Genomic DNA, 97,893 nt, shown 5'->3' with positions numbered 1-97,893 from the left:
TTCACCGGCAAGATGCTCGACGAGCGCCTGGGCAAGATCACCTTCTGGACGCTGTTCATCGGCTTCCACGGCACCTTCCTCGTCCAGCACTGGCTTGGCGCGGAAGGCATGCTGCGCCGCATTCCGGACTATCTCGCGGCCGACGGCTTCACCGCCCTGAACACCGTCTCCAGCATTTTCTCCTTCCTCCTCGGCCTGTCGATCCTGCCGTTCCTCTACAACGTCTGGAAGACCGCGAAATACGGCAGGAAGGTCGAGGTCGACGACCCATGGGGCTACGGCCGTTCGCTGGAATGGGCCACGTCCTGCCCGCCCCCACGCCACAACTTCCGGTCGCTGCCCCGTATCCGTTCCGAATCCCCGGCATTCGATCTGCACCACCCGGAGATCGCCCGGGAGCTCACGGAGGTGCGGGATTCCGACGACCGGTCCGGTACCGGAATCGAGGCCCGGGCATGAGCGAGCGCATCCGCACCGGTGAGGAAAGGACCTGGGACGGCGAACGGGATCTGGACCGGGCCGTCAACGAGATCGAGGGCTTTCTGCTCTGGGAGGCGGAGAAGGACCGCGCCCGCACCCGCGCGGAGGCCTTCTGCGCGGGACTGCCCTGGCTCACCGACTCCCAGCGGCAGGAAGTGGCGGTCCGTTACTGCCAGGACCAGCACGAGACCTCGCGGGCCTATCTGGAACGTATTGCGGTCCGCAGCGCGAGTCTGCGGACCGAATACGAGGGGGTTTACCGGGTCCTCAGGCGACGGCTGGTCACCGTGTGGGTGAGCGCCACGGCGGTAGCGGTGGCCCTGGTGACCGTGGCCGCCGCCGGCCTCACCCGGTGACGGTGATCTGGGACGCCGGATCGGTGGTGTCGCGCACCTGATAGGTGGCGTTGAACGTCGAACTGGTCGCACTGGTCGGACAGCCGAAACCGCCCACCACCTTCACCGGCACCGACGCGTTGGTGAAGGCCAGGGTGGACGGCGCCCCGTTGGTCCAGGTGCCGTTGACGGTGGCCGCCGCGGTGGGTGCCGCGGTCACCGTGCAGGACGCCAGACCGCTGGTCCGGAGCACGAACCCGCCCGAGGGGATGGTCAGTCCGGCGCTCACCGGTGTCCCGTTCTGCATGGCCACGCCCCAGGTGCCGGTGGTGCTGACGGTCGCGCTCACCCCGGGCATGCTCGTCGTACAGGAGCCGTACGTGGCCGGGGTGGTCGAACTGCTCACCGGACCGGCGTCGTTGTGGTTGCCGGGCGCGGCCGGGACCTGGCCGCTGGACGTCGAGGTCGTGCAGGTCACGGTCACCGATCCGGCGGTGAAGGTGGCCTTGCCGCTGAGGGTGGCGGTGAAGGCGTGGCCGGCCGGGCTGACGGTCGTGGCGGCGGCGGTTCCGGCCGGCTGCGCCATCGCCGGACCGGTCACCCCCGCCGACAGGCCGAGCGCCGCGGCGATCCCGCTACCGGCGACGACCCACGTCCGCTTACGGGACGCGCGGGCTGCACGGGACGCACGGGATGCACGGGATGCACGGGGTGTATCGGGCCGGGCGGGTGTGGGGTTCTGAGCAGGCGTCATGGAGGTGTTCCTTCCAGAGGGGTGGTTCCAGAGGGGGCGTTCCGGAGGGTGGTTCCAGAGAGGAGGCGAGAAGAGGCGGGGCTTACGGAGAGAGGGAGAGAAGAGGCGGGGGCTTACGAAGAGGCGGGGCTTACGAAGAATGCGGTTCCGCGGGCTCCGCCCGCCCGGTCGGTCCGGCCGCCTCGGCCGATCCAGCTGACCCGGTCGCCTCGGTCGCCTCGGCCGGTCCGGTCGGTTGCCAGGCGAAGATCATCGAGCCGCCGAGGATCCCGATGATCGTGCCGATCAGGAAGCCGCCCAGATTGGACATCACCAGTGCGGCCGCCGCGCACAGGACGGTGAGCACCCCCGCGAGCCCCCGGTAGTGCGGTGCGAACCAGGCCGAGAGGCCCATCAGGATCATCACCAGTCCCATCAGGACGGACGGGATCCCGGCGATGCCCTGTTGCAGCATGATCTTCAGGGGGGCCAGAGGGATGGCGCAGATCTCGGCGCCGGCGACGACGGCCGCCAGACCGCCCCAGAAGGGCCGTCCCGTCCGCCAGCGCCGCCAGGTCAGAAGCATTCCTTCGTGCCCTTGGAGATCTTCATCTGCAGGCCGGACAGCTTGAAGGTGCCGGCATTGGTCGCCCAGGCGGTCTGCCGGAGCTTGGTGATGCTGACGTCGTCGGCCTGCTGGGCGAAGAGGTCCTGCATGCCCTGGGCGCTGGCCGGGCCCTTGTCCAGCGTGGAGGCGTCCCGGCCGATCTCGATGGCGTGGAAGGACGCGTTGCCGGAGAGCTGGGTGGCGTCCACGAACAGGTTGCTGGCCTCGACGGGTGTGCTGCCCGTGCCGGCGCTGAGGTTGAGCGAGATGTCGCCGATGACGGGCAGGTGGGTGACCACCGACTGGCAGAGGTTGTGCAGTTGCGCGGACTTGATGGCGGTGACCGCGACCGGCAGGAGGTCCCCCCTGGCGTTCGCGTCCACGCTGCCGTATTGGGCGAATCCATCGCCCTTGAGGCTGTCGGCGGACACCTTGAACTGTTGTCCCGATACGGCGAACGATGCGGCCAGCGCCCCGTTGGCCAGGGCGATGCCCAGGGCCGCGGTGCCGGCGAGGGCCGGGACGGCCAGCACGGCGAACTTCCGCCAGCTGGTGCGTCCCGTGACAGGTCTGCCGTGAGCGTCCTTCATGGTGTGGGTCCCCTTCGGAGAGCGGTGGAGCGCGCTGTCGCGATGCGTGGGGGGAACGTGGCGTTTGGAGGTGCGCAGGGGAACCGGGTGCGGCGCGTGAGGGGGGAAGTCCGGGTTACCCGCGGTTACTTACTGGCGAGTTTGAATGTAAGTCGGCCCCTGACGGCTGGCAAGGTTGAGCGGCAAACCGTTTTCGGACATATCGCGGAGCCCGGTGGCCCCTGCCGACCACCGGGCGCCGTCGAGTGGCTGGCACCGGGGGAGGGGCCTGCGGTGCAGGTCAGCTCGCGCTGGGGGTCGCGTTGGAGTTCGCCGGCGGCGGCGAGGGTCTGCATCATGGCGAGTACGCCGCACTTCACGCCTCGATCGAGGCGACTTCGAGCGAGAACGGCAAGTGCCCCGGACCTGACGGCCCGTGCGGGCGGCGGGTGCTGACCCTCGGACCGTGCGGGAAGTGCCGGATCACGGCCGAGACCGCCCGGACATCACGGCCTGCGGGTCGCCGGCGACGACGAACGGCTCATCGCCGGGCCAGCCGCAGGCGTGGAACATCTTGCCGTGGTAGGGCGGTCGGCGGGCACGGTCCAGAACGTGCTGTCGGGCATGGGGCCCACGGTAGCGGTGTGACGGAGGAGACGGCCCGGGATGCTCTGATCCGGGCTTTGGCCGTGCTCAATGAGGAGCTGTCCGCCCAGGCCGTACGCGACAGGTCCGAAGACCAAGGAGCGGGCGGGCATGTTCGTGGTGGGGGCCCGCTCAAGGTCTCTGCCATCCCTTTCGCCCCGAGGGCCGGTCTCAGCCGTACTGCACCTGGAGTTCCTTCACGCCGTTGAGCCAGGCCGAGCGCAGCCGCCGGGGATCGCCCGCCAGCGAGATGTCCGGCATGGCGTCCGCGATGGCCTGGAAGATCAGGTTGATCTCCAGTACGGCCAGCGACTTGCCGAGGCAGAAGTGCGGTCCGCCGCCCCCGAAGCCCAGATGGGGGTTGGGGTCACGGGTGATGTCGAAGACCTCGGGGTGGTCGAAGACCTCGGGATCGTTGTTGGCGGAGGAGTAGAAGATCCCGACCCGCTGGCCCTGCTTGATCCGTGCGCCGCCCAGTTCGGTGTCCTGGGTGGCGGTGCGCTGGAAGGACACCACTGGGGTGGCCCAGCGCACGATCTCCTCGGCCGCGGTGGCGGGGCGCTCGCGTTTGTAGAGCTCCCACTGGTCGGGGTGGGTGAGGAAGGCGTGCATGCCGTGCGTGATGGCGTTGCGGGTGGTCTCGTTGCCGGCCACCGCCAGCAGCAGCACGAAGAAGCCGAACTCGTCGGAGCCGAGGTTCCCCTCGTCCTCCGCCGCCACCAGCTGGCTGACGATGTCCTTGGCCGGGCATTCCTTGCGCGCCGCGGCGAGGTTCATCGCGTACGAGATCAGCTCCATGGCCGCGTTGCTGCCGACCTCTTCGGTGATGGCCAGTTCCGGATCGTCGTAGGCGACCATCTTGTTGGACCAGTCGAAGATGCGGGCCCGGTCCTCCTGGGGGATGCCGATGAGTTCGGCGATGGCCTGGAGGGGCAGTTCGCAGGCGACGTCGGTGACGAAGTCCCCCGAGCCGTTGGTCCGGGCCCCGGCGACGATCCGGGCGGCCCGCTGGCGCAGCGCGTCCTCCAGTGCCCGTATGGAGCGCGGGGTGAATCCGCGCTGCACGATCTGCCGGACCCTGGTGTGCTCGGGCGGGTCCATGTTGAGCATGATCAGCTTCTGGACGTCGATCTGCTCACGGGTCATCGCGGCGTTGAACCGGATGATCGAGGTGTTGAGGTTCGCGGAGAAGACGTCCGGTTTGGTGGAGACCTCCTTGACGTCCTGATGGCGGGTGACGACCCAGTAGCCGTCGTCGTCGAAGCCGGCGATGCCGTGCGGCTGGGCGTTCCACCACACGGGCGCGGTCTGCCGCAGTTGGGCGAACTCGGGGAGCGGAACGCGGGACCGGTACACGTCGGGATCGGTGAAGTCGAACCCCTCGGGCAGCGCTGGGCATGGCATCGGCGACTCCTGGTCCATGGGCCATCACGTTTCTGACGGTGCATCAGGTGGGGTCGCGGCGAAGGTAGTAACGAGTTCTACAAGTGGCAAGGGTCTCGGCGATTCCCGTTACGGGCAAGGGTGTTGCGCGCCCCCTTGCGCCGCGGGTGGCGGCTCACGAGACTGTTCGCGGAACTAGAACGGGTACTAGTTCTTGTTCCGTGGGTGTCGGGACGCCCGCGGACGCGAGGAGAGGACGAGTCAGTCATGGCCGCGGAACCCGTCATCGTCGAAGCAGTACGCACCCCGATCGGCAGGCGCCAGGGCGCGCTCGCCAACCTCCACCCCGCCTATCTCCTGGGGGAGACCTACCGCGAACTGCTCGCCCGTACGGGCATCCAGCCCGACTGCGTGGAACAGATCGTCGGCGGCACCGTCACCCACGCCGGCGAACAGTCGATGAACCCGGCCCGCAACGCCTGGCTGACCATGGGCCTCCCCTACGAGACCGCCGCGACCACCGTGGACTGCCAGTGCGGCTCCTCCCAGCAGGCCAACCACATGGTCGCCAACATGATCGCCGGCGGAGTGATCGACGTCGGCATCGGCTGCGGCGTCGAAGCGATGTCCCGGGTACCGCTCGGCAGCGGCTCCAAGCACGGTCCCGGCAAGCCCTGGCCCGACGAATGGAACGTCGACCTGCCCAACCAGTTCGAGGCGGCCGAACGCATCGCCCGCAACCGGGGACTCACCCGCGAGAACGTCGACTCCCTCGGACTCATCTCCCAGGAACGCGCGGCCGCCGCCTGGGCGGAGGAACGCTTCAAGCGCGAGACGTTCGCCGTCCAGGTCCCCACCACCGAGGACGAACAGGCCACCGGCCAGGGCATGTGGCGGCTGGTCGATCACGACGAGGGCCTGCGCGACACCAGCATGGAAGCGCTGGCCGGCCTCAAGCCCGTCATGCCGACCGCCGTCCACACGGCCGGCAACTCCTCACAGATCTCCGACGGGGCCGCCGCCATCATGTGGGCCTCCAAGCGGATGGCCCGCGCCCTCAAACTCAAGCCGCGGGCCCGCATCGTCGCCCAGGCCCTGGTCGGCTCCGACCCGCACTTCCACCTCGACGGCCCGATCGACGCCACCCGCGCGGTCCTCGGCAAGGCCGGAATGTCCCTCAAGGACATCGACCTGGTCGAGATCAACGAGGCCTTCGCCTCCGTCGTGCTCTCCTGGGCCCAGGTCTTCGAGCAGGACCTGGAGAAGGTCAATGTGAACGGCGGCGCCATCGCCCTGGGCCACCCCGTCGGCGCCACCGGCGCCCGGCTCATCACCACCGCCCTGCACGAACTCGAACGCGCCGACAAGGAGTTCGCCCTGATCACCATGTGCGCCGGCGGAGCACTGGCGACGGCGACGATCATCCAGCGGCTGTAGGGCGGGACTCCTCGAAGGACACCGGGACGTCGAAGGCGGCGCGCCGGGTCGCACGGCGCAGGGCCTTCAGGACCGGCCCGCCCAGCGTGCAGGTGAGGACCACGGTGACCAGGGCGCGCGGGAGGTCCCAGCCGAGGGAGGTGGCCAGGCAGTACGCGACGTAGCGGGCGAGGTTCTGGTCCAGCGGATCGCCGGGCACGAAGGAGACGCCCGAGGCCATGCCCGCGAGGTACGGCCAGCCCTGGAGGTTCATCACCAGACCGTAGAGGACCGCGGAGACGGCACCGTAGGCGGCCAGCAGCGCCAGCTCGCCGCGCCCGCGCCACCTGTCGGCCCCCGGCAGCAGACCCGCGCCCATCGACACCCAGCCCATCGACAGCATCTGGAACGGCATCCAGGGGCCGACGCCGCCGGTCAGCAGCGCCGAGGCGAACATCGACACCGAACCCAGCACGAAACCGAAACCGGGCCCGAGCACCCGGCCCGACAGCACCATCAGGAAGAACATCGGCTCGACCCCGGCCGTCCCCGCGCCCAGCGGACGCAACGCGGCCCCGGCCGCCGCCAGCACACCGAGCATGGCGATCGCCTTCGCGTCCAGTCCGACGTCGGCGATCGTCGCCACCACCACGGCGAGCAGCATCGGCAGCAGCGCGGCGAACAGCCACGGCGCGTCCTTGGAATGGGCGAGTCCGGACGCCGAGCCGGCCAGCAGCGGCCAGCCGAACGCCACCACGCCGACGGCCGACACCAGGACCAGCGCCGCGACGGAGCGGGGCCCGAGCCGCACCGCCCGCGCCTGGCGGCCGGCCGTCATACGGCGCCCTCCAGGGCACCGGCCACCTGGGGAACGGTCAGCCAGGGCAGCGGTGCGAGCACCTTGGCGACCTGCGGGGCGAACGAGGGCGACGAGACGACCACCTCGTCGGTGGGCCCGTCGGCGACCACCTCACCGTCCGCCAGGATCACCACCCGGTGCACCAACTCGGCGGCGAGCTCCACATCATGGGTGGCCAGCACGATGGCGTGCCCCTCGGCCGCGAGCCCGCGCAACACCTCGATCAGCCGGGCCTTGGCCGCGTAGTCCAGACCGCGGGTGGGCTCGTCGAGCAGCAGCAGCGGAGGCCGGGCGGTCAGCACCACCGCGAGGGCGAGCGCCAGCCGCTGCCCCTCCGACAGGTCCCGGGGATGAACGGAATCCGGCACACCGGGCAGCAACCGCGCCACCAGCTCGCGGCAACTGCCCGCGGGGGCGCCCGCGTCCCGGTCGGCCGCGGCACACTCCGCGGCGACGGTGTCCGCGTAGAGCAGGTCCCGCGGCTCCTGCGGGACCAGACCGACCCGTCGCAGCAGCTCCCGCGGGCCGGTGCGGTGCGGAACCAGCCCGCCCACGTGCACCGCGCCGGACGACGGCTGGTGCATCCCGACCAGGGTGGACAGCAGCGTGGACTTCCCCGCACCGTTCCGCCCCATCAGGGCGACGGTCTCGCCGCGCCGGACGGACAACTCCACCCGGTGCAGCGCCTCGATCCGCCCCCGGCGCACGCCGAGACCCGTGACCTCCGCGACCGGCGCGGCCTCCGGGGCGTCCGCGGCGTCGGCCGGCCGCGGCGGGGTGACGGCTTCCAACCGCGCCCGCAGGGGAGCGGCCTTCCGGCGGGCGTCCCGTACGGAGAGCGGCAGCGGGGACCAGCCGGCGAGCCGGCCCAGGCCCACCACCGGCGGATGGACCGGGGAGACCGCCATGACGTCGGCCGGTGCGCCCATGACCGGCGGGGCGCCGGGAGCGGGCAGCAGGATGACCTGGTCGGCGTACTGGATCACGCGCTCCAGCCGGTGTTCGGCCAGCAGGACCGTGGTTCCCAGATCGTGCACCAGACGCTGGAGGACGGAGAGCACCTCTTCGGCGGCGGCCGGGTCCAGGGCCGAGGTCGGCTCGTCGAGCACCAGGACCTTGGGGTGGGTGGTGAGCACCGAACCGATCGCCACCCGCTGCCGCTGACCGCCCGAGAGGGTGGCCAGGGCCCGGTCCCGCAACTCGGCCAGGCCCAGCAGATCGAGGGTCTCCTCGACCCGGCGGCGCATCACGTCCGGAGCGAGACCCAGCGACTCCATGCCGTAGGCGAGCTCGTCCTCGACGGTGTCGGTGACGAAGTGCGCCAGCGGGTCCTGCCCCACCGTCCCGACCACATCGGCCAGTTCGCGGGGCTTGTGGGTGCGGGTGTCCCGGCCGTCGACGGTGACCCGGCCGTGCAGCGTCCCCCCGGTGAAATGCGGGACGAGTCCGCACACGGCGTTCAGCACCGTCGACTTGCCGACACCGGACGGACCGACCAGGAGGCACAGCTCACCCTCCGGGACGGTCAGGTCCACGCCCTGGACGGCAGGCGCGGCGGCGTCCCCGTAGGTGACCGAGACCTGCTCGAACCGGATCATCGGCTGGGCTCCTTCTGGGCGGTCTGGGCGGTTCGGGTGGTCGTGGCGGTCCTGGTGGTGGCCGCGGTGGTGACTGTGGTGGCCGGGGCCGGAGCCGGGGCCACGACGGCGGGGAGGAGGCCGACGAGGAGGGCGGCGGCCGGCCAGAGGGGCAGGACCGGGGCGGTGAGCGGGTAGGCGGGCGGATGGAGGGCGGCGGGGGCGTAGCCGCCGGCCCAGACGGTCAGGGCGGCGACCGCGATACCGGAGCCCGCCACCACACAGGCGCGCGGTCCCCACCGTTCGGCGCGGTAACGGGTGCGCACGGAACGGCGGCTGCCCAGCCACAGCCCGGCCAGCGCCGCCGCCAGTCCGACCAGGAGGAGCGGGAGCCCGTAGCCGGCCCCCGTGTCACCGAGCAGGCCGTAGGTACCCGCACAGACGCCGAGCAGTCCGCCGAGGGTGAGGGCCGCGGTGGTCCGCCGTACGGCACGCGGGACGCGGGCGCTACGGCCGTAACCGCGGGCGTCCATGGCCGCGGCCAGCGCCACCGAACGCTCCAACGCGCCCTCCAGCACCGGCACTCCGACCTGGAGCAGCGCCGTGAACCCCCGGTCGGGACGGCCCCGCAGCCGGCGGGCGGCTCGCAGCCGCTGGACGTCGGCGACCAGGTTCGGGGCGAAGGTCATCGCGACGACGACGGCCACCCCCGCCTCGTACAGCGCGCCGGGCAGCGACTTCAGCAACCGGGACGGGTTGGCGAGCGCGTTGGCGGCGCCGACGCAGATCAGGAGGGTGGCCAGCTTCAGACCGTCGTAGAGGGCGAAGACCATGCCCTCCGCGGTGACCCGGCCCCCGATCCGGACACCCTTCGCCCAGTCCGGCAGCGGCACTTCGGGGAGCGTGACGAGGGTGTGTGTGCCGGGGATCGGCGAGCCGAGGACGCACGCGAAGACCAGCCGGATGCCGATCACCACCAGCCCCAGCTTCACGAACGCGCCGTACGAGCGGGCCCACGGCGCGTCCGTGCGCCGCACCGCGACGACGTATCCGGCCACCCCCACCAGCAGCCCGAGCAGCAGCGGATTGGTGGTCCGGGAGGCCGCGGTGGCCAGTCCGAGCGCCCACAGCCACCACGCGCCGGCGTGCAGCGCGGTGGCACGGGTCGCCTGCGGGGCGCTCATCCGCGCCGGCGGCGCGCCTGCCACCCGGCCGCCGCACCGAGGACGAGGACGGCCGCGCCGCCGCCGAGCAGACCGGCGGACGGCCCGCCGTCGGCCTGGTGCGCCTTGTCGGTGTCGCCGGCGCCGGACGCACCGGAACCGGCGTCCGAAGCGGAACCGGAACGGGAACCGGCGTCCGAACCGGAACCGGAGCGGGAACCGGAACCGCCGCCTCGACCACCCGAGTCCGCCACCTGCTCCGCGCACCCCGACTCCGGGTAGCCGGCGATCCCGCACAGCAGCGCGTTGGCGTCGTAGCGCAGCGGCCGGGCGACCGCGGCCAGCGCCTCACCGGCCGAGGCATCCTCGGGCACCTGGGCGCAGGCGGTCCGCGCCTTCGGGGGGCGCTCGCCACCCGGGGCGTCCGCGGCGGTGCCGAAGTCGATGACGATGCCGATCCGCTTGCGGCCGTCCTTGGCGGGCGTCGTACCGCAGACCGCGTCGAAGTCCGCGGCCTTACGCGGCTTTCCGGCCGCGGCGGAATCCGCGCCGACGGTGAAGCGGAAGCCCTCGACCGCACCGTCGGCCGGCCGCAGGGTGGCCGGCCCCTCCGTCGCGTACGCCCACGAGCCGCCCTTGCCGCCGCCGTTCCAGAACGACCAGTAGCGGTACTCCTGCGCCTGGGCGGGGGCCGCGGCCAGACCCGTGAGGGTGCCGGCCAGACCTGTGACGGTGCCGGCCAGCAGGACCGCCTGGACTGCCCGACGCATCAGAGCTCGTTCTTCTTGCGGTTCTTGCGGCCGCTCAGCAGGAAACCGATACCCGCCCCGATCGCCAGACCGACGGCGACGACCCACACGACGCCCATGCCGCCGCCCTTGCCGTCGTCGCTCTTCTCGTCCTTCGCGGACTTCTCGGCCTTCGCGGAGACCGCGGCCGGCTTGGGGCCGGTGGCGTTGAGGGCGGCCACCAGGTCGGTGCCGCCGAACGCGCGCGGGTCCTTACCGGTGGCGTGCGCGGCGAGCACCAGCTGCGCGTACCCGGCCGGACCGCTCTGCCGGGCCCAGTCGGCGGCGTTCTTCTCCAGCCACGCCAGCGGCCGTTGCGCGGCGGCGCGGTGGCCACCGGCCGCCAGCGCCACCACGGCGTCGGCGGTGTTGCCGACGTCCGGCTGCTTCTCCGCTCCCGGCATCGCGGACAGCAGGTGCTGCCCGTTCTTGTCGAGCTGATCGACGAGGTAGGCGGCGCCGCCGTCCGCGGCCCGCGCCCGGTCCTTCGCCGCCGCGCCCGCCTGCTTGCCCTTACCGGCGCCGACCTCCGCACCGTCCTTGCAGGTCAACGGCTTGACGGGAGCATCGGCGGAACCGTCCGCAGGGCCGACGACAAAGCCCTTGCCCAGCGCGCCGGTCGCGGCGGCCGCGGTGGCATCGGCGTTCGGCGCCGCCCCCTTCAGCTGGAAGGTGAAAGACCCGCGTCCCTCCTCCTTGACGTCACAGCCGAGCCGGAAGGTGAGCAGCCCGTCGTAGGGGGTCTTGCCGCCCTTCTTCGACGTCACCGACTCCGGCTTCTGCCCGGCCGCCGCCAGCGCACCGATGACCACCGAGGTGGAGTTGGCGTCGCTGGGCGAACCGGGCATCGAGCTCCAGCCACCGTCGTCGTTCTGCACCGACTTCAGCCAGTCCACGGCCTTCGTCAGGCTCTTGCCGTGCCCGCCGAGCGCGGCCAGCGCCTGCACCGCGGCGGCCGTCTGATTGGTGTCCCGCATCGTCTTGGCGTCACACGGCTTGCCCGGGTCGGCCCGGAACGCGGTGTACGAGCCGTCCGCGCACTGCTGCCCGACCAGCCAGTCCACCGCCGGGGCCGCCGGCCGCACGCCCACCGTGTGCTGCGCCAGCAGCGCGAGCGACTGCCGCCAGACGCCGTCGTACTGCGGGTCCTTGGTGCCGTACAGCCCGGCGGGCAGCTTCTGCGGGGAGGCGGAAGGAGCGGCGGCGGGTGCGGAGTCGGCGAACGCGGCGGGGGCAGCGGCCGCGCCCAGCACCACCGCGGCCGCCAGCGCCGTGGCGGCGCGGCGCGCCAGGAAGGCGACGGGGTACGTCGAAGCGGCCTGGTGAGCCGTGGAAGCCATGGGGGCCATCGGGTCGGTGCCTCTCGGGTCGGTCGCGGCGGTGCACGCAGCCGCGCTCGGCCGACCACCCGCGCACCGATCCTGCTGATCGGGCGTGGTGGCACCGGGCTCGGCTCCGCATACCTCGGCGGTGCCGCGCACCGGCCTCCGCACGAGGGCGGTGCCGGTGGCGCGAGCCTGGCCGTGCCCCATCGGGTGCTCCGGCTCGTCCGGCCGGATACCGCGCGAGGCACGGCCGACCGTCCTCACGGTTGCGGGTCAGCGCCGGATTTCCACCGGCTTCCCCCGATCGGGTACGGATGACGTTGTCCCGCACACCTTAACCGGCCCCGGGTGGGGGGCCTCCGGCGCGGGGAGGGCAGCGGGGGAGGGACAGCGCGGACGGAGAGCCGGGGGGACGGGGAGCGGAGGGGAGCGGGGGACGGGGAGCGTAGGGCGGGGAAGGGGGACGAAGAGCCGCAGGACGGGGAACGTAGGGCGGGGAACGGGGGACGAAGAGCCGGGGACGGGGAACGGAGGGCGGGGAGCGGGGGACGGGGAGCGGGAGTGCCGCCAGGCGGCTGCCGTCGCGCGGTCCTCGCGTACGGCGACGACGAAGGCACCCCGGCCGCCCGGCCCGTCATCGGCCGTCCTGTCGCCCCGTCCGCCCCGTCGGCCCCGTGCGCTCACTCACCCGCGTTCGCCCTGCACCGCCGGGTGGTTCGATCGCGCCGTCCGGTGGATCGATCGCGGCGCCCGGTGGTTCGCCTACACCGCCTGATAGCGGTCCGGGCCCCCGCTCACCGCCCGTTCCACCCGCTCCACCTGTCCCAGCTTCACCAGCCGGCGCAGATGGGCCTCGGCCTCCGAGACCGCGATGTTCCGCGATGCGTAAGGGATCAGTTCCCACGGGCGGTTCCACTCCATCCGCACGGCGAGCTCCCATGGGGTGAGCGGTTCGCGGAGCAGTGCTCTCAGTCCGGAGAGGCGCTCTTCATGGTGAGCGATGAGCTCGCGTACGCGTCCGCCGGCATCGGTGAAGGCGTGCTGGTGCGCCGGCAGCACCTCGGCGGGTGCGAGGTGGGCTACGCGTTCGAGGGAGTCGAGGTAGTCGCCCAAGGGGTCGATGGCGTCCCTCAAGCCCTCCATGCCGTGCGAGCAGCGGGGACCCCCCTCGGCGTCCGGCTCCTCGTACAGACCGATGTGCGGTGTGATGCCGGGGAGGAGATGGTCGCCGGAGAACAGCCGCCCGAAGCCGCTCACTCGGCCGGGCCTCCTACCCGGCCGTGCGTCCCCACCCTCCGGCCGTGCGTCCCCACCCTCCGGCCGTCCGTCCCCGCCCTCTGGCCCGTCTTGCCCGGGGCCGGCCCCCGGATGCTCCTCCTCCAGGTGCAGGCACACATGGCCGGGCGTATGCCCCGGCGTCCAGACGGCGCGCAGGCGTCGTCCCGGGAGGTCGAGCAGTTCGCCGGGGGCGATCTCGCGGTCCGGCAGTGCGACCTGCCGGCCGGCGGGTCGGCGGCCGCTCCTTCCCTTGGCGCGCGCCTCGCGCAGGGGGGCCAGGTGTTCGTCCGGTGCGCCGGCGGCGGTGAGTTTGGCGATCAGGTAGTCGAGCCACTGTCCGGGTGCGGCCGTGCGGGTGCGGCGTACGACGGCGGTGTCGGCGGCGTGCATCGCGATCCAGGCGCCGGACGCCTCCCTGACCTTGGCGGAGAGGCCGTGGTGATCGGGGTGGTGGTGGGTGATCAGTACCCCGTGGAGATCGGTGAGGGCGAACCCGCAGGCGGTGACGCCGGCCACCAAGGTGTCCCAGGAGTCCGGGTCGTCCCATCCGGTGTCGATCAGTACCGGGCCGAGGTCGGTCTCCAGGAGGTGGACGAGGGTGTGACCGAGCGGATTGTCCGGGATCGGGACGGCGATGCTCCACACCCCGCCCTTGTGGTCGATCACCTGCGCGCCCATGGCGGTCCCCTCTCGTCGCGACCGCCCTCACTATAACTAGAACGGGTTTCAGCGTGCGGGTGAAGTGCCCACCACTCCAGGGGAGTTGGCGGGCGATCGGATTCGGCCGGCGCGGTGGACTCCTCCCACGGGAACTGGTAACAGTTCCTGAGACCGAAATACCTGACGACCCGTCAATTCACCATTCCCGTCCACGCCCCACTGCCACCCTCAGCACCACCATCGGCTCACCCTCAACACCACCATCGGCTCACCCTCAACACCACCATCAACACCACCATCGGCTCACCCTCAGCACCACCATCCCCAGCAGGTCATCGTCGGGAGGCGGCAGCCATGAGCGACCTCGTCGAGCACGGAAAGCTCTACATAGGCGGTGAGTTGGTCGATCCGGCCGGCCGGGACACGATCGAGGTCGTCTCACCGCACACCGAGCAGGTCATCGGCCGGGTCCCGCACGCCTCGCGGGCCGATGTCGACCGTGCGGTGGCCGCGGCCCGCACCTCCTTCGAGGCCGGGGTGTGGGCGAACGCCCCGCTCGCGGACCGGATCGAGGTGGTGACCCGCATCAAGGACGCCTTCGCGGCGCGCAGCGAGGAGATCGCCAGGGTCATCAGCTCCGAGAACGGCACCCCGTACACCTCGGGCGTCATGGTGCAGTCGCTGGCCTCGGTGCTGGCCTGGGACGCGGCGCTCACGGTGGCCGGGGACTTCCCGTTCGAGGAGCGGCGGGCCGGGGTGCTGGGGCCGGTCCTCGTACGACGGGAGCCGGCCGGGGTGGTGGCGGCCGTGGTGCCGTGGAACGTGCCGCAGTTCACCGCCGCGGCCAAGCTCGCGCCGGCGCTGCTGGCGGGCTGTTCGGTGGTGCTGAAGGTGTCGCCGGAGACCCCGCTGGACGCGTACCTCCTCGCGGAGATCGCGACCGCGGCCGGGCTGCCGGCGGGGGTGCTCTCGATCCTGCCGGCGGACCGCGAGGTGAGCGAGTACCTCGTGGGGCATCCGGGCGTGGACAAGGTGTCGTTCACCGGATCGGTGGCGGCGGGCAAGCGGGTCATGGAGGTCGCGGCGCGGAACCTCAGCCGGGTCACGCTGGAGCTGGGCGGCAAGTCGGCGGCGGTGATCCTGCCGGACGCGGATCTGGACGCGGCGGTGGCCGGCATCGTGCCGTTCGCCTGGATGATCAACGGGCAGGCGTGCGTGGCGCAGACCCGGATCCTCGCACCGCGCAGCCGCTACGACGAGATCGCCGAACGCTTCACCGCGGCGGCGTCCGCGCTCACCGTGGGTGACCCGCTGGATCCGGCCACCGAGGTGGGCCCGCTCGTCGCGCGCCGGCAGCAGCAGCGCTCGTTGGACTACATCGCGCTGGGTCAGCAGGAAGGCGCCAAGGTCCTGACCGGCGGCGGCCGGCCGAAGGGGCAGGCCACCGGCTGGTACGTCGAGCCGACGCTCTTCGGCGAGGTCGACAACGGTATGCGGATCGCCCGGGAGGAGATCTTCGGGCCGGTGATCTGCCTCCTGCCGTACGAGGACGAGGCGGAGGCGGTACGGATCGCCAACGACTCCGACTACGGGCTGTCCGGCTCGGTGTGGACGGGCGACGTCGAGCACGGCATCGACGTGGCGCGGCGGGTGCGGACCGGTACGTACTCGGTGAACACGTTCAGCATCGACATGCTCGGGCCGTTCGGCGGCTACAAGAACTCCGGGATCGGGCGGGAGTTCGGGCCGGAGGGGTTCGGGGAGTATCTGGAACACAAGATGATCCACCTGCCGGCGGGTGCGTGATGGCGGACGCGGAGGGGCGGACGGCGGAACGCTGGCGGGTGGAGGTCGACCGGGGCGTGTGCATCGGGTCGGGGATGTGTGTCGGCGCGGCGCCGGACGGGTTCCGGCTGGACGCCGCGCGGCAGTCCCATCCGGTGGCGCCGGAGACGGAGCCCGGCGAGCGCGTGCTGGCGGCGGCCGAGGGGTGCCCCGTGGAGGCGATCATGCTCACCGTGGTGGACAGCGGGGAGGCGGTCTTCCCTCCGGAGGAGTGACACAGCGGGCTGCGGGAGGGGCGCGGGGGCGGGGCGGGGCCGGGCCTGTAGGGGGTGGGGCCCCTAGGGGGTGGGGGCGGCGGACCCGTAAGGGTCGTGAAGGCCCCTTGCGGGGCCAACTGCCCGAGTGGGGGGCGGAGTTAACGCTTCCGCGCTGTTCCCTGGCCCCCCGCCCCCGGTGACGTCACGTCGATCAGTTTGCAGACCGTTTCGATGTCGATCTTGACCTGGGCGATCGAGGCACGGCCGGAGAGCCAGGTGATCAGGGCCGAGTGCCAGGTGTGCTCGATGACGCGGACCGCGGAGAGCTGCTCGGGGGTCGGCGGGCCGTCCAGGCGCATCGCGTCGAGGATGATCGCCGTGGTCAGCCGGGAGACCGTGTCGACCTCGGGGCTCACCGAGCGGTCGGCGAAGGTCAGGGCGCGGACCATGGCGTCCGCGAGGTGCGGTTCGCGCTGCAGTGCGCGGAACGCCCGCATCAGGGTCTGGGCGACCCGTGCGCCCGGATCCGGCTCGGACGGCGGGCGCTTGCGCAGCGTCTCGTGCATGTGCTGGAGCTGGTCCTGCATGGTGGCGACCAGCAGATGCACCTTGGACGGGAAGTAGCGGTAGAGCGTGCCGAGCGCGACGCCCGAGGACTCGGCGACCTCGCGCATCTGTACGGCGTCGAAGCCGCCACGGGAGGCCAGCTTGGCGCTGGTGTGCAGGATGCGGCGGCGCCGCGCCTCCTGACGCTCCGTCAGAGGGGGACTCGCGGGAAGCGCCGGCCTGGCTGCCTTGGATTCCGTAGTCATTGTTCCCATTCCGTGGCATTCCGTCCGCGATGCGGCGAGTGCCGGTGGTGTGATCGGCACAGCATGGCAGGGGCGTGGGTCGTGGCGCGAATCACCTGGTGCGGCTCTTTTCGCATCGTTCTCGGCCGGTAGATTCGAAGCTCGGTGAACTGATCAGTAGCTCGACAGTTCTGAAACTTGTTCTAGATTACCGCCAGCGGTTACGCTCCGGCGAAAGTCCAGTGAGAAGGGGGCCGTGCGTGACCGCAGAGGCCGTCCAGGCAGCCGCGCCTCGCCCCGCAGAGGCATCCCCGGCCACCGCCCCGCCGCACGGCGAGCACCCGGAGCCCCCCGCGACCACCTTCCCCGGGGACCACGGGCGCCCGGAGCGCACCGCGGCCACGTCTCGCGGGGACCACGGGCGCCCGGAGCGCACCGCGGCCACGTCTCGCGGGGACCACGGGCGCCCCCTGCGCATCGCGATGCTCACGTACAAGGGGAACCCGTTCTGCGGCGGCCAGGGCGTCTACGTACGCCACCTCTCGCGCGAGCTGGCCCGGCTCGGCCACACCGTCGAGGTGATCGGCGCCCAGCCCTACCCGGTCCTCGACGAGGGCGTGCGGCTGACCGAGCTGCCGAGCCTGGACCTCTACCGCCAGCCGGACCCGTTCCGGACGCCGAAGCGCGGCGAGTACCGGGACTGGATCGACGCCCTTGAGGTGGGCACGATGTGGACCGGTGGCTTCCCCGAGCCGCTGACCTTCTCGCTGCGCGCCCGGCGGCATCTCGCCGCCCGCCGCGGCCAGTTCGACGTCGTCCACGACAACCAGACCCTCGGCTACGGCCTGCTCGGCGGTTCCGGCGCGCTCGGCGCCCCGCTGGTCACCACGATCCACCACCCCATCACCGTCGACCGCCGGCTCGACCTGGCCGCCGCCACGGACTGGAAGCGCCGCGCCTCGGTCCGCCGCTGGTACGGCTTCACCCGGATGCAAAAGCGGGTCGCCCGCCGACTGCCGTCCGTGCTGACCGTCTCCGGCTCGTCCCGCCAGGAGATCGTCGACGACCTCGGTGTCCGCCCCGACCGGATCCACGTGGTGCACATCGGCGCCGACACCGACCTTTTCTCGCCGGATGCGTCCGTTCCCGAGGTGCCGGGCCGGATCGTCACCACCTCCAGCGCCGACGTCCCCCTCAAGGGCCTGATCCACCTCGTCGAGGCGCTCGCCAAGGTGCGCACCGAGAACCCCGACGCCCACCTGGTGGTCGTCGGCAAGCGCGCCGACGACGGACCGGTCGCCGCCGCCATCGAACGGCTCGGGCTGGCCGGCGCCATCGAGTTCGTCAAGGGCATCAGCGACCCCGAACTCGTCGACCTGGTCCGCGGCGCCCAGATCGCCTGTGTGCCCTCCCTCTACGAGGGGTTCTCGCTGCCGGCCGCCGAGGCGATGGCCACCGGCACCCCGCTGCTCGCCACCACCGGCGGCGCCATCCCGGAGGTCGCCGGACCGGACGGCGAGACGTGTCTGGCGGTGCCGCCGGGCGACGCCGGTGCGCTGGCGGCCGGGCTGCTGCGCCTCCTCGGCGACCCGGAGCTGCGCCGCCGGCTGGGTGCGGCCGGCCGGGAGCGGGTGCTGGCCCGCTTCACCTGGCGCCAGGCCGCCATCGGCACCGCCGAGCGCTACCGCGAGGCCATGGCCCTCCAGGGCGGCCGGTCCGCCGCCCGCAGATAGCTCCGCCACCTCCCCGGCGCCGCCTCCCCGGGCGGCCCGCCGCCGTTTGCCGCACCACTGCCACCCACTGCCGGACGAAAGCAGAACGCCGTGCTGACCGTCGACTTCTCCCGATTCCCGCTCGCTCCCGGCGACCGCGTGCTCGACCTGGGCTGCGGCGCCGGCCGGCACGCCTTCGAGTGCTACCGGCGCGGCGCGCAGGTCGTCGCCCTCGACCAGAACGGCGACGAGATCCGCGAGGTCGCCAAGTGGTTCGCCGCGATGAAGGAGGCCGGCGAGGCCCCGGCCGGTGCGTCCGCCACCGCCCTGGAGGGCGACGCGCTGGCCCTGCCGTTCCCCGACGACAGCTTCGACGTCGTCATCATCTCCGAGGTCATGGAGCACATCCCGGACGACAAGGGCGTGCTCGCCGAGATGGTGCGGGTGCTGCGCCCCGGCGGCCGGATCGCGGTCACCGTGCCGCGGTACGGCCCCGAGAAGATCTGCTGGGCGCTCAGCGACGCCTACCACGAGGTCGAGGGCGGCCACATCCGCATCTACCGGGGCGACGAACTCCTCGGCAAGATGCGGGAGGCCGGCCTGGAGCCGTACGGCACGCACCACGCCCACGGGCTGCACAGCCCCTACTGGTGGCTCAAGTGCGCCTTCGGGGTGGACAACGACAAGGCGCTGCCGGTGCAGGCGTACCACAAGCTGCTGGTCTGGGACATCATGAAGAAGCCGCTGGCCACCCGGCTCGCCGAGCGGGCCCTCAACCCCGTCATCGGCAAGAGCTTCGTCGTCTACGCCACCAAGCCGCATCTGCCCGAGGCGCCCGTCGCCGACGAGGCGAGCGCGCCCGCCGAGACGCCGGCGCCGGCCGCCCGGCCCGCCGCGCGCACCCGGAAGACCGCCACGACCGCCGCCAAGGCACCCGCGAAGTCCTCCACCAAGGCATCCGCCACATCCTCCGCCAAGTCCTCCGCCGGGGCCGCCAAGTGACGAGTCCCGGGCGTACCGAACGGCTCGTCCTGCCGGGGGTGCTCACCGCCGAAGAGGCCGCCCGTACGGTCGACGGCATCCTGGCGACCCAGCGCACGGACGGCGCCATCCCGTGGTTCCGGGGCCACCACCTCGACCCGTGGGACCACACCGAGGCCGCCATGGCGCTGGACGCGGCCGGCGAACACGAGCGCGCCGAGGCCGCGTACGACTGGCTGGTGCGGCACCAGAACCCGGACGGGTCCTGGTACGCGGCCTACGCCGACGGGGACGCGGCGGCACCCACCGACCGCGGCCGGGAGACCAACTTCTGCGCCTACATCGCGGTCGGCGTCTGGCACCACTACCTGTCCACCGGCGACGACGCCTTCCTCGACCGGATGTGGCCCGCGGTCCACGCCGCGATCGAGTACGTCCTCGAACTGCAGCAGCCCGGCGGGGAGATCGGCTGGAAGCGCGAGGACGACGGCACCCCGGTCCGCGACGCGCTGCTCACCGGCTCGTCCTCCATCTACCAGGCGCTGCGCTGCGCGCTGGCGCTCGCCGAGCAGCGCGAGGAGCCGCAGCCGGACTGGGAGCTGGCGGCCGGCCGGCTCGGCCACGCGATACGCAGCCACCCCGAGCGGTTCCTGGACAAGGCCCGCTACTCCATGGACTGGTACTACCCGATCCTCGGCGGCGCGGTCCGCGGCCAGGCCGCCCGGGACCGGATCGACGCCGACTGGGACCGCTTCGTGGTGCCCGGCCTGGGCGTGCGCTGCGTACTGCCCAACCCCTGGGTCACCGGCGGCGAGAGCGCGGAACTGGCGCTCGCGCTGTGGGCGATGGGGGAGTCCGAGCGGGCCGTGACGATCCTGAAGTGGATCCAGCACCTGCGCGCCGAGGACGGCATGTACTGGACCGGCTACGTCTTCGACGACGACGCGGTCTGGCCGCGCGAACGCACCTCCTGGACGGCCGGTTCGCTGCTGCTCGCGGTGGCGGCGGTGGGCGGTGACGAGGCGACCACCCTCGTGTTCGGCGGTGAACGGCTGCCGACGGGGCTCGACCCGGACTGCTGCCGGTAGGCGCGGCATCAGCGGACCCGGCGCGCCGTTCAAATAGGACGCCCTGGGTCCGCGATGCGCACTACCGTGCGGCACATGACTCTCCAAGGCTCTCTTAGCCACGACGCCTACTGTTCCCAACTCCTCGACGAGACCGCCCGGTTCCGGGAGATCGTGCGCAGCGCCGACCTCTCCGTGACCGTACCGACCTGTCCCGACTGGACGCTGGCCGACCTCGCCCGGCACGTGGGCGGCGCGCACCGCTGGGCCGGCACGATCGTCGCCACCCGCGCGGAGAAGGCCGTCGGCCCCGAGGAAGTGCCGGGCGCGGCCGGCCCCGAGGGCAAGGACGCGGCGGCCCTGGACGCCTGGCTCGCGGAGGGCGCGGAGCAGACCGTGGCGGCACTGCGCGAGGCCGGGCCGGACGCCGCGGTGTGGACCTGGGCGCCGCCGGTGCAGCGGGCCGGCTTCTGGGCCCGCCGGATGACCCACGAGACGGTCGTGCACCGCGCCGACGCCGCGCTCGCCGCCGGCGTTCCCTTCGACGTGCCGCAGGAGGTGGCCGCCGACTGCCTGGAGGAGTGGCTCCAGTTGTGCGCGCTGCCGGAGGCCGCCGAGCGGTTCGCGGCGCACGGCGTCTCCCCCTTCGGGCCCGGCCGCACGATCCACCTGCACGCCACGGACACCCCGGCGGAGCTGAACGCCGAATGGCTGCTCGACCTCACCGGCGACCGGTTCACCCACCGCCGCGCCCACGAGAAGGCGGCGGTCGCCCTGCGCGGCCCGCTCACCGACGTGCTCGGCGTCCTCTACCGCCGGCTGCCCGCCGACAGCGACCGGGTCGAGGTGCTCGGTGACCGGGCGCTGCTCGACACCTGGCTGACGTACGCCTCGTTCGAGTGAGCGGCGGGTGCCGGCCGTCAGGCGTTGAGCTCGGCCAGCACCCGTAGCGTCCGCGGGTCCGGTGCGGTGACCAGCAGGTCGGTGACCGGGCCCGCGCGCCACGCCGCCAGCCGCTCGGCGATCCGTTCGCGCGGGCCGACCAGGGAGATCTCGTCGGCGAACGCGTCCGGTACGGCGCGCACCGCCTCCTCCTTGCGGCCTTCCAGGAACAGCTGCTGGATCCGGCGGGCCTGTTCCGGATATCCCATACGGGCCATCAGATCGGCGTGGAAGTTCTTCGCCGCGTGCCCCATGCCCCCGATGTAGAAGCCGAGCATCGCCTTCACCGGCCACAGCCCCTCCGCGACGTCGTCACAGACCACCGCGCGGGCCATCGGCGCGATGCGGAACCCCTCGGGCGCGCCCGCCAGCGACTCCTGGTGGACGCCGGTGCGCAGGGGCGACCAGTACAGCGGCAGCCAGCCGTCCGCGATCCGGGTGGTCTGGGCGATGTTCTTGGGCCCCTCGGCGCCGAGCAGGACCGGCACCGAGGCACGCAGTGGATGGGTGATGGGCTTGAGCGGTTTGCCCAGACCGGTGCCGTCCGGGCCGAGGTACGGGTGCGGATGGAACGGCCCGTCGGACTCCACCGGCCCCTCGCGGCGCAGCACTTGGCGGACGACGTCCACGTACTCCCGGGTGGCGGTCAGCGGGCTCTTGGGGAACGGCCGCCCGTACCAGCCCTCGACGACCTGCGGCCCGGACAGCCCCAGGCCCAGCAGCAGCCGCCCGCCGGAGAGGTGGTCGAGGGTGAGGGCGTGCATCGCGGTCGCGGTGGGGGTGCGGGCGGCCATCTGGGCGATGCCGGTGCCCAGTTCGATGCGGGAGGTGTGGGCGGCGATCCAGGTGAGGGTGGTGAACGCGTCCGAGCCCCAGGCCTCCGCGGTCCACACCGAGTGGTAGCCCAGGCGTTCGGCGGCACGGGCGAGTTCGAGGTGCCGGGGGTCGGGGCCGCGGCCCCAGTAGCCCAGTGCCAGACCGAGTCGCATGGCGATCGCCCCTCTCCGTACGGACGTCCCGGGCCTTCACCGCGATAGCTGACGCCTCGTCAGTTCGATGCGGTGCGGCGCACTGTACGGCCGGCGGGCGGGCAGCGCAACGGCCCCCCGCCGGAAGGCGAGGGGCCGTGGAAGGACCGCTGGGGGACGGTGGCGGCGGGTCAGCCGCGCTGGATGCCGGTGGTGTCCTGCAGGACGCCGCGACGGCCGTCCTGGGTCTGCGCGATCAGCGCCTGACCGCGCTGTTCCACCGCCAGGTACCAGGTGCCGGGCGCCAGTTCGGCGATCGGCGACGGCGAACCGTCCTCGCCGTACAGCGGACGGGCGACCGGGACCGCGAACCAGAACGGGGCGAAGTCCGCCGGGGCGCCGGCCGCGGGGGCCGCGCCCGCCGCGCCGCCCGCCGTGGCGTCGGCCGCCGGCTGACCGGGCGTCTGGCCGGTCTGCTGGCCGCCCGGGCCCGGGTAGCCGTAGCCCTGGCCCGCCGCCTGCTGGGCGCCGGGGTAGCCGTAGCCCGGGTTGGGGCCCGCGCCGTAGGGGGCGGCCGGCGGCTTGGGCGCGCCGATCAGCTCGGCCTTCAGCGCCGGGACGAGCGGACCGGCGACCGCGCCGGCGGCCAGCGCCAGCGCGGCGATCAGACCCACGATCAGGCCGGCGCCGGCGTTGGGGACGTCGATGATGTCCCAGAACGCCGTCCACGCCGCGAAGATGCTCAGCGCAACGCCGAACTGGCCGAGGTCCAGACCGGCGACCTTGCGCTGCTGCGGCAGCGCACGGCTGAGGATGATGATCGCCGCGCCGATCACGCCGGCCAGGTACACGCTCATGAGCACGGAGACGGAGCTCCAGGCGTTGGAGCTGCTGTAGTCCTGGGCCTCGCAGTACTTGGCGTACGGGCCGGTGCAGTCCGGGGCGCCGGAGAGGCCGAGGAACGAGGCGATGAACAGCAGCACCGCTGCTCCGATCACCACGCCGTCGCCTCTAGTGAGGGAGCGGATGTTCACGTAAGGGTCCTTTGTCTCTTTCGTGGTCTATTCGACGCTGTCGCGGTGCGCGCGGTGCGAGGCACGGCGGTGACCACCCATCGTAAAGGGGAACCTATCGTCGAATCCGGCGGGTCGGCCTGTTGGTTTCGATGCGTTATCGGCCGGGGCGTGGACGTCGTGGGTGGTCAGCGTGTCAGGAAGTCCGTAATGCCCTCGGTGATCCCGCGGGCCGCTTTTTGCCGCCAGTGCCCGTCGGTCAATTGCGCGGCGTCCTCCGCGTCGCGCATATTGCCGCACTCGATGAACACCTTCGGCACCGTGGACAGGTTGAGCCCGCCGAGATCGCCGCGGACGTCCAGCCCGGTGCCGTGGCCGACGTAATTGGACCGCGAGCTTCCGGTTACCGTCCGGAAGCGGTCGGCCAGTCGCTCGCCCAGCTGTCGCGACGGGCCGGTGATCGCCGTGGTGTCCGCCGGGCCGGCGGTGACCCGCGCGGGCAGGATGACGTGGAAGCCGCGGTTGCCGGCGGCCGAGCCGTCGGCGTGGATCGAGACCGCGGCGTCCGCGTGCGCCTTGTTGCCGAGCGCCGCGCGCTCGTCCACGCACGGCCCGTACGGGCGGTCGCCGTCCTGGGTGAGGACGACCTTGGCGCCCTGCTGCTCCAGGAGGGTGCGGACGCGGCGGGCCACGTCCAGGGTGAAGGACGCCTCGGCGTAGCCCCCGTTGGTGGCGGTGCCGGTGGTGTCGCACTCCTTGCGCCCGGTGCCGATGTTCACCAGCCGGGCGATCTGCCCGTTGTGCCGGCTGTTGTGCGGATTGTGGCCGGGGTCGATCAGCACGGTCCTGCCCTTGAGGCTGCCGTGCGGATCACCCGTGCCGCCCGGGCGGGGAGTGGGGCCGTGGCCGGTACGCCCGTCCGACCGGCCGCCGGTCCCGGTGCCGCCGTCCGCCGTCCGGCCGGGCGCCGGCGTACCGCCCCGGGCCGCCGGGTCGCCGGGTGCGCCCGTCTGCCGCCAGAACAGCCAGCCGCCGACGGCGATCACGGCCACGGCGGCCAGCACCAGGAGTGCGGTGCCGCGCCGGCGGCGGGGCGGGGGGAAGGTGCTGCCGTTCGACATCTCCGCGATGGTAGCCCGCGGCCCGGATCAGATGCCGGGGCCGGTGCGCCGCAGCACGCGCAGCGTCCCCTGTGCCGAGGCCTCGGTGAACGCCCCGGAGGCCAGCGCCCGCAGGTAGATCCGGTACGGCGCCTGGCCGGTGAACTCGTCCTCGGGGTGCGGGTGCACGTCGTGGATGACCAGCAGGCCGTCCGGTGCCACGTGCGGCGCCCAGCCCTCGTAGTCGGCGGTGGCGTGCTCGTCGGTGTGCCCGCCGTCGATGAAGACCAGCCCGACCGGCCGCCCCCACACGGCCGCGACCTGCGGGGAACGTCCCACGACGGCGATCACGTGGTCCTCCAGCCCGGCCGCGTGCAGGGTGCGGCGGAACGTGGGCAGGGTGTCCATCCGGCCGACCTCGGGGTCCACCACGGACGGGTCGTGGTAGTCCCAGCCGGGCTGCTGCTCCTCGCTGCCCCGGTGGTGGTCCACGGTGACGGCCGGCACCCCGGCGGCCCGGGCCGCGTCCGCGAGCAGCAGGGTCGACCGGCCGCAGTACGTGCCGACCTCCACCAGCGGCAGCCCCAGCCGCGCCGCCCCGGCCGCCGCCGCGTACAGCGCGAGCCCCTCGTCCGCGGGCATGAAGCCCTTCGCCGCCTCGAACGCGGCGAGGGTCTCCGGCTGCGGGGCGGTCGGCGCCGTGGGAGCGGACATGGGCTTCCTCCTGGTGGTGCGGTCGGAGGGCTCATCGTGCCGTACGGGCCGGAGGCGGCCGTGCGGGGGTTCGTATTTCCCTGCGGCTTTCCGGCCGGCCGGACCGGCCGGGGGAGTCGGGCCGGCGGATTCCCGGCCGTTCCCGCCGGTTTATCGCCGGAGGTTTCCCGGATGTCCGGAAACGGGAAACGCGCCCACCGGAAACCACCGGGGCGGGCAAAAGGCATTCCGTGCGGAATTCACCGGACCGTTTCCTGTGCGCCGCCGGCCGTTCCCCGCGGGCCCCCGCCGCGGGCCGCCGGACGGAACATTCCGGCCCACCTGACCTTCCGTCAGATTGAAACGTGTTCTAGCCTGCCCCGCATGGGCATCGGAATCACACCGGACCACCGCGACCTGGCCGAGGCGGCGGGTGGCTGGGCCCGCCGGGCCGTACCACCCGAAGAGGTCCGCAAGCTCCTCGACACCGCACCCGCCCGCCCCGGGCGTCCCGCCCACTGGGACGGCCTCGCCGCACAGGGCCTGCTCGGCCTCCACCTCCCCGAGACCGACGGCGGGGGCGGCGGCGACCTGCTCGACCTCGCCGTCGTCCTCGAAGAACTGGGCCGCGCCGCACTCCCCGGCCCGTACCTGCCCACCGTCCTCGCCGCCGCACTGCTCCACCACGGCGCCGCGCACCGGCACCTCGTACGGGCCCTCGCCACCGGCGAGCTGACCGGCGCGGTGGCGCTCGGCCCCGGCACGCTCACCGCCACCACGACGCCCGGCGGTTACGTCCTCGACGGCACCGCGCCGCCGGTCCTCGCCGGGGCCGACGCCGACCTCCTCGTGCTCGCCGCGCGGACCGCCACCGGCACCGTCCACCTCGCCGTCGACACCGCGGCCCTGACCGTACGCGTCCAGGACAGCGCCGACCCGACCCGCCCGGTCGCCGAGGTCCGCGCGGACCGCGTCCCGGTGCCCGCGGACCGGCTGGTGGCGATCGACGACGCCCTCGTCCGCGACCTGGCCGGGGTGCTGTTCGCCGCCGAGAGCTGCGGAACCGCGGCCTGGGCCCTCGCCACCGCCACCGAACACGCCCGGGTCCGCAAGCAGTTCGGCCGCCCCATCGGCCAGTTCCAGGCCGTCAAACACCTCTGCGCCGACATGCTCGTCCGCTGCGAACAGGCCCGCGCCCTGGTCTGGGACGCGGCCCGCGCCCACCACGAGCCGCCCCGGGTCCGCGGACTGGTCGCCGCCCTCGCCACCGCCACCGCCCTCGACGCCGCCTTCAGCTGCGCCAAGGACTGCCTCCAGATCCTCGGCGGCATCGGCTTCACCTGGGAACACGACGCCCATCTGCACCTGCGCCGGGCGGCGGTGGCCCGCCAGCTGCTCGGCGCCGGCGACACCCACCGGCTGCGCGCCGCCGCCTACGCCGCCGACGGCGCCCGGCGCCCGCTGAGCCTCCGACTCCCCGCGGAAGCAGAGCAGTTCCGCATCGAGGCCCGCGAGGTCATCGACCGGGTACGCGGACTCGACCCCGCGGCCGCCCGCCGCGAGCTGGCCCCCACCGGATACGCCGCACCGCATCTCCCGCCGCCCTACGGGCGGGGCGCCGGCCCCGTCCAGCAGCTCGCCGTCCAGCAGGAACTGGCCGCCGCCGGGGTCACCGTCAGCGACCTGGGCATCGCCACCTGGGTCGTGCCCTCGCTGCTCGCCCACGGCACCGCCGAACAGCAGCAGCGCTATCTGATGCCGTCGCTGCGCGGGGAGCTGCTGTGGTGCCAGCTGTTCTCCGAACCGGAGGCCGGATCGGACCTGGCCGCGCTGCGGACCCGCGCCGAGCGGGTGGACGGGCCCGACGGTGCCGGCTGGCGGATCAACGGACAGAAGGTGTGGACCTCGGCCGCCCAGTGGGCCGACCACGGCATCCTGCTCGCCCGCACCGACCCGGACGCCCCCAAGCACAAGGGGCTGACCTTCTTCGTCGTCGACATGAAGGCTCCCGGGATCGACGTCCGACCGCTGAAGGAGATCACCGGTGAGGCGCTCTTCAACGAGGTCTACTTCGACGACGTGCTGCTGCCGGCCGACGCGGTGGTCGGCGAGATCGGCAACGGCTGGAAGGTGGCCCGCACCACCCTGGACAACGAACGCGTCCACATGGCCGACCAGTTGACCTTCGACACCGGACTGACCGCGCTCCTCGACCGCACCGCCGGCCTCGACGGCTCCGTACGGGCCCGGGTGGGCGCCCTGGCCGCCGAGGCGCACGCGCTGGCCTGCATCACCCTGCGCACCACGCTCCAGCAGGTCTCCGGCCTCGAACCGGGCGCCGGCGCCAGCATCCGCAAGCTGCTGCAGACCCCGCACCAGCAGAAGGCCGCCGAACTGGCGCTGGAACTGCTCGGTCCGGCCGGCGCGGTGCGCGAGGGCGCCGGCGAACGCGCCCTGCACGGCTTTTTGATGTCGCGCTGTCTGACCATCGCCGGCGGCACCACCCAGGTGCAGCGCAACGTGGTCGCCGAGCGGCTGCTCGGACTGCCCCGCGACCCGGAGCCCCGCCCCCTCATCTGACCCCGCACGACGCCCGGTGACTCACCAGGAGGACCTGTATGGCAGGCACGGCGTACCTCGTCGGCGTAGGGATGACGAACTTCGAGAAGCCCGAGACCCGCGAGTGGCAGTACTGGGACATGGCCGAGGAGGCGGGCGAGGCGGCACTCGCGGACGCCGGCGTCGGCTACGACGCCGTCGAGCAGGTGCCGGTCGGCTACTGCCACCAGCCGTCCACGGCCGGTCAGCGCGCCGCGTACGAGCTGGGCCTGACCGGGGTCCCCGTCTACAACGTCAACAACAACTGCGCGACCGGCGCGACGGCGCTGATGATGGCCCGCCAGTTCGTCGCCTCCGGCCTCAACGACTGCGTGCTGGCACTGGGCTTCGAGAAGATGCGGCGCGGCGCGTTGGGCGGCGGCGCGGACGCCGCGGGCGACTTCGCGGCCTCCCCGGTCGCCCGCCACTACGGCGTCATGGCGGCCGCGCACGGCTTCGAACGGACCCCGCCCACCGCGCAGATCTTCGGCAACGCGGCCCGCGAGCACATGGCGAGGTACGGCACCACGGCGGAGCAACTGGCCGCGGTCGGCGCCAAGAACCACCGGCATTCCGCACACAACCCCCGCGCCCAGTTCCGGGACGTCCACACGGTCGAGGAGGTGCTGGCCGCCAAGGTCATCCACCGCCCGCTGACCAAGCTCCAGTGCTCCCCGACGTCCGACGGCGCGGCCGCGGTGGTGGTCGCCTCCGAGCGGTTCGTCCGGGCGCACGGGCTGGCCGACCGGGCGGTGGAGATCGTCGCCCAGGCGATGACCACCGACACCGAGGAGAGCTTCGCCTCCGGTTCCTGCATCGACGTCGTCGGCAAGCCGATGTCCCGGGCCGCCGCCCGGCAGGTCTACGAGGCGTCCGGGCTGGGCATCGAGGACGTGGACGTCATCGAGCTGCACGACTGCTTCTCGATCAACGAGTTGCTGACGTACGAGGCGTTGGGCATGTGCGCGGACGGCGAGTCGGGGAAGCTGGTCGCCGACGGGGCCACCACGTACGGCGGCCGCTGGGTGGTCAACCCGTCCGGCGGCCTGATCTCGAAGGGCCACCCCCTGGGCGCCACCGGCCTCGCCCAGGCCGCCGAACTGGTCTGGCAACTCCGCGGCACGGCCGGCGCCCGACAGGTCCCCGGCGCCCGCGTGGGCCTGGCCCACAACATCGGCCTGGGCGGGGCGGCGGTGGTGACGTTGCTGCGGAGGTGAGGCCGCGGGGCGGGGCGGCGTTCCGGCTGTGCGGCCGTCGGCCCTTGGCGATGAGCTCGACCCGGCGGACCGGCCGTGAGGAGCTCAGTCGAAATGCCTATCCGAAAGGGGTCATCGAGGATTCGCTATCGAGGCGCGTAGCGTCCGTCATGGGCTCCGTCGGGGGTGGTGCGGGTGAGCTCTCTGGGGTGGCCTGCGAAGGGCTCCCAGCGCGCGGCCGTACGCTGCGAGTGGCGGTCACAGCAGGAAAGGGACGCACGGCTCGTTGGCACCTTTTTGGACGGCGTGACCGTGGCTTTCCGGGCGGACCTCCCTGTCCGGACCTCCCACAGCCCCACCAACCTCTCGTACACATGGGCAACGGGCCGCCCGCGTGACCAGCGGAGTGGCCGTGTTCGGGAGGGGCGATGCGGCTAGATGGCGGTTCGGCTTCAAGGCCCCCGGCCCCCTGCCCCCGTTCGGCCCGGGCCGTCTTCGCTCACCCGCCCCGGCCCGCCCTTCCGTATGCCCCGCCCTCCGCCCACCGACCTAGGACCCCGGTCAGGTGGTGTATGCACCGATATCCCGATGCGGGGGGTGCGGGGTCGGTGCGAGCATGGTCCGCATGCCCCCGATGCCGCCGATAGCCGAGTCCGCCACCCTGTCCACGACCGCCCGCCGGAGCGCCGCTCCGGCGTGGCTGGTGATGCTGCTGGTCTGCGCCGGACAGTTCCTGGTCGTCCTGGACGTCTCGGTGGTGAACGTGGCGCTGCCCGCCGTACGGACCGGTCTGGGGCTGAGCGAGCTGGGCCTGCAGTGGATCGTCAACGCCTACGTGATCACCTTCGCCGGCTTCATGCTGCTCGGCGGCCGGGCCGCGGACCTCTTCGGCCGTAAGCGGATCTTCGTCCTCGGGCTGGCGCTGTTCACCGTCGCGAGTCTGGGGGGTGGACTGGCGCAGCAGCCCTGGCAGTTGATCGCGGCGCGTACGGTCCAGGGCATCGGCGCCGCCGTACTCTCGCCGGCCACCCTCACGATCCTCACCACGTCGTTCCCGGCCGGCCCGGCCCGTACCCGTGCGATCGCCACCTGGACGGCGGTCGGCGCCGGCGGCGGCGCGGTGGGCGGTCTGGTCGGCGGGGTGCTCACCGAATACCTGTCGTGGCGCTGGGTGTTGCTCATCAACGTGCCGGTCGGGGCGCTGGTGCTGGCCGGCGCGGCGCTGTGGCTCACCGAGAGCCGGCAGGGCGCCGTCCGGCGGCTCGACGTGCCCGGTGCACTGCTGGTGACCGGCGGGCTGGGACTGGTGGCCTACGGGATCGTGCAGACCGAGACGGACGGCTGGGGCTCGGCCTCGGCGCTGCTGCCGCTGGCCGCCGGACTGGTCGTGCTCGCCGCTTTCCTCGCCGTGGAGGCGCGGGCCAAGGCGCCGCTGATGCCGCTGGGGCTGTTCCGGCTGCGCTCGGTCTCCTCGGCGAACGCGGCGATGGTGCTGGCCGGCGCCGCGATGTTCTCGATGTGGTACTTCCTCTCGCTCTACGTCCAGAACGTGCTCGACTACAAACCGCTGCAGGCCGGACTCTCGTTCATCCCGCACTCGCTGTCCATCGTCCTGGGCTCGAAGCTCGGGCCGCGGCTGATGAACCGGCTGGGCGCCAAGACCCTGGCCGTCACCGGTGCGGTGATCTCCGCCTCCGGCATGGTCTGGCAGGGCACGATGGACGTCGACGGAACCTACCTCGGCACGATCCTCGGCCCCGGCATCCTGATGGCGCTGGGCGCCGGCCTGACCGCGACCCCGGTCGCCGCCATCGCCACCTCCGGCGCCGACCCGTCCGACCAGGGCCTGGTCTCCGGGCTGATCAACACCTCCCGGCAGATGGGCGGCGCCCTGGGCCTGTCGATCCTGTCCACCGTCGCCGCCTCCCGCATCGAGGCGGGCCACGGGGCGAAGGCGGCGCTGGCGGACGGCTACGGACTGGCCTTCCAGGTCGGCTCGGGGGTGCTGCTGGGCAGCATTCTGCTCATGCTGCTCGCCCTGCCGCGGCGCCGCGCGGACGTGGCCAACGGCTAGCGCCCGGACCCCGGAAGCCCCCCGGCTACAGCCACCCGTTCTGCCGCGCCGCCCGTACCGCCTCCATGCGGTTGCGGGTCCCGGTCTTGCCGATCGCCGCGGAGAGGTAGTTGCGGACGGTGGCCTGGGAGAGGTGGAGCTTGCCGGCGATGTCGGAGACGGTCGCGCCGTCCACCGCGGCGGTCAGCACGTCCCGTTCCCGCTGGGTCAGCGGATTGGGCCCGGCGCTGAGCGCCGCCGCGGCCAGCCCGGGGTCGATCACCTGCTCCCCGGCGAGGATCCGGCGGATCGCCGCCGCCAGGTCCTCCACCGGCCCGTCCTTCACCAGGAACCCGGACGCCCCGGCCTCCATGGCGCGGCGCAGATAGCCGGGCCGGCCGAACGTCGTGACGATCAGGACCTTGCACGACGGCAGCGCGGCGCGCAGATCGGCTGCGGCGTCCAGCCCGCTGCGGCCGGGGAGTTCGATGTCCAGCAGGGCGATGTCGGGACGGGCCTCCAGCGCGGCCGGAACGATCCGGTCGCCCGCCGCCACCTGCGCCACGACCTGCATGTCCTCTTCCAGGTCGAGCAGCAGCGCCAGCGCGCCCCGCATCATCCCCTGGTCCTCCGCGAGCAGGACCTTGATCACCTGGTCAACCCTTCCGTCTCCGTCATCTTCCCCACCCCGACCGGCAGTTCGGCCGTCACCCGGAAGCCGCGCCGGCCGTCGGGACCGCTGCGCAGCGTGCCGCCGGCCGCCGCCAGCCGTTCGGCCAGGCCCTTCAGACCGGTGCCGCCGACCGGGCCGGGTGTGCCGGGCGGCGCGGCGGCGCCGTCCGCGGGGTCCGTACGGCCGTTGCCGCCGTCGCGTCCGGGGACGCGGTCGCGGAACCTGCTCCGGCCGGCCGCCGGGGCCGCACCGGAGCTTACGGGACCCCGCCCGTCATCCGTGATCGTCAGCCGCACCCGCTCCTCGTCGGCGTGCACCGCGATCTCGCAGCGGGTGGCGCCGCTGTGCCGGACCGCGTTGGTGACGCCCTCGCGGACCACCCAGCCCAGCAGCGCACCGGCCTGCGGGGGCAGCGGCGGCCCGGCCTGCCGGACCACCGCCTCGATGCCGGCTGCCTCCAGTGCCGAACGGGCCCGGTCCAGTTCGGTGCTGAGGCTGCCCTCGCGGTAGCCGGTGACCGCCTCGCGGATCTCGGTCAGCGCCTGCCGGCCGACCGCCTCGATGTCCGCGGCCTGGGCGAGCGCGGCGTCCAGGTCGCGCGGCGCCAGCCGGCGCACCGCCTCGGCCTTGACCACGACCAGGGACATCGTGTGCCCCAGCAGATCGTGCAGGTCGCGGGAGAAGCGCAGCCGCTCCTTCTCCACGGCGCTGCGGGCCAGTTCCTGCCGGGTGGCCTTCAGTTCCTGGATGGTGTCGAACAGGCTCAGCACCGTGGACGTCACCATGCCGGAGAGGAACGTGCCGTAGCCGATGCCGAACGACTCGCTGGGGTCGCTGTCCTGCCAACCGGACAGGAACCCGGCCGTACCGCTGAGCGTGATCAGCCACAGCGCCAGCTTCTTGCCGCGCAGCGCGCGGACCGTACCGGAGGCCAGCGACAGCAGCGGGAAGAACAGGAACCAGCTGCCGCCGAAGCCCAGCGCGATGGCGTAGGTGATGGCGGTGAGCACGCCCAGGGCGACGACCGGGTAGCGGGTGTCGCGCAGCCGGGGGCTGAAGGCCGACCAGATGACGGTGAGGTAGAAGGAGTTGAAGGCCAGCAGCCCGAGGCCGGCCAGCCAGGGGTTGCCGGTCCTGCCCTGCACGATGTTGGAGAAGGCGCCCAGCCCCATCAGCAGCCAGGGCAGGAAGCTGTATTTGCCCGGGCCCTTGTCGGGCTTCCCGTCGGGCGTTCGCTTCGCCGCGCACGACGAGCCGTCGCCCCCGGCCACCCCGGTCTCCCCGGCCACCCCGGTCACCCCGTCCGTCCCCGCAGCCCCGCCGGGCGTCCCGCCGACCGGGTCCTGCTCCGTGGTCTGCTGCACTGTCGTACCCCAGATCTGCGCCATCGCCGGTCACACCGTCCGTGCGGCCCGCCGGTACGCGTACACCGCGTAACCGCCGAAGACTGCCAGCCAGGCGGCCAGCACCGCCACTGCCGCCGGGCTCGGTGCGCCGCCCTCGGTGACGCTCCGGCCCAGCTCGGCGAAGCGGTTGCCGGGTGTCCAGGACGACAGCGCGCGCAGCCAGCCGGGGAACAGCTCGGCCGGGAACCACAGTCCGCCGACGATCGACAGCAGCAGCATGCAGCCCGTGTTGACCACGCCCGTGGACTGCGCCGAGAGGCGGTAGCCGTTGCCCAGCCCGAGCAGGGTGAACGGGGCGGTGCCGACCCACAGCAGGCCGGCCAGCGCGGCCCACTGCCAGGCCGGCAGCCGAACGCCGTTGACCAGCCCGCCCACCAGCAGCACCGCGGTGATGGCCGGGAGCACCGTCACCGACCCGGTCAGCCCGCGGCCCACCACGGCCCGCAGCGGCCCCATCGGGGTGATCCGCAGCTGCCGCAGCCAGCCCAGTTGCTTGTCCTCGGCGACGCCGGTGCCGGTGCCGATCGCCGCGCCCAGGGCGCCGTACGCGGCCATCCCGACCATCGAGGCGGTCTTCCACCCCATGTCGGCGCTGCCGGGCCCGGTGCCGATGTTGGTCATCAGGACGTACATCAGCACCGGCATGCCGATGCCGAAGATCACGAAGCCGCGGTCGCGCAGCGTACGGCGGACTTCGAGACGGAGGTAGGCGAGCATCACACGGTCTCCTTCGGGGCGTCGAGGTGCGGCGCGTGGTGGTGCGGCGCGTCGACGTGTGGCGCGTCGAGGTGCGGGGTGTCGCGGTGTGGCGCGTCGTGGTGTGGTGCGTCGGGGGAAGTAAGGGCGAGGAAGGCGTCCTCCAGGCTGGCGGCGGTGACCTCCAGGCCGCGGACCAGGCCCAGTCCGGCCAGCGCCAGGACCGTGGCGTCGGAGTCCGCCGTACGCAGCCGGGCGCGGTCGCCGCGGACCTCCACGGTGTGTACGCCGGGCAGCCCGGACAGCGGTGCGGTCGGCGCGCCCGCGAGGTCGAAGGAGACCAGCGACCCGCCGGCCCGCCGCTTGATCGCCTCGCCGCTGCCGTCGGCGACCACCCGGCCCCGGTCGATCACCACGATCCGGTCGGCGTGGTCGTCCGCCTCCTCCAGGTAGTGGGTGGAGAACACGAGGGTGTGGCCGCGCCGGGCGTACGCCCGCATCGCGCGCCAGAACGTCCGGCGGGCCTCCACGTCCAGGGCGGCGGTCGGCTCGTCGAGGACCAGCAGGTCGGGGTTGCCGGCCAGCGCCACCGCGAACCGGACGCGCTGGGCCTGGCCGCCGGACAGCCGGTCCACCCGCCGCCCGGCGAACTCGGCCAGGCCCGCCAGCTCCAGCGCCTCGGTGACGTCCATCGGCCGCGGGTAGGTGGCGGCCACGAAGCCGACCAGTTCGCGGACGGTGACCCGGGGTATCGCCTTGCCGTCCTGCAGCATCGCCCCGACCCGGCCGGCCCGTACGGCGGCCTCCGGCTCGCCGCCGAACAGCCGCACCGTGCCCGAGGAGGGCGGCAGCAGCCCCAGCAGCATGTTCAGGGTGGTGGACTTGCCGGCGCCGTTGCGGCCGAGCAGCGCCACGGTTTCGCCGGCCGCGATCCGCAGATCGATGCCGTCCACGGCCCGGACCGCGCCGTAACTCCGGGTGACGCCGGAGAACGCCACGGCCGTGCCGCCCTCGCCCCGCGCCCCCGGCGCCACCTGCGCCGTCGTCCGTGTCCTGCCCGGTGTCGCCCCCGGTTCCGTCCCCGGTGTCATCTCCGGTGTCATCTCCGCCCCCTCCGGTCGGTTCCCGTCCATGACGTTACGGAGCGTGGGCGGGGCGGGGCAGGGGCGAATGTGGGTGATGCCCGCTGACAAATGTCACCGCCGCGGTCCCCGGCCGGCGACGCGTTTCTGACAAACCGTCAGGGGACTTCCCGGTGCCGGTCGGATCGGCTATACATGAAGGCCATCGGCTAGAACGCGTTCTAGAAGTTGGCGGCTGTTCCGTGCGGCACGGCCGGCGGGCGCGCGAACCGCGCCTGGCGGCTGTTCCCTGCGGCACACCGACCGGCGCCCGAACCGCGCCCGGCGGGTGTCCCGTGCGGCACGGCCGACCGGCGTGCGATCCGCGCCCGGCGGGCGCCCGTGCGGCACCGCCGGCCCGCGCGCGGTTCGCGCCGGACCGGTGTCCCGTGCGGCACCGCCGACCCGCGCGGTCCGTGCCGACCAGTGACGACCCCGGCCCGGTCGACGGTGCGGACGGCCGGGCCGGGGTCTTCCACCGAACCCACCGTGGTGAAGGAGCAACCGCCCCCATGCCCATCGACGTCGCCAAGGCCACCTCCGCCGAACCGCGGACCACCGAACTCGCCTGGGACCACAAGGACGTCCAGCTCTACCACCTCGGCATCGGCGCCGGCGCGGCCACCGCCGAGAAACCACGGGCCGCCACCGACCCGGACGAACTGCGCTACACCCTGGAGAGCGCGCTGCACGTCCTGCCCAGCTTCGCCACCGTCGCCGGCGGGGGCATGGCGCTGGCCGGCGGGCTCTCCGCACCCGGCATCGACGTCGACCTCGCCGCCGTGCTGCACGGCGGGCAGACCGTCACCGTGCACCGTCCGCTGCCGGTACGCGGCCGCGCCACCCAGACCTCGTCCGTGCCGGCCGTGTACGACAAGGGCAAGGCCGCCGTCATCGTGCTGCGCGCCGAGGCCGCCGACGACGACGGGCCGTTGTGGACCTGCGACACCCAGATCTTCGTCCGCGGCGAGGGCGGCTTCGGCGGCGACCGCGGCCCCTCCGCCCCCCTCGAATTCCCCGACCGCGCCCCCGACCTGACCGCCGACCGGCACATCCGCGCCGACCAGGCGCTGCTCTACCGCCTCTCCGGCGACTGGAACCCGCTGCATGCCGACCCGGAGTTCGCCAAGCTCGCCGGCTTCGACCGGCCGATCCTGCACGGGCTGTGCACCTACGGGGTCACGCTCAAGGCGGTCGTCGACACCCTGCTGGACGGGGACGTCTCCCGGGTCCGGTCGTACCGCACGCGCTTCGCCGGGGTGGTCTTCCCGGGTGAGACGCTCCGCATCCGGCTCTGGCGCGAGCCCGGCCGGATCCAGGTGTCGGTGACGGCACCCGAGCGGGACGACGCGGCGGTGCTGGCGGACACCGTCGTCGAACACGGCTAGCCACCGCTCAGCCACCGCTGGCCGCCGCTCAGCCACCGCGGGCCGCCGCTCAGTCATCGCTTCGTCGCCGCCGAGTTGTCGTCTCCGAAGGGAGCCGTGAGATGCGCGCAGCCGTACAGCACGAGACCGGGCAGGACAAACTGGAGGTCCTCGACGACGTCGAGGCGGTGGGGTTCGGGCCCGGCAAGGTCAGGATCCGCATCCGGGCGACCGGACTGTGCCACTCCGACCTGTCGGCGATGAACGGGGTGCTGCCGCAGCCCGTGCCCTTCGTCCCCGGCCATGAGGGCGCCGGGGAGGTCGTCGACGTCGGCGACGGCGTCACCGGCCTCACTCCGGGCGACCGGGTGCTGATGTGCTGGCTGCCCGCCTGCGGCAGCTGTCCGTCCTGCAAACGCGGCCAGACCCACCTGTGCCTGGCCGGGTTCATGAACGCCGGTACGCCCAACTTCCGGCGGCCCGGCGGGGACGTCTTCGGGTTCGCCGGCACCGGCACCTTCGCCGAGGAGGTCGTGGTCGCCGCCAACTGCGCGGTGCCCATCCCGGACGACGTCCCGTACGAGATCGCCGCGCTGATCGGCTGCGGGGTCACCACCGGGCTCGGCGCGGCTATCAACACGGCGCAGGTGGCGGCCGGTTCCTCGGTCGCGGTCATCGGCTGCGGCGGCGTCGGAATCTCCGTCATCCAGGGGGCACGGGCCTGCGGCGCGGCCCGGATCGTCGCCGTCGACCCGGTGCCCGCCCGGCGCGAGGCGGCACTGCGCTTCGGTGCCACCGAGGCCGTCGCGCCGGAGGAACTCGACGGCGCCAAGGCCGAGTTCACCGGGGGCGAGGGCTTCGACTACGTCTTCGAGGTGGTCGGCAGGTCCGCCACCGCCCGCACCGCGTACGAGACGACCCGGCGCGGGGGCACCCTGTGCGTGGTCGGCGCCGGCGCCATGGACGACACCTTCCAGGTCAATATGTTCGAGCTGTTCTTCGACGAGAAGCGGATCCTGCCATCCCTCTACGGCGGCGGGGACGTCCTGCGCTCCTACGAGCGGGCCATCGCCCTCTGGCGGGCCGGCCGGATCGACCTCGAAGGACTGATCACCCACCGCGTCCGGCTCCCGGAGATCAACGACGCCCTCGACCAGATGCGGTCCGGGACGGCACTGCGCACCTGCATAGAGATCTGACCGGCCACCGTCGCGGGGCCGCGCCCCGGCGGAGGAACCGAGAGCCGCACCACGACCGAAAGGACGGGAACGCCAGATGGCACAGCCACTTGAGGGCCTGACCGCGATCGTCACCGGGGCCGGCCGCGGACTGGGCCGCGCCGAGGCCCTCGAACTCGCCCGGCTCGGCGCGTCGGTCGTGGTCAACGACTACGGGCAGCCGGACCGCGACGGGTCCGGCGCCCCCTCCGCGGGCCCCGCCGAGGACGTCGCCGCCGAGATCCGCGCGGCGGGTGGCCGGGCGGTGGCCCACGTCGGTGATGTCGCCGATCACCAACAGGCCGGTGCACTGGTCCAGTTGGCGATCGACACCTACGGCCGGCTCGACATCCTCGTCAACAACGCGGGCATCCTCCGGGACCGGATGGTGTTCTCGATGACCGAGGACGAGTGGGACTCGGTGATCCGGGTGCACCTCAAGGGCCACTTCAACACCACCCGTTTCGCCGCTGCCCACTGGCGCGAACGGTCCAAGGCGGCCGGCGGCCCGGTGTACGGCCGGATCGTCAACACCTCCTCGGAGGCGTTCCTCGCCGGCTCGGCCGGCCAGCCCAACTACGCCGCCGCCAAGGGGGGCATCGTCGGCCTGACCACCTCCACGGCGCTGGCCCTGGCCAAATACGGTGTGACCGCCAACGCCATCTGTCCGCGCGCCCGCACCCGGATGACCGAGGACGTCTTCGCCGGCTTCGGCGAACCGGCCGACGGCCGACTCGACCCACTGGCCCCCGAGCACGTGGCACCGCTCGTCGGCTATCTCGCCGCACCGGCCGCCGCCCGGATCAACGGCCAGCTGCTGGTCGTCCACGGCGGCATGGTCGCGATCGCGGAACGACCCCGGATCGCCGCCAAATTCGACACCGCGAAGGAGGCCTTCACCTTCGAGGAGCTGGACGAGCTGCTGACGCCCTACTACGCACGGCGCCCGCCGCACGAGACGTTCGCGGCGGGCGAGGTGCTGGCCCTCAAGCACGGCTCCTGAAGCACGGCTTGGGCGGCGCGAGTGGTCGGCCGGGGCGGCCGGCCCGCGGACCTATGCGTCCTGCGGCTGCTTGTCCCGGCGGTGCCGGCCGTGCGCGGCGGAGTCGGACTCCTCCGTGGCGGCCGGACCACGATGCCTGCCGGAGCTTGCAGCCTCGGCGGCCTGGGCGTATGCCTCCTGGGGGCGCGCCTGGGTCGTGTCGGTTCGGGCTTCGGACATGGGAAGAGTCACTCCGTCGGATCGCTTGCTGCTGTACGCGTCGGGACCCCGCCCGACCGCCGCGGGGCCGTACCCCGGCGGCGGCGTCACCGGTGGCCGGTCAACCGGCTGCGTAGCCCCCACCCGAAAGTTTAACGGGGTGGGAATTCCCGCTCCACCGGGCCTGGCGGGCCCCGAGAGGCGCCTGCTGCAGCGGAACCGGCCTGCGCATACGGAGATGTGCGGGGGAGCGCTGTGGTTCCGTGCAGACCGCCTTCGGTTGTGCAGATGCTGTGGAGCGGTTGTCGGCATCCCCTGCAGCCGGGACAATCCCCCCGCCGCGCACGGCCTCCCCGTCCGCCCCCACCCGTACGGACCCCACCGGCCCGACCGGGTCAACCGCCCTCACAGGCCCGACCGACCTCGCCGCCCCCGACAGGTCAACCGGTCCCACCGGCCCCGACAGATCAACCGGCCTCTCCGGCCCGACCGACCTCGCTGGCCCCGGCAGATCAACCGGTCCCACTGGCCCCACCGGGTCAGCCGCCCCCATCGGGTCAACCGCCCCCACCGGCCCCGCCGCCCCCACCGGCATCCTGGGTGGCAACGGCTCCACCGGCTCCAGCGGTACGGCCATCCGCGCCAGCCCACACGGCTCCGCGTCCGTCGCGCACGGCAGCAGCAGTTCGCCGTCGGCCGTCCACAGCCCGGCCCCCGTCAGCCACCCGTCCGGTACGGGCAGTTGCCGCAGCCGCCGGCCCCAGGGCCGCCAGATCCCCAGCCGGGTGCCGCCCGCCGTGTCCACCCGGAACGCCACCGCACAGCTCTCCGGCGCCAGCATCTGCCGCGGCTGTACGGCGAACGGTGTCACCAGGGCACCGGCCGGCCGCAGGCACTCCGGGAACCGCACCGGCAGGCTGCTGCCCAACACGCCCCAGCCCAGCCGGTCGTGCCCCGGCGCGTCGGAGCGGACCAGCAGCAGGCCGCTGTCCGGATCGGCCAACAGCAGCCGGTCGTTGCTCTCCTCGGTGATCTGCAGCAGCAGCCCGGCCTCGCCGCCCCGCTCCAGATCGACCAGCACGGTCTTCGTCCGGCCGTTCAGCTCCCGGTCCAGGGCCAGCAGCCGCCCGCTGCGGTCCAGCCATGCACCGCCCGTACAGCGCCCGGGAATCTCCGCGATCCGCTCGGGCCCGCCCGCATCGCCGGGCACCCGCCACAGCGCGGTACGCTCGCACCCCGGCGCCAGGGCGTACGCATCGGTGCCGCCCGGCGTCGGCGGCAGCAGGGTCAGTTCCTCCGCTTCCACGGTGCCCAGCAGGAGTTCGCCGGTCCCGGGGTCGGTCGGGTAGAGCAGGGAGAGGGCGAAGCGGTCGGCGACCCGGCGCAGGATCAGCACCCGGCCGTCGGTGAGCGGCAGCAGTTCGCTGTCCGGCTCCTCGGGCTGGCTGCCGGGCAGCGGCACCGCGTACGGCTCCGGGCCGCTCAGCGTCCAGCGCTCCGGGAACCAGCTCCGGTCGGCGTCGTCGTGCCGGGCGAGCCGGGCGGCGTACGAGCCGTCGGCGGCGATCGTCAGGGCCGCGCGGGGCGGGCCGTCGAGCGCCGTGGCGTCCTCAGTGGCGCAGATCGTCATGAAGTGGTCACCTCCAGTCGGCAGACCGACGCTAGTTTTCGCACTTCCGGCCGATCGGCGCGGTTGCTGCACTTCACGCATAAGGGTGGCGAATGTCCGGTTCTCCGGTGCCGATCGGGGCGGGTGTGCTGCACGCTTCAACCGTGAGCCGACTCAGGCATGCCTGACGTCGCTGCCGGGTGTCGGTCAGTCCTCCCGTGCTCGGGGGTGGGGGAACGCCGGACCTCCCGTGCTCGGGGGTGGGGAACGCCGGACGGTCCGCGTTCGTGGCGCTGCCCGAGTACAAGGCCGCCACGTTCGGCCCGCCTCGACGGTCGACGGACCGTGGTGCGTATCGCCTCCCTACAAGGAGGGGAGGGGACGTCACGGCGCCCCCAAGTCCAGCGAGCGGGAGAGTGGGCGACGAGGAGACGTGCTCAGGTGAACCCGTGTGCGGGCGGCGGCGGTGCGGGTTCCCGGCCGGGAGGTAACCTTCCACCCGTGCCCGTACTGTCTGAAGTCCTCACCGCGCTCGACGCCCTCTGGCCCCCCGAGCGGGCCGAAGGGTGGGACGCCGTCGGCACGGTCTGCGGAGACCCGGACGCCGAGGTCCGCCGCGTGCTGTTCGCCGTCGACCCCGTCCAGGAGGTCGCCGACGAAGCGGTACGGCTCGGCGCCGACCTGCTCGTCACCCATCACCCGCTCTACCTGCGCGGGACGACGACGGTCGCGGCCTCCACATTCAAGGGCAAGGTCGTGCACACGCTCATCAAGCACGACATCGCCCTGCACGTCGCGCACACCAACGCCGACACCGCCGACCCCGGGGTCTCCGACGCCCTGGCCGGAGCCCTGGACCTGCGCGTCCTCGGCCCCCTGGTGCCGGACCCGAGCGATCCGGCGGGCCGCCGCGGCCTGGGCCGGATCTGCGAGCTGACGCACCCGATGACCCTGGCCGAGTTCGCCTCGTACGCGGCCGCGCACCTGCCGGCCACCGCGCAGGGCATCCGGGCGGCCGGCGACCCGGACCGCGAGATCCGCACCGTCGCGGTCTCCGGCGGCTCCGGCGACGGTCTCTTCGACGATGTCCGGGCGGCCGGTGTGGATGCCTTCCTCACCGCCGACCTGCGCCACCACCCGGCGTCCGAGGCCACCCAGACCACCGGACGCACCAGCCCGCCGGCGCTGCTCGACGCGGCCCACTGGGCCACCGAATGGCCATGGTGCGAGCAGGCCGCGGCCCAGCTCGACGCGGTCTCCGACCGGCACGACTGGGGACTGCGCACGCACGTCTCCCGTACGGTCACCGACCCCTGGACCGCCCACGCGGCGTCCACCCCGCACTTCACCCCGACGCACACCACAGGAGCCCCCCGCTGAACGCCGCGCCCGCCGACCAGATCCGCCTCCTCGACGTCCAGGCCCTCGACGTCCGGCTCACCCAGCTCGCGCACCGGCGCAAGAACCTCCCCGAGCTGGCCGAGCTGCAGACCCTGGAGGCCGACCTCACCCAGCAGCGCGACCTGCTCGTCGCCGCGCAGACCGAGGAGAGCGACACCAGCCGCGAGCAGACCAAGGCCGAGCAGGACGTGGACCAGGTGCGCCAGCGCGCCGCCCGCGACCAGAAGCGCCTGGACTCCGGCGCCGTCACCTCCCCCAAGGACCTGGAGAACCTCCAGCACGAGATCGCCTCGCTCGCCAAGCGCCAGGGCGACCTGGAGGACGTCGTCCTGGAGGTCATGGAGCGCCGCGAGGCCGCCCAGGAGCGGGTCACCGAGCTGACCTCCCGGGTGGAGGCGATCCAGGCCAAGGTCGACGACGCCGTCGCCCGCCGCAACGCCGCCAGCAGCGAGATCGACGCCGAGGCCGCCGCGGTCACCAAGGAGCGCGAGCTGACCGTCGCCGACATCCCGGACGACCTGCTGAAGCTCTACGACCGCATCCGCACCAAGGAGGGCGGCGTCGGCGCGGCCCGCCTCTACCAGCGCCGCTGCGAGGGCTGCCGCCTGGAGCTGAACATCACCGAGCTGAACGACCTCCGGGCGGCCGCCGCCGACAAGGTCGTGCGCTGCGAGAACTGCGGCCGCATCCTGGTCCGCACGCCCGACTCGGGCCTGTAGGCCGTGCCGCGCACGCTGATCGTCGAGGCGGACGGCGGGTCCCGGGGCAACCCGGGGCCGGCCGGCTACGGCGCGGTCGTCCTCGACCCGGAAACGGGCGAGGCGCTCGCCGAGGCCGCCGAGTTCATCGGCACCGCGACCAACAACGTCGCCGAGTACAAGGGCCTGGTGGCCGGGCTGCGGGCGGCGCACGCGCTGGACCCGGAGGCCCGCATCCAGGTCCGGATGGACTCCAAGCTGGTCGTCGAGCAGATGTCCGGGCGCTGGCAGATCAAGCACCCCGACATGAAGCCGCTGGCCGCCGAGGCCAGGTCGGTGTACCCGGCCGGCCGGGTCACGTACGAGTGGATCCCGCGCGCCCAGAACAAGCACGCCGACCGGCTCGCCAACGAGGCGATGGACGCCGGGAAGATCGGCAAGCAGTGGGAGCCGCGGGACTCCCGGGCCGCGCTGGCCACCGCCGCCGCGCCCGCCCGCAGTGCCGCCGCCCGGGCCGCCGACGAGGCCGCGGAACGCGCGGAGGCCGAGGCGGAGCGGGCGGAGGCCGTTGCGGCCCCCGAGGCGGTGGCGGCGCCGCCGGTCGGCTGGGGCGCCCCGGACCTCGGCGTGCCCGCCACGTTCGTGCTGCTGCGGCACGGTGAGACGGCGCTGACCCCCGAGAAGCGGTTCTCCGGCAGCGGCGGCACCGACCCCGAACTCTCCGCCGCCGGCCACCGCCAGGCGCAGGCCACCGCGGCCGCGCTGGCCGCCCGCGGCACGATCCAGGCCGTGGTCAGCTCACCGCTGCGGCGCTGCCGGGAGACCGCCCAGGCGGTCGCCGACCGGCTCGGCCTGGAGGTACGGCTCGAAGAGGGCCTGCGCGAGACCGACTTCGGTGCCTGGGAGGGGCTGACCTTCGCCGAGGTCCGCGAGCGCTACCCCGAGGACCTCGACGCCTGGCTGCACTCCTCGAAGGCGGCGCCCACCGGGGGCGGCGAGTCCTTCGCGTCGGTCGCCCGCCGGATCGCGGTCACCCGTGACAAGCTGCTGGCCCGGTACGCCGGCAAGACGGTCCTGCTGGTCACCCACGTCACGCCGATCAAGACCCTGGTCCGGCTGGCGCTGGGCGCCCCGCCGGAGTCGCTGTTCCGGATGGAACTCTCCGCCGCCTCGCTGTCCGCGGTCGCGTACTACTCCGACGGCAACGCCTCACTGCGGCTGCTGAACGAGACGTCGCATCTGCGCTGAACGAGGCCTCGCCTCTGCGCTGAGCCAGGTCTGGCACCTGCGCTGAGTGAGGCCTCGCGCCTGAGTTGGGCTGGTGCGCCGGGCGTCACGGCGTGCGGTGCCGCGTGGCTGACGACCCGTTGGCCCCGGTGGTCCTGGTGGTCCCGGTGGCCCCGGTGGCCCCGGTGGTCCCGGTGGCCTTGCGGGTCAGCCGCCGAGTGCCGCCGCCTCGTGGGCCAGCCGCTCGATCCGCCCCCAGTCCTTCGTGGCCAGCGCGTCGGCCGGCAGCATCCACGTACCGCCCACACAGCCGACGTTGGGCAGCGCGAGGTACGCCGGCGCGGACGCCGGGGTGATCCCGCCGGTCGGGCAGAAACGGGCCTGCGGCAGCGGGGCGGCCAGCGACTTCAGGAAGGCCGTCCCGCCGGCCGCCTCCGCCGGGAAGAACTTCAGCTCGGTGACGCCCTCGTCCAGCAGGGCCACCACCTCCGAGGCCGTCGAGACGCCCGGCAGGAAGGGCAGGCCGGAGTCCCGCAGCGCGCCCAGCAGTCGCGGCGACCAGCCCGGGCTGACCAGGAAACGCGCACCGGCCGCGCGGGCCGCGGCGACCTGGTCCGGGTTGAGCAGGGTGCCCGCGCCGACCACCGCGTCCGGGACCTCTTCGGCGATCGCCCGGATGGCGTCCAGGGCGGCGGGCGTCCGCAGGGTCACCTCGATCGCCGGCAGCCCACCGGCGACCAGTGCCCGTGCGAGCGGTGCCGCGTCGGTCGCCTCGTCCAGCACGACGACCGGGACGACGGGGGCGAGCCCGAGGACCGAGGGAGCGGAAGGACCAGCGGCGGACGGGTGAGGCGTGGAGCGGCCAGGAGCGGGCGCGGGGGAGGAGGCCGGGGAGGAGGCGGGGGACGAGGCGGCGTTGGTCACGCGGCCCATAGTGCGGCCCGCGCCCACCCTGCGCAATGAACGTTGCACAGGGTGCAATCAACAGCCCGGTGCGGTCCTAGAGCTCCGTCACGATCACATCGAGCGCCCACGGCTTCCCGCTCTTCGCCGGGGCCTGGGCCTCCACCGCGTATCCCAGGTCCCGCAGCGCCTCGACCAGTTCCGCCGGGCCCTCCGGCGTCCGGCCCGCCGACAGCAGCTCCCGGACCAGCCGGCCCTTGGTCGCCTTGTTGAAGTGGCTGACCACCGTGCGCTTCTCCACGCCGTTCACGGTCTTCGACTGGAGCACCCGCACCGTCGCGGTCCGTCCGGCCACCTCGCCCTTGGGCTTCCACGCCGTGGCGTACGCCGCCGACCGCAGGTCCAGCACCAGGCCCGTACCGGCCGCCGCCGGCAGCACCTCCGCCATCGGCGCCCGCCAGTACGCGCCCAGCGCACCGAGCCCCGGCAGCTTCACGCCCATCGAGCAGCGGTACGACGGGATCCGGTCGGTGATGCGGACGGCGCCCCACAGCCCGGAGAACACCAGCAGCGACCGCTCGGCCAGCTCCCGGGCCGGCGCGTCCAGGGACGCCAGGCCGAGCGCGTCGTAGAGCACGCCGGTGTAGATCTCGCCGGCCGGCCGCGTCCCGGCCGTCCGCAGGCCCGCGTTCTTGGCGATCTCGCCCTTCAGGCCGTCGCTGAGACCCAGCACCTCCTGGGCCTTGGTCTCGTCCGCCGCGCACAGGTCGGTGAGCTCGCCGAGGACCGTCTCACGCGCGGCGGTCAGCCCGGGCAGCGACAGTGCGCCGGTGTCCAGCGGCGCCCCGGCCGCTCCCGGAGCCTTGCCTTCGGACGGCGGCAACAGCACGAGCACGGTGTTCTCCTTCACGGCGGTACGGGCGGGGGTGCGGCCCCCGGAAAGCGTATGGCCTGCGCCGCCCACACCGAGAACCCCGCCCACCAGCAGCCTGCCCCCCGAGCCACACCCACCCCGCACGCCGGCGTCCTGCCCCCGAGCCACACCCACCCCGCACGCCACGGGCGTCAGACGCGCTTCCCTCGCCTCCACGCACGGCGTGCCACCGGCGCCCAGGTGCGCTTCCCCGGCTCCCACGTACGGCGCGCCGCAGGCGCCATCCGGCCATACGCTCGGTGCCATGCCCCGTCGCCATATGCATGTGACCGACGCAGCCGAGGCTCCGCTGCGCGCTGCGTTGCGGGAGCTGCGGATCGATCTGGAGGTCCCGGACCACTTCCCGCCGACCGCCCAGGCCGAGGCGGACAGCGCGGCCCGGGCCCCGCGGATCCCGGCCGCCGACGGCGCGGTGGCGACCGAGCATGCCCTGGACGACGCCACCGACCTCCCCCTGTTCACCATCGACCCGCCCGGCTCCCGCGACCTCGACCAGGCGATGTTCCTCTCCCGCCGTCCCGACGGAGGCTTCCGCATCCACTACGCCGTCGCCGACGTCGCCTCCTTCGTGACGCCCGGCGGTGCGCTGGACGCCGAGGCCCACCACCGCGTGACCACCCTGTACTTCCCCGACGAGCGGATCCCGCTCTACCCGTACGCGCTGAGCGAGGGCGCCGCCAGCCTGCTGCCCGATCAGGACCGCCCGGCCGTCCTCTGGCAGCTCGACCTCGACCCCGAGGGCGTTCTGGTCGCCACCTCCGTCCGCCGTGCCCTGGTCCGCTCCCGCGCCCGGCTCGACTACGCGGGCGTCCAGCGGGCCATCGACGAGGGGACCGCCGAGGAGCCGCTCGACCTGCTCCGGGAGATCGGCCTGCTGCGCGAGGCGCTGGAGGTGGCCCGGGGTGCGATCTCGCTGCACGCCCCCGAACAGGAGATCGTCGAGCGGAACGGCCGCTACCGCCTGGAGTACCGCGCACCGCTGCCGGCGTACGGCTGGAACGCGCAGATCTCCCTGCTCACCGGAATGGCTGCGGCCGAACTGATGCTGGCCGCCGGCACCGGCATCCTGCGGACCCTCCCCACCGCGCCGGACGGCTCGGTCGCCCGGCTGCGGCTGGCCGCCCGGGCGCTCGGCGTCGACTGGCCGCACCACACCTCGTACTCCGCACTGATCCGCAGCCTCGACCCGCACCGCGCCCCGCACGCCGCGTTCCTCCAGGAGTGCACGGCCCTGCTGCGCGGCGCCGGCTACACCGCCTTCGACGGCTCCCCGCCCAGCGCATCCGAGGCGCTGCACGCCGCGGTCGCCGCCCCGTACGCGCACGCCACCGCACCGCTGCGCCGGCTCGTCGACCGCTACACCTCCGAGCTGTGCCTGGCCGCGTCCGCCGGTCATGAGCCGGCGGACTGGGTGCGCAGTGCGCTGCCCGCGCTGCCGCACGAGATGGAGATCGGTGCCCAGCGTGCCAACCGGGTCGAGCGGTCCTGCGTCGACCTCGTCGAGGCGGCGCTGCTGCGCGACCGGGTCGGCGAGACCTTCGAGGCCCTGGTCGTCGACCTCCAGGAGAGGGATCCCACCCGCGGCACCGTCCACCTCTCCGAGCCCGCCGTCATCGGCCGCGTCGAGGCCGGCCCGGAGGGCTTCGCGCTGCCCCTCGGCCAGCGCATCCGGGTCCGCCTTGCGGAGGCCGACCCGGGCCTCGAACCGGTCCGCTTCACCCCGGTGTGATGCCGTTCCGGACCACTACGGCCGACCCGAAGCCCCGCGCTCGCCGTGACCCACGCGGCCTACGCGACGGTCTACGCGGCCTACGCGGTGGCCTGGGTGACCTATGCGGCCTCCGTGGCCCGCCCGTCCGCCGCAGGGTCCCGCCCCTCCGCCGCCGGGACCCGCTCATCCGTCACGGCCACCCCCGCATCCGCCCCGGCCGCCACCGCGGCCACCGCCGCCCGTACGGCCGCCACCGCGCCCCGTGCGTCATCGGCGTGGAACCGCACCGTCCGCACCTCGTCCCGGCGCCCCGACAGCCGTACCCCGACGACCGGCCCGGTCAACTCCACGGTCACCGACGTCTGCCCGCCCACGGCCAGCGCCCACACCCCACCGCTTGTGGTCTGCTTCCCGTCCTTCGGGGAGTGGAGGTCGTACCGGACGGAGGCGATCCGGTCCAGCGGAATGCGGAGTTCCCTCCGGGCGCCGTCCCGGAGCAGCAGGTGGTTCGCGCCGAGCACATGGGGCCGGGTGACCGCGGCCGCCTGGAGCCCCAGCATCATCAGCACCATGTAGACGTCGACGACCAGCAGCACCGCCCGCGCCACCGGGGCGTCGCCGAGCATCGCATGCACCCCGGCCGTCTCCACCACGCACACGAACGTCAGCCCGTACACGAGCGCCGACTGCGCGGCCGCGTACGGCAGGGCCCGTTCGCCCGCCGCCACGCCGGACCGCCGCCGCGCCACCCACCACACCAGGCTCACCAGCCACCGCCCCTCATGCGCCAGCATCCGTCGCACCCTCCCGTGCTGCCGGCTCACCGCGCACGCTCCGCGACCAGCTGGATCGCCCGGCGCATCGCCTCGGCCTGCGCGGGCGGGAAGTGCGCGTAGTACGCCGCCATGAATCCGGCGTCCGCCTCCCGGCCCGCACCGGCCGCGCGCGCCCAGTCCTCCCCGCCGACCTCGGCGACCACGCTGTCCGGTATGCAGTCGGCGAGCGCCTGCGCGGCCCGTTCCACCCGCGGGTCGTCGGGCGCGGCCTCCGTCAGCTCGTCGAGCAGCCCGTACACCTCGTACGCCCGCTCCATCGCCCCCGGAGCCGCGGTGAGGTCCCCGAGCAGGCCCGCGATCCGCTCGCCCGCCCCGTCGCCCGTCGACTCCAGCAGCGCCAGCACCTCCCGTTCCTTCGCCGCCATCGCGGGCTCGGGGCCGGGGAGTGCCGCCGAGGTACGGGCCATCTCCTGGAACACCGCGGCCAGTTCGTCCGACACCGGGCCCTCCGCGGGCAGCCCGCCGTGCTCCTCCGCCTGCTGCCGCAGCGCGGCCAGCCGGGCCCGCCGCGCCCGGATCTCCTCCTCCTGGCGCGCCAGGTCGGCGTCCAGTTCGGCCAGCACCTCGTACAGCTCGCGACCGGAGTCGTCGGCGAGCACGTCCCGGACCTCCTCCAGCCCGAGGCCCAGCTCTGTCAGCCGGCGCAGCCGGGCGAGCGCGACCGCGTCCCGCAGCCCGTACTCCCGGTAGCCGTTGGGCCGGCGTTCCGGCTCGGGCAACAGCCCGAGGTGGTGGTAGTGGCGGACGGCACGGGTACTGACGCCGACGAGACCTGCGAGCTCACCGATTCTCATGCCGTTCAGTAGAAACGTTGCCGCTGCGACAAGGTCAAGCGCGTACCGCTGTGGGTGGCGCGTACCGGTGCGGGTGCCCGGCACCGCCCCGGGCGCCGTGCCCGGCCCCGCGTCCGGCACAGCGCCGGGCACGGCGTCCGTTCCACGTTCCGCGCCGGGTAGCATGGTCGCCACGGCGGACGAGCCGGCCGGACGGCCGCGTGGGGATCGGCAACGATCCTCCCGAGGAACGTCCGGGCTCCACAGGGCAGGGTGGTGGGTAACACCCACCCGGGGTGACCCGCGGGACAGTGCCACAGAAAGCAAACCGCCGGAGGCTTCGGCCTCCGGTAAGGGTGAAACGGTGGTGTAAGAGACCACCAGCCTCCGAGGTGACTCGGAGGGCTAGGTAAACCCCACCCGGAGCAAGGTCAAGAGGGGGCATCGGCGATGCCCCTGCGCGGACGACCGAGGGCTGCCCGCCCGAGTCCGCGGGTAGACCGCACGAGGCTGCCGGCAACGACAGCCCTAGATGGATGGCCGTCTCCCCCCGGCCCGCAAGGACCGGGGGTGACAGAACCCGGCGTACAGGCCGACTCGTCCGCCATTACGGCTCTGACCAGGGGAAATGCCCGGGGCGGGGCCGTTCTGTGTCCCGGTGGGCTTCCCCCTCTGACCCGCGGGTTCCCGGGAGTGCCTGCGGGAATGTGCACTGGTTGTGCACTGGGCTGGGTACGGGGCCAGGGCTGTCAGGGGTGCGACCGCTGGGAGACAACGGCCGGTAGTTTGCGACGGGTGCGGTGCGGTGGCCGGCAACGCCCAGGTGGTGGCGACGCACGGTTGGCCGGAGGGTCGAGCTTGGGTTCTTGTGGTCGTTGCAACACCCGACTTCCGGGGAAGCGATGGCCTTCGAGAACCGCAAGGGCGCTGGGGCGGCCGCTGTGGGCCAGTGGTCGACGCGCGCGCCCTCGCCTGTAGGCCGAACCTCGAGCCGGTCGCCGTGACCCACGTACTGCCCAGTCTCTGCCGCACCGTCCTGGAACGTGCCTTCTCCGAGGCCGCGTGGTTGCGCCTGCATCGGGCCGGACTGACCGAGCACGAGGCGGAGAGGACCGTTGCGGCAGCCATCACGCTGAGGGACATCGCCGCTCTGGGGCTCTTCGGGGATCCGTCCAGGACGGGTGACGTCTACCAGGAGCTGCGCAGGCGCTGCGGCCCCGAAGCGGTGGATCTCGTCAGGAGGTGCCAGGAGGGCGCGCACCCGTCCGGCACTGCCATGCCGAAGCCCCTTCAGTTCGTGAAGGCCATGAAGGTCGTCGCACAGACCGTGCGCAAGATGGAGGAGCTCGCCCCATGAATGCGACGATCCGTCAGTTGCTCGACACCGCCGACCTGCTCATCGAGAACAACGGTGGCCCTGCCACCACCGGCCCCGTCACCGGCGGGCCCGCCACCGCGGCAAGCCGGTGCCGCGGTGCCGCCTTCGCCCTCCGCGCCGCGCTGGAGAGCGCAGTCGCCGCCCGTCTCACCGCTGACGGCGCCCCCCGCACGATTCGTGAGGGCACCATGCGGGTCGCACTCCTCTGGCTCCGCGGCTGCGTTGAAGCGGAGACCGCCCGCCGGGCGAAGGCCGTATGGAGCCAGCTCTGCCTCGGGTGCCACTACCACCAGTACGAGACCGGGCCCACGGAAGACCAGGTGCGCGCCTGGCGCGCCGAAGTCACCGCGATCATCGCGCGCTTGGCCCACTGATCAGGCCCCGGCCGACGCCAGCCGCTGGCCTGGCCACCGGGAAGGCCTGGCCCTGATCCATTGCGGCGTGAAGTCCGCCGTCAGGAAGAGAAACACGTGAGAACGACACCACGAGGGCGGTTATCCCCGCCCTGTACAAGGAGCGGCACCATGACAACTCGTACCTCCAAGCGAACTCTGTACCGGCTCAGGGGTGTGAATCCCACCGTCAACGCGATGTTCGATGCCCTGGACACGAATCAACTTGAGCGGATCCACGCGGAACTCGACGTCCCCGAGAACCTCGGTGTACCTGCCCTCCTGGTCACGGGCAGCTTTGAACAGCACGTCGCGAGCTGGTGCGACGAGATCTTCCGTACGACGGGCATCGAGGTGTCACGGCCGGTCAACCGCTCGGCCGGCTTGCTGATGCTCGCCGTCGACGGAGACGTGTACGCCATCGGCTACGACCAGGGCTTCCGCCTGGTGCCTGACCGGCTGAAGGACCACCGCTTCGGGCTGAGCTTCGCGTCCCGCCGGGTGGACCCTGGACGCATTCGGGACCTGGTGTCGCACACCCCGGGCGGAGGGCGCACGGACATCACCCTGGTCCCGGGCGGCGCCTCGGTGTGGAGCCTTGGCATCGTGGAGCACGCCCGGATCGTGCGGCGCCTCGGCGGCCACCTGGACGACATCCCGCTCACCATCTCCCGGGACAACCCGGCGAAGCTCTCCAGTGCCGAGGGCGGTGCCGGCCTGCGCCTGCGGCTCGGCGTGGAGGGAGCGGACCTGATCGCCGACATCCGCGCGATCGCCCGTGTGCTGCGCGAGGAGAAGCCGAGCCCTGAACTGGAGTTCGTCGAGCATGTCGTACCCGTCGGCGATTCCGGCCTGCTTTCCCGCTTGGAGGCTGCCCTTGACGACCTCCTGGGCCAGGAGTCTGACGGGCGTATCAGCGTCGCCGTCCCCGCGGACCACTGGGACGACTACAACGCCGCCCAGGCGTTCAGGGCCAGGATCAACAGCGGCTCGGCCAGCCAGCCAACCGACGACTTCGACCTCGACTACGTCCTCTGCCGGGCCCGCGTCCAGCGTGCCGGCAGACGGGTAGCCGCACTCCGGGAAGGCACCATCACCCTCTACCGGCACAGTCGCGCCGACCGGGTCAATGAGATCTGGACGTCCAGCGCGCTCCGTTGGATCGAGGTGGAAGCGTTCCTCGACTCCCACCAGTTCTTCCTGATGGACGAGCACTGGTACGAGATCGACCAGGAGTATCTCAAGGCGATCCGCTCGCACGCCGAGCGACTGATCACCAACTCCCCGTCCGTCGACCTGCCCCCATGGGTCGTCGGAGAGAAGGAAAGCACCTACAACGAGTCCGTGCCGGACCAACGGCCTGGGTACGTCTGCTTCGACCGCGACAACGTTCAGACCACGCTGCACCGCGGGAATGGTGTGGAGATCTGCGATCTGCTGAGCCCGGCCAACGCCCTGGTCATGGTGAAGCGCGCCAAGGGCTCCGACGCGCTGAGCCACCTCTTCAGCCAGGCGCTCGTCGCCGTACAGACTCTGCGGAACTCTCCGGAGGGGAGGCGACTGTTCGCCGCGAAGGTGGCCGCGGCCCGGAAAGGGCGCGGCCTGCCGGAAGACTTCCTGCCTTCGAAGGTCGTCTTCGCGATCCTGCTGAAGGAGGGCGCCGACCTCACCGCCGACACTCTGTTCCCGTTCTCGCAGGTCACCCTCGTACAGACGGCCAGGACGCTCGAAGCGTGGGGGGTTGAGGTCGAGGTCGTCGGTATCGCCTCCACTCCGCCATCAGTCACCTCGGCTGGGGCCCGGCGGTTGGCGGCGTAGCCGCCGCGACTGCAACGCCGGATACCGCTGTGACGCATCCCCGTAGTCGCGCCGTGACGGTGGGTGCTGTTGTCGGCTGCGGTCTCGCCGTACACGTAACGGGCTTCGTCTCTCTTCAGCCGTCCGGGCCGGCGAAGGCGGAGGAGCCGCCTCGGTGCAGTTGGCTTCCCTCAAATCCGCCCGCGTGCAGGTGCGCCGACCTGCCAGGTCTGGCGTGCACGGGATATGCACTGCATTGCCCCAGGGGGCGCAGTCACACCGCCCACCATCAGCCAGGACGCTTCCATAGTCCATGGACGTGACGTCCGCGCCCTGGCGGATGGGAGGAGGGCAGAGCGGCGCGTGACAGCTCAGGTCGGTGCAGCCCGTGGCCATGTGGCGCGGAGCCGGCTCCGCCTGATGCATGGGGTTGTTCACCGGTTGGCTGCCTCGTTGGACGCCGGTCGGGCTTGTGGCCGAGATCCTGCCCCTCAGTAGACGAGAAGGGTCGTAAACGTCCTTTGCGGCAAATAGAGGCCTTTAGCGATCTCGCCATATGGCCGATTTAGTGCGCTAATCCTACCCAAGGGTCGGTTTTATAGGTGATTCAAGTCACTTTATCCAATTTCGGGTGAAGATCGCTTGCAGTGGGAATCAAGCCCACTTAACGTCATGACTCGACCACATGCTGGCAAAAGGCTGGCAATTTGGGAAAGTGCTTCCGGTGAACCATGGAGGCATAAATGAAGGGGGTAACGCGTGAAGACTTTCTCGCGTAACGGTGTGCGAGCCATGGCGGTAGGGGGAGCGCTTCTCGTCGCGATGGGCTCGACGGCCGCCTATGCCGGTGGAAGTACGTCCACCAGCCTGTCGAACGGCACACTTTACTTCGAAGCTCACAACGGGCGAGAAATAGGTCAGTCCAGTTCCAAGATCTACACGGGTGTGCGATACAAGAAGACGGGCGGAAGTGCAGTTTCCGCGCAGCTGAAGGTCGACCTTGAGGGTGGCCTCTACAAGGACAGCTGGAAGACCGTCAAGGCGGGGCAGACCATCAACTACTCGGTGAGCGTCCCCGTTAGTGTTGCTTCGGACTGTAGCGCTGTGGGCATTATGAGCGCAAATGGCACCATGTACGAGACGCCTTACATTAAGCAGCTCTGCTAAGGTAATCTCTTTTTCCTCTCCTTGAAGGACGTACCTGGTGATTGAAGCATCTATCGGCGCACTTCCTGGGCTGATCCCGGCTTTTCTCATTATCGCAGCAATAGTGGGTATCCCGGTTGCGCTGATAGCGAGAGCTCATGGTGGTTCCGTCAGCCTCTCGCTTCTCTTTACAGCGGCTCTGGCGGGTGTGCTGACCGTAACGCTCACACCAGGTGGCGGAGGGTCAGGGCAGGTCGGCATCTGTGATGTCGGCCTGCCCCTGAAGGACGCCCTGACCTCCGAGTCTGCTCGCCTCAATGTTCTACTGTTCATGCCTGCGAGCTTCCTTGCAGTGCTCCTTTTCCGTCGGCCGATCTTGACCCTCTCGGGATCTCTGATCCTGACCTGTGGCGTTGAGCTACTCCAGTCGTGGACAGACCTGGGGCGTTCCTGCAGCTACGACGACGTCAAAGCGAATGTGCTCGGCGGCTTTCTTGGTGTATTCCTCGGAACCATTGCGCTGTGGCTCTGGAAACGACGCTTCCCCTTCACGCGCACAGACGCTCTGTGGGGTGTATGCGCTGGTGTATTGGGTTGTCTCATTCTCGCTGCGTCCTTCACGTTCGCCGTCAAGGCAGTTCACTCAGAGGAGAAAACCAGGCACCGGCGCGCAGCCTTGAAAGACGACCTTGCTCAGGATGCTTGGTTGCGGAAAACCGTCGACGATTTGTACGGCAAGGACACAGTCATTACTCAGTCCGCCAGCCTGAAAATGAAAAACGGACACTGGCGCTTGGAGGCGGAGACAGCGAAGGGTGGCCTGGTCGCGAAATGGCCCGAGCGGAAACTCGTCCGGTTCGCTGTGAAGGGCAGCGTAAGCGGGGACGGCACCTTGTCCAAGACTGAGATTCAGAGTATCGGGGATCAGTTCGCCAGGAAATGGTTTGCTGATGAAGTGGCCGGAGCGAAGGTCACACACAGGGTGGTCAGCGGCGATCAAGGGCCCCACATACTTATCTATCGCCGTTACGTAGGCGGAGTGATGATGCCGATGCGGTTGGACCTGACTGTCTCGCCCGCCGGTCGCATTACTGCAATGGCTGCGAACTCCACCCAAGACCCCGAGCTTCCTAAGGTAGTAGTTACACGAAACAGTGCGAAGGAGCTGGCTGCGCGTACGGCTGAAGGCGCCACCGCGGTTCCTGTCAAACTCCTTGCTCAGCGAGTCGACCACGCTTGGCGCCCGGTATGGATGGTTTCGATCATGCGAGGGGCAAAGCAGACACCGGAATCAACGGTATTCATCGATGCTGTGACAGGTAAAGAGGTGACCCCGGAGGCGCCTAGCGCGGACAGCTGAACCCCCGGCAGCACATTCAAGGCGAGCCTCCGTCCGGTTTGGGCGTCCATCCTGCGTCGCCGCAGGTGCGCGCAGCGCGCCGGAGCCCCGGCCGGCCGGGCCGCCGCGCTCCGGCCGCCCGCCGCTGCCAATGACCGGGGTGTGTCGCGTCGTCTCATGTGTCGTGCACGGGATGTGCACTGCGCTGGCCCGGAGGCGGTATGCGTGCAGGTCACGCCTGCTTTCGGCATGAGCGCTCATTGTCCCCGGCGTACAGGCCGACTCGTCCGCCCTGAGCGCCCCTGAACAGGGCAGATGCCCTGTCCGGGGCTGACGGGAGCCCCGTTTCACTTCCGTCCGTGCCGGCGGTTGCCCGGGCGGCTCCGTGCACGCGTGGGCCGGCCCTCAGGGCAGGTGAGCCCGCCGACGGCCACCGCAATGGCCGGCGACGCCCGGCCCGGCACGCAGGCGGGAGCCACGGACCCGGCTGGTCGTGCGGGTGACGGTGGACCGCGGGTTCGGCCGTGGCGCGGGTGGGCGGGAGACCTCGGCGATCTGAGCGCGACGATCCGCTGCGTGAGACGATCGGCCCGTGGGCGGTGGCTTCGACACACGAGGAGACCGCATTGCGCGTTCTGGTCGTCGGTGATCGTTTCATTCCCGCCGAGTACTACGTCGACGCCCTGGCGGAGGTGGGTGGTGCGTGCGCCGGGGCGGTCCGCAGCGTCGACTGGTCGGGGACCAAAGAGGGGCAGCACGCGGCGCAGCAGATCATGGAGTGGCACGGGCCCGAGGCTGTGACGGTGCCCGGCGAGATCGTGGATGCGGTGGGCGAGGCCGAGGTGCTGGCTGTCCACTTCGCGCCGGTCCCCAGGGAGGTGCTCCGGGCCGCTCCGCAGTTGCGGGCCGTCTGCGTGGCCCGTGCGGGGCTGGAGAACGTCGACGTCGCCGCTGCGACTGCCCGCGCCGTGGCCGTCGTACCGGTGTTCGGCCGCAACGCCACGGCCGTCGCCGAACTCGCCGTCGGACTGATGCTCGCGGAAGCGAGGGACATCGCCCGCGCGGACGCCTCCGTCAAGGCCGGCGGATGGCGGAAGGACTTCGGCGACCCCGGCCGGGAGATCGGCGGCAGCGCGGTCGGCCTGATCGGCTTGGGCCAGGTGGGGCGGGTGTTCGCCGAGCGGATGCGCGGCTTCGGCGCGCGCCTGCTCGCGTACGACCCGTACGTGCCCGACGACGTCATGGCACGCTACGGCGTCAGGCGGGCAGGTGATCTGGACAGCGTCTTCCGCGAGTCCGACGTCGTGCAGCTCTTCGCCCGGCTGGGGCCCGACACCGAGCGGTTCATCGGCGCACGGCACTTCGCGCTGATGAAGCCGACCGCGTACTTCGTGAACACCGCGCGCAGCCGCTTGGTCGACACTGATGCCCTGTATGAGGCCCTGGTGAACCGCCGTATCGCAGGAGCAGGGCTCGACGTGCACGACGAGGAGCCGCTCCCCTCGGACAGTCCCTGGCGGGGACTGGACAACGTCACGATCACCACGCACTACGCCGGTGACACGACGACCACGACGCTGCGTTCGGCCCGGCTCGTGGCAGAGGCCGTTGCCGAACTCGCCGCGACCGGCCGGTGCACTGCGGCGGTCAACGCCCGCGAACTGGGGTGGGTGTGAGCGTTGGCGCGTGACCTGGTGCTCGGCGTTGATGCGGGACACACCGTGACCAAGGCCGTGCTGTTCGACGCCACCGGCCGACCGGTGGCGCAGGGCAGCGGCACTCTGCCGCTGATCACCCCTCACCCCCACTGGTTCGAGCGGGACATGGACGACGTGTGGCGGACGGCGCACCAGGCCATCCGCGCCTGTCTCGCCGAGGCGGGCCAGGACGCGGGGAGGGTGGTCGCCGCGGTGGGGCTGACCGGGCACGGCGACGGACTGTACGCCGTCGACGAGCGGGGCCGGCCGGTACGGGCAGCGATCCTGGCGATGGACACGCGCGCCGAACGGATACTGGAGGAGTGGCGGGGCACCCCGACCTGGTCCCGTGCCCTGGCGCTGTCGGGCACGGTACCCTTCGCGGGTTCTCCGGCCGCCCTGCTGGCCTGGCTCGCCCGCCACGAGCCTGAAGTGCTCCGACAAGCCCGTTGGTTGTTGTCCTGCAAGGACTGGCTGCGCCTGGGCCTGACCGGCACGGTGGCCACCGACCCCACGGACGCCAGTGCCTCGTTCACCGACATGCGGCGGGGCGGCTACTCGCCGGAGCTGCTCGACCTGTACGACCTCGGCGCGCTCGCCGGCCTGCTGCCGCAGGTCCTGGCCTGCGACGCGGTGAGCGGAACCGTCACCCGTGAGGCCGCGGCGCTCACCGGGCTCACCGCCGGCACCCCCGTCGTCACGGGAGCCCATGACGTCGACGCAGCCGCGCTCGGGATCGGCGGCACGGCGCCGGGCGAGCTGTGCCTGATCGCCGGGTCGTTCAGCATCAATCAGGTGGTCAGCGAGCGCCCCCTCGTCGATCCGCGCTGGCAGGTCCGTCACTTCGTCCACCCGGGGCAGTGGATGACCATGTCCACCTCACCCGCCTCGGCGGCGAATCTGGCGTGGTTCCTGCGGGTCACGGGCGCACCGGCGGAGCATCGCGGGGTCCACGAGGCGATCGGCCGAGAGGTCGAGGCGCATCTGGACGGTCCGTCGGAGGTGTTGTTCCACCCGTTCGTCTACGGCTCTCCGCACCGGCGGCCCACGTCCGGGACGTTCCTCGGGCTGCGCGGTTGGCACGGCCGCGGCCATCTGCTGCGAGCCCTGATGGAAGGCGTCGTGCTCAATCACCGCTGGCACGTCGACGCACTCCGCTCGAAGCTGCGGATCAGCGGGGCGGCCCGGCTGACCGGCGGCGCCGCCCACAGCGAGGTGTGGAGCCAGATGTTCGCCGATGCGTTGCGGCGGCCGGTCGTGCTGAGCGACGTGGAGGAGAGTGCCGCCCGGGGGGCGGCCCTGCTCGCCGCCACCGCCGTCGGACTGCTCGACGACGTGACGGACCCGCGCGCCGGAGTCGCCGTGCTCAGACGCCACGAACCCGACGCCGACCGGGTCGCCGTACTCGACGAGGCATACCAGGTGTACCGGGAGGCGCTGGAAGCTCTCGGGCCGGTCTGGGCCCGCCTGGACGCGCCCGAGGACGCGGGGTGAGTACAGCGCAATTCATCAATCTGCGGGATCAACGTAGATCTTTTAGCGCACTTAGTGAGATTTGAGCATGAAATCTATTGAATGTTGCCTGTCGAGGGTGTAGACAGAGCCTCGTAGCAATTCTCGCGGCCCTCCCCGCAGTCTGTGGCTCGGCCACCTGCCACTCGACGTGGCACCGTGCTCCTCTCCCCCGAAAGCCCCGGTCATGTGCCCCCAATCCGCGCCCCTGACCCTTCCCGGGCCGAGGAACCTGGTTCCGTACCGGTCCCCGAAGGCCCAGTTCTCCCTTCCGGCGCAGGAAGCGCTGGTCGGCTGCCTCCGAGGCGCCGCCGCCGATCTGCTCACCCACTGGCGCCTCTCGGACGACGAGCGGGACGCGGCCGTCCTGATCGTGGGAGAGCTCGCCGCCAACGCGGCGACGCACGGACGCAGTGAGATGTCGCTCTGCGTGATCCTCGATCCGGGCACGCTGCGCATCATCGTGAGTGATCACGGGGACTCCTCGCCGTCGGGTGGATCCGTCACGGACGGCGATCCGGACGAGCGCGGCCGTGGCCTCGGCATCGTCCACGCCCTCGCCACCCACGTCGACCTGCGGCGCGACCACCGTGGGACCTGGGTCCTGGCCTGCCTGCCCGTCGAGGCCCCCCGGTAGCGAGCCGCCTGACCGGCGGTGACGTTGCGGCAGGGGCCGCGCGGGCGCGACCGAAAGGCCGCGGCACCGTCGACCGTGCGGGTGGAGGTGAGGTCCACGAGCGCGTTGCCGGCGACGGCGGGGGCAGGCTGGTCTGCGGTTTCCGGTCCGGTGCCCATGCGGGGTCCCCGGGGCGGTGGCGACGTGGGGCGGGGCCGGCCGGCACTTCGCCGGCGCCCTGGTCATCAGTCGCCTCGGCGGCGACCGGAGGTGGAGGGGCGAAGGAGTTCCACGGCCCATGCGAGGCGGCATGACGATAGGTCCGAAGAGTTTTTCTCGCAAGATGTGTTAACAACGGCGCAGTTTCCTGCTAATAATTCCGCCATCGGTAGTGCGCCCGACACCCCGGGGACGCATTCACCCCTCTTTGTCCCGCCGAGCCTCAGTCGAGGGTCGACGAACCCCGCTGAGCGGCTGTTCCTGACGAGCGGCGCCGCCGTGGGAGCCCCCTACGCCGTTTCCCGCCCACCTGTACGAGAGGTCCCTGCCATGCGATCGACCAGATACGTCCTCCTCGCCGGCGCCGCCACCACCGCCCTCCTCGCCACCGCCTGTTCCGGAGCCGGGGCCGGCGGGGCATCGGACGGCGGCAAGAGCATCAACGTGCTGATGGTCGGCAACCCGCAGATGGAGGACATCGCGAAGCTGACCAAGAACACCTTCACCAAGGACACCGGTATCAAGGTCAACTTCACGATCCTTCCCGAGAACGAGCTGCGCGACAAAGTCACCCAGGACGTCGCCACCCAGGCCGGCCAGTACGACGTCGCCACCATCGGCGCCTACGAGGTACCCATCTGGCACAAGAACGGCTGGCTGCACGAACTCGGCTCCTATGCCGACAAGGACGCGAGCTTCGACAAGGGCGACCTGCTCAAGCCGGTGGTGAAGTCGCTGTCCGGCTCCGACGGCAAGCTCTACGCGCTGCCGTTCTACGGCGAGTCGTCCTTCCTCATGTACAACAAGGACGTCATGAAGGCGAAGGGCATCACGGTGCCCGAGCGGCCGAGCTGGCAGCAGGTCTCCGACATCGCGGCCAAGGTCGACGGCGCCGAACCCGGCATGAGGGGCATCTGTCTGCGCGGTCTGGCCGGCTGGGGCGAGCTCGGGGCACCGCTGACGTCCGCGGTCAACACCTTCGGTGGCACCTGGTTCACCAAGGACTGGAAGGCCCAGGTCAACAGCCCGGCCTTCAAGAAGGCGACGAATTTCTACGTCGACCTGGTCAAGAAGCACGGAGAGGCGGGAGCGGCGCAGTCCGGCTTCACCGAGTGCCTCAATGCCATGAGCCAGAAGAAGGTCGCGATGTGGTACGACGCGTCGAGCGCGGCCGGATCGCTGGAGGACCCCAGCTCCAGCAAGATCGCCGGCCACGTCGGCTACGCCTACGCACCGACCGTCGCCACCAAGAGCAGCGGCTGGCTGTGGTCCTGGGCGTGGGCCATGCCCAAGACCACGAAGAAGGCCGACGCCGCCTCGAAGTTCATGCTGTGGGCCTCCAGCAAGAAGTACGAGAGGTTGGTCGGCGAGAAGCTCGGCTGGGCGCGCGTCCCGGCCGGCAAGCGGGCCAGCACCTACAAGATCCCTCAGTACCGCAAGGCCGCTGCGTCGTTCGGTGAGATCACCCTCAGGTCCATCGAGGGAGCGGACCCGGCCAACCCGGGCGTCCAGCCCCGGCCGACGGTGGGCATCCAGTACGTGGCCATTCCCGAGTTCCAGGACCTGGGAACGAAGGTCACGCAGGAGATCTCCGCCGCCATCGCCGGCAAGACCAGCGTGGACAAGGCGCTGAACGACGGTCAGAAGCTCGCTGAGGACGTCGCCAAGAAGTACAAGTGAGCCACCCCGCCCCGGCCGGCCCCGCCGCCGGCCGGGGGCACGGTCCCCCGCAAGCCCCGTCCCCGGCCGCCGACGGCGGAGGAAAGCCCATGACCACGCTCGCCTATCCCCCCGAGAAGACCATGCGACCAACTGCCCACCGCAGGCCCAAGCCCGCGGGCGCCCGCAAGTGGCGCCGGCGCTTTCCGCTGCTGCCGGCGCTGATCTTCACGATCGTCGTCACTCAGCTGCCGTTCGTGGCCACGATCGTGATCTCCACGTTCCAGTGGAACGTCCTCGAACCGGGCGACCGTCACTTCACCGGCGTCTCCAACTACACCTTCGTCTTCACCGATCCACGGCTGCGCTCCGCGGTCGTCAATACCGTCGTCCTCACCGCGTCCGTGGTCGTCATCAGCGTGCTGCTCGGACTGGGCCTGGCCCTGCTGCTCGACCGCCGCTTCCGCGGACGGGCCCTGGCGCGCACGCTGCTCATCGCACCGTTCCTGGTGATGCCGGTCGCCGCCGCGCTGCTCTGGAAGCACGCCCTCTTCAACCCGGACTACGGGCTCCTCAACGGCACCCTGAACGCCGTCTACCGACTCTTCGGCGCCGACCACGGCCCCACCGTCGACTGGGTGTCGTCCTTCCCCATGCCGGCCCTGGTGATCGCGCTGGTGTGGCAGTGGACGCCGTTCATGATGCTCATCCTGCTGGCCGGTCTTCAGGCCCAGCCCGGTGACGTACTGGAGGCCGCCAAGGTCGACGGCGCCTCCGCGCTGCAGACCTTCCGCCACATCACGCTGCCGCACCTGCGGCAGTACATCGAGCTGGGCGTCGTGCTCGGCTCCATCTTCGTCGTGCAGACCTTCGACGCGGTCTTCACCATCACCCAGGGCGGCCCGGGCTCCCAGAGCACCAACCTGCCCTACGAGATCTACCTGACCATGTTCCGCAAGTTCGAGTACGGCCAGGCCGCGGCAGCCGGCGTCGTCGTCGTGATCGGCTCGATCGTCATCGCGACGTTCGCCCTGCGGGTCGTCGCTTCCCTGTTCCGTGAGGAGGTGTCCCGATGACCGTCACTACCTCCCCGGCAGCATCCGGCACCGTCATCCGACGAATCCGCCGCCGCAGGCGCCCCGAGGACCCCGGGCAGGCCCCGCGTCTGTCGCCGCTGTGGACCTTCGTCGCGTGGCTGGCCACCCTGGCCTTCGTTGCGCCGGTGGCCTGGATGGTGCTCACGTCCTTCCATCAGGAGTCCGACGCGGCGACCAACCCGCCCAGCCTCTTCGCGCCGCTCACCCTGCACCAGTACGCGCTGCTGCTGGGCCGGGACATCACCCCGTACCTGCTCAACTCGGCCATGGCCAGCGTCTTCTCGACCCTGTTGGTCCTCGTCCTGGCGGTGCCCGCGGCCTACGCGCTGTCCATCAAGCCGGTCGAGAAGTGGACCGACGTGATGTTCTTCTTCCTGTCCACGAAGTTCCTGCCGCTCATCGCGGCGCTGCTGCCGGTCTACATGATCGTCAAGGGCATCGGCATGCTGGACAACGTCTGGACGCTGATCATCCTCTACACCTCGATGAACCTGCCGATCGCGGTGTGGATGATGCGGTCGTTCCTCGCCGAGGTGCCCAAGGAGATCCTCGAAGCGGCAGAGGTCGACGGAGCCGGGCTGCCCACCGTGCTGCTGCGGATCGTCGCGCCGATCGCCATGCCGGGACTCGCCGCCACCTCGCTGATCTGCTTCATCTTCAGCTGGAACGAGTTCATGTTCGCCGTGAACCTCACCGCGACGAAGGCGTCCACCGCGCCCGTGTTCCTGGTCGGCTTCATCACCAACGAGGGCCTCTTCCTGGCCCGGCTGTGCGCGGCGGCCACGCTGGTGTCGCTGCCGGTCCTCATCGCCGGTTTCGCCGCCCAGGACAAGCTCGTGCGTGGTCTGTCCCTGGGAGCCGTCAAGTGAGGGCAGCCGTCGTCGGCGCGTCGGGTGAGGCGGACCCCGGCACCGTCCAGGGCCCGGCCCCCGGGCCCCCCGCTCCTACCTGGCCTCGCCACCGCGTGCGCTCCGGAACCGAAGGGAACTCCGCCACCATGACCGAGCAGATCCGCCGCGCTCTCGTCCGTTCCGCCGGCGAGATCATCATCGAGCACGTGCCCGCCCCCGTCCCGGAGGAGGGCGAACTCTTGGTGCGTACCACCGTCGTCGGCGTCTGCGGCTCCGACACCCACGCGGCGGCCGGCCGTCATCCCTTCATCGACCTGCCCTACCTCCCCGGGCACGAGGCGGTGGGCGTCGTCGCAGCGGCAGGCAAGGGAGCCGAGGAGTTCGCCCCCGGTGAGCGGGTGATCATCGAACCCAACCTGTACTGCGGCCGGTGCCCCCAGTGCCGCTCCGGCCGGTACCACATCTGCCAGGAACTGAAGGTATTCGGCTGCCAGACGCCCGGCGCCATGACCGACCTGTTCACCATCCCCGCCGACCGTGTCCACCGCGTCCCCGACGGCATGACCGACATCGAGGCCGTACTCGTCGAGCCCCTCGCCACCCCGGTGCACGCCGTGGCGAAGGCCGGTGACCTCACCGGACGCACGGTCGCCGTCCTCGGTGCGGGGCCCATCGGTCTGCTCACCCTCATCGCCGCCCGGCACGCGGGCGCCGCCCGGATCGCCGTCACCGACCTGCTGGACGGCAAGCGGGACCGGGCTCTGCGCCTCGGTGCCGACACGGCCCTGCCCGCCGACGCCCCCGACCTGGTCGAGCAAGCCCGTGCGGTGCTCGGCGGCCCCGCGGACGTCGTGTTCGACTGCGTGGCCCGGGAGCAGTCCATGGCCCAGGCCACGGACCTGGTGGCCAAGGGGGGCCACATCGTCGTGGTGGGCGTGGGAGCCGCCGGCAAGACCCCGATCCGTCTGGACCTGGTACAGGACCGGGAGATCCGCATCGAGGGCACCCTGATGTACACCGGCGACGACTACCGCACTGCCATGTCCCTGATCGCGTCAGGCGCCGTCGACACCGCCGAGATCGTCACCTCCACCCACCCGCTGGGGGACGTTGCCAAGGCCTTCGCGGCATCCGTCGATCCCGAGCAGGTCAAGGTGCTGGTCACGGTGGACGGTCCGTAGGCTCGCAACCACGCAGGCAGGTGCGTCGTACACCGCATCCGTCACCGATGGCGGCCGGGGCCCGGAGACCCCAGGGGCCCCGGCCTCGACTGGCCCGTGTGCGAGACTGCGAGACCGGAGCGACCGGTAAGGAGGGGCCCTGTGACCGCCCGAACGCGACCGTCGCAGGCCGCCGTGGAGGAGCGGCGGCAGGCCGTGCTGCGGTACGTCGCCGAACACGGCGAGACCCGCATCGACGACCTCGCCCGGCATTTCGACGTCAGCCTGATGACGATGCACCGGGACCTCGACGACCTCGCCGGGCGCCATCTGCTGCGCAAGGAGCGCGGGCGGGCCGTCGCCTTCCCCGCCCTCACCATGGAGATGGCCACCCGCTTCCGTGAGAACAGCGCCCTCGCGGCCAAGAACGCGCTGTGTGCGGCCGTCGCCGACCGGATCAGGCCGGGCAGCACCGTGCTCATGGACGACTCGACCACACTGTTCCCCCTGGTCTCCGCGCTGGCCCTGCTGGACCAGCTCCACGTCGTCACCAACTCCGTCGGCCTCGCGCAGCGCCTCGGGTCCGCACCCGGCGTGAGCGTCACCCTGCTGGGCGGCCACTACCGCGGCGACTTCAACTCCTGCACCGGTCCCACCGTCACCCGCGCCCTGTCCCGGATCCGGGCCGACCTCGCCCTGATGTCCGCCACCGCCGTCCTGGAAGGCCGGCTCTTCCACCCGCTGAACGACTACGTCGAGGTGAAGCTCGCCATGCTCGCCTCCGCCGAACAGGCGCTGCTCCTGGCGGACCACTCGAAGTTCGGCAAGACCGCCACGTACGCCTACGGCACCGTGGCCGACTACCACGCCGTCATCACCGACACCGGTACCCCCGAGGCGGAACTCGCGGCCATGCGCGACCTCGGAGTCCCCGTCGAGACGGTCGAACCCGAAGAGCCCTCCCTGTGATCCACGGCCTGTTCGAAACGCCGAGCGTCTACCGTCCCAGCGACGTCGAGATGGCCGCGCCCATGCCCAGGGCCCAGGCTGTGCTGTTCGACTTCAGCAACACCCTCTTCCGGATGATCGACCTGGCGACGTGGCTGCGCCGGGTCGGCGTCGCCTGTGGCCGCCACGCCGTGCTGGACGAGCCCGGCGCGGCGGCTGAGATCTCCGAGCAGTTGCGCGCCGCCTTCCGGCTGCCCTCTGTCGTCGCCCTCCAGGAAGGCCGGGACCTCTCTTCCGCACAACACCGCCGTGCCATGCGGGGGTGGTGGGAGCAGGTGGAATTCCTGCGCGGTGTGGAGGAGGCGGCCTATCGGGAACTCACCGCCCCGGACGCCTGGACCCCCTATCCCGACACCGAACCCGTCCTGCGCGCCCTGCGCGAGCGCGGACTGCGCACCGCCATCGTCAGCGACTTCGCCTGGGACCTGCGCACCCACCTCGCCCACCACGGGCTCGACGGCCTGATCGACACCTGCGTCATCTCCTACGAGCAGGGTCGCGAAAAGCCCGACCCGCAGCTGTTCCTGAAAGCCTGCGCCGACCTCGGCACCGACCCCCGAGCCACCCTCATGGTCGGCGACAACCCGGTCCGCGACGGCGGCGCGACCGCCTGCGGTCTGCGCGCGTACATCCTGCCGGCGGAGCACCGCACCGGTGAGCGCGGCCTGGCGGACGTCCTGAGGCTTGTGCCCTGACCGTGGTGGGACCACCCCGCTCCCGTACGCTGCGGAGCCCTCAGCCCTCAGCCCTCAGCCCTCAGCCCTCAGCCCGCATGCCGGTGTGCCGAGCCGTCACACGTGATCGTGCGCGCGGGGGTGCACCGCGGTGGTCCCTGCGCGGGGCCGGCGCAGGCTCCCGGCGCCACCCCCGCGCGTGAGGTGGCTCGAAGGGCTTCTCGGGGCGGGGTCGGTCGTGGTGAAACCCCCTCATGCGTGCGGGTGTGGACCAGGGCTCACATGGGTAACACGCCTTTCCCGTATGGGTGTTGCGGCGGGGGGCCGTGACTTCTGAGCGTGGGGAGAGCCGGATGTCCGACCTGGCGACCGTATCGGCCGAGATCGCGCCCTACCTGACGATGGCGGCGAACAGCCTCGGCACGTCCGTGATCAGCGCCGCTCAGCAGCGGATCGCCGAGCGCACCGTGACGGCCGGGGAGGGGTTCTTCCGCCGGCTGCTGCGTCGCGGCGACGGGACCGACAGGGGGCCGGTCGGCGGCACCGGCCGGCTGCTCCTCGACGAGGAGCGGGCGGACGCCCTCGACGGGCTGCTGGCGGCCCTCGGCGACGACGAGCGCCGGCTGCTGGCCGAGGCGGTGGCCGCCTGGCTGGCGGAGCCCGCCGACCGGCGCGACGGGCCCCGACTGCTGCGGCAGATCGACCGGCTCGCGCCGTCCGCGGGCGGCCGTACCGTCCACCACCACGTCACCGCGACCGGCCAGGGCTCGATCGCGGCCGGTGAGATCCACGGCGACATCCACATGGGAGGCAGCACGGACACCCGGAACGGTTCATGAGCCGCCCGGCGGGCCGCGGCGACGTCCACCACAGCGCGACCTCGCACGGCGCTCACTCCATCGCGGCCAACGACATCAAGAACGTGTTCATCAAGTGGGTGATGCACCCCAGCGCCCGCTGGCTGCCGCTGCTGCTGGCCTGCGCCGCCGTGGTGGTCGCCGGCACCGACTGGCCGGACGGACCGGCCCGCCAGTACACCCTCTGGGGTCTGCTCACCGGTCTGTCGGTGCTCACCGCCGCGGCCCGCGTCCTCGACCGCAGCCCGCGCGACGCCCGGCTGGCCGGTGTGCTGTCCCTGGTCTCCGTATTGGCCACGGTCGGTGGCTGGCTGGCCTTCCAGAGCGTCCGGACGCACGGCGAGATCGACGTGACCGGGCAGGTCCGTGCGGAGGGCAGCCAGCCGCTGGACGACGCCGCGCACCGCACGCTCACCCTCCGGCTCGACGCCCGCGCCCTGGCGGAGCCGCGCAACGCGCTGCGGCTGACGCTGGACATCACCGACCACGACCCGGCCGGTCCGACCTGCCTGCCGGACACCCGTGCCACGCTCTCGCTGCTCACCGCGGGCGTCGGGGAGCGGACCGCGGACATCCGGCCCGGCGGCACCGTCGACCTCGCCCTGGGAGCGCGGACCACCACGGTGACGATCGGCGTCCGGCTGCACACCGGCCGCGGCTGCCGGATGGACGTACGGACGGTCGGTGCGGTGCTGCATGACCGGTGACGCCCCGTCAGCGCCGCCGGCCGGCACTGACGCACCGCCAGCGCCGCCGGACGCCACGGAGTGACGCAGAGCCCGTAAGAAGCAGTAACCGTCGGAACGGGGGAGACCGATGAGAACCGACCGAGCCAGGAACACCGTCCGACCGCCGAAAGCCCTTCGTCGCAAGGCGCTCCCGGGTGCGGCCCTGCTCGCGCTCACCGCACTCGTGGCGACCGCCTGCGGTTCCTCCGAGCCGCCCTCGCTCTTCGCGGGCGGCCGGGTGTCGGTCGGCGCCAAGAACGACCAACCAGGTACGGGTGTCGTCCACACCTACAAGTTCTCCGGCTTCGACATCACCGTCGCCCGGCAGCTCCTCAACGCGGTCGGCGCGGAGCCGGACTTCGGCATCGTGCCGTCGGAGGACCGCGGCGCGGTGCTCACCGAGAAGAAGAAGGACCTGGTCGTGGCGACGTTCTCGATCACCGTCGACCGGATGAAGACGCTGGACTTCGCGGGCCCGTACGCGTCCACGTACCAGGGGATCATGGTCCGCAAGAACGACCGGCGGATCCGCAAGCCCGAGGACCTCTTCGGCAAGCGCGTCTGCACCTGGCCGGGGACGACCTCCGCCACCACGCTGGAGGGGCCGGAGTACGCGCGGATCGCGGTCTACGAGCGGCCGGACGCGTCGAGTTGCATCACCGACCTCAAGGTCAGGAAGGTGGCCGACGCGGTCTCGACCGACCAGATGATCCTGTACGGCTTCACGCAGGAGAACCCGGACCTCAAGGTCGTCCCGGACCTCACCTACGGCTCCGTCAACCACTACGGCATCGCGATGGCCAAAGGGCACCGCAAGGACTGTCTGCGGCTGCGCGACGCGCTGCGGGACTACGTCAACAGCAACAACTGGAGCCACGACTTCTCGACGTCACTGTGGTCGATCCCGAAGGCCGATCCGACCTGGGAAACCGACTACCGGCCGCGCGCCGAGACCATCGACGCCCTCTCCTGCCGGGACCGGCCCCGCACCTGACCTGGCCGCGTGCAGGGGGGGGAGAGTGCGGGCACCGGTGATCCGGCACCAGTGATCCGGCACCAGTGGTCCGGCGCCGGTGATCCGGCGCCGGTGTTCCGCCGCCAGTATTCCGGCACCGGTGTTCCGGCGCCGGTCAGGCCACCTCGGCGTCGCCGTGCCGTGCGTAATGGACGATCTTTCGCATCGCGGTCCTCCCGGCGGCACCCTACGCCGGACCGGCGGCCGCGGCCCCGACCCGCGCCCCACGCCACCCAACCGGCCCGCACACCCGATCACCCACACCACCTGACAGGCCCGCACGCCCGATCGCCCCACGCCACCCAACCGGCCCGCACGCCCGACCTGCCCGTGCCACCCAACCGGGCCCACCCTCGCTCGACATGCGAACGTGGCGTGATCGGGTCGATACTTTGTGCTATGAATGAACGATTTGTCCCCATTCCTGGCAGTGAACGGGCCGCTGCGCCCAAGGCGCGCCCCGCCGGTTCCCTCGACGGATCCGAACCCGTCCACGCCACCCTCATGCTGCGCCGCCGGGCCGAGGTCCCTCGGGACCTGATCACCGGGCCGGACACCATCTCGCAGGCCGAGCTGGCGCAGCGGTACGGCGCCGACCAGGCCGACGCCGACCGGGTGCGCGAGGTGCTGGGCCGCCACGGTGTCGACGTCAACGAGGTCGACCTGGCGTCCCGGCGGATGAAGGTGTCCGGCACCGTGGACGCGATGGCCGCCGCGTTCGGCACCCGGCTGACCCGGGTGGCCAGCCCCGACCCCACCCACGGTGAGCTCGTCGAGCACCGGCACCGCGAGGGCCCGCTGCAGCTGCCCGCCGAGCTGGACGGCGTGGTCGTGGCGGTGCTCGGGCTGGACGACCGTCCGCAGGCACGCCCGCACGTCCGGCATGCCCGGGCCCAGGCCCACCGGACCTCGTACAAGCCCTCGCAGCTGGCCGGCGTGTACCAGTTCCCGCCGGACACCGACGGCACCGGCCAGACGCTGGCGATCATCGAACTCGGCGGGGGATTCACCCAGGGCGAGCTGGACGAGTACTTCCGGTCGCTCGGGCTGCCCAAGATGCCCAAGGTGACGGCGGTCAGCGTCGGCACCGCCCACAACCGGCCGACCGGGGACCCGCACGGTGCCGACGGCGAGGTCCTGCTGGACATCGAGGTCGCCGGTGCGCTGGCGCCCGGCGCCGAGCAGAAGGTGTACTTCGCGCACAACACCGACCAGGGCTTCGTCAACGCGGTGACCCAGGCGATCCACGACACCCCGACCCCGGCCGCGCTGAGCATCAGCTGGGGCGCCGCCGAGCCGTTCTGGACCGACCAGGCCCGCGCCGTGTTCGACGAGGCGCTGGCCGACGCCGCGGCGCTGGGTGTGACGGTGTGTGCCGCGGCCGGCGACGACGGCAGCAGCGACGGCGTCCCCGACGGCCGCCCGCACACCGACTTCCCGGCCTCCAGCCCGCACGCGCTGGCCTGCGGCGGCACCCGCCTGGACGCCGACCCGGACTCCGGTCTGGTGCGCAGCGAAGTGGTGTGGGGCGGCGACGGCGGGGGCGCCACCGGTGGCGGCGTCAGCGAGGCGTTCCCGCTGCCGCCCTGGCAGACCACGGCCGGTGTGCCGCACAACGGCAGCGGCCCGGGCCGCGGTCTGCCGGACGTCTCCGGCGTCGCCGCTCCGGACACCGGCTACGAGGTGCTGGTGGACGGCCACCGCTCGGTGATCGGCGGCACCAGTGCCGTCGCCCCGCTCTGGGCGGCGCTGACCTGCCGTCTGGTCGAGGCGCTCGGCCGCCCGCTCGGCATGCTGCACCCGCTGCTGTACGCCGGTGCCACCCCCGGGCACACCGCCCGCGGCTTCCGTGACGTCACGGTGGGCAGCAACGGTGACTTCGACGCCGCCCCCGGCTGGGACGCCTGTACCGGTCTGGGCGTCCCGAACGGCACCGAACTCCTCGCCTCCCTGCGGGAGATGGTGACCCCCTGAGTCGCCGACCCGCTGGCCCGCTGCCCCCCTGACCCGCTGACCCGCCGGGCCGCTCCGCCGCCTTGTCCGATCGTGCGGCGGAGCGGTCCCGCGGCCGGTACTCTCGGGGGGATTTCCTTCGAATGGGTGTACGGGGCGGGCGTACGGGTGGGGGCGGCGGTGCTCAAGCACTACTACCGGATGGTGTATTGGAAGCGGCGGATCAGCCGGTCCCTGGGGTGGCGGCGCGGTATGGGCCCCGGGGCCCTGGGACCGCAGCGGCAGCGGACGCGCACCGGGCGGGGAGCCGGGCGCAGCCGCCGACTCCTCTACGGAGCACGCCCGTTCCTGATCTTCGGCGCGCTGGTCGCGCTGGTCGTGGTGGCCTCGGCGCTGGTCGCCGGCGGTTACGACGGCGTCGGCTGGGCCGTGATGTCCGGTGGAGTGGACGGGGAGTAGCCGGGCCGGTGGCCGTACGGCGGCGGCCGGGGAGCGCGCCGCCGTACGGCCGGTCGATCGGTCGGTCAGGGAGCGGATCCTTCGGTCAGGACGCCTGTGCCGAGTTGTACAGGTTCTTGGCGTCGTCGCCGAAGTACGGACCGAACATGGTGTTGGGCAGGAACTGGTAGCCGAAGCTGTTCACCGAGGACTGCAGCCCGGTGCCGGTCTTCTCGTCGAACGAGGTGAACCACGGGCCGCCGCTGGAACCGCCGGTCATGTTGCAGGACAGACCGTGGTCGTTGGAGAACAGCGGGTCCTTCATGGTGGTGCCGCTGCAGTAGATCAGCTTGGTGCCGTCGTACGGGGCCGCCGCCGGATAGCCGAAGGCGTACATCGTCTTGTTGTAGCCCGAGTTGAACGACAGGCCCTGCCCGCCGACGACGTCGGTGAGCTTCTTGCCGTCGAGCGGGGTGACGACCGCCGCGCCGACGTCGTAGTTCATGTCCTCGCTCGCCGTCCACTGCGGGGTGGAGAGCGTCTTGGCGGCCGGCCACTTGCCGTACGGGGCCTGGCCGTCGTGGTAGCCGGGCACGAAGACCCAGTTGGTGTGCCAGGCGCCCTGCAGCTTCACGCAGTGCCCGGCGGTGATCACGGTGCTCTTGTTCGCGCTGGTCACCGCGTCGCCGGAGCAGGAGGCATTACGGCCCTGGTAGGTGAAGAACACCCGGCCCGCGGTCTTGGTGACCGCGCCCCCGCCGGTCCACGGCCCGCCGGGCTGGGCGGCGGCGGTGGGCCGCGGTACGGGCAGGGACGGCAGTCCGGGCAGCCGGGGGAGCGTCGGCCGCACGGTGAGCGGGGCGCTGCGCGGGACCGCGGCGCGGTGCTGCCGCGCCGGTGCGGCGAGGTCGAGCGGGGTGGCGGACCGCATCCGCGCCGCGGTCCAGAAGGCGGCGGCGGTGCGCTGCGGGGTGAGGGAGCGGTGGGAGTCCTGCGGGGTGGCGGCGCCGGCCGGGCCGGTGGGGAGCAGCAGGGCCAGCAGCGTACCGGCGGCGGTCAGGGTGCCGAGGACGGCCCGGGACCCGCGCGCCGGACGCGGCGACGCTATGCCGTCAACTGCCGTGCTGCCACGGTCGTTTCGTCTCACGCGTAACTCCTTCTGCGGGGGCCGCGCACGCCGGGCGCGCGCGGCCGGGTGGGGGTCCCCCTGCTCCTTGAGAGCCTGGGGGAGGACCGCCGCGGGGGCGGCCCGGCAGACGAGTGGTGCGGTGAGAGGTAAGCGTGCCACCGGAAGCGACCGGAGGGCAGGGGTCGGACGGAAACGGTCCGGTGACCGGCTTGTGAGCCGATGCCGGGCCTGACGGTCGGTCAGCCCCGGCCGATGTAGGGCATGGCGGTGGCCATCACCGTCGCGAACTGCACATTGGCCTCCAGCGGCAGCTCCGCCATGTGCACCACCGTCCGTGCCACGTCCGCGGCGTCCATCACCGGCTCCACCGCCGTCTGCCCGTTCGCCTGCAGGGTGCCGGTCTGCATCCGGCCGGTCATCTCGGTGGCCGCGTTGCCGATGTCGATCTGGCCGCAGGCGATGCGGTACGGACGGCCGTCCAGCGACAGCGACTTGGTCAGCCCGGTGATCGCGTGCTTGGTGGCGGTGTACGCGACGGAGTGCGGCCGCGGGACATGGGCGGAGACCGAGCCGTTGTTGATGATCCGGCCGCCCTGCGGTTCCTGCTCCTTCATGGTGCGGAACGCGGCCTGGGCGCAGAGGAACGCACCGGTGAGGTTGACCTCGACCACCGCGCGCCAGTCGTCGTACGAGAGCTCGGTGAGCGGCACCGCCTTGCCGAAGGTGCCGGCGTTGTTGAAGAGCAGGTCGAGCCGGCCGAACCGGTCACGGACCGCCGCGAACAGCGCGTCGACCTGTTCGGGGCGGGTGACGTCGGTCGGCACGGTGACGACCGCGGGGCTGGTCGGCTCGGTCAGACCGGCCAGCCGGGCGGTCTCCGCCAGGGCCTCGGCGCGCCGCCCGGCCAGTGCCACCGACCAGTTGGCGCGGATCAGTGCCTGGGCGACCGCCCGCCCGATGCCGGATCCGGCGCCGGTGACCACCGCGACCTTACGGGGCGCCGCACCGCCCTCCCGTGCCTCCTGGGCCGCTGCCGCGGTCTGCGGGGTCTGCCCGCCCCGTGTGGCCGGTGCCGGCAGTGTGGGCCGGGGCGCGGTCGCCGTGCCGCCCACGTGCCCGGCCCGCGCCGCCGGCGTCGCCTGTGCTGCCCCTGCCCGCTGTGTGTTCTGTGCCATGTCGGCAGCGTAAACGGCGGTGGGGAGCGAACCGGGCGCCCGCCGCGGCCGACTCAGCCGCCGGTGTCGAAGCGCCGCAGCACCGCCGCCTTCGTGGCGGCGAACTCCTCGTCGGTCAGGATGCCGTCGCGGTGCAGCTCGCCCAGTTCCCGCAGCCGGCGCAGCAGCGCGTCGTGGTCGTCGGCGGGGACGGCGGGGGCGGCGGCCGGGGTGGCGGCCGCGGGCTGCGGTGCGGAGGCGGCGGGGACGGCCGGAGCGGCCGTGGGAAGGGCCGGGGCGGCGGGCGCCGACGGGTGCGGCAGCCGCGCGGTGACCGCGGCCGCCAGCAGCGCGGTGGTGCCGCTCTCCTTCTTGAATCCCCACAGTTCGATGGAGTGCGGGTCGTGATCCGGCTTGAGCCGTTCCTTCGCGCCGTGCGGACGGAAGCGCAGGAAGCCGGACTCCAGGCCGACCGGCGGGCGCCACTCCACTGCTTCGAGGTCGCTCAGGGCGTAGTCCTGCGGACCCCATTGCCGCTTGGTCTCACTGGTGTTCCAGCGCCACTCCAGGCGCACCCGTTCCCCGTCGAAGGTGGCGACGCCGTCCACCCCGGCAGCCGTGAGCGGTATCGAGGGGCCGGGCAGCAGATAGCGGTCGCAGGGCCCGTCCGGCACCTGCTCCAGCAACAGGGCCTGCCGGACCGAGTCCACGAAGTACTCGGCGACGTCCACCCGCGCGGCGTCCACGGCGACCTGATACGGATTCGCGTCGTCCGACAGCCCGCCGCCGGTGACCTGGAGCAGCGGGTCAGCGCCGTCCCGCAGCCGCAGCCGGAGCCGGCCGCCCTTGCGGCCCGGTTCGTGGGCGATGCCGGCCAGCGCGGTCAGCGGGACCGTGAACTCGCCCAGTTCCTGGCGGAGTTTGTGCACCCCGCGCTCGCGCCCCGGCACGATGCGTATGCCCTCTCCGTCGAAGGTCCAGGTGCCGTCACGCGCCATCAGTTCAGCCATGTCCCGAATCCTACGGAGAGCCGGTGGTGCGTGCCGCCTGCCGTGATTGTCCGGCAGCGTCCGGTGCCGGACCAACCATCATCGAGCCGTCATGCCTGCGTCGTACACGGGTCAGCGGCCCGCCGTCCCGCGGCCGTCCAATCGTCGGCACAACCGCCGCCAGGGGAGGGCCAGATGACGCACACCGCACCGTACGAGCAGGAGATCAGGGCTTCTGGTGCGCTCCGCGCGCTCGAAACCCAACTCGCGCCGGCAGGCGCCGCAGCACACGTCGGCCGGCGCCGTTTCCTCACCGCCACCGGGGCCGCCGCCGCGCTCGCCTTCACGGCCAACGTACCGGCCGCCGGCGCCGCGCACGCCGCCGAGGCCGACGCCCGGAAGATCACCGAGAACCCCTTCACCCTCGGCGTCGCCTCCGGCGACCCGCAGCCCGGCTCGGTCGTGCTGTGGACCCGCCTCGCCCCGCGCCCGTACGAGCCGGGATGGGGGTCCCCCCGCTCGAACGAAGGTGAGAGTGGGGGAGGCATGCCGGACGGCAGAGTCACGGTCCGCTGGGAGGTCGCCTACGACGAGCGCTTCTCGCGGCTCGCGGGGCGCGGCCGGGCCGACGCGCACCCGGAGTTCAACCACTCCGTGCACATCGAGCCCACCGGTCTGGCGCCGGACCGCGTCTACTACTACCGCTTCCGGGCCGGCAACTGGATCAGCCCGGTCGGCCGCACCCGCACCGCACCCGCCCGCGGCGCCCACCTCTCCCGGCTGAAGCTCGCCGCGGTCTCCTGCCAGGCCTACCACGACGGCTACTTCACCGCCTACCGGCACCTGGCGGAGGAGGACCTCGACGTCGTCTTCCACCTCGGCGACTACCTCTACGAGTACCCGGTCGACGCGGCCGGCGGCGCCCGCAAATACACCGACCGCACGCTGCCCGACCACTTCCGCCGCGAGACGGTCACGCTGGAGGACTACCGGCTGCGCTACGCCCTCTACAAGTCCGACCCGGACCTCCAGGCCGCGCACGCCGCCCACCCCTTCATCGTCACCTGGGACGACCACGAGGTGGAGAACAACTACGCCTCCGACACCAGCGAGGACGACCTCCCGCCCGCCGAGTTCCTGGTCCGCCGGGCCGCCGCCTACCGCGCGTACTGGGAGAACCAGCCGCTGCGCCGTCCGCAGCGGCCGCACGGCCCGGACGCCCGGCTCTACCGCCGCCTCCACTACGGGCAGCTGGCCCAGTTCGACATCCTGGACACCCGCCAGTACCGCTCCGACCAGGCGTACGGCGACGGCTGGCACGCGCCCGGCCCGGAGTCCGACGACCCGAAGCGCACCCTGACCGGCGCCACCCAGGAGCGCTGGCTGATCGACGGCTGGCGGCAGTCCACCGCCCGCTGGAACGTACTTCCGCAGCAGGTCACGTTCTCCGAGCGGCGCAACGCCACCGGTCCCGGCTACCAGGTCAGCATGGACGCCTGGGACGGCTATCCGGCCTCCCGCGCGCGGGTGCTGGCGGGCGCGGAGTCGGCCGGGGTGGACAACCTCGTCGTGCTCACCGGTGATGTGCACGTCCACTACGCCTTCGACATCAAGAAGGACTTCGCGGATCCCGGATCGCGCACCGCGGGTGTGGAGTTCGTCACCTCCTCGATCGCCAGCGGCAAGGACGGTGCGGACAAGCCCGCCAACTGGAGCACGTACATGGCCGCCAACCCGCACATGAAGTTCTACAACGGCCGCCGCGGCTATGTGACGGTCACCCTGGACCGGGACACCGCCCGCGGCGACTACCGGACGGTGTCCGCCGTCACCACCCCCGGCGCACCGGTGAGCACGGCCGCGTCCTTCGTCACCGAGGCGGGCAACCCGGGCCTCAAGCCCGCCTGATGCCCTGACCGCGGGCCCCGGCCGGACCGCCGGCCGGGACCGCGGTCCTAGGTCCAATTGCGCACCCGGTAAGGGGCCGTAACCCGCCCTGCTCATGACACCATGGTTCGGCCCAACGACCCATGGAGACGCACATGACGGAGCCCGGCACCAGACCGGCCGACCCTTCGGACACCCCCGCGATAGCCGGGCGGGACGCGGCAGCAGCACCCCCTCCCGCCGCGTCCCGCCGCACCGGCCTCCTCGTCACCCTCGTCCTCGGCGGCCTCACCGCGGTCCCGCCGCTCTCCATGGACATGTACCTGCCCGCCCTGCCGCAGGTCACCGCCGCGCTGCACAGCCCGGCCGCCACCGTCCAGCTCACCCTCACCACCTGCCTCGCCGGCATGGCGCTGGGCCAGATGATCGTCGGCCCGATGAGCGACAAGTGGGGGCGCCGCCGCCCGCTGCTGGCCGGCATGGTCGTCTACGTCCTGGCCACCGCCCTGTGCGCGGTCGCCACCAACGCCGAACTCCTCATCGCCTTCCGGCTGTTGCAGGGGCTGGCGGGCGCCGCCGGCATCGTGATCGCCCGCGCCGTGGTGCGCGACCTCTACGACGGGGTGGCGATGGCGCGGTTCTTCTCCACCCTGATGCTGATCTCCGGGGTGGCGCCGGTCGTCGCCCCGCTCATCGGGGGGCAGATCCTGCAGATCACCGACTGGCGCGGCGTCTTCGTCGCCCTGACCGCCGTCGGCCTCGCCCTCACCCTCCTGGTCTGGCGCCGCCTGGCGGAGACCCTGCCGCCCGCCCGGCGGCAGGCCGGCGGTCTCGGCGAGGCCCTGCGCACCATGCGCGGCCTCCTCGCCGACCGGGTCTTCTCCGGCTACCTCCTCGTCGGCGCCTTCGCCTTCGCCGCCCTCTTCGCATACATCTCGGCCTCGCCGTTCGTCGTCCAGGAGATCTACGGCGCCTCCCCGCAGGTCTTCAGCCTGCTGTTCGGCATCAACTCCGTCGGCCTGGTGGCGGTCGGCCAGCTCAACGGCAAGGTCCTGGTCGGCCGGGTCGCCCTGGACAAGGTGCTGGGCACCGGCCTGGCCGTGATCGCGCTCGCCGCGACCGCGCTGCTGCTGATGTCCTCCGGCGTCTTCGGGCACGTCGGGCTCCTCCCGACGGCCGCCGGACTGTTCGTGCTGATGTCCGCGATGGGCCTGGTCATGCCGAGCACCAACACCCTGGCGCTGCTGCGCACCCCGCACGCGGCCGGCTCCGCCTCCGCCCTGCTGGGCACCTCGACCTTCCTCCTCGGCTCGGTGGCGTCGCCGCTGGTGGGCATCGCGGGCGAGCGCACGGCCGTACCGATGGCACTCGTCCAGCTCGCCTGCGCTGTATTGGCGCTCGGGAGCTTCCTGGGACTGTGCCGTCCGTGGCAGCGTAAGGGGGAGAGCAGCTCCGGCGGGAGGACCGCACTCTGAACGCACCGCGACTCACCTCGGGCACCCCGGCCCGGGCGGGACTGGACCCCGCCTGGGTCGAGCGGCTGGTGCGCGGGGTGCGGGCGATTCCCGAGGGGCGGCCGCCGTGGAGCCCCGGGGTCGTGGTGCTGGCCGGCCGCGGCCCGGTCGTGGTCGCCGAGGAGGCCGCCGGCTGGGCGCAGCGCTACCGGGCCTACGACCCGGAGCAGGACCGCGGCCTGGACCTGCCCCGCGACCTGTGGGAGCCGATGCGGGCCGGCACCGTCTTCGACCTGGCCTCGCTCACCAAGCTCTTCACCGCCGTCGCCGCCGTCCAGCTGGCCGAACGCGGCCGGCTCTCCCTCGACGACGAGGTCCGGGACCACCTGCCGGCGTTCGCCCCCGGCCGCACCGTCCGGCAGCTGCTCACCCACACCTCCGGGCTCGCCCCCGAGCTCCCCTTCTACGACCACGTCGGCCGGGCCGCCCAACTGGCGCTGCTGTGGCGGGAGGCGGCGGCCCCCAGCGGCGGCACCGGCACCGGCTACCGCTACTCCGACCTCAACCTCATCGCCCTGGCGCTGATCCTGGAGCGGTGCACCGGGCGCCGCCTGGATGCGCTGGTCCGCGAGCAGATCACCGGCCCGCTCGGCATGACCTCCACCCGCTACGGGCCGCTGGCGCCGCACGGCGTGGCGGCGACCGAGGACCAGCGGCGGCCCTGGGCCAAGGCGGACCGCGGCATGCTCCGCGGCGAGGTGCACGACGAGAACGCCTGGGCGCTGGGCGGGGTGGCCGGCCACGCGGGCCTGTTCTCCACCGCCCAGGACCTGGCCGTGCTGTGCCGCACCCTGCTCAACGGCGGCGCCTACGGCACCACCCGGATCCTGGGGCCCGCCGCGGTCGACGCCCTGCTCGACCCGCCGGGCCTCGGTTTCGTCGTGGACCAGCCGTACTTCATGGGCGAGCTGGCGGGCCGCGGCGCGGCCGGGCACACCGGCTTCACCGGCACCAGCCTCGTCCTGGACCGCGCCACCGACACCTTCCTGATCCTCCTCGCCAACACGGTCCACCCCCGCCGCCGCACCGGCGGCAGCGGGCCGCGGGCGGCGGCCGCGACGTGTCTTGCGCGGGCGGCCGGCTGAGGCGCGCCGTACGTGGCCGGCTCTCCCGCCGTGGGGGTTGCCGTCTTGTCCGCCTTCGGCGGGGCGGGGTTGAGGACCACACCCGGCACCAGAGCGAAGGCGAGCGCCCCCGCCCCGAACCCCCACGCCCGCCGACGGCGGAAGAACCCCGGCCCCCACGGCGGGCGAGCCGAAAACGTACGTAGAATTTCGTCGATGCACGACGAATTGCGCGCCGCACTGGCCGGCCTGCTCGACGGCCTGCCGCCCAAGCAGGCCGCGCAGGCCGTCGACCGGCTGATCGCCAACTACCGGGGGCGCACCCCCACCGACGCCCCGGTCCTCCGCGACCGCGCGGACGTGGCCGCCTACGCCGCCTACCGCATGCCGGCCACCTTCGAGGCGGTGCGCGCCGCGCTGACCGCCTTCGCCGTCCGCGTCCCGGACTGGTCCCCGGCCACCCACCTCGACATCGGCGGCGGCACCGGCGCCGCGACCTGGGCCACCGCCGCCCTCTGGCAGGGCCACCACAGCACCGTCCTGGACTGGGCCCAGCCGGCCCTGGACCTTGGCGCCGAACTCGCGGAGGGCATCCTCCCGGACATCACCTGGCGCCGCGGCACCATCGGCGCCGGCCTGACCGTCCCCGAGGGCACGGACCTGGTCACCGTCTCCTACGTGCTCGGCGAACTCCGCCCCGAGGACCGTCGCGCGGTGGTCGCCGCGGCCGCCACCGCCACCGCCGTCGTCCTGATCGAACCGGGCACCCCCGACGGCTACCTCCGCATCCGCGAGGCCCGCGACCAGCTCATCGAGGCCGGCCTGCGGATCGTCGCCCCCTGTCCGCACGCCGGGACCTGCCCCATCGTCGTGGGGGAGGACTGGTGCCACTTCTCGGCCCGGGTCAGCCGCTCCTCCCTCCACCGCCAGGTCAAGGGCGGCGCGCTCCCGTACGAGGACGAGAAGTTCGCCTACGTCGCCGCGACCCGCCTCCCGGCCGGTCCCGCCGCCGCCCGGATCGTCCGCAAACCCCAGCTCCGCAAGGGCCAGGTCCTCCTCGACCTGTGCACCGCGGAGGAGGGGCTGCAGCGCACCACCGTCACCAAGCGCCACGGCACCCAGTACCGCGAGGCCCGGGACGCCGCCTGGGGTGACAGCTGGCCCGGCGCCTGAGCGCGCCGGGCCCTGGTGGTCTCATTCTCTTCCGGCTGCCCGTTCCTGGAACTTGCGCAGCAGCTCCTGCCGTTGGGCCTCCGCCCGGGCGCGGTCCTTGCCGCCCCGGCCGCCGCCGGCGCCGCCGCGCAGCGCTCCGCGCGACAGCTTGTTGCGGGCGCCTCCGACGCCGAGCATGCCGTCTCCGCTGCCCTTGCTCATGGGCTCCTCCTCCGTAGACCGACGCAGCGAGACGTTTCGTCTCGCCCGACCCATTGTGTGCGAGACGAGTCGTCTCGTCAAGACGATACGTCTCGCCTAGGTGTCGCACTACACTCCTCGCATGGCCCCTACCTCAGCCCCCTCCGCCGGCGCCTCCGGTGCCAAGACCCCCGACTCCTCCCGCCGCAGTGAGCGCTCCCGGCAGGCGATCTTCGATGCCGCGCTCGCCCTGGTCGGCGAGGTCGGCTACGACAAGCTCACGATCGAGGGCATCGCCTCCCGGGCCGGCGTCGGCAAACAGACCATCTACCGCTGGTGGCCCTCCAAGGCCGCGGTCCTCCTGGACGCCTTCACCGCCGGCGTCGGCGAGGACTACGAAAAGGGCCTCCCGGACACCGGTGATCTCGCCGCCGACCTCAAGGCCGTGCTCCGCGCGACCGCCGACGAGTTCAACGACCACGCCTTCCAGGCCCCCTACCGCGCCCTGGCCGCGGCCGGCGCGAGCGACGAGGGGCTCTCCCGCACCTTCGTCGCCCGGCTGATGGAGCCCGGCATCCAGGTCTACGCCGACCGGATGCGGCGGGCCCAGGAGGCCGGCGAGGTGGCCGCGGACATCGACGTACGGGTGGCCGCCGAGATGGTGCTGAGTCCCTTCTCACAGCGTTGGCTGATGCGGACCGGCGAATTGACCCACGCCTTCGTCGACACCCTCGTCGACCAGGCATTGCGTGGTCTGCGCCCGCGGGACTGACCCGGCCGGGCGAGCGCCGGGCGTACGCGGTGACCTGTCGGTGATGCCCGGAAATGCCGGTCTTCGCCCCCCTTCCGTTCACCCCGGATCCGCACACCGGTCACCCCGAGCGCAGGATGGTGGCAGCATTGATCCCAGACCACCGCTCGAAGTGAGGGGATAGATGGAACGCAAGAGCAGGTTCTCCCAGTGGCTGCGCCGGCCGAAGAGCGGATCGGACGGCGGCGATACGGACACGGGATCGGTTGCCGCGCGCGGCCGCGAGGACCTGCTGCTGGCCGCGGCCGATGCGGGCTTCCCGATCGCCCCGGCGGCGCACCCCTCGGGCTACGGCTGCTCCTGTGAACGCATCGGCTGTCCCACCCCCGGCCGCCACCCCATCTCCTTCGGCTGGCAGACCGTCGCCACCACCGACCGCGACAAGGTCGCCGCCTGGGTCCGCACCCTCCCGCAGGCCAACTTCATCACCGCCACCGGCATCGCCCACGACGTCCTCGACGTACCCGTCGAGGCCGGCCGCAGCGCCCTCGGCCGGCTGGAGGCGGCCGGCATCGAGGTCGGCCCGATCACCCTCAGCGGCGGCGGCTTCGGCGACGGCCGGATGCTGTTCTTCACCGCCACCCGCGGCACCCCGGACGACGAGGACGAGTGGTGGCCGTGCGAGCTGGACTGCCACCCCGAGACCATGGACGAGCATCCCGGCCTGCGCTGGCACTGCCGCGGCAGCTACGTCCTCCTGCCGCCCTCGACCCTCCCCGGCGAACAGCCCGGGGTGACCTGGCTGCGCGGCCCCGAGCTCCCGCTGCCCGACCCGCTGACGCTGCTGGAGTCGCTCACCGACGCCTGTGCCGAGTTCAACGAGCGCGCCGACCGCGAGCACTACCACGAAACCGCGGCGTGGCCGATCGGCCGCTGACCGCCGCGCGTCCGCGCACCTTTCACGTCCCCGCCGTACGGACAAGGGGCCGCCGGAAACACCCCGGCGGCCCCTTGTCCGTATCCCGTCGTCCGCGTCCCGTCGGCCGTGTCCCGCCGCCGGTGGGTGCGACGGTCTACAGCGGCTTGACCGACGTCTTGGCCTCGCGCCGGTTCAGCACCGTGATCTTGCCCCCGGAGCCCTTCGCCGGCACCGTCACCGTCTGCGCCGAGACGGTGGTGAAGGCCATCCGGTTGGTCTTCTTCACCGGCCCGTCCATCAGGCCCTGCAGCTGCGCCGGCACCGTGATCACCGACCCCGCGGAGACCGTCTTCTGCTGGTGGTAGAAGGTCGAGAAGAACACCAGCGCACCGCCGTCCGTGGTCCGCAGCGCCACCGGCGGGTAGTCGGACGCGGTGTCCTCCCACAGGATGCGGGCGCCCGGCTGGTTGGTGTCCCGGGCGCGCCGGGCCCGCCAGCCGTCGGTGTTCGGGCCGGACGCGAAGACGCTGCCCTTGCCCGTGTTGAGGTAGTCGGCGTAGGTACGGCTCAGCTTGCCCGGATCGACCGCCAGCCCGGACTTCCCGCCGGCCGGCACCGCCTCCGCGAAGCCGTCCTGGTCCGTCTTCAGCTCCGGCGCCTTGTTGCCGGCGAACTCCGCCAGGTAGACGGCCCGCCACTTCTCCTTGATGTCGTTCCGGCTGAACACCAGGAACCAGCGGCTGTACGAACCGTCCGCCGCCTTGCGGTTGCTGGCCGCGTCGGCGATGAAGTACTTCGGCCAGCCCACCTGCTTGGGGATCGTGAAGTGCGCGTCCTTGAACGCCAGGGTGGGGTAGTTCGGGTCGCCCTGCGGCTTCAGCGCGTGCGCCGCCTTTATCCCCGCCTGGTCGAGGGCGAGCAGCGCGCCGCCCTCGAACGAGGTGTTGAGCTCCGGATCGAGCTGCTGCCTGGCCTTGTTGAAGCCGTCGGTGAAACGCTGCAGCGCCTTGGCGCCGTCAGCCTTCGTCACCGCCGGCAGCATCTCCCGCTCGCCGTGCACCGTCATGCACCCGCTCAGTATCACCAGCGCCGTCGCTGCCGACGTCACTGTTGCGGGCACCCGGAACGGCGACCTGCGTGTCATGGGGCTCGGGCTCCTTCGGGGCGACCGGGGCGGACGGGGCGGCCGCCGGGGTGGCACGATTCGGCGCAACCCTACCGGGGGCGAGGAAGAAGCCGAGCGTGGGGATCAGATACAGAGCCCACACCGTGACCTGAAGGACGGTCGGGTCCGGCTGGAAGTTGAAGACGCCCTTCAGCAGCGTGCCGTACCAGCTGTCGGCCGGGATCTGCGTGCTGATGTCGAACGCCTGGGAGCTCAGCCCCGGCAGCACGTCCGCCTCCTGCAGGTCGTGGAAGCCGTACGCCAGCACGCCCGCCGCGACCACGACCAGCATCCCGCCGGTCCAGGTGAAGAACTTCGCGAGGTTGATCCGCACCGCACCGCGGTAGAACAGCCAGCCCAGCACCACGGAGGTGGCCAGCCCCAGCAGGGCGCCGACCAGCGGCCGTACGCCGTCGTTCGCGGACTGCGCGGCGGTCCAGATGAACAGCGCGGTCTCCAGGCCCTCCCGGCCCACCGACAGGAACGCGGTGACCACCAGCGCGACGGTGCCCATCTGCAGCGCCGCGTCCAGCTTGCCGTGCAGCTCCTTCTTCAGGTGCCGCGCGGTGCGCCGCATCCAGAAGACCATCCACGTCACCAGGCCCACCGCGATGATCGACAGCGAACCGCCGAGCGCCTCCTGCGCCTCGAACGTCAGGGTCTGCGAGCCGAACTGCAGCGCCGCCCCGAACGCGAACGACAGCACCACGGCGAGCGAGATGCCGAGCCAGACCGGACGCAACGCCTCCCGCCGGCCGGTCTTGACCAGATAGGCGATGAGGATGCAGACGACGAGGCTGGCCTCCAGCCCCTCACGCAGTCCGATCAGGTAGTTGCCGAACACGCCGGTCCCTTCCCTTCCTTCATACGGCCGTCCGCGCCGGACGGCGATCTCTTCGGTGGCGGCGGTGTCAGGCGAACAGCTCCCGGCCCCACCAGTCGTCCGCGTTCCGGACGCCCGGCGGCACCGCGAAGACCGCGGAACCCACGTGCTGGATGTACTCGTTGAGCGCGTCGTTCTGCGACAGCTTCTGCTGCAGCGGCACGAAGCCGTGCCGCACGTCGCGCTGGTAGGCGAGGAAGAACAGTCCGGCGTCCAGCCGGCCCAGTCCGTCCGTGCCGTCGGTGAAGGAGTAGCCGCGGCGCAGGATGCGGACGCCGCCGTTGGAGTCGGGGTGCGCGAGGCGGACGTGCGCGGTCGGCAGCATCGACTTCAGGTGCGGCTCGTCGCGCTCGTTCTTCCGGCCGACCGGGGCGCCCTCGCCCTTGTTCCGGCCGAAGATGTCCTCCTGCTCCTTGAGCGAGGTGCGGTCCCAGGTCTCGATGTGCATCCGTATCCGGCGCGCGACGAGGTACGAACCGCCGGCCATCCAGCCGCCCTTGCCCTTCTCGTCGCCGTCGCCGACCCACACGTGCTTGTCCAGCGCGGCGGTGTCGGTGCCCGCGATGTTCCGGGTGCCGTCCTTGAAGCCCATCATGTTGCGCGGCGTCTGGGCGTCCGGGGTCGTCGAGGACGTCTTGCCGAAGCCGAGCTGCGACCAGCGGATGGCGATCTTGCCGAAGCCGATCCGGGCGAGGTTGCGGATGGCGTGCACCGCCACCTGCGGGTCGTCCGCGCACGCCTGGACGCACAGGTCGCCGCCGCTGCGGGACTTGTCGAGGTTGTCGCCGGGGAACTGCGGCAGGTCGATCAGCGCTTCCGGCCGCCGGTCCTTGATGCCGAACCGGTCCTTGCCGTCCTTCTCGAACAGCGTCGGGCCGATGCCGAAGGTGAGGGTGAGCCGGGACGGCGGCAGGCCGAGCGCCTCACCGGTGTCGTCCGGCGGCGCCTCCGCCAGCCCGCCGACCGCGCCGTCACCGACCGCGTCACCGGCCGTCATCCGCGCGGCGGCCTTCGTCCACTCCTTGAGCAGGGCGATCAGCTCGTCGCGGTCGTCGGTGGTGACGTCGAACGCGGCGAAGTGCAGCCGGTCCTGGACGGCGCTGGCGATGCCCGCCTGGTGCGTGCCGTGGAAGGCCACCGCGGCACCCGCGGTGGCGTCCGCGCCGGCCGGCTGCACGTCGTTGCCGGCCCGCAGCGCCGCGGCCGTACCGCCGGCCGCGACCGCGCCGAGCGCCAGCCCGGCACCACCCCAGCCGAGCAGCGAACGCCGCGACGGCGCCCGCCCGTTGCCGGTCTGCTCGCCCGCGGCGCCCTCGGCGGCCGCGTCGCCCGTCTTCTCTGCCATACCGTCCTCGTCCTGCGTCATCCTGATCCCCTGCCCGGCGGCGGACTACTTGGCGGTGGCCACCGCGGCGGCCAGCTTCGACAGCGGCTCGGCCAGCGCGTTGACGCCGTCCGAGAGCTTCTTGCGGTCACCCTTGCCGACCGTGTCGTACGAGACGAACCCGTCGGCGGACTTGTCGTCGCGGTGGCCGTCGAGCAGCGCGCGGATCGCCGCGAACTGCTTGTCCAGCTCCTTGGCGAGCGCCGGCTCGTTCTTGGTGACGACCGGCTTGAGCAGCTGGTAGGTCTTCTCGGCGCCCTCGACGTTGGCGTGGAAGTCGACCAGGTCGGTGTGGCTGTAGCGCTCCTCCTCACCGGTGACCTTGCCGGTGGCGACCTCGTCGAGCAGCTCCTTGGCGCCGTTGGCCATGCTGGTGGGGCTGATCTCGGCCTTGCCGACCCGCTTCTGCCAGTCCTTGAGGTCGGTGATCAGCCGGTCGGCCAGCTTCTTGTCGTCCCCGGAGATCTTCTTCTCCTCCCACAGGGACTTCTCCAGCTTGTGCCAGCCGGTCCACTTCTGGCCGTCGGAGAGGCCGTCGGCCCGCACGTCGACCTTGGGGTCGATGTCGCCGAACGACTCGGCGACCGGCTCGGTGCGCTCCCAGCCGATCCGGGACAGCGCATAGGCCTTCTTCGCGGCCTCCAGGTCGCCGTCCTTGACGGCGTCGGCGAACTTCTGGGCCTTCGGCAGCGTCTCGTCGGCCTGCTGCTGCACGTACTTGCGGTACGCGGCGACCGCGGCGTCCAGCTTGGGGTCGCGCTTGGCGGTCGCGCTCTTGCCGCTGACCGTCACCTTCTGCCGGATGCCGTGGCCCTTCATGCCCGGCTTGCAGGCTATTTCGTACGAACCGGCCTTGATCTCCGCGGTGATCTCGGTGTGGGTGCCGGGGCCGATGTTCTCCCGCTCGGTCACGATCCGGTCGCCCGGGGCGTAGACGTACACCTCGGTGACCTTGGAGCCCTTGTTCTCCACCGAGAGCCGCACGTGCCCGGCCGGGAACTCCTTGGTCGACAGCTCGCAGCTGGAGTTGGTGGCGGTGACGTCGACCGTGCCCTTGCCGCCTCCCTTGCCGTCGTTCTTCGCGGCGCAGCCGGCGACGGCGGTGACGGCCGTGGCCGCGGCGAGGGCGGCGACGGCGGAGGAGCGAAGGGCTCGCATACAGGGCTCCAAGCGGGATAGAACGAAAAACGGTGCAGTGGAACGGTAAACAATGGCCGGGGCCACCACTAAGGCGGCCCTAACTTATCTGAGGCTTACCTATTTCTGCCCACCCTGTCCAGTGATCCCGCTCTCATGCGCAACGGCCCCATCACGGATCGGTCCGCCGAGCATCACGGAACGGTCACGCGCCGGTCAAGGTAAGGGCCCACTCTTGATCCCGCCCATGACCGGCACGTTCCGCCGTCCGTCGCCGCGGGGAGAGATCCCCCCGCAGGCTACTTAGGTTAGCCTTGCCTAAATTGCTTGCCCCTGGGGGTGCTCCATGACGCCGTTCCCGCCGACCGCGACCCGCGCCCGCGTGCTCTGCGCCGGCCTGCGCCGGGCCCTGGCCCGCGGTCTCACCCGGCCCCGCGGTTCAATGCCCCGATGACCGCATACGACGTACTCCGGGTGTTCTGCGGACCGAACGGCGCCGGGGGCAATGAACTGGCGGTGGTACGGGACGGCGCGGCGCTCCCCGACCCCGCCGAACGCGCCGCCCTCGCGGCCCGGCTCGGCTACAGCGAAACGGTGTTCCTCGACGACCCCGACCAGGGTGTCGTCGACATCCACACGCCGAGCGTCCGGCTCCCGTTCGCCGGACACCCGCTCGTCGGCCTGGCCTGGCTCCTGCGCGATACGGGGCGGCCGCCGCGCACCCTCCGCCCGCCGGCCGGCGAGGTCGCGGTGAGCTTCGAGGACGACCTCACCTGGGTCCGGGGCCGCCCGGAATGGGTGCCGCCGCGCCGGACCGAGCGCCACGCCTCGGTCGCGGAGGTCGACGCCCTGCCCACCCCGCCGCCGGGGGAGGGCTGGCTCTATGCCTGGGCCTGGCGGGACGAAACCACCGGAGCGGTCCGCGCCCGCGGCTTCCCGCGGCGCGGCGACGCCATCGCCGAGGACGAGGCCACCGGCGCCGCCGCCATGCTCCTCACCCGCCAACTGGCCCGCCCGTTGACGATCCATCAGGGCGCGGCCTCGCAGATCTTCACCCGGGTCCATCCGGACGGCACCGTCGCGGTCGGCGGCCGGGTGCAGCGCGTGGCGGCGTAACTACGCGACCGCGCCGGCGGGTTCGGGGTTCCTACGCGCTGAGGGGGAACTCCTCGCCCAGTGCCTGGAAGACCGCGCTGTTCAGGCGGAAGGCGTGGCGGCATTCCTCGACCACGCGCTGCTTCTCGACCTCGTCCACCGGCAGCGCGTCCAGCAAGGAGCGGTAAGTGCGCTTGAAGGCGGCGGGGTTGGTGATGTCCGCGAAGACGTAGAAGCGGACGCCGTCGCCCTTGCGGGCGAAGCCCCAGGTCTTCTCGGCGGTGCCGCGGATGATCTGCCCGCCGGAGAGGTCGCCGAGGTAGCGGGTGTAGTGGTGCGCCACATAGCCGGCCGGCCAGTTGTGGGCGCAGTCCGTGACGCGCGCGGCGTAGGCGGCGGTGGCCGGCAGCGGCCGCAGGCCCTCCCGCCAGGACGGGCCGCCGAGGTGGGCGAGGTCGCGTTCCAGCTCGGGGGTGCGGGCCAGCTCGGGACGGAGGAACGGGCCCGCCACCGGGTCGCCGGCCAGCGCCTCGGTGGCGTCCTCCAGGGCGCGGTAGACGAACCACAGCTGCTCGGTGTAGCGCCGGTACGCCGTGACGCCGAGCCGGCCGCCGAGGAGGTCGCTCATGAACGCGGAGTTCTCGGCCTCCGTGTGCTGCGCGTGGGACGCGGTCCGGATCACCGCCGAGAACGGGGTGGGCGGTGCGGACGGGGCAGGTACGGCGGGGGAGCGGTGCGGGGCCGGGCTGGACGGTGCCATGACGGACCTCCGGGGCCGAGGGGCGCGAGCGGGCGGCCGGCATATACCGACTCGGTGTCGGGAAATCAGTGTAGGGGCCTTTCCGACGCGCTGTCGGTAAAAATTCTGCCAGGCCCGGGCCCCGCGCGCGAGGCGGCCGTCAGGCCGTGGCCGCCCCGCCCGCACCCCCGCGGTCAGGGAAGGGTGAGGATCTCCGCGCCGGTCTCCGTGACCACCAGGGTGTGCTCGAACTGCGCGGTCCGCTTGCGGTCCTTGGTGACCACGGTCCAGCCGTCCGCCCACATGTCGTACTCGTACGTGCCCAGCGTCAGCATCGGCTCGATGGTGAACGTCATGCCGGGCTTGATGTCGGTGGTGTGGTGCGGACTGTCGTAGTGCGGAACGATCAGGCCGGAGTGGAACGACGAGTTGATGCCGTGACCGGTGAAGTCACGCACCACGCCGTAGCCGAAGCGCTTGGCGTAGGACTCGATGACCCGGCCGATGATGTTGATCTGCCGGCCCGGCTTGACCGCCTTGATCGCGCGGTTGAGCGCCTCCTGCGTGCGCTCGACCAGCAGCCGGGACTCCTCGTCCACCTCGCCGCACAGGTACGTGGCGTTGTTGTCGCCGTGCACACCGTGGATGTACGCGGTCACGTCCAGGTTCACGATGTCACCGTCCTTGAGGACGGTGGAGTCCGGGATGCCGTGGCAGATGACCTCGTTGAGCGAGGAGCACAGCGACTTGGGGAAGCCGCGGTAGCCGAGCGTGGACGGGTAGGCGCCGTGGTCGCACATGAACTCATGGGCCACCCGGTCCAGTTCGTCGGTCGTCACGCCGGGCTGGATGTGTTTGGCGGCCTCCGCCATCGCCTGGGCGGCGATCCGGCCGGCGATCCGCATCCGCTCGATCGTTTCGGCGTCCTGCACCTCGGGCCCCGTGTAGGGCGTGGGCGCATCCTTCCCGACGTACTCGGGGCGCGGGATCGAGGCGGGGACGGGACGGGTGGGGGAGATCTTCCCCGGGACAAGAAGCGACTGGCCAGACATGCCAGCGAGTGTATCCGCGGGGCGTCGGGCAGGATGGTGGCACGGAGCACCCCAGTAGGAGGCGGCGATGGCGCTCTTCAAGAGGCGGACGGTCGGAAAGCCGGGCGAGTGGTACTACTGCCTCAAGCACGGCACGGTCGAGGAAGGCCCCCAGTGCCGCGCCGCCGACCGCTTCGGCCCGTACGGCACCCGTGAGGAGGCCGCACACGCCATGGAGACCGCCCGCGAGCGGAACGTGGAGTGGGAGACCGACCCCAAGTGGCACGACATGGGGAAGGGCGGCGACCGCGAGGAGGACTGACCCGGTCCCTTCAGGCGTTGCTCGCGCCCTCCGGGTACGCCCGCGCTCTCCGGGCAATGAGCGCGTACGCCTAGGCGGTGAGGGCGTCGCCGGCCTCGGGGGCGGCCGGGGCGGCGGCCCGGCGCTCCCGCATCCGGCGGGCGTGCTCGTCGGTCCGCGCGTCGTACGCCATCAGCTTCGGCAGGCCCAGCGTGAGCAGCCCGACCCCGGCGAAGCACAGCAGACCGCCCAGGGACACCGAGGCCCGTACCCCGGTCAGGGCCGCCATACAGCCGACCCGCACCTGGCCCAGCTGAGGGCCCGCCGAGTACGACAGCAGCTCGATACCGGCCAGCCGGCCGCGCAGCTCGTCGGGGATGGTCTGGTTCCACAGCGCCGAGCGGAAGATGCCGCTGATCATGTCGCAGCAGCCGGCCAGCGTGAGGCAGAGCAGCACCAGCCAGACGTCGCGCAGCTGCCCGGCCGCGGCGACGGCCAGCGCCCAGCCGGCCGCCGCCAGCGCGATCGCCCGCCCCTGCCGGTGGACCCGGGAGGTCCAGCCGCTGGTCAGGCTGACCAGACACGAGCCGGCCGGCAGCGCCGCGTACATCAGGCCCAGCGCCCAGGGTGCGTCGAGCTCGTCGGCGAGGAACGGGAAGATCGCCAGCGGGAAGGCGAAGAGCATCGCGACGAGGTCGATCGCGTAGGTGCCCAGCAGCTCCTTGCGGGACCAGGCGTAGCGCGCGCCCTCGGCGATCGCGCGCAACGACGGCTTCTCGGCGTCGTGCGCGGCGGGTGACGGGGCCAGCCGCAGGGCCAGCAGCAGCGACCCGGCGTAGGTGGCCGCGTCGACGCCGTACGCCCAGGACGGGCCGGCCCAGGCGAGCAGCCCGCCGGCCAGCGCCGGACCGGCGATCGCGCCGACCTGCCAGCGCAGCGCGTTCAGGGCGGCGGCCGCGGCGAGCTGGTCGTGTCCGACGATCCGCGGCACGATCGCGTCCAGCGCGGGGCGCTGCAGCCCCGTGAGCGCGCTGGACGCCGCCGCGCTCACATAGAGCGGCCAGACCGCCGGATGCGGCAGCAGGCTGTTGGCCAGCAGCCCCGCGGCGATCACACCGAGTGCGGCCTCGGTTCCCACGATCAGCCGGCGGCGGTCCACGGCGTCGGCGAGCGCCCCGCCGTAGAGCCCGAAGACGATCAGCGGGACCAGCTCCACCGCGCCCAGCGCCCCGACCGCGACGGTGGAGCCGGTCAGCTGTTTGAGCTGGAGCGGCAGCGCCACGAACGTCAGGAAGCTGCCGAAGACCGTGATCGCGCCGGCGCACCACATCAGCCGGAAGTCGCGCGAGGAACGCCAGGGGACCAGGTCCGGCAGCAGGGAGGTGAGCCGCCGCCGGGGTGCCGGCGCGGGCGGCGGTGGGGGGTCCTCGGAGGTCACGAGGGTCCATCGTGCGTCGCGGGGAGCGGGCCCGCAAAGGGTTTTCGGCCGACGCGCCCTCCCCCGACCCGGCTACCAGCGTGGGGGCGGGGGAGCGGTCAGTTCGTCGGCGAGGCGGGCCAGGCGGTCGCGGAAGCGGCGGCGGCCGCGGGGAGCGGGCAGGCTGTTCTCGCCGGCGGCCGCGCTCACCAGATGCTGGACCGTATCGAGGTCGAGGCCCTGGGAGCGGACGTCCTCGGGATCGGGGCCGGGGGCGGGGGCGGGGGCGGGCCCGGGGTGGGGAGTGGTGTCCGGAACCGGGCCGGCGCCGGGGCCGGGGGTGCCGTCGGACGGGGGCGCCGACGCGGTCAGGGGCGCCGACGCGGTCAGGGCGTCGTGCGCGAGCGTGTGCAGATCGCGGTCGCCGCCGTCCAGGGCGAGCACCGTGGCACCGTTGCGGCGGGCGTCGTGCACCCGCTCCAGCAGGTCCGCACCCGGCCGGCCCGGCGCGACGACCAGCAGTGTCTCGCCGCGTCCGGCCGCGGCCAGCCGGCCCGGGCCGACGGACAGATGGGCCGGGGCGCCGGCCGGGACACGGTGCCGCACCAGGGTCGGCGACAGCTCCGGCAGCCCCGACCAGGCGGCCTCGTCGTCCAGATGGGCGGCCAGGTGCCAGGGCTCGTAGTCGGCGCCGCCGACCAGCAGCAGCCCGCCGCCGTGCGGGGCGACGGCGGTGCGCAGCGACCCGGCGAACCGCCGGGTGGCCTGGATCCACTCGGTCCCGGCGAGCACCTCACGCAGCAGGGCGACCCGTACGGCATCCATGGCCCGGATCCTCCCGCAGCGCCCCGACACCTGGTTACCGCTTCACGCCATGTCACCCGTACGGGCCACCGGCGTCAGTCCGGCCGCGGTCAGCCGACGTCCTACCTCCCGCACCGACTCCTCGCTCAGCGGCAGCTGCGGAAAGGCGGTGGTGCCGTGGTCGATGACGCCGAGGAGCCGCAGCGCCGCCTTGAAGGCGCCGAGCGCCGAGGAACTGCGGCCCATCTCGGCCTCCGGGCCGGCGTCGACCATCCCGAACAGCGCGACCAGCCGCTCCTGTTCGGCCGCCGCGCGCTCCCAGTCGCCGGCCCGCGCCGCCTCGTAGAGACGTACGTAGCCGGCCGGATCGACGTTGCCCAGTCCCGGGACGACGCCGTCAGCGCCGGCCAACAGGGCGCCGTCCACGGTGAGTTCGGATCCGGTGAGGACGGTGAAGCCGGGGGCCGGGCCGGTGCGCCGGCCGGTGCGGCCGCCGAGCGCCACGAGCAGCCGGCGCAGCGCACCCTCGTCGCCGCTGCTGTCCTTGAGCCCGGCCAGCGTGCCGTCCTCGGCCAGCTCGCGCACCACGGTGGGGGTGAGCCTGCTGGGCACGGCCATCGGGATGTCGTAGGCGAACAGCGGGCGGTCCACGGCCGCACGCAGATGGCGGAAGTGGGCGGCGATCTCCCGGGGGTGGGTGCGGGTGTAGAACGGCGCGGTGACGACCAGGGCGTCGGCGCCGAGCGCGGCGGCGGCGCGGGCGTGGTCCAGGACGCGCGGGGTGGTGGTGTCGATGACGCCGGCGAGGACCGGGACCCGGCCGTCCGCGGCCTTGATGACGGTCTCCAGGGCGGTGGCCCGCCGGTCGTCGGTGAGGTAGGCGACCTCGCCGGTGGAGCCGAGGGCGAACAGCCCGTGCACCCCGCCGGCGACGAGGTGCTGCACCAGACGCGTCAGGGAGGCGGTGTCGACCTCGCCCCGCGGGTCGAGCGGGGTGCAGACCGGGGGGATGACGCCGTGGAGGGGGCCGTGGAGGGGGGTGTGCAGGGCCATGGCGGGCTGCTCCGGTGGTCGTGAACACATAGGACATGGGATGTCCTATGTCGAGCACAATAGACCTGTTCACAGGCGGTCGGAAGGATCCGCGGGCCCGGCGGGGGCGGGTCGGATGGGGTCCCCCTGCTCCTTAAGAGCGTGGGGGGAGGGTCGGCGGCGCGGCAGCGCTGCGTGCGGGAGAGGGAGAACCCATGGCGCGAGGGACGATGTCCGAGGAAGTGCAGGCGCAGATCAAGCAGTTGATCCTGCGGCGCAGACTGGTCCCGGGCGATCCGCTGCCCACCGAGGCCGAACTGGTCGACCTGCTCGACGTCAGCCGCAACTCCGTGCGCGAGGCGCTCAAGGCGCTGCAGGCCATGCGCATCGTCGAGATCCGGCACGGCTTCGGCACCTACGTCGGCCCGCTCACCCTGGAGCCGTTCGTCGAGGGCGTCGCCTTCCGCGCCGCGGTCCGCCACCACCAGGGCGAGCCGAGCCTGTACGAGCTGATGGAGGTCCGCGAGGCGCTGGAGGCCGGCCTGATCGCCGCCGTCGCGCGCCGGCTGCCCGCCGAGGACCTCACCGTCCTCAAGGGCCTGGTGCAGCGGATGGCGGAGGAGGTGCGCGGCGGCATGGTGCAGAGCGCCACCGACCGCGCCTTCCACCTCGCGCTGTACCGCTCGATGGGCAACCACCTGCTGAGCGAGGTGCTGGACGCCTTCTGGGCGGCGCTGCGCCGGGTGCGCGAGGACCTCTCCGACGACCGCCCCGACCCGGAACTGACCTACCGTCAGCACAAGGAGATCGTCGAGGCGCTGGAGGCCGGCGACGGCGACCGCGCCGTGGAGGCCATGCACCGGCACTTCGACGGCATCCGGCGCCGGCTGGCCGAGTAGCGAAGGGGCAGGGCCCGGGACGCGGCCCCGGTGGTGCGGGCGGCGCTCGGGACCGGCCCCGGTGGTGCGGGCGGCGCCCGGGGCCGGCCGCGGTGGTGCGGGCGGGCGGCGCCGGACCCGGTCCCGCGCCCGCCCGTTCACCGCGATGTCACACCCCGTCAGCCCACCCGTGGCTGACGCGACACAGCGTCATGTGTGCTGTCTTGACGGTGAGTTGGGGGCTCCCTATGGTCCCCAGGACAAGGGACATCCTACGTCCTTGCCCTCTGGGGGTGACCCATGGCGTACGAGAGCCCGGTTCCCTACCGGGCCGGAACCGAGGGGTACCCGAGCTTCCGGCTCCCCGCCGTGGTCCTCGCGCGCTCCGGCACGGTGCCGGCAGCAGCGAACCCTGCTGCGACGGCGGCAAGAGCCCGGTGACCCCGTGCCGCCCGCATCGGCGGGCCCCGGTCGGCCCCTCCGATCCCGTCCACCTCGACCGCGACACCGTCGGACTGCTTTACGAGACCGGCGACTTCAGCGCGTACTCGACGATCACCTTCCGCCGCATCCCCGTGGAGGAGCCGGCATGACCCGCAACCCCGTGCCCGACCTGCCCCGTATGCCCCGCAGAACGGTCCTCGGCGGGGCCGCCGCGCTGGCCGCCGGCCTCACGCTCGCCGGCTGTGGCGACAGCGGGGACGGCGACGCCGACGCCCCCCGGGAGCGCAAGAAGGGCCAGAAGATCACGCTCACCTTCTGGTCCTGGGTGCCGGGCATCGACAAACCCGTCGACCTGTGGAACCGCAAGAACCCCGACGTCCAGGTCAAGGTGGAGAAGGTCTCGGCCGTCAACGGCGAGCAGTACGCCAAGATGCACGCCGCCATCAAGGCCGGCAATCCGCCCGACCTCGGCCAGATCGAGTTCCCGGTGGTCCCCAGCTTCCTGCTGGACAACGGGCTGCTCGACCTCGCCCCGCTCGGCGCCGCCCGCCACAAGGACAAGTTCTTCGGCTGGCAGTGGCAGCAGTCCGTCTTCGGCAAGGGCATCTACGCCGTCCCGCAGGCGTCCGGCCCGATGGGCCTGTTCGTCCGCCAGGACCTCTTCGACAAATGGGGCCTGAAGGCTCCCGGGACGTGGGACGAGTACGAGGCCGCCGCCAAGGTGATCCGCAAGAAGGGCGCCTGGATCGAGACCTTCGCCCCCACCAACGGCAACCGCTTCGCCGGCCTCGCCTGGCAGGCCGGCGCCAAGTGGTACGCGAGCCACGGCGACACCTGGATCGTGCACATCGACGACGAACCCACCCGCAGGGTCGCCGACTACTGGGAGTCCCTGGTCAAGCAGAAGCTCGTCAAGACCATCCCGGACCGTCAGAACGCCTGGTACAAGGACCTCCAGACCGGCGCCATCACCGCCTGGGTGGGCGCCAGTTGGGGCGACGCCCTGCTGGTCGGCAACGCACCCGGCACCAAGGGCAAGTGGCGGGCCGCGCCGCTGCCCCAGTGGAAGGCCGGCGGCCAGGTCTTCGCCAACTGGGGCGGCTCCACCACCGCCGTCTTCGCCAAGGCGAGCTACCCCAGGGACGCGCTGGACTTCGCCGTCTGGCTCAACACCGACCCCGAGTCGATCGCCCTGCTCATCGACGGCGGCTACGGCTTCCCCAGCGCCAAGAAGGGCTACGCCACCGACGACCTCGACGTCGACAAGCCCTTCTTCGGCGGCCAGGCGTACAGCAAGGTCTTCGCCGACGCCGGTGCGCACGTGGACACCAGCTGGCGGTGGGGACCCGGCGTGGACACCCTCTACCAGCGGCTCGGCGACGCCTTCACCGACGCGCTCGCCGACGGCAGTTCCTTCCGCGCGGCCCTCGCCAAGGTGCAGCGCCAGACGCTGTCCGACCTCCAGGGCAAGGGCCTGAAGGTGGAGAGCGGCGGGTGAGCCGGGACACCCTCGCCCGCACCGCGCCGGACACCGCCCGGCGGCCGGACCCGCCCGGCCGCCGTCGGCGCCGGGTCTCCCGCACCGAGGCCCGCAACGCCCGCGCCGCCGCCGGCTTCGTCCTGCCCTTCCTCGTCCTCTTCGGCCTCTGCTTCCTCGCCCCCATCGGGTACGCCGTCCAGCAGAGCCTGCACCGCACCGAACGCACCGGCCCGCTCGGCCTCGGCGGCCGCGAACACGAGGCGTTCGCCGGCCTCGCCAACTACGCGCACGCCCTCTCCGACGAACGGTTCGTGGCCGGTTTCGGCCGGGTGCTGCTGTTCGCCGCCGTCCAGATCCCGTTGATGATCGCGCTCGCCACCGCCCTCGCACTGCTCCTGGAGAGCGCGAGCGCCCGCGGCATCGCCTTCTTCCGCAGCGCCTTCTTCCTGCCCTACGGCGTGCCCGGCGTGATCGCCTCCATCCTGTGGGGCTTCCTCTACGTCCCCGGCATCAGCCCGCTGGTGAAGATCGCCGACGCGGCCGGCTGGGACGTCGACTTCCTCTCCCGCGGCACCGTCCTGTGGTCCATCGCCAACATCGTCACCTGGCAGTTCACCGGCTACAACATGCTGGTGCTGATCGCCCAGCTCAAGGCCGTACCCGGCGAGCTGTACGAGGCGGCCCGGATCGACGGCGCCTCCGCCTGGCAGGTCGCCCGGCACGTCAAGCTTCCGCTCATCCGCCCCGCGCTCGTCCTCACCACCGTCTTCAGCATCATCGGCACCCTCCAGCTGTTCGCCGAGCCGATGGTGCTGCGCCCGCTCGCCTCGTCCATCGACTCCGGCTTCACCCCCAACCTGCACGCCTACAGTGAGGCGTTCGTCGGCAACAACCCGCACGTGGCGGCGGCCGAGGCGGTGCTGCTCGCGCTGGTGGCGTGCGTGCTGTCGTTCGGCTTCCTGCGGCTGGTCGGCGGGCGCGGGAAGGAGCGACGCCGATGACCCGGCCCACCGCCCGCGCCCGGACGACCCTGCCGCCGGTCCGCCACCGGATCATCACCGCCTCGCTGCTGACCGTCGCCGCGCTGTACTTCCTGGTGCCCGTCTACTGGCTGGCCGTTTCCACCACCAAGAACAGCGCCCAGCTCTTCGGCACCTTCGGCTTCTGGTTCGCCGACCAGCCGGACCCGCTCGGCCACCTCGCCGACGTCCTCACCTACGACCACGGCATCTACGCCCGCTGGTTCGCCAACTCCCTGCTCTACGCCGGGATCGGGGCGGTCTGCGCCACCCTGCTGTCCGCCGCGGCCGGCTATGCGCTGGCCACCTTCCCGTTCCGCGGCCGGGAGGCGGTGTTCCACCTCGTCCTCGCCGGCGTCCTCGTCCCCGGCACCGCGCTCGCCCTCCCGCTCTACTTCCTGTTCAGCGCGATGGGCCTGGCCAACACCTACTGGGCGGTGCTGATCCCGAGCGTGGTCAGCCCGTTCGGCGTCTATCTCTGCCGGATCTACGCGGCCGCCGCGGTCCCCGACTCGCTGTTGGAGGCGGCCCGGATCGACGGTGCGGGCGAGGCACGGATCTTCGTGGGGGTGGGCCTGCGGCTGATGACCCCCGCACTGGTCACCGTCTTCCTCTTCCAGTTCGTACACATCTGGAACAACTATTTCCTGCCGCTGGTCATGCTCTCCGACTCCGACCTCTACCCGGTCCAGCTGGGCCTGACCAGCTGGACCGGGTACGCGGACCGGCAGCCGGTGCTCTACCAGTACACGGTGGGCGGCGCGTTCCTCTCCGTGGTGCCGCTGATGGTGCTGATGACCGTCCTGCAGCGGTACTGGCGCACGGGGCTGACGGAGGGCAGCGTCAAAGCCTGATGGCGCGGCCGCGGCCGGTGGCAGGGGCGTGACAGGATCGGTGTCATGACTACTTCTGACAACGGCACGACCCCGACCGCCCCGGCCGGGGCGAAGCCCGCGCCCCGCGACCCCTGGGACCTGCCGGACGTCTCCGGCCTCGTGGTCGGCGTCCTCGGCGGCACCGGCGACCAGGGCCGCGGCCTGGCCTACCGGCTCGCCCGGGCCGGCCAGAAGGTGATCATCGGTTCCCGGGCCGAGGAACGCGCCCGGACCGCCGCCGAGGAACTCGGCCTGGGCATCGAGGGCGCCGAGAACGCCGAATGCGCCCGCCGCAGCGACATCGTGATCATCGCCGTGCCGTGGGAGGGCCACGCCAAGACGCTCCAGGCCCTGCGCGAGCCGCTGGCCGGCAAGCTCGTGATCGACTGCGTCAACCCGCTCGGCTTCGACAAGAAGGGCGCCTACGCGCTGAAGCCGGAGGAAGGCAGCGCGGCCGAGCAGGCCGCGGCGCTGCTGCCGGAGTCCCGGGTCACCGCGGCCTTCCACCACCTCTCGGCGGTGCTGCTCCAGGACCCCGAGGTCGAGCAGATCGACACCGACGTCATGGTCCTTGGCGAGTCCCGCGCCGACACGGACCTGGTCCAGGCACTGGCCGCCCGCATCCCCGGGATGCGCGGCGTCTTCGCGGGACGCTTGCGCAACGCACACCAGGTGGAGTCGCTGGTGGCGAACCTGATCTCGGTGAACCGGCGCTACAAGGCACATGCGGGGGTCCGTGTAACGGACATCTAGTCCCAAGGCCGTGAAGTTACGGCTCGGGCGGGGTTGTCCAGGGGTGTGAGCTGTGGATTCGCCGGACATGAGGAGCGGAGCCCCGGTAGAACTGGCAGTCGACCAAGACAAGCCGTTCACAAAGACCGGAGGCTCCGCTGTCCGAACAGTCTGCCATCACTCGTACCGTCACGGTGGCTGGAGGGCGGTTTGCGCCCGGTCATCTCGGTGAACTCACCCAGCTCGTTCCGTTCGAGATGGTCGACGAGGCGCTGAGTGCTGCCAGGGCCGTGCAGCAGCGGGTGCGGGATCTTCCCTCCCGGGTCGTGATCTACCTGGTCCTGGCCGGGTGCCTCTTCCCCGAGGTGGGGTACCCCGGCGTGTGGCGCAAGCTCACGGGGGCACTGGCCGGCTTACCGGTAGCCGCACCGACA

91 protein-coding genes, 1 other RNA gene and 1 riboswitch are annotated in these 97,893 nt (G+C 72.3%); of the genes, 54 read left to right on the top strand and 38 right to left on the bottom strand.

Annotated elements, in window-relative coordinates; genetic code table 11:
- Window positions 1–459 (top strand): cbb3-type cytochrome c oxidase subunit I (locus AB0G35_RS26930; RefSeq protein WP_360954642.1); only part of this gene is annotated, 459 nt, incomplete at its 5' end.
- Entirely contained in the window at window positions 456–836 is a 381-nt protein-coding gene (locus AB0G35_RS26925; RefSeq protein WP_360954639.1) for a hypothetical protein, read from the top strand. The genes AB0G35_RS26930 and AB0G35_RS26925, both read left to right, overlap by 4 nt.
- On the opposite strand, the gene AB0G35_RS26920 is transcribed toward AB0G35_RS26925, so the two are convergent.
- The 4 genes from AB0G35_RS26920 to AB0G35_RS26905 form a co-directional block, all read right to left on the bottom strand.
- Window positions 826–1,569, bottom strand: coding sequence for a hypothetical protein (locus tag AB0G35_RS26920; RefSeq protein ID WP_360954636.1), 744 nt, complete (start codon window positions 1,567–1,569; stop codon window positions 826–828). The two genes, AB0G35_RS26925 and AB0G35_RS26920, sit on opposite strands and share 11 nt — an antisense overlap.
- 130 nt (window positions 1,570–1,699) lie before the next feature.
- Window positions 1,700–2,134 carry a DUF6114 domain-containing protein gene (locus AB0G35_RS26915; RefSeq protein ID WP_360954633.1) on the bottom strand — a complete coding sequence of 145 codons (435 nt, stop codon included), beginning with the start codon at window positions 2,132–2,134 and terminating at the stop codon, window positions 1,700–1,702.
- On the bottom strand, window positions 2,125–2,745 hold the full coding sequence (locus AB0G35_RS26910; RefSeq protein WP_360954630.1) for a DUF6230 family protein: 621 nt from the start codon (window positions 2,743–2,745) through the stop codon (window positions 2,125–2,127). Before AB0G35_RS26910 ends, AB0G35_RS26915 begins: the two co-directional genes overlap by 10 nt.
- 795 nt (window positions 2,746–3,540) lie before the next feature.
- Window positions 3,541–4,773, bottom strand: coding sequence for a cytochrome P450 (locus tag AB0G35_RS26905; RefSeq protein ID WP_360954627.1), 1,233 nt, complete (start codon window positions 4,771–4,773; stop codon window positions 3,541–3,543).
- Between the two features lie 246 nt (window positions 4,774–5,019).
- Here AB0G35_RS26905 and AB0G35_RS26900 point away from each other — a divergent pair, with 246 nt between their 5' ends.
- Window positions 5,020–6,189, top strand: coding sequence for a steroid 3-ketoacyl-CoA thiolase (locus AB0G35_RS26900; RefSeq protein ID WP_360954624.1), 1,170 nt, complete (start codon window positions 5,020–5,022; stop codon window positions 6,187–6,189).
- On the opposite strand, the gene AB0G35_RS26895 is transcribed toward AB0G35_RS26900, so the two are convergent.
- The 6 genes from AB0G35_RS26895 to AB0G35_RS26870 form a co-directional block, all read right to left on the bottom strand.
- Window positions 6,173–7,006 carry an ECF transporter S component gene (locus tag AB0G35_RS26895; RefSeq protein ID WP_360954621.1) on the bottom strand — a complete coding sequence of 278 codons (834 nt, stop codon included), beginning with the start codon at window positions 7,004–7,006 and terminating at the stop codon, window positions 6,173–6,175. The two genes, AB0G35_RS26900 and AB0G35_RS26895, sit on opposite strands and share 17 nt — an antisense overlap.
- A complete protein-coding gene (locus AB0G35_RS26890) occupies window positions 7,003–8,625 on the bottom strand; it encodes an ATP-binding cassette domain-containing protein (RefSeq protein WP_360954618.1) in 1,623 nt (540 codons plus the stop codon). Before AB0G35_RS26890 ends, AB0G35_RS26895 begins: the two co-directional genes overlap by 4 nt.
- Complete coding sequence (locus AB0G35_RS26885) at window positions 8,622–9,788, bottom strand: CbiQ family ECF transporter T component (RefSeq protein WP_360954615.1); 1,167 nt, start codon at window positions 9,786–9,788, stop codon at window positions 8,622–8,624. The genes AB0G35_RS26890 and AB0G35_RS26885 overlap by 4 nt, the downstream gene beginning before the upstream one ends.
- Window positions 9,785–10,537: an SCO2322 family protein gene (locus AB0G35_RS26880; protein ID WP_360954612.1), complete on the bottom strand. Its 753-nt coding sequence runs from the start codon at window positions 10,535–10,537 to the stop codon at window positions 9,785–9,787. The genes AB0G35_RS26885 and AB0G35_RS26880 overlap by 4 nt, the downstream gene beginning before the upstream one ends.
- The gene (locus AB0G35_RS26875; RefSeq protein ID WP_360954609.1) at window positions 10,537–11,895 is read right to left on the bottom strand and encodes a prenyltransferase/squalene oxidase repeat-containing protein; all 1,359 of its coding nucleotides are present in this window, start codon (window positions 11,893–11,895) and stop codon (window positions 10,537–10,539) included. The genes AB0G35_RS26880 and AB0G35_RS26875 overlap by 1 nt, the downstream gene beginning before the upstream one ends.
- A 193-nt stretch (window positions 11,896–12,088) precedes the next feature.
- Window positions 12,089–12,181: riboswitch (cobalamin riboswitch) on the bottom strand.
- Between the two features lie 461 nt (window positions 12,182–12,642).
- Entirely contained in the window at window positions 12,643–13,836 is a 1,194-nt protein-coding gene (locus AB0G35_RS26870; RefSeq protein ID WP_360954606.1) for an MBL fold metallo-hydrolase, read from the bottom strand.
- 336 nt (window positions 13,837–14,172) lie between these two features.
- On the opposite strand from AB0G35_RS26870, the gene AB0G35_RS26865 reads away from it, so the two are divergent.
- A complete protein-coding gene (locus AB0G35_RS26865; RefSeq protein ID WP_360954603.1) occupies window positions 14,173–15,624 on the top strand; it encodes an aldehyde dehydrogenase in 1,452 nt (483 codons plus the stop codon).
- Complete coding sequence (locus AB0G35_RS26860) at window positions 15,624–15,878, top strand: ferredoxin (RefSeq protein ID WP_360954600.1); 255 nt, start codon at window positions 15,624–15,626, stop codon at window positions 15,876–15,878. The genes AB0G35_RS26865 and AB0G35_RS26860 overlap by 1 nt, the downstream gene beginning before the upstream one ends.
- A 140-nt stretch (window positions 15,879–16,018) precedes the next feature.
- Here AB0G35_RS26860 and AB0G35_RS26855 read toward each other — a convergent pair whose 3' ends face one another.
- Window positions 16,019–16,672, bottom strand: coding sequence for a TetR family transcriptional regulator (locus AB0G35_RS26855; protein ID WP_360954597.1), 654 nt, complete (start codon window positions 16,670–16,672; stop codon window positions 16,019–16,021).
- A 461-nt stretch (window positions 16,673–17,133) separates the two neighbouring features.
- Here AB0G35_RS26855 and AB0G35_RS26850 point away from each other — a divergent pair, with 461 nt between their 5' ends.
- The 4 genes from AB0G35_RS26850 to AB0G35_RS26835 all read left to right on the top strand — a co-directional run bounded on the left by AB0G35_RS26850 (window position 17,134) and on the right by AB0G35_RS26835 (window position 21,314).
- Window positions 17,134–18,384, top strand: coding sequence for a glycosyltransferase family 4 protein (locus AB0G35_RS26850; protein WP_360954660.1), 1,251 nt, complete (start codon window positions 17,134–17,136; stop codon window positions 18,382–18,384).
- A gap of 90 nt (window positions 18,385–18,474) precedes the next feature.
- Window positions 18,475–19,365 carry a class I SAM-dependent methyltransferase gene (locus AB0G35_RS26845; RefSeq protein WP_360954594.1) on the top strand — a complete coding sequence of 297 codons (891 nt, stop codon included), beginning with the start codon at window positions 18,475–18,477 and terminating at the stop codon, window positions 19,363–19,365.
- Entirely contained in the window at window positions 19,362–20,432 is a 1,071-nt protein-coding gene (locus AB0G35_RS26840) for a prenyltransferase/squalene oxidase repeat-containing protein (RefSeq protein ID WP_360954591.1), read from the top strand. The genes AB0G35_RS26845 and AB0G35_RS26840 overlap by 4 nt, the downstream gene beginning before the upstream one ends.
- A 75-nt stretch (window positions 20,433–20,507) precedes the next feature.
- A complete protein-coding gene (locus AB0G35_RS26835) occupies window positions 20,508–21,314 on the top strand; it encodes a maleylpyruvate isomerase family mycothiol-dependent enzyme (protein ID WP_360954588.1) in 807 nt (268 codons plus the stop codon).
- A gap of 17 nt (window positions 21,315–21,331) precedes the next feature.
- On the opposite strand, the gene AB0G35_RS26830 is transcribed toward AB0G35_RS26835, so the two are convergent.
- The 4 genes from AB0G35_RS26830 to AB0G35_RS26815 form a co-directional block, all read right to left on the bottom strand.
- Window positions 21,332–22,342, bottom strand: a complete 1,011-nt coding sequence (locus AB0G35_RS26830; RefSeq protein ID WP_360954585.1) for an LLM class F420-dependent oxidoreductase — start codon at window positions 22,340–22,342, stop codon at window positions 21,332–21,334.
- 170 nt (window positions 22,343–22,512) lie between these two features.
- Window positions 22,513–23,355 (bottom strand): hypothetical protein, encoded by an 843-nt coding sequence (locus AB0G35_RS26825; protein ID WP_360954582.1) that lies wholly within the window; start codon window positions 23,353–23,355, stop codon window positions 22,513–22,515.
- Window positions 23,356–23,522: 167 nt separating this feature from the next.
- Window positions 23,523–24,455 (bottom strand): N-acetylmuramoyl-L-alanine amidase, encoded by a 933-nt coding sequence (locus tag AB0G35_RS26820; RefSeq protein WP_360954579.1) that lies wholly within the window; start codon window positions 24,453–24,455, stop codon window positions 23,523–23,525.
- A gap of 27 nt (window positions 24,456–24,482) precedes the next feature.
- Window positions 24,483–25,148 (bottom strand): class I SAM-dependent methyltransferase, encoded by a 666-nt coding sequence (locus AB0G35_RS26815; protein WP_360954576.1) that lies wholly within the window; start codon window positions 25,146–25,148, stop codon window positions 24,483–24,485.
- A gap of 363 nt (window positions 25,149–25,511) precedes the next feature.
- Here AB0G35_RS26815 and AB0G35_RS26810 point away from each other — a divergent pair, with 363 nt between their 5' ends.
- The 3 genes from AB0G35_RS26810 to AB0G35_RS26800 all read left to right on the top strand — a co-directional run bounded on the left by AB0G35_RS26810 (window position 25,512) and on the right by AB0G35_RS26800 (window position 30,995).
- Window positions 25,512–27,707 (top strand): acyl-CoA dehydrogenase, encoded by a 2,196-nt coding sequence (locus AB0G35_RS26810; RefSeq protein ID WP_360954573.1) that lies wholly within the window; start codon window positions 25,512–25,514, stop codon window positions 27,705–27,707.
- Between the two features lie 38 nt (window positions 27,708–27,745).
- Complete coding sequence (locus AB0G35_RS26805; RefSeq protein WP_360954570.1) at window positions 27,746–28,942, top strand: beta-ketoacyl synthase N-terminal-like domain-containing protein; 1,197 nt, start codon at window positions 27,746–27,748, stop codon at window positions 28,940–28,942.
- Window positions 28,943–29,546: 604 nt separating this feature from the next.
- Window positions 29,547–30,995: an MFS transporter gene (locus AB0G35_RS26800; RefSeq protein WP_360954568.1), complete on the top strand. Its 1,449-nt coding sequence runs from the start codon at window positions 29,547–29,549 to the stop codon at window positions 30,993–30,995.
- Window positions 30,996–31,020: 25 nt separating this feature from the next.
- Here the strand turns inward: AB0G35_RS26800 and AB0G35_RS26795 are convergent, their stop codons facing one another.
- The 4 genes from AB0G35_RS26795 to AB0G35_RS26780 are packed head-to-tail and all read right to left on the bottom strand — an operon-like array spanning window position 31,021 to window position 34,747.
- A complete protein-coding gene (locus tag AB0G35_RS26795) occupies window positions 31,021–31,626 on the bottom strand; it encodes a response regulator transcription factor (RefSeq protein ID WP_360954566.1) in 606 nt (201 codons plus the stop codon).
- Window positions 31,623–33,035: a histidine kinase gene (locus AB0G35_RS26790; RefSeq protein ID WP_360954564.1), complete on the bottom strand. Its 1,413-nt coding sequence runs from the start codon at window positions 33,033–33,035 to the stop codon at window positions 31,623–31,625. Before AB0G35_RS26790 ends, AB0G35_RS26795 begins: the two co-directional genes overlap by 4 nt.
- A 6-nt stretch (window positions 33,036–33,041) precedes the next feature.
- Window positions 33,042–33,770 (bottom strand): ABC transporter permease, encoded by a 729-nt coding sequence (locus AB0G35_RS26785; RefSeq protein ID WP_360954561.1) that lies wholly within the window; start codon window positions 33,768–33,770, stop codon window positions 33,042–33,044.
- On the bottom strand, window positions 33,770–34,747 hold the full coding sequence (locus tag AB0G35_RS26780) for an ABC transporter ATP-binding protein (protein ID WP_360954657.1): 978 nt from the start codon (window positions 34,745–34,747) through the stop codon (window positions 33,770–33,772). Before AB0G35_RS26780 ends, AB0G35_RS26785 begins: the two co-directional genes overlap by 1 nt.
- A 635-nt stretch (window positions 34,748–35,382) precedes the next feature.
- Between AB0G35_RS26780 and AB0G35_RS26775 the strand changes: the two genes are divergently transcribed.
- The 3 genes from AB0G35_RS26775 (at window position 35,383) to AB0G35_RS26765 (ending at window position 38,457) form a co-directional block, all read left to right on the top strand.
- A complete protein-coding gene (locus AB0G35_RS26775; RefSeq protein WP_360954558.1) occupies window positions 35,383–36,258 on the top strand; it encodes a MaoC/PaaZ C-terminal domain-containing protein in 876 nt (291 codons plus the stop codon).
- A 101-nt stretch (window positions 36,259–36,359) separates the two neighbouring features.
- Complete coding sequence (locus tag AB0G35_RS26770) at window positions 36,360–37,436, top strand: Zn-dependent alcohol dehydrogenase (RefSeq protein ID WP_360954555.1); 1,077 nt, start codon at window positions 36,360–36,362, stop codon at window positions 37,434–37,436.
- Between the two features lie 76 nt (window positions 37,437–37,512).
- Window positions 37,513–38,457, top strand: coding sequence for a 3-oxoacyl-ACP reductase (locus AB0G35_RS26765; protein WP_360954552.1), 945 nt, complete (start codon window positions 37,513–37,515; stop codon window positions 38,455–38,457).
- 51 nt (window positions 38,458–38,508) lie between these two features.
- On the opposite strand, the gene AB0G35_RS26760 is transcribed toward AB0G35_RS26765, so the two are convergent.
- Window positions 38,509–38,676, bottom strand: a complete 168-nt coding sequence (locus AB0G35_RS26760; protein ID WP_360954549.1) for a hypothetical protein — start codon at window positions 38,674–38,676, stop codon at window positions 38,509–38,511.
- A 100-nt stretch (window positions 38,677–38,776) separates the two neighbouring features.
- Window positions 38,777–40,285: a hypothetical protein gene (locus tag AB0G35_RS26755; protein ID WP_360954546.1), complete on the bottom strand. Its 1,509-nt coding sequence runs from the start codon at window positions 40,283–40,285 to the stop codon at window positions 38,777–38,779.
- Window positions 40,286–40,765: 480 nt separating this feature from the next.
- Between AB0G35_RS26755 and AB0G35_RS26750 the strand changes: the two genes are divergently transcribed.
- From AB0G35_RS26750 to AB0G35_RS26740, 3 genes are read left to right on the top strand one after another with little or no spacing between them, the layout of a single operon-like run.
- Window positions 40,766–41,644 carry a Nif3-like dinuclear metal center hexameric protein gene (locus AB0G35_RS26750; RefSeq protein WP_360954543.1) on the top strand — a complete coding sequence of 293 codons (879 nt, stop codon included), beginning with the start codon at window positions 40,766–40,768 and terminating at the stop codon, window positions 41,642–41,644.
- On the top strand, window positions 41,641–42,384 hold the full coding sequence (locus tag AB0G35_RS26745; protein ID WP_360954654.1) for a C4-type zinc ribbon domain-containing protein: 744 nt from the start codon (window positions 41,641–41,643) through the stop codon (window positions 42,382–42,384). The genes AB0G35_RS26750 and AB0G35_RS26745 overlap by 4 nt, the downstream gene beginning before the upstream one ends.
- A gap of 3 nt (window positions 42,385–42,387) precedes the next feature.
- Entirely contained in the window at window positions 42,388–43,611 is a 1,224-nt protein-coding gene (locus tag AB0G35_RS26740; RefSeq protein ID WP_360954540.1) for a bifunctional RNase H/acid phosphatase, read from the top strand.
- 186 nt (window positions 43,612–43,797) lie between these two features.
- On the opposite strand, the gene eda is transcribed toward AB0G35_RS26740, so the two are convergent.
- The gene (eda, locus tag AB0G35_RS26735) at window positions 43,798–44,523 is read right to left on the bottom strand and encodes a bifunctional 4-hydroxy-2-oxoglutarate aldolase/2-dehydro-3-deoxy-phosphogluconate aldolase (RefSeq protein ID WP_360954537.1); all 726 of its coding nucleotides are present in this window, start codon (window positions 44,521–44,523) and stop codon (window positions 43,798–43,800) included.
- Window positions 44,524–44,590: 67 nt separating this feature from the next.
- Window positions 44,591–45,388, bottom strand: coding sequence for a peroxide stress protein YaaA (gene yaaA / locus AB0G35_RS26730; RefSeq protein WP_360954534.1), 798 nt, complete (start codon window positions 45,386–45,388; stop codon window positions 44,591–44,593).
- A gap of 283 nt (window positions 45,389–45,671) precedes the next feature.
- Here yaaA and AB0G35_RS26725 point away from each other — a divergent pair, with 283 nt between their 5' ends.
- Window positions 45,672–47,156, top strand: a complete 1,485-nt coding sequence (locus tag AB0G35_RS26725; protein WP_360954531.1) for an RNB domain-containing ribonuclease — start codon at window positions 45,672–45,674, stop codon at window positions 47,154–47,156.
- Window positions 47,157–47,257: 101 nt separating this feature from the next.
- Here the strand turns inward: AB0G35_RS26725 and AB0G35_RS26720 are convergent, their stop codons facing one another.
- Both AB0G35_RS26720 and AB0G35_RS26715 read right to left on the bottom strand, forming a co-directional pair.
- Window positions 47,258–47,932: a hypothetical protein gene (locus AB0G35_RS26720; RefSeq protein WP_360954528.1), complete on the bottom strand. Its 675-nt coding sequence runs from the start codon at window positions 47,930–47,932 to the stop codon at window positions 47,258–47,260.
- 26 nt (window positions 47,933–47,958) lie between these two features.
- Window positions 47,959–48,768: a MerR family transcriptional regulator gene (locus tag AB0G35_RS26715; protein WP_360954525.1), complete on the bottom strand. Its 810-nt coding sequence runs from the start codon at window positions 48,766–48,768 to the stop codon at window positions 47,959–47,961.
- A gap of 180 nt (window positions 48,769–48,948) precedes the next feature.
- On the opposite strand from AB0G35_RS26715, the gene rnpB reads away from it, so the two are divergent.
- The 20 genes from rnpB (at window position 48,949) to AB0G35_RS26615 (ending at window position 70,304) form a co-directional block, all read left to right on the top strand.
- Window positions 48,949–49,351: RNase P RNA component class A (rnpB, locus tag AB0G35_RS26710), an RNA gene on the top strand.
- A gap of 396 nt (window positions 49,352–49,747) precedes the next feature.
- A complete protein-coding gene (locus tag AB0G35_RS26705; RefSeq protein WP_360954522.1) occupies window positions 49,748–50,104 on the top strand; it encodes a hypothetical protein in 357 nt (118 codons plus the stop codon).
- Window positions 50,101–50,499: a hypothetical protein gene (locus AB0G35_RS26700; RefSeq protein ID WP_360954519.1), complete on the top strand. Its 399-nt coding sequence runs from the start codon at window positions 50,101–50,103 to the stop codon at window positions 50,497–50,499. Before AB0G35_RS26705 ends, AB0G35_RS26700 begins: the two co-directional genes overlap by 4 nt.
- Window positions 50,500–50,649: 150 nt before the next feature.
- On the top strand, window positions 50,650–52,335 hold the full coding sequence (locus tag AB0G35_RS26695; RefSeq protein WP_360954516.1) for a TIGR04141 family sporadically distributed protein: 1,686 nt from the start codon (window positions 50,650–50,652) through the stop codon (window positions 52,333–52,335).
- A gap of 738 nt (window positions 52,336–53,073) precedes the next feature.
- Window positions 53,074–53,481, top strand: a complete 408-nt coding sequence (locus tag AB0G35_RS26690) for a hypothetical protein (RefSeq protein ID WP_360954513.1) — start codon at window positions 53,074–53,076, stop codon at window positions 53,479–53,481.
- Window positions 53,482–53,518: 37 nt separating this feature from the next.
- The gene (locus AB0G35_RS26685; RefSeq protein ID WP_360954510.1) at window positions 53,519–54,820 is read left to right on the top strand and encodes a VanZ family protein; all 1,302 of its coding nucleotides are present in this window, start codon (window positions 53,519–53,521) and stop codon (window positions 54,818–54,820) included.
- Between the two features lie 578 nt (window positions 54,821–55,398).
- Window positions 55,399–56,475, top strand: coding sequence for an NAD(P)-dependent oxidoreductase (locus AB0G35_RS26680; RefSeq protein WP_360954507.1), 1,077 nt, complete (start codon window positions 55,399–55,401; stop codon window positions 56,473–56,475).
- An 18-nt stretch (window positions 56,476–56,493) separates the two neighbouring features.
- The gene (locus tag AB0G35_RS26675) at window positions 56,494–57,990 is read left to right on the top strand and encodes an FGGY-family carbohydrate kinase (protein WP_360954651.1); all 1,497 of its coding nucleotides are present in this window, start codon (window positions 56,494–56,496) and stop codon (window positions 57,988–57,990) included.
- 205 nt (window positions 57,991–58,195) lie between these two features.
- A complete protein-coding gene (locus AB0G35_RS26670; RefSeq protein WP_360954504.1) occupies window positions 58,196–58,645 on the top strand; it encodes an ATP-binding protein in 450 nt (149 codons plus the stop codon).
- A 528-nt stretch (window positions 58,646–59,173) separates the two neighbouring features.
- Entirely contained in the window at window positions 59,174–60,523 is a 1,350-nt protein-coding gene (locus AB0G35_RS26665) for a sugar ABC transporter substrate-binding protein (RefSeq protein ID WP_360954501.1), read from the top strand.
- Between the two features lie 89 nt (window positions 60,524–60,612).
- On the top strand, window positions 60,613–61,578 hold the full coding sequence (locus tag AB0G35_RS26660) for a sugar ABC transporter permease (RefSeq protein ID WP_360954498.1): 966 nt from the start codon (window positions 60,613–60,615) through the stop codon (window positions 61,576–61,578).
- Window positions 61,575–62,468, top strand: coding sequence for a carbohydrate ABC transporter permease (locus AB0G35_RS26655; RefSeq protein WP_360954495.1), 894 nt, complete (start codon window positions 61,575–61,577; stop codon window positions 62,466–62,468). The genes AB0G35_RS26660 and AB0G35_RS26655 overlap by 4 nt, the downstream gene beginning before the upstream one ends.
- Before the next feature lie 128 nt (window positions 62,469–62,596).
- On the top strand, window positions 62,597–63,631 hold the full coding sequence (locus tag AB0G35_RS26650) for an alcohol dehydrogenase catalytic domain-containing protein (protein ID WP_360954492.1): 1,035 nt from the start codon (window positions 62,597–62,599) through the stop codon (window positions 63,629–63,631).
- A 141-nt stretch (window positions 63,632–63,772) separates the two neighbouring features.
- Window positions 63,773–64,579: a DeoR/GlpR family DNA-binding transcription regulator gene (locus AB0G35_RS26645; protein ID WP_360954489.1), complete on the top strand. Its 807-nt coding sequence runs from the start codon at window positions 63,773–63,775 to the stop codon at window positions 64,577–64,579.
- Window positions 64,576–65,313 carry an HAD-IA family hydrolase gene (locus AB0G35_RS26640; RefSeq protein ID WP_360954486.1) on the top strand — a complete coding sequence of 246 codons (738 nt, stop codon included), beginning with the start codon at window positions 64,576–64,578 and terminating at the stop codon, window positions 65,311–65,313. The genes AB0G35_RS26645 and AB0G35_RS26640 overlap by 4 nt, the downstream gene beginning before the upstream one ends.
- A 332-nt stretch (window positions 65,314–65,645) precedes the next feature.
- A complete protein-coding gene (locus AB0G35_RS26635) occupies window positions 65,646–66,131 on the top strand; it encodes a hypothetical protein (RefSeq protein WP_360954483.1) in 486 nt (161 codons plus the stop codon).
- A complete protein-coding gene (locus tag AB0G35_RS26630; RefSeq protein ID WP_360954480.1) occupies window positions 66,128–66,856 on the top strand; it encodes a hypothetical protein in 729 nt (242 codons plus the stop codon). Before AB0G35_RS26635 ends, AB0G35_RS26630 begins: the two co-directional genes overlap by 4 nt.
- A gap of 109 nt (window positions 66,857–66,965) precedes the next feature.
- Window positions 66,966–67,871 carry a transporter substrate-binding domain-containing protein gene (locus AB0G35_RS26625; RefSeq protein ID WP_360954477.1) on the top strand — a complete coding sequence of 302 codons (906 nt, stop codon included), beginning with the start codon at window positions 66,966–66,968 and terminating at the stop codon, window positions 67,869–67,871.
- A gap of 420 nt (window positions 67,872–68,291) precedes the next feature.
- Window positions 68,292–69,866 carry a S53 family peptidase gene (locus AB0G35_RS26620; protein ID WP_360954474.1) on the top strand — a complete coding sequence of 525 codons (1,575 nt, stop codon included), beginning with the start codon at window positions 68,292–68,294 and terminating at the stop codon, window positions 69,864–69,866.
- 126 nt (window positions 69,867–69,992) lie between these two features.
- Window positions 69,993–70,304 (top strand): hypothetical protein, encoded by a 312-nt coding sequence (locus AB0G35_RS26615; RefSeq protein WP_360954471.1) that lies wholly within the window; start codon window positions 69,993–69,995, stop codon window positions 70,302–70,304.
- 85 nt (window positions 70,305–70,389) lie between these two features.
- Here AB0G35_RS26615 and AB0G35_RS26610 read toward each other — a convergent pair whose 3' ends face one another.
- From AB0G35_RS26610 to AB0G35_RS26600, 3 genes are all read right to left on the bottom strand, one after another.
- Window positions 70,390–71,430: a peptidase gene (locus AB0G35_RS26610; protein ID WP_360954468.1), complete on the bottom strand. Its 1,041-nt coding sequence runs from the start codon at window positions 71,428–71,430 to the stop codon at window positions 70,390–70,392.
- A gap of 221 nt (window positions 71,431–71,651) precedes the next feature.
- Entirely contained in the window at window positions 71,652–72,587 is a 936-nt protein-coding gene (locus AB0G35_RS26605) for an SDR family oxidoreductase (protein WP_360954465.1), read from the bottom strand.
- Window positions 72,588–72,640: 53 nt separating this feature from the next.
- Window positions 72,641–73,576, bottom strand: a complete 936-nt coding sequence (locus tag AB0G35_RS26600) for a DUF4429 domain-containing protein (protein ID WP_360954462.1) — start codon at window positions 73,574–73,576, stop codon at window positions 72,641–72,643.
- Between the two features lie 174 nt (window positions 73,577–73,750).
- Here AB0G35_RS26600 and AB0G35_RS26595 point away from each other — a divergent pair, with 174 nt between their 5' ends.
- From AB0G35_RS26595 to AB0G35_RS26580, 4 genes are all read left to right on the top strand, one after another.
- Window positions 73,751–75,463, top strand: a complete 1,713-nt coding sequence (locus tag AB0G35_RS26595) for an alkaline phosphatase D family protein (protein WP_360954459.1) — start codon at window positions 73,751–73,753, stop codon at window positions 75,461–75,463.
- A 134-nt stretch (window positions 75,464–75,597) separates the two neighbouring features.
- Window positions 75,598–76,917 (top strand): multidrug effflux MFS transporter, encoded by a 1,320-nt coding sequence (locus AB0G35_RS26590; RefSeq protein WP_360954456.1) that lies wholly within the window; start codon window positions 75,598–75,600, stop codon window positions 76,915–76,917.
- Window positions 76,918–76,958: 41 nt separating this feature from the next.
- Window positions 76,959–78,041: a serine hydrolase domain-containing protein gene (locus AB0G35_RS26585; RefSeq protein ID WP_360954648.1), complete on the top strand. Its 1,083-nt coding sequence runs from the start codon at window positions 76,959–76,961 to the stop codon at window positions 78,039–78,041.
- 195 nt (window positions 78,042–78,236) lie between these two features.
- Complete coding sequence (locus tag AB0G35_RS26580; protein WP_360954453.1) at window positions 78,237–79,193, top strand: small ribosomal subunit Rsm22 family protein; 957 nt, start codon at window positions 78,237–78,239, stop codon at window positions 79,191–79,193.
- A gap of 21 nt (window positions 79,194–79,214) precedes the next feature.
- Here the strand turns inward: AB0G35_RS26580 and AB0G35_RS26575 are convergent, their stop codons facing one another.
- Window positions 79,215–79,394 carry a DUF6243 family protein gene (locus tag AB0G35_RS26575; RefSeq protein ID WP_360954450.1) on the bottom strand — a complete coding sequence of 60 codons (180 nt, stop codon included), beginning with the start codon at window positions 79,392–79,394 and terminating at the stop codon, window positions 79,215–79,217.
- Window positions 79,395–79,515: 121 nt separating this feature from the next.
- Between AB0G35_RS26575 and AB0G35_RS26570 the strand changes: the two genes are divergently transcribed.
- Together AB0G35_RS26570 and AB0G35_RS26565 are read left to right on the top strand one after the other, a co-directional pair.
- Window positions 79,516–80,145, top strand: a complete 630-nt coding sequence (locus AB0G35_RS26570; RefSeq protein WP_360954447.1) for a TetR/AcrR family transcriptional regulator — start codon at window positions 79,516–79,518, stop codon at window positions 80,143–80,145.
- Between the two features lie 163 nt (window positions 80,146–80,308).
- On the top strand, window positions 80,309–81,061 hold the full coding sequence (locus AB0G35_RS26565) for a bifunctional DNA primase/polymerase (protein ID WP_360954444.1): 753 nt from the start codon (window positions 80,309–80,311) through the stop codon (window positions 81,059–81,061).
- Window positions 81,062–81,197: 136 nt separating this feature from the next.
- On the opposite strand, the gene AB0G35_RS26560 is transcribed toward AB0G35_RS26565, so the two are convergent.
- The 4 genes from AB0G35_RS26560 to efeO form a co-directional block, all read right to left on the bottom strand.
- On the bottom strand, window positions 81,198–82,073 hold the full coding sequence (locus AB0G35_RS26560; protein WP_360954441.1) for a hypothetical protein: 876 nt from the start codon (window positions 82,071–82,073) through the stop codon (window positions 81,198–81,200).
- The gene (gene efeU, locus AB0G35_RS26555) at window positions 82,060–83,052 is read right to left on the bottom strand and encodes an iron uptake transporter permease EfeU (protein WP_360954438.1); all 993 of its coding nucleotides are present in this window, start codon (window positions 83,050–83,052) and stop codon (window positions 82,060–82,062) included. The genes AB0G35_RS26560 and efeU overlap by 14 nt, the downstream gene beginning before the upstream one ends.
- Before the next feature lie 67 nt (window positions 83,053–83,119).
- Window positions 83,120–84,436: an iron uptake transporter deferrochelatase/peroxidase subunit gene (gene efeB / locus AB0G35_RS26550; protein WP_360954435.1), complete on the bottom strand. Its 1,317-nt coding sequence runs from the start codon at window positions 84,434–84,436 to the stop codon at window positions 83,120–83,122.
- A gap of 45 nt (window positions 84,437–84,481) precedes the next feature.
- A complete protein-coding gene (efeO, locus tag AB0G35_RS26545; RefSeq protein ID WP_360954432.1) occupies window positions 84,482–85,633 on the bottom strand; it encodes an iron uptake system protein EfeO in 1,152 nt (383 codons plus the stop codon).
- A 429-nt stretch (window positions 85,634–86,062) separates the two neighbouring features.
- Here efeO and AB0G35_RS26540 point away from each other — a divergent pair, with 429 nt between their 5' ends.
- A complete protein-coding gene (locus AB0G35_RS26540; RefSeq protein ID WP_360954429.1) occupies window positions 86,063–86,728 on the top strand; it encodes a PhzF family phenazine biosynthesis protein in 666 nt (221 codons plus the stop codon).
- 31 nt (window positions 86,729–86,759) lie between these two features.
- Here AB0G35_RS26540 and AB0G35_RS26535 read toward each other — a convergent pair whose 3' ends face one another.
- Both AB0G35_RS26535 and map read right to left on the bottom strand, forming a co-directional pair.
- Complete coding sequence (locus AB0G35_RS26535) at window positions 86,760–87,467, bottom strand: biliverdin-producing heme oxygenase (protein ID WP_360954426.1); 708 nt, start codon at window positions 87,465–87,467, stop codon at window positions 86,760–86,762.
- A 173-nt stretch (window positions 87,468–87,640) separates the two neighbouring features.
- Window positions 87,641–88,498 (bottom strand): type I methionyl aminopeptidase, encoded by an 858-nt coding sequence (gene map, locus AB0G35_RS26530; RefSeq protein WP_360954423.1) that lies wholly within the window; start codon window positions 88,496–88,498, stop codon window positions 87,641–87,643.
- 67 nt (window positions 88,499–88,565) lie between these two features.
- Between map and AB0G35_RS26525 the strand changes: the two genes are divergently transcribed.
- A complete protein-coding gene (locus AB0G35_RS26525; RefSeq protein WP_360954420.1) occupies window positions 88,566–88,799 on the top strand; it encodes a hypothetical protein in 234 nt (77 codons plus the stop codon).
- Window positions 88,800–88,869: 70 nt separating this feature from the next.
- On the opposite strand, the gene AB0G35_RS26520 is transcribed toward AB0G35_RS26525, so the two are convergent.
- The 3 genes from AB0G35_RS26520 to AB0G35_RS26510 all read right to left on the bottom strand — a co-directional run bounded on the left by AB0G35_RS26520 (window position 88,870) and on the right by AB0G35_RS26510 (window position 92,052).
- Window positions 88,870–90,216, bottom strand: a complete 1,347-nt coding sequence (locus AB0G35_RS26520) for an MFS transporter (protein WP_360954417.1) — start codon at window positions 90,214–90,216, stop codon at window positions 88,870–88,872.
- A gap of 72 nt (window positions 90,217–90,288) precedes the next feature.
- Window positions 90,289–91,020, bottom strand: coding sequence for a hypothetical protein (locus AB0G35_RS26515; RefSeq protein ID WP_360954414.1), 732 nt, complete (start codon window positions 91,018–91,020; stop codon window positions 90,289–90,291).
- A gap of 42 nt (window positions 91,021–91,062) precedes the next feature.
- A complete protein-coding gene (locus AB0G35_RS26510; protein ID WP_360954411.1) occupies window positions 91,063–92,052 on the bottom strand; it encodes a dihydrodipicolinate synthase family protein in 990 nt (329 codons plus the stop codon).
- A gap of 194 nt (window positions 92,053–92,246) precedes the next feature.
- On the opposite strand from AB0G35_RS26510, the gene AB0G35_RS26505 reads away from it, so the two are divergent.
- From AB0G35_RS26505 to AB0G35_RS26475, 7 genes are all read left to right on the top strand, one after another.
- Complete coding sequence (locus AB0G35_RS26505; RefSeq protein ID WP_360954408.1) at window positions 92,247–92,930, top strand: FadR/GntR family transcriptional regulator; 684 nt, start codon at window positions 92,247–92,249, stop codon at window positions 92,928–92,930.
- A 416-nt stretch (window positions 92,931–93,346) separates the two neighbouring features.
- Window positions 93,347–93,502 carry a hypothetical protein gene (locus AB0G35_RS26500; protein ID WP_360954663.1) on the top strand — a complete coding sequence of 52 codons (156 nt, stop codon included), beginning with the start codon at window positions 93,347–93,349 and terminating at the stop codon, window positions 93,500–93,502.
- Entirely contained in the window at window positions 93,499–94,851 is a 1,353-nt protein-coding gene (locus AB0G35_RS26495) for a sugar ABC transporter substrate-binding protein (protein WP_360954405.1), read from the top strand. Before AB0G35_RS26500 ends, AB0G35_RS26495 begins: the two co-directional genes overlap by 4 nt.
- A 122-nt stretch (window positions 94,852–94,973) precedes the next feature.
- Window positions 94,974–95,834, top strand: coding sequence for a sugar ABC transporter permease (locus tag AB0G35_RS26490; protein WP_360954645.1), 861 nt, complete (start codon window positions 94,974–94,976; stop codon window positions 95,832–95,834).
- The gene (locus tag AB0G35_RS26485; RefSeq protein WP_360954402.1) at window positions 95,831–96,706 is read left to right on the top strand and encodes a carbohydrate ABC transporter permease; all 876 of its coding nucleotides are present in this window, start codon (window positions 95,831–95,833) and stop codon (window positions 96,704–96,706) included. The genes AB0G35_RS26490 and AB0G35_RS26485 overlap by 4 nt, the downstream gene beginning before the upstream one ends.
- Before the next feature lie 45 nt (window positions 96,707–96,751).
- Complete coding sequence (gene npdG, locus AB0G35_RS26480; RefSeq protein ID WP_360954399.1) at window positions 96,752–97,480, top strand: NADPH-dependent F420 reductase; 729 nt, start codon at window positions 96,752–96,754, stop codon at window positions 97,478–97,480.
- Between the two features lie 173 nt (window positions 97,481–97,653).
- Window positions 97,654–97,893: transposase domain-containing protein (locus tag AB0G35_RS26475; protein WP_360954396.1), on the top strand; the 240-nt coding region annotated here is incomplete at its 3' end.

This window comes from Streptomyces sp. NPDC021749, assembly GCF_040640655.1.
Classification (GTDB): domain Bacteria; phylum Actinomycetota; class Actinomycetes; order Streptomycetales; family Streptomycetaceae; genus Streptomyces.
Note: the sequence above shows the minus strand (reverse complement) of the source record. Positions and strands in the feature narration are given on the sequence as shown.

Bases quoted from the DNA above. Each gene is read 5' to 3' on its own strand.
- AB0G35_RS26925 (WP_360954639.1), top strand. From the start codon at position 456: ATGAGCGAGCGCATCCGCACCGGTGAGGAAAGGACCTGGGACGGCGAA.
- AB0G35_RS26920 (WP_360954636.1), bottom strand. From the start codon at position 1,569: ATGACGCCTGCTCAGAACCCCACACCCGCCCGGCCCGATACACCCCGT.
- AB0G35_RS26915 (WP_360954633.1), bottom strand. From the start codon at position 2,134: ATGCTTCTGACCTGGCGGCGCTGGCGGACGGGACGGCCCTTCTGGGGC.
- AB0G35_RS26910 (WP_360954630.1), bottom strand. From the start codon at position 2,745: ATGAAGGACGCTCACGGCAGACCTGTCACGGGACGCACCAGCTGGCGG.
- AB0G35_RS26905 (WP_360954627.1), bottom strand. From the start codon at position 4,773: ATGCCATGCCCAGCGCTGCCCGAGGGGTTCGACTTCACCGATCCCGAC.
- AB0G35_RS26900 (WP_360954624.1), top strand. From the start codon at position 5,020: ATGGCCGCGGAACCCGTCATCGTCGAAGCAGTACGCACCCCGATCGGC.
- AB0G35_RS26895 (WP_360954621.1), bottom strand. From the start codon at position 7,006: ATGACGGCCGGCCGCCAGGCGCGGGCGGTGCGGCTCGGGCCCCGCTCC.
- AB0G35_RS26890 (WP_360954618.1), bottom strand. From the start codon at position 8,625: ATGATCCGGTTCGAGCAGGTCTCGGTCACCTACGGGGACGCCGCCGCG.
- AB0G35_RS26885 (WP_360954615.1), bottom strand. From the start codon at position 9,788: ATGAGCGCCCCGCAGGCGACCCGTGCCACCGCGCTGCACGCCGGCGCG.
- AB0G35_RS26880 (WP_360954612.1), bottom strand. From the start codon at position 10,537: ATGCGTCGGGCAGTCCAGGCGGTCCTGCTGGCCGGCACCGTCACAGGT.
- AB0G35_RS26875 (WP_360954609.1), bottom strand. From the start codon at position 11,895: ATGGCTTCCACGGCTCACCAGGCCGCTTCGACGTACCCCGTCGCCTTC.
- AB0G35_RS26870 (WP_360954606.1), bottom strand. From the start codon at position 13,836: ATGGGCGCGCAGGTGATCGACCACAAGGGCGGGGTGTGGAGCATCGCC.
- AB0G35_RS26865 (WP_360954603.1), top strand. From the start codon at position 14,173: ATGAGCGACCTCGTCGAGCACGGAAAGCTCTACATAGGCGGTGAGTTG.
- AB0G35_RS26860 (WP_360954600.1), top strand. From the start codon at position 15,624: ATGGCGGACGCGGAGGGGCGGACGGCGGAACGCTGGCGGGTGGAGGTC.
- AB0G35_RS26855 (WP_360954597.1), bottom strand. From the start codon at position 16,672: ATGACTACGGAATCCAAGGCAGCCAGGCCGGCGCTTCCCGCGAGTCCC.
- AB0G35_RS26850 (WP_360954660.1), top strand. From the start codon at position 17,134: ATGCTCACGTACAAGGGGAACCCGTTCTGCGGCGGCCAGGGCGTCTAC.
- AB0G35_RS26835 (WP_360954588.1), top strand. From the start codon at position 20,508: ATGACTCTCCAAGGCTCTCTTAGCCACGACGCCTACTGTTCCCAACTC.
- AB0G35_RS26830 (WP_360954585.1), bottom strand. From the start codon at position 22,342: ATGCGACTCGGTCTGGCACTGGGCTACTGGGGCCGCGGCCCCGACCCC.
- AB0G35_RS26820 (WP_360954579.1), bottom strand. From the start codon at position 24,455: ATGTCGAACGGCAGCACCTTCCCCCCGCCCCGCCGCCGGCGCGGCACC.
- AB0G35_RS26815 (WP_360954576.1), bottom strand. From the start codon at position 25,148: ATGTCCGCTCCCACGGCGCCGACCGCCCCGCAGCCGGAGACCCTCGCC.
- AB0G35_RS26810 (WP_360954573.1), top strand. From the start codon at position 25,512: ATGGGCATCGGAATCACACCGGACCACCGCGACCTGGCCGAGGCGGCG.
- AB0G35_RS26805 (WP_360954570.1), top strand. From the start codon at position 27,746: ATGGCAGGCACGGCGTACCTCGTCGGCGTAGGGATGACGAACTTCGAG.
- AB0G35_RS26800 (WP_360954568.1), top strand. From the start codon at position 29,547: ATGCCCCCGATGCCGCCGATAGCCGAGTCCGCCACCCTGTCCACGACC.
- AB0G35_RS26790 (WP_360954564.1), bottom strand. From the start codon at position 33,035: ATGGCGCAGATCTGGGGTACGACAGTGCAGCAGACCACGGAGCAGGAC.
- AB0G35_RS26785 (WP_360954561.1), bottom strand. From the start codon at position 33,770: ATGCTCGCCTACCTCCGTCTCGAAGTCCGCCGTACGCTGCGCGACCGC.
- AB0G35_RS26775 (WP_360954558.1), top strand. From the start codon at position 35,383: ATGCCCATCGACGTCGCCAAGGCCACCTCCGCCGAACCGCGGACCACC.
- AB0G35_RS26770 (WP_360954555.1), top strand. From the start codon at position 36,360: ATGCGCGCAGCCGTACAGCACGAGACCGGGCAGGACAAACTGGAGGTC.
- AB0G35_RS26765 (WP_360954552.1), top strand. From the start codon at position 37,513: ATGGCACAGCCACTTGAGGGCCTGACCGCGATCGTCACCGGGGCCGGC.
- AB0G35_RS26760 (WP_360954549.1), bottom strand. From the start codon at position 38,676: ATGTCCGAAGCCCGAACCGACACGACCCAGGCGCGCCCCCAGGAGGCA.
- AB0G35_RS26755 (WP_360954546.1), bottom strand. From the start codon at position 40,285: ATGACGATCTGCGCCACTGAGGACGCCACGGCGCTCGACGGCCCGCCC.
- eda (WP_360954537.1), bottom strand. From the start codon at position 44,523: ATGGGCCGCGTGACCAACGCCGCCTCGTCCCCCGCCTCCTCCCCGGCC.
- AB0G35_RS26725 (WP_360954531.1), top strand. From the start codon at position 45,672: ATGCCCCGTCGCCATATGCATGTGACCGACGCAGCCGAGGCTCCGCTG.
- AB0G35_RS26720 (WP_360954528.1), bottom strand. From the start codon at position 47,932: ATGCTGGCGCATGAGGGGCGGTGGCTGGTGAGCCTGGTGTGGTGGGTG.
- AB0G35_RS26715 (WP_360954525.1), bottom strand. From the start codon at position 48,768: ATGAGAATCGGTGAGCTCGCAGGTCTCGTCGGCGTCAGTACCCGTGCC.
- AB0G35_RS26700 (WP_360954519.1), top strand. From the start codon at position 50,101: ATGAATGCGACGATCCGTCAGTTGCTCGACACCGCCGACCTGCTCATC.
- AB0G35_RS26695 (WP_360954516.1), top strand. From the start codon at position 50,650: ATGACAACTCGTACCTCCAAGCGAACTCTGTACCGGCTCAGGGGTGTG.
- AB0G35_RS26670 (WP_360954504.1), top strand. From the start codon at position 58,196: ATGTGCCCCCAATCCGCGCCCCTGACCCTTCCCGGGCCGAGGAACCTG.
- AB0G35_RS26665 (WP_360954501.1), top strand. From the start codon at position 59,174: ATGCGATCGACCAGATACGTCCTCCTCGCCGGCGCCGCCACCACCGCC.
- AB0G35_RS26660 (WP_360954498.1), top strand. From the start codon at position 60,613: ATGACCACGCTCGCCTATCCCCCCGAGAAGACCATGCGACCAACTGCC.
- AB0G35_RS26655 (WP_360954495.1), top strand. From the start codon at position 61,575: ATGACCGTCACTACCTCCCCGGCAGCATCCGGCACCGTCATCCGACGA.
- AB0G35_RS26650 (WP_360954492.1), top strand. From the start codon at position 62,597: ATGACCGAGCAGATCCGCCGCGCTCTCGTCCGTTCCGCCGGCGAGATC.
- AB0G35_RS26635 (WP_360954483.1), top strand. From the start codon at position 65,646: ATGTCCGACCTGGCGACCGTATCGGCCGAGATCGCGCCCTACCTGACG.
- AB0G35_RS26630 (WP_360954480.1), top strand. From the start codon at position 66,128: ATGAGCCGCCCGGCGGGCCGCGGCGACGTCCACCACAGCGCGACCTCG.
- AB0G35_RS26625 (WP_360954477.1), top strand. From the start codon at position 66,966: ATGAGAACCGACCGAGCCAGGAACACCGTCCGACCGCCGAAAGCCCTT.
- AB0G35_RS26620 (WP_360954474.1), top strand. From the start codon at position 68,292: ATGAATGAACGATTTGTCCCCATTCCTGGCAGTGAACGGGCCGCTGCG.
- AB0G35_RS26605 (WP_360954465.1), bottom strand. From the start codon at position 72,587: ATGGCACAGAACACACAGCGGGCAGGGGCAGCACAGGCGACGCCGGCG.
- AB0G35_RS26600 (WP_360954462.1), bottom strand. From the start codon at position 73,576: ATGGCTGAACTGATGGCGCGTGACGGCACCTGGACCTTCGACGGAGAG.
- AB0G35_RS26595 (WP_360954459.1), top strand. From the start codon at position 73,751: ATGACGCACACCGCACCGTACGAGCAGGAGATCAGGGCTTCTGGTGCG.
- AB0G35_RS26590 (WP_360954456.1), top strand. From the start codon at position 75,598: ATGACGGAGCCCGGCACCAGACCGGCCGACCCTTCGGACACCCCCGCG.
- AB0G35_RS26580 (WP_360954453.1), top strand. From the start codon at position 78,237: ATGCACGACGAATTGCGCGCCGCACTGGCCGGCCTGCTCGACGGCCTG.
- AB0G35_RS26575 (WP_360954450.1), bottom strand. From the start codon at position 79,394: ATGAGCAAGGGCAGCGGAGACGGCATGCTCGGCGTCGGAGGCGCCCGC.
- AB0G35_RS26570 (WP_360954447.1), top strand. From the start codon at position 79,516: ATGGCCCCTACCTCAGCCCCCTCCGCCGGCGCCTCCGGTGCCAAGACC.
- AB0G35_RS26565 (WP_360954444.1), top strand. From the start codon at position 80,309: ATGGAACGCAAGAGCAGGTTCTCCCAGTGGCTGCGCCGGCCGAAGAGC.
- efeB (WP_360954435.1), bottom strand. From the start codon at position 84,436: ATGGCAGAGAAGACGGGCGACGCGGCCGCCGAGGGCGCCGCGGGCGAG.
- efeO (WP_360954432.1), bottom strand. From the start codon at position 85,633: ATGCGAGCCCTTCGCTCCTCCGCCGTCGCCGCCCTCGCCGCGGCCACG.
- AB0G35_RS26540 (WP_360954429.1), top strand. From the start codon at position 86,063: ATGACCGCATACGACGTACTCCGGGTGTTCTGCGGACCGAACGGCGCC.
- AB0G35_RS26535 (WP_360954426.1), bottom strand. From the start codon at position 87,467: ATGGCACCGTCCAGCCCGGCCCCGCACCGCTCCCCCGCCGTACCTGCC.
- map (WP_360954423.1), bottom strand. From the start codon at position 88,498: ATGTCTGGCCAGTCGCTTCTTGTCCCGGGGAAGATCTCCCCCACCCGT.
- AB0G35_RS26525 (WP_360954420.1), top strand. From the start codon at position 88,566: ATGGCGCTCTTCAAGAGGCGGACGGTCGGAAAGCCGGGCGAGTGGTAC.
- AB0G35_RS26515 (WP_360954414.1), bottom strand. From the start codon at position 91,020: ATGGATGCCGTACGGGTCGCCCTGCTGCGTGAGGTGCTCGCCGGGACC.
- AB0G35_RS26510 (WP_360954411.1), bottom strand. From the start codon at position 92,052: ATGGCCCTGCACACCCCCCTCCACGGCCCCCTCCACGGCGTCATCCCC.
- AB0G35_RS26505 (WP_360954408.1), top strand. From the start codon at position 92,247: ATGGCGCGAGGGACGATGTCCGAGGAAGTGCAGGCGCAGATCAAGCAG.
- AB0G35_RS26495 (WP_360954405.1), top strand. From the start codon at position 93,499: ATGACCCGCAACCCCGTGCCCGACCTGCCCCGTATGCCCCGCAGAACG.
- AB0G35_RS26485 (WP_360954402.1), top strand. From the start codon at position 95,831: ATGACCCGGCCCACCGCCCGCGCCCGGACGACCCTGCCGCCGGTCCGC.
- npdG (WP_360954399.1), top strand. From the start codon at position 96,752: ATGACTACTTCTGACAACGGCACGACCCCGACCGCCCCGGCCGGGGCG.